We start from the raw sequence: 85,688 nt of genomic DNA, 5'->3' as shown, positions 1-85,688 counted from the left end.
CACCTGATCCCATCCCGAACTCAGCAGTGAAACGATGCATCGCCGATGGTAGTGTGGGGCTTCCCCATGTGAGAGTAGGTCATCGTCAAGATTCAATTCCGAAGCCCCTGATCGCGATGCGGTCAGGGGCTTTGTCTTTTCAGGGTACCAAGGCACGTGATTGCTGTATGAGACAACCCAGCGCCTTGGACTGGGCTGTCTCGCAGGGAACAAAGTTGCAAGCATCAGCAGCGTGGGAGCGGGCTAGCCCCGCGATGCGGTGTATGGCACCGGCTTCGCCGGTGATCGCGGGGCTGATGCTTGAAAACCTGTACCCTGCGCGAAAGCGCAGCCCGAACAGTCATCCCCCGACCCCCGCCATCCAAGACAAAAAAAGGCCGCTCCCGGTTGGGAGCGGCCTTCTTGCTATCGGGGCATACGCCCCTGCCAGTGATATCAGCTCAGCAGGTTACGCACATTGCCCATCGCCTCATCGGCAAAGCCCTGCAGGAACGCCTGGAAGCCCGGCAGGGCCTCTGGACCACCCTCCCAGGGCTCGGCCTGGATGGTCCAGGTCGCACGGCTGCGGTTGGCATCGATCGCCTGCACTTGCATGGCAGCCCACAGGTTGCCGATATTCAGGCTGGTGTAGATCAGGCTCCAGGTCATGTGCATGGCCTGCTCGTCACGGCTGTTCAACTGCTCGATCACCACGTTGCCATCCTTGAACAGCTTCTTGCGCACCGAGCGCACGCCACTGCCGGTCATCTCGATGTGCGCCAGCGCAGGGATGAACACCGGGAAGCCGGCGAAGTTGCCGACGATGTTCCACACGCTGGCGGCTGGGGCGGCGATCTCGACGCTGGAAACCACCAGGCAGCCTTGCGGGTTACGGATCAGCGTGTCGGGTTTGAGTGTTTGCATGGGATGTTGCTCCTGTTGCGGATTGAAGGGATCAGATAAAACCGATGTCGGCCAGGTAGCGGCAGCCGCGGCTGAGCAGCGTCGGGTCCTTGCTCGGGTAACGGGCGCCCATGCGCTGAACGCCGGCACGGGCGTTGTCGTGGGCGATGCCGGAGATGTCGCCGATGTCTTCCTCGAAACCGTCCAGATAGAAACCCAGGACGTCGTACAGCGCGTTGTCGCGGTCGACCCGGGCCAACTGGTGCTGCCATTGCTCGACGCTCACCAGCTCGAAGGCGTGGCCCTGCGCTTGGAACGACGCCAGGTAGTCACGCCAGCGCAGCGGTTCAGGGTTGTGCAGGTTGAACACGCATTGGCCTGCCTGGTGGCGGCTACTGTGGAAGGCGATGAAACGGGACAGGAAGTCCACTGGCATGAGGTCGAAGTCGATCTCCAGCCCCGGCACCTGGCCCAGTTGCAGCGAACCCTTGAGCATCAGCATCAGTCGATTGCGCTGGGGCTGGCAGGCGCCCGTGCGGCTGTCGAAGGTGATGTTGCCGGGGCGGAACAGGTTGACCCACACGCCCTGCTCGCGGGCGCGGCTGAGGATGCGCTCGCCGACCCACTTGCTCAGGTTGTAGCCATTGCGGATATAGATCGGCGGGGTACTGGCCGGATCGCTCTCCAGCACGCGACCATCGTTGTCCACGGCGCTGCACGCGGACAGGGTCGAGACGAAGTTGAAGATCTTCTTGCGTCGGCCTTCGCACAGCCGCAGGCACTCGAACAACGGCTCGATGTTGTCGGCGGCCAGCACCTCGTAGTCGAGCACATGGTTGACCTGCGCGGCGTTGTGCAGCAGGGCGCCATAGTGGTTGTCCAGGTCGTCGTAATCGGCCTGGGACAAGCCCAGCAGCGGCTTGCGCAGGTCTGCCTCGAGTACCCGCACGCGGCTCAGGTCCAGGTTGATGTGGTTTTCCTGCAGGGCCTGGGTGAAGCGCTCCTCGGCGGACCGCCCACCGGCTCGGCGTACCAGACAGGCGACTTCGGTGGCGCCCCATTCCAGCAAGGCTTCGACCAGGTGCACGCCAAGGAAGCTGTTTGCCCCCGTGACGATGACCTTGTGCACATCGCCCAGACGTTCCATCGGCAGTACCTGCAAGCCGAGATCGCGGTTGGCGTCCTGCTCCAGGCGCGCCAGGGAGGTCTGCAGCGCATCATCATTGCCGTCGAGCAGCGCACCCAGGCGCTGCAGGGTCGGCTGCTCGATGAAACGGTTGATTGCCACACCTTGGCCGAAGTGTTCCCGGATCTCCAGCAACAGGCGTGACAGCAGGATCGAGTGCCCGCCCAGATTGAAGAAGCTGTCGTCCATGGAGATGTCGGCTGGTGGCAGTTCCAGCAACCCGCTCCACAGCTGCAGCAGGCGCTTCTCGGTCTCGGTCGTCGGTGCGATGCGCGCGTTCGTCGGTAGGGTCAGTGGTCGTGCCGACAGTGCCCGGCGGTCCACCTTGCCGTTGGCCGTATAGGGCATGTGCTCCAGCACCTGGTAGAACATCGGGCGCATGTAGTCGGGTAGGTGCCGCTCGGCATGCTCACGCAACACGGCTTGCGCATCGGCCCGCTGCGGATGGGCGAGGAAGGCCAGGATCCGGCGCTGCGCGTCGATCACCACCGCTACCTGGGCGAACAGGTGACTGTCGCGCAGGCAGTGTTCGATCTCCTCGGGCTCGACCCGGAAGCCTCGGATCTTCACCTGGTTGTCCCGCCGTCCGCACAGCTCGATGCCCTGGGCGGTCCACTTGCCAATGTCTCCGGTGCGATAGGCTCGCAGCGTGCGGCCTGCGGGCAGGCTCAGCTCGACGAAGCGTTCGGCGGTCAGTGCAGGCTTGTTCAGATAGCCCAGGCCGACACCGGGCCCGGCGATGTACAGCTCGCCAGGGGTCTGCTCCGCGACCGGTCGCAGATCCTGGTCAAGTATCAGCACCTGGGTGTTGGCGATGGGCAGGCCCAGGTTGCGGTTGCTGTCGCCGTTGGCGAACACCCGGGTGGTCGCCAGCACGGTGGTTTCCGTCGGCCCGTAGATGTTGTGCATCCGGCACTGGCCGGCCAGGCGGGTGATGACCTGCGGCTCACAGACGTCGCCGCCAGTGATCAGATGACGCAGGCCGAGGTGGAGGTCGCGGGGCAGGATGCTCAGCAGGGCCGGTGGCAGGAACGCATGGCTGACCTCCTGGCTGTGGATAAGTTGTACCAGTTGCCGCGGATCACGGCGTTGGTCCTCGCTGGGCACTACCAGCTCGGCACCGCAGAGGAAGGTCGGCAGGATGTCCAGCAGCGAGGCATCGAAGCCGATGGTGGAGAACTGCAGCACCCGGCTGTGCCCGTCCAGGGCCACATGCTCGCGATACCAGGCCATGAAGTGCGCCAGGTTGCGCTGGCTGAGCAGCACGCCCTTGGGCTGGCCGGTGGTGCCGGAGGTGTAGATCGCCACGCAAGCCTGCCCTGCGCCGGCCTGGCGCAGCGCCAGGCCAGGCAACGGCATGCCCGGTGTCGTTGCGAGGCTGCGAACATCCACATGGGGGATATCCACAGGCACATGCCCGTCATGCAGCACGACGCAGGCACCGGCATCCTCGAGGATCGACTGGCGTCGTTCGGCCGGTGTGGCCGGGTCCAGCGGCAGGTAGATGGCCGCACAGCCCAGCGCCGCCAGCAGGCTGGCATAAAGGTCAGGCGACTTGTCCATGCACACGGCGACCACCGGTGGCTGTTCACCGGGTTCAGGCAGCAACGGTACCAGGGCCTGCTGGATGGCGACGGTGCGGGCATGCAACTGGCGATAGCTTGAGCGCTGGCCGGCGTGGTTCAGCGCGGGGCATTCGGCATGCAGGCGCAGGCTGTGCTCCAGTGTCTCGACCAGGCTCGTTTCGGCCTGCTCCAGCAGCTCGGCGCGCAGTGTGCGGTTGAATGGATGGCGGTAGGCCAGTACCTCCAGCCAGTCCAAGCCGTGCTCGCGCTCCTGGTCACCGGGGCTGACTGCGGGCGCTTCCTGCAGGTACGTCGGATTGCGGGCAAATCGGGTGACCTGCAGGGCCAGTTGATCACACAGGGCCCGCAGGGCGTCTTCACGCAACTGCTGGCCGTTGCCGGAGCCCGGCGCGGGGATCGCCGCTCGCTGGATCAGCCGCTGGGCGCTGGCACTGCCGCACCAGCACAGGGCTTCCAGTTGCGGCAGGGGCTCGGCGAAGCTGGCGCCCAGGCGCAGCCTGAGCAGTGGCGTGTTACCCAGGGCATGCCAGTCGCAGCTGCCCAGGGCCAGGCTGCCATCTTCCACCACCAGGTCCGGCCGGGCCGACAGCTGCTGGCGCAAGGCTTGCGCGCTGTCGACGGTGGCCGGGCCATGGCCGTGCTCGTCAAGGAGGCGGGCGAATGCCTTCAGGGTGGGACTGTTGCCCACCAGGAGTATGTCGAGGCGTCTCATATCCAGGTCCTCAGGGCAGGTAGTCGCGCAGTGCGTCTTGCACACAGGGCGACTCGAGCATCGAGCTGCTGCGGAAGAAACGCAGGATGTTGCCCAGCAGCGGATGTTGGTGATTGATCGGGTAGGCCAGGCCTTGCGCTTCCTCACGCAAGGCCTGGCGCACCGTTTCATTCACCGGCAAGGCGGCGATCAGGGCGCAGTCGAAAGCCTGCTGGATGTCGCTGGTCAGGTACTGGCGCAGGAACAGCGGCAGCACCCTGGCGATCGCCTGGCGATCCGTTTCTGGCGCGCTGTGCCAGTAGATGCGCGTAAGCCGCGCCCAGAAGCTGGAATGACGGCCTTCGTCCAGCAGGTGATCGGCCATCAGTCCCTTCACCGAGGGTTTGACCGAGTCGTCCTTGGCAAAGGCCGCGACATCGTCGGTCAGGGTGTTCTCGGCGATGCCCACGCAGATCAGCTCCAGCGCATCGCGCAGGCCCTCGGGCACCCGGTCCAGCACGGCCGGAATGGCGCGGCTGAGTTCGATCTCCTGGGGCAGGGCGATCGGCTCGATGCCGGTCAGGGCGATGGTCTGCTGCAGGAAGTCCATCGCCACCAGGGCGTGATAGTCCTCGTCCACCACCACGGTCATCGCGTCGTAGCGGCAGGCGAACGGGAACCGCACGGCAAAGCGATCCTTGGCGATGCGCCGGGCTGTACGGTCGACGATTTCGGTCTCGAAGATCACCACATCGTTGATGAACTTGTAGAGGCTTTGCACCAGCACGAAATCACGCAACTGAGGACATTCGCGCTGGAACGTCGCGCCGAGCACCAGGGGTTGGCGGCTCAGGGGGTAGATCAGTCGCTGGTCATCCTCCACCAGGCGCCGGGGCCGGGTGCGTATGGTCGCCCGAGCCTCCCAGGCCTCGGCAAAGGAGCGGTACTCAAGGGCGTTCATGGGGTGACCTCGGCGACAGGCGTCTGCAGCGAGGCCCGCAGGCGGTCCCACAGCGCCATGCGGCTGTCCACTGCGGCGATGGCGGCCACGTAGACGTCTTCCTGGCGCAGCGGGTCGTGGTCGACCAGGCGAGCGAGCAACTGCTCGGCGGCAGGCCCATGGTCTTCGGAGTCCACCTCGATGTGGCGCTGCAGGTAGTAACGGAAGGTCGGCGCCTGCTCGGTGCCGATGCCCCACTCGTCGAGGATCTGCTGGAACATCGCCGGGATCACGCTTTCCCGGCCGTGCAGGAAGGCGGCCGCGACCCGGTGGGCCGGTGCGTCGAGGGCCACCTCGAGGGTGTCGCGGACGAATCGCTGGGCGGCCTCACTGGCACCGCAGCGCTGCAGGGCATCGATGGCCGTGATGCCCTGCTGCTGCAGGGTGATGAAGCGATCGATGGCCTGGGTGCTGGCGCCGACTTCGCGCATGGCATCCAGGTACAGCTCGAAGTGGCTGTAGTGGCCGTGGTCGAGGCGGTCGTCCGACTCTTCGCCCAGCACGATCTCGTTGATCAGACGCGCAGCGGCCGGGTCCGCCGGCGGTAGCCAGGGCAGGCTGACGCAGGTCAGCTCCTGCTGCAGGCGCTTGGTCAGTGACATGAAGTCCCAGACTGCAAAAACATGGGTTTCCATGAACCGGCGCAGTGTCTGCAGCGAGTCGATTTCGGAAAAGAGTGGGTGCAGGGAAAGTTCATGTTTCTTGTCGGAAAGTGTGCGCTTCAATGTGCTCATGATGAGGTCCGTTAAGGATGGCATTCAGGGGTTAAGTTGCTCTGCATATTGTTCTTTATATAAATTCCAGGCGAAGTGATGCCTCGAACGAAATGTCGACATCGAACAACGAGCAGAGGCCGGCAGGGCTTGTCTGGCAAGGCGTCCACGGTGATGCCTGGCCGCCCTTGGCTGGCGCTATAAAAGTTAGAACAACTTCAAAGTTTGTAGCAATTGTTTTTTTGATTATTTTATGCTCGGACTTTTCTTGAAATATAAGTGTCCGAATAAAACTTTGAGTAAGTTTTATTTTGGCAATATGTGCTCCTTCCGATAAATAACGATCAGAAAAATAGACACAGAGTGAATGCCTCACTCGGAGCACTGATGAACGGAGATGGGAGAATGACTATTGGAGGGCGGCTGATCGCGTGCGGTCCTTGCCCTGGTGCCAGATTCCTTCTGCAGGTGAATGAGGAGGCAGGCGGCCAGGTCCACGTCTGATGATCAGCGGCCGCTGCGGGGAGTAGAGTGTGCCCAAAATGCTGGCACTGCCATGGCCTGCGACGGACCGGGCAGTGGAAATACCCTGATCAGCGTGTGGATGGCAGGAGGGGAGGGTTAGTAGCTGAGCAGCCCGAGGTGGCTGTTGAAGATGCGCACCAGACGCTGGTTGAGCAGCGAGGCATCGACCGATTGCCCCGGCAATTCAATCAGCTCCAGCTCCCGCCTTACCAGTCTGTGCCAGCCGAGCATCGCCGCCAGGGAGCCAGGCGGGTAGAGCACGGTCATCGGCACATGCAATGGAAGGTTGCTGGTACTGAACTGCGGGCTGTCACAGCTTGAAACAAACAAGTGACGGGTTAGCCCCGGACTCGCCTCCTGCACCTGTTGGATCAGGGCTAGGGCGATGTGCGCGCCCAACCCTTGGGCGAACATGGCGTGGGGTTGTGCAAGGTAGGGCTGAAGCTGCTCGCGCAGGGCCAGGGTCAGGCGCCCGGCCACGGGCAGTGCGGCGGACTGTTCCAGGTCGGCAATGCTCGGGACATCGACCGCGACCAGTTCGATGGGGTCGCTGAGGGTTCTTGCCCAGGTACGATACTGGGCAAGTTGTTGCCGGGTGCTGGCCAGGCAGATCAGGCGGATCCTGGACGGCTGGTCGGGCGTGGTTTCCTGTCGCGTCTGCACGTGCACTGCCGTTCCTTGTGGCGGATCGTGTCTGCGCAGCGACGCGGTCGCTGAAGTCGGCTGCGCGGTTGAGCAGGATCAGTTGGCCGATTGCCTGTCGAGGTAGCTCCTGATGGTGCGCGCGGCGTGGTTCAGGTGCTCTTCCAGGAGCTCGATGGCTTCGTCCACCAGTTTGTCGCTGGCGGCGTCGACCAGGGCGATGTGATCGTCCTGGGTGAGCTTGCCCAGCCCCATCGAAGACAGGTGGAAGCGAAGGAAGCGTTCCTCTTCGTTGAGCTCGATCTCGATCATGCGCAGCAGTTTCTGGTTCTGCGCCTTGCTGTAGAGGGCCATGTGGAACAAACGGTTGAGCCGGCCGATCTCGGCGTGGCGGGTCTCGTTCTCCAGTTGGCGGATATACGCCCTGGCCTGGGCGATGTCGTCGGCATCGAGCAAGGGGATCGACTGGCGCAGCGCCTCGGTCTCGAGCAGCACGCGCAAGGCGTAGGTGTCGACGGCATCCTCGCCGATCAGTGGCGCCACCACGGCCCCTTTGTGCATCACCACCTGCAGCAGGGACTGGGCCTCGAGCTGGCGCAGGGCCTCGCGCACAGGCATGCGGCTGACGCCGAACAGGGTCGCCAGCTCTTGCTGGCGCACGGCGGTGCCCGGTGGCAGGCGGCCGTCGAGGATGGCACTGCGCAGGCGCTCTTCGATGACACCGCGGGCCAGGTGCGGCGGTACCTGCTCGCTGCCCAGCACGGTGCTCAGGAGTTTGGGTTTCTCAGCCACGCGGGGTTCGCCTCGGCAACATGAAAATTGGATCCAATAACCCTAGTGAGGGTAGGGGGCGCTTGTCAAACGGATTGATCAAGCCGGTGCGCCATGGCGCACTGACGAAACGCGGCTATCGTGAAGCAAGTTGCCGGCATTGGGAAGATGGCCAAGGTCGCCAGCCCTTGTACGAAGCGGGTTTGCCGACAGTTGGCAGCACGGGCACCCGGTGCCATTGTCTTTTGCCGCGCCAGCCCGCACCATCGCTGCTTTCGACTGATCTGAACAGGTGTCCGCAGTGGCGATACCTTGGCCCCTCAATGCGACCGTACGCCGGCTCGGCCTTGCCGTGCTGCTCGGCTGCCTGTGGCTGGGCGCTACCCAGGCGGATTGGGACTTCTCGCAGATCAGCCGCCGTGCGCAGGCCCTGTACGGCCCGTTGGGCCCGGGCCAGGGACGCATCGATGCCTGGCAGAACCTGTTGACGGCACAGAAGCAGGGTAGCGAGCTGGAGCAGTTGCAGGTGGTCAACCTGTTCTTCAACAAGCAGTTGCGCTACGTCGAGGACATCGACCTGTGGCACGAGGTGGACTACTGGGCCACGCCGGTGCAGTCGCTGATCAAGGGCGCGGGTGATTGCGAGGACTATGCCATCGCCAAGTATTTCAGCCTGCGGCGCATGGGCGTTCCGGCGGAGAAGCTGCGCATCACCTACGTCAAGGCCCTGCGCCAGAACCGTGCGCACATGGTCCTGACCTATTATTCAAGCCCACAGGCCCAGCCTCTGGTGCTCGACAGCCTGATGGACGCGATCAAGCCGGCCAGCCAGCGTACCGACCTGCTGCCGGTGTATGCCTTCAATGGTGAAGGCCTGTGGCTGACCGGAGCTGGCGGCAACAAGAAGGTCGGCGACACCAAGCGCCTGTCACGGTGGCAGGACTTGCTGAAGAAAATGCAGGCCGAAGGGTTCCCGGCCGAACCGGTTTACTGAAGGAGCACAGATGTCACTGTTCAAACAATTGCTGCTAGCCATTTGCCTGTTCCTGGTGGTCGCCTTCAGTGGCAGCTTCATGGTCAGCCTGGAGAGCTCGCGCAGCCAGTACGTCAACCAGCTGCGTTCCCATGCCCAGGATGCGGCGACCGCGCTGGCGCTGTCGCTGACGCCGAACATCGACGATCCGGCGATGGTCGAGCTGATGGTCAGCTCGATCTTCGACAGTGGCTACTATTCGAGTATCAAGGTCATCGACCTGGACTCCAGTGCCGTGCTGGTCGAGCGCCATGCCGAGCCCGACGCGGGGAGCGTGCCGGGTTGGTTCATCCAGCTGATCGGCCTGGACCCGGCCGGCGGTGACGCCATTGTCAGCCGTGGCTGGCAGCAGGCGGCGCGGGTCGAGGTGATCAGCCATCCGATGTTTGCCCTGGCCAAGCTCTGGCAGAGCGCCCTTGGCAGCCTGGGTTGGTTGCTGCTGTGCGGCGCGGCGAGCGCGGTGCTCGGGGCCCTGCTGCTGCGTCGCCAGTTGCGGCCGCTCGACTACATGGTGGCGCAGTCCCACGCCATTGCCCGCCGTGAGTTCCTCAGCCTGCCGGAGTTGCCGCGTACGCCCGAGCTGCGCCGGGTGGTGCAGGCGATGAACCAGATGGTCGAGAAGCTCAAGGCGCTGTTCACCGAGCAGGCCGAGCGCAGCGAGAAACTGCGTGCCGAGTCGTACCAGGACAGCCTCACCGGGCTGGCCAACCGCCGTTACTTCGAAATGCAGCTCAATGCCCGGGTCAGCAACCTGGAGGAGGCCCGGGCCGGCTACCTGCTGTTGCTGAGGGTCCAGGACCTGGCGGGCCTGAATGCGCGCCTGGGTGGCCAGCGCACCGACCAGTTGCTGCAGGCGGTGGGCGAGCAGTTGCGCCGCACCTGTGCGAACTTCCCCGAGACCAATGACCTGATCACCCGTAGCCGTGGCGGCGAGTTCGCGGTGTTGGCGCCGGGCATGGTGCATGACGAGGCGATCCAGTTGGCCCAGGCCCTGGAAACCACCTTGCAGAGCTTGCACGAGACCGGCGCCAGCGATGTCGACCCGGTGGCCTGCATCGGCCTGGCGCCCTACAGTCCTGGGGATGCCCCGCCAGCGTTGCTCAAGCTCGCCGACGAAGCCCTGGCCCGCGCCGAGAGCCAGCCCGCGCCGGGGTGGGTATGCTTGGAGCAGGGCGCCGCAGGCCAGGCCGCCGACAGCCACCACGCCTGGCACACGCGCCTGGACCAGGCGTTGGGCAAGGGGCAGTTCGAGCTGTTCTTCCAGCCGGTCGTGGATGCCAGGGCGCCGGAGCGGGTGCTGCACTACAAGGTCATCTCGCGCCTGCACGATGAGCAGGGCGAAGCCCTGGCGGCCGGCCGTTTCCTGCCGTGGCTGGAGCGCTTCGGCTGGATGGCGCGGCTGGACCTGCTGGTGCTGGAAAAAGTGCTCAAGCACTTGCAGGGGCATGGCGAGGCGCTGGCGCTGAACCTGTCGGCCGCGACCCTGGCCGATCCCAAGGCGCTGCAGCGGGTTTACGAGCTGCTGGGCCAGCATGGTGCACTGGGGCGGCGGCTGACATTCGAGATTGGCGAGGAGCAATTGCCCGAGCAGTCGGCGCTGGAACAACTGACCCGACGCCTGCGCGCACTGGGCTTCAGCCTGGCGCTGCAGCGCTTCGGCGGGCGCTTCAGCATGATCGGCAACCTCGCCCACCTGGGGCTGGCCTACCTGAAGATCGACGGTGGCTACATCCGCAACATCGACCAGGAGCGGCACAAGCGCCTGTTCATTGAGGCCATCCAGCGCGCGGCGCACAGCATCGACCTGCCGTTGATCGCCGAGCGGGTCGAGACCGAAGGGGAGTTGAAGGTATTGCGGGAGATGGGCGTGCAGGGGATCCAGGGGCAACTGGTGGGTGGGCCGGCGCCCTGGCGTTGAGCGGTACCCTGCGGGGGCATACAAGGGGCGCGTGATCAGATCAACCCGCCGTCCTCGTCTTCCTCGATCAGGTTGTTCAGGCCGCCCAGCGCCTTGCGTGCGGTGGAGCGGTTGAGCAGCTTGGCCTGGGCGCCCGGTGGCAGGTCGGTGATGCTGAATACGCCCTTGGCGGTCAACACTTCGATCAGGTCCTCCAGTACCCGGATCATGTCCAGGTCGCTCTGCTTGAGCTGCTTGAGGCTGTTCTCGACAACGTCGTCGGCGAACCATTCCTGGATCTCGGCATTGTCTGCCGGGACCATGTCGGTAAAACCGTCAAACGCGGCGGCTTCCACCCGCAGCAACTGGCCTTCGGCGTCGCGTTGCACGTAGAACATGGCGGCGTCCCTCGTCACGATGAATCCTTTTTGGTAGTCAGCAGCATAGGCAAAGTTCACCGGGCATGTAAGCCCGGTGCACGAGTATGCGCGTGAAGGGATGGCTGGAAAAGCCCGCGCCCCGACGCCGGCCCTTGCGGGCCGTGGGCGGGGAGGGGGATCAGCTGTTGGAGTTGTCGATCTTGATGGTCGGGTCGGCGCCGCTGATCAACGAGTTGATCGTGGTGTTGGACCAGTTCACGCCCTCGAGCTTGATGGTCACGTCGGCGTTGGCCAGGCCGCCGGCGGCGTTGAGCTTGCCTTCGGTGCTGACCTGCAGGGTCGACTCGCCATTGACCGTGGTGATCTTCAGGAAGTTGTCGATGGTGCTGGCCTTCTCGCCCTGGAGCAGGTCGCTCAGGTCGAGGCGGTCGCCCTCGCTGGCCTTGAAGTCCTTGATCACGTCCTTGCCCAGGTCGCCGGCCTTCCACACGAAGATGTCGGCACCGCTGCCGCCGGTCATGATGTCGTCGCCCTTGCCGCCGATGAGGATGTCATTGCCGGCACCGCCGAACAGGATGTCGTTGCCTTCGCCGCCGAGCAGGGTGTCGTTGCCGGTGCCACCGAGCAGAATGTCGTTGCCCTTGCCGCCGTCGATGTAGTCGTTGCCACCCTGGCCGAAGATGATGTCGTTGCCGTTGCCGCCCAGCAGGGTATCGGCGCCGTCGTTGCTACGCGAGACATCGAACTCGGCGTAGTTCTCGGTGATGTACTTGTGCATCGCCCGCGCGTCCACGCTGCCCGAGTCGACGCCCAGCTTGTCGGCGACATAGCCGCGGATCGCCTCGACACCGGTGCCGGCAACACCGTCGAAGACCATCAGGTCGCCAAAGATGATGTCATTGCCGTCGCCGCCATTGACCGTGTCGTTGCCCGGCTGGGTGACTTCGGTATGGCCGAGGATCGCCTCGGCCAGCTTGCTCGGGTCGATGTTGGTCTGCGGCTTGCCGTCGGTGTCGTACGGTTTCAGGTCGTTGGTGTTGACGCCGTTGTTGAGGCCGATGGCCTCGACCTCGGACAGGCCCGAGAGCAGCTTGAAGCTGTCCTGCGAGTTGTTCGTGGTGGTGGTGCTTGTGCTGGATCCACTTCCTCCGCGTGTCGACAGTTCATAGCCACCAATACCGTCGGCGCGAATGTCACCCGATAGCGTTGTACTCCAACCTCCCCGGCCATAGGTCTGTACGGTCAGCGCTCCGTCGCTCCCGATGGTGATGTAGTTCGTGTTGTCCAGGTACTTGCTGACCGTCATGCCAGCCTTGTAATTGATGGAGGCCAGGTAGCTGTCGAAGCTGTTACCGCTAGTGCCCAGGTTTGGGTTGCCTTGCTCGTTGGCCTGGTAGTAGGTCGGCTGGCCATCGGTAATGAAGAAGGTCTGGTTGCTGCCGGTATTCCCTGCGGCCTTGAGAGACTGGAACCAGTTGGCGGTGGTCTTGAAGGCATCCTCGTAGTTGGTGCCGCCGTTGGCATTGAGCGTGTTCAGGGCATTGAGCAAGGTTTGCAGGCCTGCATCGTTCAGGGTCACCGCAACGTTGCTCTTGACCTGGGTGGCGAAGTCCACCAGGAGGATGTTCACGGTACCCGACTGGTCGCCCTTGACGCTGGCGGCCAGGGTCTTGAACACCGATTCCAGGGACTTCTTCGCCGCATCCACGCCGGACGAGCCCATGCTGCCCGAGGTGTCGACGATGAAGGCGAGGTTGTAGTCCTGGCCTGGCACCACGTGCAGGCCGGTGACGTCGGCCACCACCACATCGTTGCCGTCGGTACCGGTGATGTTGTCGCTGTCCGAAGACAGGTTGCTGGTGGTGTAGGACTGCGGGTAGACCGTGACCTTGATGGTGCCTTCGCTGGTCGCGGTGCTGCCGCCGACGCTCTCGGTGGAGGTCGAGCTGACCTTCACGTCGAACTGGCCGGCGTAGTAGGCCGGTGGCTTGATGGTCAGGCCACCCAGGTTCCAGCCGGTGACGTCCACCGCGTCCTTGCCGACGGTGATGGTGTGGCCGGCGTTGTCGGCCAGCACAGAGCCTGCCGGGATGCCGCTGAGCTTGACGCTCAGGGATTCGGAGCCGTCGGTGTCGGTCAGGTTGGTGCTGATGCCCACCAGCTTGACCGGGGCGCCGTTCTCACTGCCTTCGTTGAGCTTGTAGCCGTCGTAGTAGCCCTGGTTGTTGCTACCGTGCAGGTCGCCGACGGTCACGCCGGCGTTGGTCAGGTCCTTGACGCTCGGGTACATCGGGATGTTCGAGCTGTTGAGGTCGGTGACCGCGCCGTTGCCCACCTTGATGTTGACGTCCAGGCTGCCGGGGCCGGCCTGGTTGGCGTTGTAGATCTCCAGGGTGTAGTAGCCGCTGGTGGTCGGGGTGAAGCTGCCGGAGATGGCGCCGCTGCCCGAGCCCCAGGTGCCGCTGGCGACGTTCTTGCCACCCACGACGATCTGCAGGCTGTCGTCGGCGGTGCCGCTGAACGCATAGGTCTTGCCGGCTTCCAGGTAGATCAGGCCGGAGGTCTTCGAGCCCGTGCCAGGCGTCACGGTGGCGACCGTGTCGACGCCGGTGACGGTCTCGCTCTTGCTGGCATTGCCGGAGTTGGCGAAGACGTTCTTCAGCGCATCGCCGGTGATGCCGTTGCCGTTGTTACCCAGGCCGGTGAGGCTGTTCCAGGTTTCCTTGAGCAGGCCGATGGAGTTGACGTTGTTGTTGCCGATGTTCAGGTCAGGCTTGTCGGCCACTGGCGCGATATCGACCTTCATGGTCACTTCGCCGCCGGCGTTGGTGCCGTCGTTGGGCTTGTACTTGATCTGCGCGTAGTCGGCCTGCTTGTTGCCCACGCCGCTGCCACCATAGCCGTCGACGCCCGACTGGTTGGCCAGTGGCACGAACTTGAGCTTGCCGGCGGCGATGTCGGCCTGGCTGATGTTCTGGTTCAGCGACACATCGACCCACGAGGTGCCGTTGAAGAACTTCAGGCTGCCCAGGTCCGGCAGCTTGCTGATGGTCACCGACAGGCCGGTGTTGCCATCGGCGTCACTGACGTTGAAGTCGCCCCACTTGAACACGTAGTCGGTGTCTTCGCTGCCGGTCACGGCGCCACCGGTCGACACCGGCGCGTGGTCGTTGTCGATGATGGTGGTGGTGACGCTGGACTTGCCGGCGTCGACCTGCAGGTTCTCGAAGCCGCCGCCCGTGGCGCCGCTGATCTTGACCGTAAAGTTCTCCGAGCCCTCGACCAGCTTGTCGTCGATGGTCTTGATGTCGAAGGCGGTGCCGCTGCTGCCCGCCGGGATCTTCACGGTGACCACGCCGGTGAAGTCCTGGCCGTCGGTGGCGGTGCCGCTGTAGGTCAGGGTGATGGTCACCTCGGACTTCGACGGGTTGCTCAGGGTCAGGTTGTAGTGGGCGGTGTCACCTTCGGTCACCGAGGTGTCGCCGCTGATGCCGACGGTGGTCAGGTCGCCCTGGCCGCTCGGCTCGTCGGTGACGCTGGTGGTGACGGTGTTGCTGCCCAGGGTCAGCTTCTCGAAGTTGTCGCCGCCGGCGACCGATTCGATCTTGTTGACGATGTTCGGCTGGCCACCGACGTACGGGTCGTCCTTGGCGGTGATGGTGAAGGTGCCGCTGGCGCTGCCGGCCGGGATGGTGACCTTGGTGCCATCGGTCAGGGTGAAGGTCAGGCCATTGTGGCCGGTGACCGACAGGCCCTGGGCGTTGGTCAGGGTCACGGTGTAGGTGACCTGGCCGCCTTCGCTGACGGTAGTCTTGTCGGCGGACAGGGTGGCGACCACTTCACTGATGGTGTCGCTGATCTGCACGGTGGCGTTGCCGCCCAGTTCCAGATTTTCGAAGGTCTTGCCGGTGACGGTGGCATCGGTGATGCCTACGGTCAGCGAGCTGCCATCCTTGAACACGTCGTCGCCCTGGGCGGCGGCCTTGTACTCGACCTGGGTCTGGCCGGCCGGGATGATCACCTTGGCACCGTTGCTCAGGGTCACGGTCAGGTCCTGTGCCAGCTTCTGGCTGACCTTGACGGTGAACGACGGCTGCTGGTCTTCGGTGACGTTGCCGTTGCCGACGATGGTGACCGAAACCTTGTCGCCCTGGTTGCCGGTGCCCGGGGTGCCCGAACCTGGCTCGTCGGTGACGGTAGTCTTCACTTCGTTCTGACCCAGGGTCAGCTTCTCGAAGTTGTCCGCGCCGGTGACGCCGGTGATCTTGTTGCTGATGGTCGGCTGACCGCCGACGAATACATCGTCTGCGGCGGTGATGGTGAAGGTGCCGCTGGCGCTGCCGGCCGGGATGGTGACCTTGGTGCCGTCGGTCAGGGTGAAGGTCAGGCCATTGTGGCCGGTGACCGACAGGCCCTGGGCGTTGGTCAGGGTCACGGTGTAGGTGATCTGGCCGCCTTCGGAAACGGTGGTCTTGTCGGCGGACAAGGTGGCCACGACTTCACTGATGGTGTCGGTGATCTGCACGGTGGCATTGCCACCCAGCTCGAGGTTCTCGAAGGTCTTGCCGGTGACTGTGGCATCGGTGATGCCGACGGTCAGCGAGCTGCCGTCCTTGAACACGTCGTCGCCTTGGGCGGCGGCCTTGTACTCGACCTGGGTCTGGCCGGCCGGAATGACTACCTTGGCGCCATTGCTCAGGGTGACGGTCAGGTCCTGGTCGAGCTTCTGGCTGACCTTGACGGTGAACGACGGCTGCTGGTCTTCGGTGACGTTGCCGTTGCCGACGATGGTAACGGAGACCTTGTCGCCCTGGTTGCCGGTGCCTGGAGTGCCCGAGCCCGGTTCGTCGGTCACCGTGGTGGTCAGGGTATTGCTGCCGAGGGTCAGCTTCTCGAAGTTGCCGCCACCGGTGACGGACTCGATCTTGTTGACGATGCTCGGCTGGCCGCCGACGAACACGTCGTCCTTGGCGGTGATGGTGACCGTACCAGTGGCGCTGCCGGCCGGGATGGTGACCTTGGTGCCGTCGGACAGGGTGAAGGTCAGGCCGTTGTGGCCGGTGACCGAGAGGCCCTGGGCGTTGGTCAGGGTCACGGTGTAGGTGAACTGGCCACCCTCGGCAACCGTGGTCTTGTCGGCGGACAGGGTCGCGACCACTTCGCTGATGGTGTCGCTGATCTGCACGGTGGCCGAACCGCCGAGCTCGAGGTTCTCGAAGGCCTTGCCGACCACGCTGGCATCGGTGATGCCGACGGTGAGCGGGCCGCCGTCCTTGAATACGTCGTCGCCCTGGACCGGCGCCTTGTACTCGACCTGGGTCTGGCCGGCAGGGATAACTACCTTGGCGCCATTGCTCAGGGTCACGGTGAGGTCCTGGTCGAGCTTCTGGCTGACCTTGACGGTGAACGACGGCTGCTGGGCTTCGTTGACATCGCCGTTGCCGACGATGGTGACCGAGACCTTGTCGCCCTGGTTGTCGGTGCCTGGAGTGCCCGAGCCCGGTTCGTCGGTGACCGAGGTCTTCACTTCGTTCTGACCCAGGGTCAGTTTCTCGAAGTTGTCGGCACCGGTGACGCCGGTGATCTTGTTGCTGATGGTGGCCTGGCCGCCGACGAACACGTCGTCCGGTGCGGTGATGGTGGCAGTGCCAGTGGCGCTGCCGGCTGGGATGGTGACCTTGGTGCCGTCGGACAGGGTGAAGGTCAGGCCGTTATGACCGGTGACCGACAGGCCCTGGGCGTTGGTCAGGGTCACGGTGTAGGTGATCTGGCCACCCTCAGTGACAGTGGTCTTGTCGGCGGACAAGGTGGCCACGACTTCACTGATGGTGTCGGTGATCTGCACGGTGGCGTTGCCGCCCAGTTCCAGATTCTCGAAGGTCTTGCCGGTGACCGTGGCATCGGTGATGCCGACGGTCAGCGAGCTGCCGTCCTTGAACACATCATCACCTTGGGCGTTGGCCTTGTACTCGACCTGGGTCTGGCCGGCCGGGATGATCACCTTGGCGCCATTGCTCAGGGTGACGGTCAGGTCCTGGTCGAGCTTCTGGCTGACCTTGACGGTGAACGACGGCTGCTGGGCTTCGTTGACGTTGCCGTTGCCGACGATGGTGACGGAGACCTTGTCGCCCTGGTTGTCGGTGCCTGGGGTGCCCGAACCTGGTTCGTCGGTGACGGTAGTCTTCACTTCGTTCTGACCCAGGGTCAGTTTCTCGAAGTTGTCGGCACCGGTGACACCAGTGATCTTGTTGCTGATGGTCGGCTGACCGCCGACGAATACATCGTCCGCGGCGGTGATGGTGAAGGTGCCGCTGGCGCTGCCGGCCGGGATGGTGACCTTGGTGCCGTCGGTCAGGGTGAAGGTCAGGCCATTGTGGCCGGTGACCGACAGGCCCTGGGCGTTGGTCAGGGTCACGGTGTAGGTGATCTGGCCGCCTTCGGCAACGGTGGTCTTGTCGGCGGACAAGGTGGCCACGACTTCACTGATGGTGTCGGTGATTTGCACGGTGGCGTTGCCACCCAGCTCGAGGTTCTCGAAGGTATGGCCCGGAACCGTGGCATCGGTGATACCGACGGTCAGCGAGCTGCCGTCCTTGAACACGTCGTCGCCCTGTGCGGCGGCCTTGTACTCGGTCTGGGTCTGACCTGCCGGGATCACCACCTTGTCGCCGTTGGACAGGGTGACGGTCAGGTCGTAGCCAAGCTTCTGGCTGACCTTGACGGTGAACGACGGCTGCTGGTCTTCGGTGACGTTGCCGTTGCCGACGATGGTGACGGATACCTTGTCGCCCTGGTTGTCGGTGCCTGGAGTTCCGGTGCCCGGCTCGTCGGTCACGGAGGTCTGCACTTCGTTCTGACCCAGGGTCAGTTTCTCGAAGTTGTCGGCACCGGTGACGCCGGTGATCTTGTTGCTGATGGTGGCCTGGCCGCCAACGAAGACGTCGTCAGGCGCCGTGATGATGGCGGTACCGCTGGCGCTGCCGGCCGGGATGGTGACCTTGGTGCCGTCGCTGAGGGTAAAGGTCAGGCCGTTGTGGCCGGTGACCGACAGGCCCTGGGCGTTGGTCAGGGTCACGGTGTAGGTGATCTGGCCGCCTTCGGACACGGTGGTCTTGTCGGCGGACAGGGTGGCGACCACTTCACTGATGGTGTCGGTGATCTGCACGGTGGCGTTGCCACCCAGCTCGAGGTTCTCGAAGGTCTTGCCGGTGACTGCGGCATCGGTGATGCCGACGGTCAGCGAGCTGCCATCCTTGAACACGTCGTCGCCCTGGGCTGCGGCTTTGTACTCGACCTGGGTCTGACCGGCTGGAATGACGACTTTGTCGCCATTGCTCAGGGTGACGGTCAGGTCCTGGCCAAGTTTCTGGCTGACCTTGACGGTGAACGATGGCTGCTGGTCTTCGGTGACGTTGCCGTTGCCGACGATGGTAACGGAGACCTTGTCGCCCTGGTTGTCAGTGCCTGGGGTGCCGGTACCCGGCTCATCGGTCACGCTCGTGGTGACGGTGTTGTCACCGAGGGTCAGCTTCTCGAAGTTGTCGCCACCGGCAACCGATTCGATCTTGTTGACGATGCTCGGCTGGCCACCGACGAACACGTCGTCCGGTGCAGTGATGGTGAAGGTACCGCTGGCGCTGCCGGCTGGAATGGCGACTTTGGTGCCATCGGTCAGGGTGAAGGTCAGGCCGTTGTGGCCATTGACCGGCAGACCCTGGGCATTGGTCAGGGTCACGGTGTAGGTGACCTGGCCGCCTTCGGTGACGGTGGTCTTGTCGGCGGTGAGGGTCGCAACCACTTCACTGATGGTGTCGGTGATCTGCACCGAGGCGTTGCCGCCCAGCTCCAGGTTCTCGAAGGCTTTGCCATCGACGGCAGCATCGGTGATGCCGACGGTCAGGGTGTCGCCGTCCTTGAAGACGTCATCACCTTGGGCTTTCGCCTTGTACTCGGCCTCGGTCTGACCGGCAGGGATCACGACCTTGTCGCCGTTCGACAGGGTCACGGTCAGGTCATGGTCGAGCTTCTGGCTGACCTTGACGGTGAAGGCCGGCTGCTGGTCTTCGGTGACGTCGCCTTTGCCGACGATGGTGACGGTGACCTTGTCGCCCTGGTTGTCGGTGCCTGGAGTGCCAGTGCCTGGCTCATCGGTCACGGTCGTGGTGATCGTGTTGTCGCCGAGGGTCAGCTTCTCGAAGTTGTCGCCACCGGCAACCGACTCGATCTTGTTGACGATCGAAGGCTGGCCGCCGACGAACACGTCGTCCGGTGCAGTGATGGTGAAGGTACCGCTGGCGCTGCCGGCTGGAATGGTGACCTTGGTGCCGTCGGTCAAGGTGAAGGTCAGGCCATTGTGGCCAGTGACCGACAGGCCTTGGGCGTTGGTCAGGGTCACGGTGTAGGTGATCTGGCCGCCTTCGGTGACGGTGGTCTTGTCGGCGGTGAGGGTCGCCACCACCTCGCTGACGGTGTCGGTGATCTGGACGGAGGCATTGCCACCCAGTTCCAGATTTTCGAAGGCCTTACCGTCAACGGCGGCATCGGTGATGCCGACGGTCAGGGTATCGCCATCCTTGAAAACGTCTTCGCCCTGGGCCTTGGCTTTGTACTCGGCTTCGGTCTGGCCGGCTGGAATGACGACTTTGTCGCCGTTCGACAGGGTCACGGTCAGGTCATGGTCCAGCTTCTGGCTGACCTTGACGGTGAAGGCCGGCTGCTGGTCTTCGGTGACATCGCCTTTGCCGACGATGGTGACGGTGACCTTGTCGCCCTGGTTGTCGGTGCCTGGAGTGCCAGTGCCCGGCTCGTCAGTGACGGAGGTCTTCACTTCGTCCTGACTCAGGGTCAGTTTTTCGAAGTTGTCGGCACCGGTCACGCTTTCCAGTTTGTTGGTAATGGTCGGTTGACCACCAACGAACACGTCGTCCGGTGCAGTGATGGTGAAGGTACCGCTGGCGCTACCGGCCGGAATGGTGACCTTGGTGCCATCAGACAGGGTGAAGGTCAGGCCATTGTGGCCGTTGACCGGCAGACCTTGGGCATTGGTCAGGGTCACGGTGTAGGTGATCTGGCCGCCTTCAGTGACCGTGGTCTTATCCGCGGTCAGGGTCGCAACGACCTCGCTGACGGTGTCGGTGATCTGAACCGAGGCGTTGCCGCCCAGCTCCAGATTCTCGAAGGCCTTACCATCGACGGCAGCGTCGGTGATGCCAACTGTCAGGGTGTCACCGTCCTTGAAGACGTCATCACCTTGGGCTTTCGCCTTGTACTCGGCCTCGGTCTGACCGGCAGGGATCACGACCTTGTCGCCGTTCGACAGAGTCACGGTCAGGTCGTGGTCCAGTTTCTGGCTGACCTTGACGGTGAAGGCTGGCTGCTGGTCTTCAGTGACATCGCCTTTGCCAACGATGGTGACGGTGACCTTGTCGCCCTGGTTGTCGGTGCCTGGAGTGCCAGTGCCTGGCTCGTCAGTCACACTTGTGGTGACGGTGTTGTCGCCGAGGGTCAGCTTCTCGAAATTATCGCCACCGGCAACCGATTCGATCTTGTTGACGATGCTCGGCTGGCCACCGACGAATACATCGTCCGGTGCAGTGATGGTGAAGGTACCGCTGGCACTGCCAGCCGGAATGGTCACCTTGGTGCCATCGGTCAGGGTGAAGGTCAGGCCGTTATGGCCATTGACCGGCAGACCCTGGGCATTGGTCAGCGTCACGGTGTAGGTGATCTGGCCACCTTCGCTGACGGTGGTCTTGTCGGCAGTGAGGGTCGCGACGACCTCACTGACGGTGTCGGTGATCTGCACGGTGGCGTTGCCGCCCAATTCCAGATTCTCGAAGGTCTTGCCATCAACGACTGCATCAGTGATGCCGACGGTCAGCGAGCTGCCATCCTTGAAGACGTCATCGCCCTGGGCATCCGCCTTGTACTCGATCTGGGTCTGGCCAGCTGGAATCACCACCTTGGCGCCGTTGCTCAAGGTGACGGTCAGGTCCTGGTCCAGTTTCTGGTTTACCTTGACGGTAAAGGACGGTTGCAGGTCTTCGGTGACATCGCCGTTGCTGACAATGGTGACGGACACCTTGTTGCCGGTATCCGGATCATCAGTGACGGTGGTGGTGAGTGTTTCCTTGCCGAGGGTCAGCTTCTCGAAGTTGTCCGCGCCGCTGACACCTTCAAGCTTGTTCACGATCGAGGGCTGGCCGCCGACGAATACGTCGCTCGGGGCGGTGATGGTGAAGGTACCGCTGGCGCTGCCAGCCGGAATGGTCACCTTGGTGCCATCAGTCAGGGTGAAGGTCAGGCCATTGTGGCCGTTGACCGGCAGACCTTGGACGTTGGTCAGGGTCACGGTGTAGGTGACCTGGCCGCCTTCGGTGACGGTGGTTTTGTCGGCGGTGAGGGTCGCAACCACTTCACTGATAGTGTCGGTGATCTGCACCGAGGCGTTGCCGCCCAGTTCTAGATTCTCGAAGGTCTTGCCGGTGACCGTGGCATCGGTGATGCCGACGGTCAGGGTGTCGCCGTCTTTGAAGACGTCATCACCTTGGGCTTTCGCCTTGTACTCGGCCTCGGTCTGACCGGCAGGGATCACGACCTTGTCGCCGTTCGACAGGGTCACGGTGAGGTCATGGTCGAGCTTCTGGCTGACCTTGACGGTGAAGGCGGGCTGCTGGTCTTCGGTGACGTCGCCTTTGCCGACGATGGTGACGGTGACCTTGTCGCCCTGGTTGTCGGTGCCTGGAGTGCCAGTGCCCGGCTCGTCAGTGACGGAGGTCTTCACTTCGTCCTGACCCAGGGTCAGTTTTTCGAAGTTGTCGGCACCGGTCACGCTTTCCAGCTTGTTGGTGATGGTTGGTTGACCACCAACGAACACGTCGTCCGGAGCGGTGATGGTGAAGGTACCGCTGGCGCTACCGGCCGGAATGGTGACCTTGGTGCCATCAGTCAGGGTGAAGGTCAGGCCATTGTGGCCGTTGACCGGCAGACCCTGGGCATTGGTCAGGGTCACGGTGTAGGTGATCTGGCCGCCTTCAGTGACCGTGGTCTTATCCGCAGTCAGGGTCGCAACGACCTCGCTGACGGTGTCGGTGATCTGGACGGAGGCATTGCCGCCCAGCTCCAGGTTCTCGAAGGCCTTACCGTCAACGGCGGCATCGGTGATGCCGACGGTCAGGGTATCGCCATCCTTGAAGACGTCGTCGCCCTGGGCCTTGGCTTTGTACTCGGCTTCGGTCTGACCGGCCGGAATGACGACTTTGTCGCCGTTCGACAGGGTCACGGTCAGGTCGTGGTCCAGTTTCTGGCTGACCTTGACGGTGAAGGCCGGCTGCTGGTCTTCGGTGACATCGCCTTTGCCGACGATGGTGACGGTGACCTTGTCGCCCTGGTTGTCGGTGCCTGGAATGCCGGTACCAGGCTCATCAGTCACGCTCGTGGTGACGGTGTTGTCACCCAGCGTGAGCTTCTCGAAGTTGTCCGTTCCGCTGACGCCTTCGATCTTGTTGACGATCGAAGGCTGGCCGCCGACGAACACGTCGTCCGGTGCAGTGATGGTGAAGGTGCCGCTGGCGCTGCCGGCTGGAATGGTGACCTTGGTGCCATCGGTCAGAGTGAAGGTCAGGCCGTTGTGGCCGGTGACCGACAGGCCTTGGGCGTTGGTGAGCGTCACGGTGTAAGTGATCTGGCCACCTTCGGACACAGTGGTCTTGTCGGCGGTGAGGGTCGCGACGACTTCGCTGACGGTGTCGGTGATTTGCACCGAAGCGTTGCCGCCCAGCTCCAGATTCTCGAAGGCTTTGCCATCGACGGCAGCATCGGTGATGCCGACGGTCAGGGTGTCGCCGTCCTTGAAGACGTCATCACCTTGGGCTTTCGCCTTGTACTCGGCCTCGGTCTGACCGGCAGGGATCACGACCTTGTCGCCGTTCGACAGGGTCACGGTCAGGTCATGGTCGAGCTTCTGGCTGACCTTGACGGTGAAGGCCGGCTGCTGGTCTTCGGTGACATCGCCTTTGCCGACGATGGTGACGGTGACCTTGTCGCCCTGGTTGTCGGTGCCTGGAGTGCCGGTACCAGGCTCATCAGTCACGCTCGTGGTGACGGTGTTGTCACTCAGCGTGAGCTTCTCGAAGTTGTCCGCGCCACTGACGCCTTCGATCTTGTTGACGATCGAAGGCTGGCCGCCGACGAATACATCGTCAGGGGCGGTGATGGTGAAGGTGCCGCTGGTGCTGCCGGCTGGAATGGTGACCTTGGTGCCGTCGGTCAAGGTGAAGGTCAGGCCATTGTGGCCAGTGACCGACAGGCCTTGGGCGTTGGTCAGGGTCACGGTGTAGGTGATCTGGCCGCCTTCGGTGACGGTGGTCTTGTCGGCGGTGAGGGTCGCAACCACCTCGCTGATGGTGTCGGTGATCTGCACCGAGGCGTTGCCGCCCAGCTCCAGGTTTTCGAAGGACTTGCCGTCAACGGCAGCATCGGTGATGCCGACGGTCAGGGTGTCGCCGTCTTTGAAGACGTCATCACCTTGGGCTTTCGCCTTGTACTCGGCTTCGGTCTGGCCGGCTGGGATGACCACCTTGTCACCGTTGGACAAGGTGACGGTCAGGTCGTGGTCGAGCTTCTGGCTGACCTTGATGGTGAATGATGGCTGCTGGTCTTCGGTGACGTTGCCGTTGCCGACGATGGTAACGGAGACCTTGTCGCCCTGGTTGTCAGTGCCTGGGGTGCCGGTACCCGGCTCATCGGTCACGCTCGTGGTGACGGTGTTGTCACCGAGGGTCAGCTTCTCGAAGTTGTCGCCACCGGCAACCGATTCGATCTTGTTGACGATGCTCGGCTGGCCACCGACGAACACGTCGTCCGGTGCAGTGATGGTGAAGGTACCGCTGGCGCTGCCGGCTGGAATGGTGACCTTGGTGCCGTCGGTCAAGGTGAAGGTCAGGCCATTGTGGCCAGTGACCGACAGGCCTTGGGCGTTGGTCAGGGTCACGGTGTAGGTGATCTGGCCGCCTTCGGTGACGGTGGTCTTGTCGGCGGTGAGGGTCGCCACCACCTCGCTGACGGTGTCGGTGATCTGGACGGAGGCATTGCCACCCAGTTCCAGATTTTCGAAGGCCTTACCGTCAACGGCGGCATCGGTGATGCCGACGGTCAGGGTATCGCCATCCTTGAAGACGTCGTCGCCTTGGGCCTTGGCCTTGTACTCGGCTTCGGTCTGACCGGCCGGAATGACGACTTTGTCGCCGTTCGACAGGGTCACGGTCAGGTCGTGGTCGAGCTTCTGGCTGACCTTGACGGTGAAGGCCGGCTGCTGGTCTTCGGTGACATCGCCTTTGCCGACGATGGTAACGGTGACCTTGTCGCCTTGGTTGTCGGTGCCTGGCGTGCCAGTACCTGGTTCGTCGGTCACGGTCGTGGTAACCGAGTTGTCGCCGAGGGTCAGCTTCTCGAAGTTGTCGCCACCGGCAACCGATTCAATCTTGTTGACGATCGAAGGTTGGCCACCGACGAACACATCGTCCGGTGCGGTAATGGTGAAGGTGCCACTGGCACTGCCAGCCGGGATGGTGACCTTGGTGCCGTCGGTCAGGGTGAAGGTCAGGCCATTGTGGCCGTTGACCGGCAGACCCTGGGCATTGGTCAGCGTCACGGTGTAGGTGATCTGGCCACCTTCAGACACGGTAGTCTTGTCGGCAGTGAGGGTCGCGACGACCTCACTGACGGTGTCGGTGATCTGCACGGTGGCATCGCCACCCAGTTCCAGGTTCTCGAAGGTCTTGCCCGCCACGCTGGCATCGGTCACGCCAAGGGTCACCGAGCTGGCGTCCTTGAACACGTCGTCGCCCTGGGCCGGCAGGCTGTAGGTGGCCTGGGTCTGACCGGCGCTGATGACCACGGTGGCACCATTGGACAGGGTCACGGTCAGGTCATGGTCGAGCTTCTGGCTGACCGACACGGTGAAGGTCGGCTGCTCGGCCTCGGTCACGTTGCCATTGCTGGCGATGCTGACGGTCACCGTGTCGATGCTGTCGCTGATCACGGTCTGGGTCGGCGTGGTGTCGGGTTCCAGCTTCTCGAAGTTGCCGCCGGTGGCACTGGTGATGCTGGTGCTGACCGTGCTGCCATTGACGAACACATCGTTGGCCGGGGTCTGGAAGTCGACGCTGCCGGTGCTTTCGCCGGCCTTGACGGTGATGGTCTGGCCGTTGGACAGGGTGACGGTGACCGGAGTCTGGGCCGGGTTGGTCAGGGTCACGGTATAGGTGATCACGCCGCCTTCGGTGACGCTCGGGGTGGCGGTCAGGGTGGCGGTGGTGGTGTCGATCGAGTCGTTGATCTTCGTTTCAGCTGGCGTCGGGTTCGGCTCCAGTTTCTCGAAGTTGCCACCCGTTGCCCCCGTGATCGTGGTGCTGACGGTGCTGCCATTGTTGTAGACGTCGTTCGCCGGAGTCTGGAAGTCGACGCTACCGGACGACTTGCCGGCCTCGATGGTGACGGTCTGGCCATTGGACAGAGTGACGGTGACCGGGGTCTGGGCCGGGTTGTTCAAGGTCACGGTGTAGGTGATCACGCCACCTTCGGTCACGCTCGGGGTTGCGGTGAGCGTGGCGGTGGTGGTGTCGATGGTGTCGGTTACCTGGGTCACCGCCGGGGTGGTGCTTGGCGTGACAATCAGGCCGTTACCGCCAGTCGTGCCGGTAATGGTCGCGGAGATCTGGCCGCCATCGATGTAGGGTGTGTCGTTGGCGGGGATGTTGACGTTGACGGTGCCGGTGGTCTGGCCGGCCGGGATCACGATGACGGCGCCGTTGGACAGGGTCACGGTCAGGTTGGTCAGCGGTGGCTGGCCGACGGTGGCGGTATAGACGATGACGCCACCCGCCTCGGTGATCGTGGGGGTGGCGCTCAGGGTCAGCCCTGTGGTGAGCGGGACGTTGGTCGTGTTGATGCCGGCAGCGTTGCCGTCCAGTCCGCCCAGTTCCTCGTTCGCCAGGCCGTTGGCGAAGCCGATAGGGCCGGTGGGGAAGCCAATGGTCGGGTCGACCACCCCGGCGGTCTCCTCGAGCAGGACGAAGCTGTGTCCGCCGCCGACCGAACCGCCGCCTGCCGCGGCCGGACCGGCTGCGGTGGCTTCCAGCTCGGTGGTCGGGTCGGCACCGGCGGCGATGGCCTGTTGCAGCTCTTCGACCGAGGGCGCTGCCTGGGCGGTGGCCTGGCTCAGGTCGATGCTGCTGTCGGGCGCATCGGCGCTCCACTGGGTGTCGCGGCCCAGGTCGAGCACACGGCCGTCGGCCAGTTCCAGGGTGACCGCGCCGCCCGCGCCGGTGTCTACCTGTTCGCCCGCCAGCAGGCGATCGCCTTCGATCAGTACGCGCCGGATGCCTTCTGGGGAAACTGCGATGACTTGGCCAACAATGCTTTTGACGATGGCGACAACAGTGCTCATTGGACTCTCCGGGCTACCTGTTCAGTTGGCTTCCATGCCTGGCCGGCGTTCGAGGCGGCGACTGATGGAATGTTTCAAATATGTTTTTGACGCTGATTTGCGTCAATTTTACGTCTATAATTTCTGGCTATTAAGTTTATGCCAAACTATTGACCTTCTGGCTGCCATCCTAAACAATCGCCAAGGTAATGTCACATTGATATTTGGCCAGCAAAGCCCTTTCTTTCGTATTAATCGCACTGCCTATTCGGAAGCTTCCTACATACAGGATCAGGGTTTGCCATTTTCCAGGGCAGGCACGGCTTCGGCTGTGATTTGGGACAACAGCTCTCTCGGGAACCAGTAAAAATGCGTGCGTCACTGTTCACCGCTCTTCCTTTCGCTTTCGCCGCCTCTTTCGTTCAAGCACAAACCTTGCCCGAAGCCATGCAGAAGGCCCTCGAGGTCCATCCGGAAATCCAGGCCGGCGTGAACGCCCGCACGGCTGCGGACTATCAGCTGCGCGCTGCCCAGGGCGGCTATTTGCCGCGGGTCGACGTGACCGCCGGCTACGGTCGCGAGGGCACCGACAGCCCAAGCACCCGCAACCGCTGGGAGACCCTGAACCGTGGCGAGTCGGCCATCCGCCTGCGGCAGATGGTCTTCGACGGCTTCGCCACCTCCAGCGAGGTCGGCCGTCAACAGGCCACCGTCAATGCTCGCGCCTACTCCTTGCTGGGGACCTCCGAGCGCACCGCGCTGACCGTCGCCCAGGTCTACCTGGACGTGCTGTCGCGCCGCGAGATGGTGCGCCTGGCCGAAGACAATTTGCGCAACCACGAGCGCATCCTCGACCAGATCAAGCTGCGCACCAGCCGCGGCGTAGGCCGCCTGGCCGACCTCGACCAGGCCGAGGCGCGCCTGGCCCAGGCCCGCAACAACCTGATCACCGAGCAGACCAACCTGGCCGATGCCAACACCAACTACCTGAGCGTCGTCGGACAAATGCCCGACGAGTTAAGCACGCCCGCGCCATTTGTCGACCTGCTGCCGGCCACCCTCGACGAGGCCCGCCACCAGTTGGTCGAGCAAAGTCCGATCCTGCGCTCGGCCGAGTCGGACATCGCCGCCGCCGAGAAGCAATACGAAGCGGCAAAGTCTACGTTCTATCCACGATTCGATGCCGAACTCGGACGAACGGCCGACAACAACCTAGACGGCGCCGTCGGCCACAACAACGAATGGCAGGCCATGCTGCGCATGAACTTCAATTTGTACGCCGGTGGCAGCAACAAGGCCGACCTGGAATCGAAGTCGTACCTGGCCAACCAGGCACTGGACATTCGCAACAACGCCTTGCGCCAGCTCAATGAGGAGTTAGGCTTGGCATGGAATGCTCTGGAGAACGCCAACGCCCAGGTGCCGATCGCCCAGCAGTACGTCGATCACAGCAACCGTGTGCGCAGCGCTTACCAGCAGCAGTTCGGCCTGGGCGAGCGAACCCTGCTCGACCTGCTCGACAGCGAGAATGAAACCTTCACCGCCCAGCGCCGTCTGGTAGAGGTGAAGAACACGCAAATGTTTACTCAGTATCGAATCAAGGCGACCATTGGTCAGCTGCTCAAGAGCCAGGGTGTCGTAGCACCGATGGCGTCCGTTGTGCAGAACGACCTGAAACCCAAGGTGAACCTGCCAGGCATGAACTGAAAGGCGCCTTGAACCTACCCCGCAAGGATGAAGAGAGCGCCGCGTGGAATCCGAAGTCAGTCGAGTCCAACTCAGCCACGATCCACGCAGTCAGCATGACGACCCGCTGCTGGACAGCCTGCTGACCCTGTGTGTCCTGCACCAGAAGCCCGCCAGCCGGGCCATGCTGACCACCGGGCTGCCCTTGCCCTCGCAGCGCCTGACCCCCGAGCTGTTGCCCCGTGCAGCCGCCCGTGCCGGGCTGCAGGGGCGCCTGCTGCAGCGCAAGCTCGAGCAGATCCCCAGCATCGCCATGCCGGCGATGCTGCTGCTCAAGGAAGGCCGTTGCGCCGTCCTGCTCGGCTGGGAGAACGAAGACACCGCGCGCCTGCTGCTCAGCGAGAGCGACGGTGGCGAGGTGCATGTCACCCGTGAGGCGCTGCAGGGCGACTACAGCGGCAAGGTGTTCTTCGCCCAGCCGCAGCACAAGTTCGACGTCAACCACGGCAACCTGATCCCGCGCGCGCGCTCGTGGTTCCGCGACACCCTGCTGCGTAGCAAGTGGCTGTACATCGATGCCATCGCCGCCAGTCTGGTGATCAACCTGATTGCCCTGGCCGCGCCGTTGTTCGTGATGAACGTGTACGACCGCGTGGTGCCCAACCAGGCCACCTCGACCTTGTGGGTGCTGGCCATCGGCATTGCCGGTGCCTATGTCTTCGACCTGATTCTCAAGGGCTTGCGCAGCCTGTGCCTGGACCTGGCCGGCAAGAAGACCGACCTGATCATCTCGGCGACGCTGTTCGAGCGCATCGTCGGGATGTCGATGAAGTACCGCCCGGCACGGGTCGGCAGCTTCGCCCAGAACATCCACGAGTTCCAGGGCCTGCGCGACTTCCTCGCCTCGCTGACCCTGACCAGTCTGATCGACCTGCCGTTCACCTTCCTGATCCTCATGGTCATCGCCATCATTGGTGGGCACTTGGTGTGGATTCCGATCCTGGCCTTCCCGTTGGCGCTGGGCATCGGCTATGCCCTGCAGAAGCCGTTGATGGCAACCATGGAGCGCACCATGGCCCTGGCCTCCGAGCGCCAGTCGAGCCTGATCGAGACCCTCGCCGGGCTGGATGCGGTCAAGGTCAACAACGCCGAGAGCGAGCGCCAGTACATGTGGGAGCAGACCCTCGGCACCCTGAGCCGCCTGGAGCTGCGGGTGAAGGTACTGTCGGGCCTGGCCATGAACATCACCGCGCTGATCCAGCAACTGGCCGGCGTGGCGATGATCTGCGTGGGCGTGTACCTGATCATCGACGGCAACCTCAGCATGGGCGGCCTGGTGGCCTGCTACATGCTCAGCGGTCGCGCCCTTGGCCCGCTGGGCTCGCTGAACGGCCTGCTGGCCCGCTACCAGCAGGCCAAGGTGACCATGGTCGCCACCGACCAGATGATGGAACTGCCCCAGGAGCGCAACTTCGAAGAGCGCCCACTGAGCCGCCAGGTGCTGCAGGGCGCCATCGAGTTCCGTGGGGTCGAGTTCACCTACCCGAACCAGCAGAACCAGGCGCTCAAGGGCATCAACCTGAACATCCGCCCGGGCGAGAAGATCGGCATCATCGGCCGCAGCGGGTCGGGCAAGAGTTCCCTGGCCAAGCTGATCGTGGGCCTGTACGAACCGGACAACGGCTCGCTGCTGGTCGATGGTGTGGACATCCGCCAGATCGACGTCAGCGAACTGCGCCACAACATCGGCTACGTGCCCCAGGACATCCAGCTGCTGGCCGGCACCCTGCGCGACAACCTGGTCAGCGGTGCCCGCTACATCGAGGACGAACTGATTCTCCAGGCTGCGGAACTGGCCGGCGTGCATGAGTTTGCCCGGCTGCACCCCGACGGCTACGAGCTGCAGGTCGGAGAGCGTGGCCAGAACCTCTCCGGCGGTCAGCGGCAGAATGTCGCCCTGGGCCGCGCGCTGCTACTCAACCCGCAGATCCTGCTGCTCGACGAGCCCACCAGCGCCATGGACAACACCGGCGAGGAGCGTCTCAAGCAGCGCCTGGCCGCGGTGATCGAGAACAAGACCGTGCTGCTGGTCACCCACCGGGCGTCGTTGCTGTCGCTGGTGGACCGGTTGATCGTCATCGATCGTGGACAGATTGTCGCGGATGGCCCGAAAGCCGCCGTCATGGATGCGCTGAAGAAGGGGCAGATCAGTGTTGCATAAGCTGGATATCGGGCGTTTCAAGGACAACCTGCGCCGCTACTTCAAAGGCTCCGAGTCGCTGGCCGGCCAGCCGCTGCCCGAGGTCAACAAGGCGTTGATCGAGGACGCGCCACGGGTGGTGCGCCTGACCATCTGGGGCGTAATCGCGTTCTTCCTGTTCCTGATCATCTGGGCCAGTGTCGCGCCCATCGACGAGGTGACGCGCGGGGAGGGCAAGGCCATCCCGTCGTCCAAGGTGCAGAAAATCCAGAACCTAGAGGGCGGCATCGTCGCCGAAATCTTCGCCAAGGAAGGGGAGATCGTCGAGGTCGGCCAGCCGCTGCTGCGCCTGGACGAAACCCGCTTCGCCTCCAACGTCGACGAGACCGAGGCTTCTCGCCTGGCCATGGCCTTGCGCGTGCAGCGCCTTACGGCCGAGGTCGAGGACAAGCCGCTGCAGATCGACGAAGAGCTGCGCAAGGCCGCGCCGAGCCAGGCCGCCAACGAACAGTCGCTGTACCAGAGCCGTCGCCAGCAGCTGCAGGACGAGCTTGGCGGCCTGCAGCAGCAGTTGGTGCAGAAGCAGCAGGAGCTGCGCGAGTTCAACTCCAAGCGCGCCCAGTACGCCAACAGCCTGCAGTTGCTGCGCCAGGAAATCGCGATGTCCGAGCCGCTGGTGGCCCAGGGCGCGATCTCCCAGGTCGAGGTGCTGCGCCTGCGTCGCGCCGAGGTCGAGAACCGTGGCCAGATGGACTCCACCGCCCTGGCCATCCCCCGTGCCGAAGCGGCGATCAAGGAAGTCGAGAGCAAGATCGAGGAGACCCGCGGCAAGTTCCGCAGCGAGGCGCTGACCCAGCTCAACGAGGCCCGCACCGAGTTGAACAAGGCCACCGCCACCAGCAAGGCGCTGGACGACCGCGTGCACCGCACCATGGTCACCTCGCCGGTGCGCGGCATCGTCAAGCAACTGCTGGTCAACACCATCGGCGGGGTGATCCAGCCGGGCAGCGACATCATCGAGATCGTGCCGCTGGACGACACCCTGGTGGTCGAGGCGAAGATCCTGCCCAAGGACATCGCCTTCCTGCACCCGGGCCAGGAAGCCACGGTCAAGTTCACCGCCTACGACTACACCATCTACGGCGGCATGAAAGCCAAGCTCGAGCAGATCGGTGCCGACACCATCACCGACGAAGACAAGAAGACCACCTACTACCTGATCAAGCTGCGTACCGACAAGAGCCACCTGGGCACGGACGAGAAGCCGCTGCTGATCATCCCGGGGATGGTGGCGACAGTGGATATCATGACCGGCAAGAAGACCATCATGAGCTATCTGCTCAAGCCGATCATCAAGGCCCGTTCGGAAGCCTTGCGCGAGCGCTGATTGCTCGACGGGGCGGAAATCCTGTGGGAGCGGGCTTGCCCCGCGATGGCGTTTGCCCAGGCAACGAGGTTGTTGCTACCGACGTCATCGCGGGACAAGCCCGCTCCCACGCCCTCGCTTCGTAGGCTGGTGCAGGGCGGAGCATATTCATATGAATATGCAATAATGGTATTTAAATTACTGTTCTTATGACTTTATAGTCACTCCACTGCGTACCCGCCGACCAATCGGCGCGCCGCACGACTCGAACCCACACGGGCAATCCCCGTGCGTTTCCGATCGTTGCGCGCCCTGAAGTCGCGCACTGCGTGGGAGTGAACAATGCCAGCCGCCTCGAACGCCTTGTCGACCATCGACAGCGCCCTGCCGCAAACCTTCGACATCCGTCCGTTCCCCGGCGCCGTTGGTGCAGAGATCATCGGCCTCGACCTGGCCCGTGCGGTCAATGCCGAGGATTTCACCCGTATTCACCGCGCCCACCTGGACCATCACATCCTGGTGTTTCGCGACCAGCGCATCACCCCCGAACAGCAGATCGCCTTCAGCCGCCGTTTCGGCGAGCTGCAGATCCATGTGCTCAAGCAGTTCCTGCTCGCCGGCCATCCCGAGATCCTGATCGTTTCCAATATCGTCGAGGACGGCCGCAACGTCGGCCTGGGCGATGCCGGCAAGTTCTGGCATTCGGACCTGTCGTACAAGGAGCTGCCGAGCCTGGGCTCGATGCTGCACGCCCAGGAGCTGCCCAGCGAAGGCGGTGACACCTTGTTCGCCGACATGCACAAGGCCTGGGACGCGCTGCCCGAGGCCCTGCGTCGGGTCGTCGAGGGCCGCAGCGCGGCCCACTCCTACACCGCCCGTTACGCCGAGACCAAGTTTGAAGGCAACTGGCGCCCGACGCTGACCGCCGAGCAACTGGCCCAGGTCCAAGAGGTTATCCATCCGGTGGTACGTACCCACCCGGAAAACGGCCGCAAGGCGCTGTTCGTCAGCGAAGGCTTCACCACCCGCATCGTCGGCCTGCCGGATGACGAAAGCCGCGACGTGCTGCAGCAGCTGTACGCCCTGAGCGTGCTGGAGCAGAACATCTATCGCCACCAATGGCAGCCCCACGACCTGGTGTTCTGGGACAACCGCTCGTTGATCCACCTGGCCACCGGATGCCCCGGGCACCTGCGCCGCAAGCTGTACCGCACCACCATCCAGGGCGATGCCCCGTTCTGACGACTGAGGAAACACACCATGCGCAAATCCATCAGCCGCCTGGCGGCAAGTATCGGCCTGGGCGTCAGCTTGGGTCTAGGCAGCCTGGCGATGCCGACCGTGGCCCACGCCGAAGGGCAGATTCGCATCGCCGAGCAGTTCGGCATCGTCTATCTGCTGCTCAATGTGGTACGTGACCAGCAACTGATCGAGAAGCACGGCAAGGAGCAGGGCCTCGACATCAAGGTCGACTGGGCCCAGCTGTCCGGTGGTGCGGCGATCAACGACGCCTTGCTGTCCGGCTCGGTGGACATCGCCGGCGCCGGTGTCGGGCCGCTGCTCACCGTGTGGGATAGAACCCGCGGCCGGCAGAACGTCAAGGCCGTGGCCTCGCTGGGCAACTTCCCGTACTACCTGGTCAGCAGCAACCCCAATGTGAAGACCATCGCCGATATCTCCGACAAGGACCGTATCGCCGTTCCGGCGGTGGGGGTTTCGGTGCAGTCGCGATTCCTGCAGTACGCCGCCGCCCGGCAGTGGGGCGACAAGGAGTACAACCGCCTCGACAAGTACACCCTGGCCGTGCCGCACCCGGACGCCACCGCGGCCTTGCTCGCCGGCGGCACCGAGCTCAACGGGCACTTCTCCAACCCGCCGTTCCAGGACCAGGTGCTGGCCAACAAGAACGTGCACGTGGTGCTCGACAGCTACGACCTGCTCGGCCCCAACTCACCGACCCTGCTGTTCGCCACCGAGAAATTCCGCAAGGACAACCCCAAGACCTACAAGGCCTTCGTCGACGCCCTGGCCGAGGCCGCCGACTATGCCCAGAAGGACAAGGCTGGCGCCGCCGACACCTACATCCGCGTGACCAAGGCCAAGATCGACCGCGAGGCGCTGATCAAGCTGATCGACAACCCGCAGTACGAATTCACTGTCACGCCGAAGAACACCTACAAGTTGGCCGAGTTCCTCTACCGGGTCGGCGCGATCAAGAACAAGCCTGAATCGTGGAAGGACTACTTCTTCCAGGATGAACGCCCGTTGCAGGGGAGCTGAGCGCCGATGACCGCCCCATTGCCAGGCCACACGGCCAGCAACCTGAGCCGTGTCGCCACCCCACCGCTGCTGGCGGTGGACAACCTGAGCCTTGAATACCGCACCGCCCAGCGCGTGGTGCGGGCCACCCACCAGGTCAGTTTCGAGGTCGACCGCGCCGACCGTTTCGTCTTGCTTGGCCCGTCCGGCTGCGGCAAGTCCACCTTGCTCAAGGCCGTGGCCGGCTTCATCGAGCCCCAGGAAGGGCAGATCCTGCTCCAGGGCCAGCCGGTGCGCGGCCCGGGGCCGGACCGCATCGTGGTGTTCCAGGAGTTCGACCAGTTGCCGCCGTGGAAGACGGTGAAGCAGAACGTGATGTTCTCGCTGCTGGTGTCCGGCCAGCTCAAGCGCGCCGAGGCCGAGGAGCGGGCGCTGCATTACCTGGAGAAAGTCGGCCTGGCCGCCTTCGCCGATGCCTACCCGCACACCCTGTCCGGTGGCATGAAGGCCCGCGTGGCCATCGCCCGGGCTCTGGCCACACAGCCCAAGATCCTGCTGATGGACGAGCCGTTCGCCGCCCTCGACGCCCTGACCCGGCGCAAGATGCAGGAAGAGCTGCTGCTGCTGTGGGAGGAGGTGCGCTTCACCCTGCTGTTCGTCACCCACTCCATCGAAGAGGCGCTGGTGGTGGGCAATCGCATCCTGCTGCTGTCGCCGCATCCCGGGCGGGTGCGGGCCGAGGTGCACAGCCACCAGTATGACCTCGGTAGCCTCGGCGGCAGCGATTTCCAGGCCAGTGCCCGACGTATCCACCGGCTGTTGTTCGACGAGGCCGATGCCTCGACGTCAGCGGACGATCTGGGCTTCAACGATATCCGTATCGCCTACTGACAGGAGCCAGGGCATGACAACGACACCTGTACGCCAGGAATACGAAGTGCAGCTGCAACCCCTGCCGGGTGTGCCGCTGGAGCGCAAGCTGCCGCTGGTGCAACGCTTGTGGCAACAGGGCTGGCTGCGCAAGGCCGTGATCCTGGTACTGCTTGCGGTGGTCTGGGAGGCCGTTGCCCGCTATACCGGCAACGACCTGCTGCTGCCGAGCTTCCTGCAGACCGCCAGCGCATTGTGGGACGGGCTGCTCAGCGGCGAGCTGCCGGCCAAGGTCGGCGTATCGCTGGTGGTGCTGCTCAAAGGCTATGTGCTGGGCATCGTCCTGGCCTTCGGCCTGACCAGCCTCGCCGTCTCGACGCAAGTGGGGCGCGACCTGCTGGGCACGCTGACCTCGATGTTCAACCCGCTGCCGGCCATCGCCCTGCTGCCGCTGGCCTTGCTCTGGTTCGGCCTGGGCGACAACAGCCTGATCTTCGTGCTGGTGCACTCGGTGCTGTGGGCGCTGGCGCTGAACACCTACGCGGGCTTCCTGGGCGTGTCCGAGACCCTGCGCATGGCCGGGCGCAACTACGGGCTACGCGGCCTGCGCCTGGTGCTGCATATCCTGGTGCCGGCGGCGCTGCCGTCGATCCTGTCGGGGCTGAAGATCGGCTGGGCCTTCGCCTGGCGCACGCTGATCGCCGCCGAACTGGTGTTCGGCGCCAGCAGCGGCAAGGGTGGGCTGGGTTGGTACATCTTCCAGAACCGCAACGAGCTTTATACCGACAAGGTGTTCGCCGGATTGGCGGTGGTGATTCTTATCGGCCTGCTGGTGGAGGGGCTGGTGTTCAACACCCTGGAGCGGCTGACCGTGCGGCGGTGGGGGATGCAGCGCTAGATCTCGCGGAACTCAATTCCGATACCGCGCCGCAGCGCTGTCCAGCGTCCGCGCAATCTCCTCGCGCAGCGCCTGCGGCGCTTCCACCACCAGCCCATCCCCCTGGCTCAGCAACCACCAGCGCAGGGGCCAGCCGTCCGCCACCGTCGCCCGCAGCCGGTGCCCCTGTTCCAGGGCAGTCAGTTGCATGTCGGCGGTCAACGGCGCTTCGCGCAGTCGGCGGGCCAGCAGGTCGCTGATCCATGCCTGCAACTCGACCCCTTCCCCTTGCCCTGGCTGCAGCGTATCGCCGCGCAGGTACCCCTGCAGGTCGAAATTCCCACGCAGCTCGCCACCGGCATTGGCCGACCAGTGCCAGCCGAACGGGATGCTCTTGTCGTTGCGCTCCAGCGGGAAGATCAGCGACAGCTCGTTGAGGTCGCGCTCGACCGTGCGCTTGCTGACGGTGAAGCCCACGTCACGCAGGCGCCACACCAGTTCGGCACTGGTGATCCCGGGGGAGCGGCTGGGCAATTGACGGAGCAAGGCCCATTGGCGGCTGAGGGTGGCGCGGGTGGTGGCGAACGGCAAAAGGAAACGTCCTTGTCTAGGCTTGCCGGCATAGGATGGCGGCACGGGTAGGGCATGGCAATTGGCCACAGCGTGCTCAGATCAAGGAAGATGCAATTGGTTGCCTGGGATCAATTCGTTCGCGACAGGTTTTGTCGTGGCATCGCGCAGAATCACGCCTCACCACAGTGGAGGTTGGAGCTGTGGGTCGTTCAATGAGGATGAACATGTCTGCCGCCAGCAATATCCATTCGCTGCTCGCCCGGCTTCTCCCCGAGCGGATCGTCCCGGCCCCGGCACGCCCCGGACAGCGCCACAGGCTGTTCGCCGGGGTCGGCATGCCCAGCCAGCAGGCCTTGAGCGGCGAGCGCTTCGGCCTGGCCGATCGGCTGGACGAGGCGGTCGACCTGCAGGCGGTCTACCACGACCTGTGCCGCCAGGCTTTGCTGGGCAATGTCGCGGCGCTCAATGACCTGGGCTGGATCTGGCTCAACGGCAAGTACTGGCGCGGCGACACCGTGCTGGCCGGCCACCTGCTGCGCATGGCCGCGCTGCAGGGCAATGCCGCGGCGTGGTTCAACCTTGGCCAGCAGCATTACTTCGGCAAGGGTGTCGATGTCTCCTACGCCAACGCGGCCGAATACTACCGGCATGCCTTCGAGCGGGGCATGGTGCATGCCGCTGCGGCGCTGGGAGATTTGTACGAAGAAGAGGTGTGCGACGGCGACCAGGTGTGGCAGGTCGACCCGCTCGAGGCGTACCAGTGGTTCCTGCGCGGCGCCCAGCGCGGCGAGACGCGCTGCCGCTTCGAGGTGGGCTACCGCTTGTTGCATGGGGTGTATGTCGAGGCGGACACCAAGGCCGGGCTGTATTGGCTGGAGCTGGCGGCGTCGACTGGCGTGATGCAGGCGGCCGAGGAGTTGGCGGTGCATTTCAGCAGCCGCGATGCGGCGCGCTACCTCGGCTGGCGCGACCAGGCCATCCAGATGGGCAGCACCCTGGCGCTGACCATGAAGCTGGAAGACCAGATCCAGCCGTGAGGCAATGTTCAGCGCGATCCCTGTAGGAGATTGCCCAGCCCTTTCGCGACACAAGGCCGCTCCAGGGATCGTGTTATCCGGCCAGATCGCGGGTAGATGAACAACCTTTCATCGTTTCCCTCCGTCACCCCCGGTTGACGACAGGGGTAGGGCAGGGCGTATATTGATAGTTAGCAAACTATGAATATCCTCGGTTCCCATATGTCCCTCGACGCACTGCACCTGAAAATCAGCAGCGGCATGGTCGTCGCTGCCCGTCATTGGCGGCGCCTTTGCCAGGGCGCCCTGACCGGCTACGGCATTTCCGAAGCCTGCGCCGTGCCGCTGCTGATGATCGTGCGCCTGGGCGACGGTGTGCACCAGGTGGCGGTGGCGCAGGCCGCCGGGCTGGAAAGCCCGTCGCTGGTGCGCCTGCTCGACCAGTTGTGCAAGGCCGGGCTGGTTTGCCGCAGCGAGGACCCGCTGGACCGCCGCGCCAAGGCCCTGAGCCTGACCGTCGAGGGGCGCGCCCTGGCGGAGTCCATCGAAGGTGAACTGGTGCGCCTGCGCCGTGAGGTGCTCGGCGGTATCGACCAGGCCGACCTGGACGCCACCTTGCGGGTGATCCAGGCGTTCGAAGCCGCGGGCGTGATGCCATGAGCGGCTTCTTCAGCTCGGTGCCCCCGGCCCGCGACTGGTTCTACGGCGTGCGCACCTTCGCCGCGTCGATGATCGCCCTGTACATCGCCTTGCTCATGCAGTTGCCGCGTCCCTACTGGGCCATGGCCACGGTGTACATCGTCTCCAGCCCGTTCCTCGGCCCGACCACCTCCAAGGCGCTTTACCGGGCCCTGGGTACGTTGCTGGGCGCAGGCGGCGCGATCCTCCTGGTGCCGCCGCTGGTGCAGTCGCCGCTGCTGCTGAGCATTGCCATCGCCCTGTGGACCGGCACCTTGCTGTTCCTTTCGTTGAACCTGCGCACGGCCAACAACTACGTGCTGATGCTGGCCGGCTATACCCTGCCGATGATCGCCCTGGCGGTGGTCGACAACCCGCTGGCAGTGTTCGACGTTGCCTCGTCGCGCGCCCAGGAGATCTGCCTGGGCATCGTCTGCGCGGCGGTGGTCGGCGCGATTTTCTGGCCGCGCCGGCTGGCGCCGGTGGTGGTGGGCGCGACCGGCAACTGGTTCGCCGAGGCGATCCGCTACAGCGATACCTACCTGGCCCGCGAGGCCAGCGCCGACAAGGTCGGCGGCATGCGTGGCGCGATGGTTGCCACCTTCAACTCGCTGGAATTGATGATCGGCCAGCTCGGCCACGAAGGCGCCGGCCCGCATACCCTGAAAAATGCCCGTGAGCTGCGTGGCCGGATGATCCACCTGTTGCCGGTGATCGATGCCCTGGACGACGCCCTGATCGCCCTCGAGGGCCGCGCCCCGGCCCAGTTCGCCCAGTTGAAACCGGTACTCGATGCTGCTCGTGAATGGCTCAAGGGCACTGCCGACAGCGCCTCGGTGGCGCGCTGGACCGCCCTTCACGAGCGGATCGACCGCCTGCAGCCCGGCGCCGCCGCCATCGACCAGCGCGCCGAACTGCTGTTGTCCAACGCGCTCTACCGGCTGACCGAATGGGCCGATCTCTGGCAGGACTGCTGCAGCTTGCAGCACGCCCTGCGCAAGGACGACGCCACGCCCTGGCGCGCGGTCTACCGTCACTGGCGCCTGGGCCGTCTGACGCCGTTCTTCGACCGTGGCCTGATGCTCTATTCGGTGTTCTCCACCGTCACCGCCATCATCGTCGCCTGCGGCCTGTGGATCGGTCTGGGCTGGAACGACGGCGCCAGCGCGGTGATCCTCGCCGCCGTGTCGTGCAGTTTCTTTGCCGCCATGGACGACCCGGCGCCGCAGATCTACCGGTTCTTCTTCTGGACCTTGATGTCGGTGATCTTCTCCAGCCTGTACCTGTTCCTGGTACTGCCCAACCTGCATGACTTTCCGATGCTGGTGCTGGCCTTCGCGGTGCCGTTCATCTGCGTCGGCACCCTGACCGTGCAGCCGCGTTTCTACCTCGGTACCCTGCTGACCATCGTCAACACCTCGACCTTCATCAGTATCCAGGGCGCCTACGACGCCGACTTCTTCACCTTCATCAACGCCAACCTGGCCGGTCCCGTGGGCCTGCTGTTCGCCTTCATCTGGACCCTGGTGGTGCGCCCGTTCGGCGTGGAGCTGGCGGCCAAGCGCATGACCCGCTTCACCTGGCGCGACATCGTCGAGATGACCGCGCCGGCCACCCTGGCCGAGCACCGCCAGGTCGGCGTGCAGATGCTCGACCGCCTGATGCAGCACCTGCCGCGCCTGTCGCAGACCGGCCAGGACAGCGGCGTGGCCCTGCGCGACCTGCGCGTGGGCCTGAACCTGCTCGACCTGCTGGCCTACCTGCCGCGTGCCGGCGCCGAGGCCCGCGAGCGCCTGCGCACGGTGATCGAGGAGGTCGGCAGTCACTACGCCGCCTGCCTGCGTGCCGGCGAGCGCCTGCATGCCCCGGCGGCGCTGCTGCGCAACATGGAGCGTGCGCGCCTGGCGCTGAACCTGGACGAATTGTACGAACGCGGCGACGCCCGCACCCACCTGCTGCACGCCTTGAGCGGCCTGCGCCTGGCGCTGCTGCCGGGCGTGGAAGTGATGCTCGAGCCTGCCGAGCAAACGCAACTGCCCCCCGGACTCGACGGAGCGCCCCTGTGATCGGTGAACTGGATATCAGCGGGGTGTTCCTGCCCACGCTGCTGGTGATGATGTTTGGCACCTACGTGCTGTTCCTCGGGGTGCACGCGGTGCTGGTGCGCCTGCATTTCTACCGCCTGGTCTGGCACCGGGCGCTGTTCAACGTTGCCCTCTATGCCGTGCTGCTTGGCGCGGTGGACCACTTTTGCCGAAGCCTGATGCTGCCATGAAAAAACCTTTGCTGACCCTGGGCCGCGTGGTCCTGACCTTGCTGGTAGTGACCTTCGCCGCCGTGCTCGTGTGGCAGATGGTGGTGTACTACATGTTCGCCCCCTGGACCCGAGACGGGCATATCCGTGCCGACGTGATCCAGATCGCCCCGGATGTGTCCGGGCTGATCCAGAAGGTCGAGGTGCGTGACAACCAGACCATCAAGCGCGGTGACGTGCTGTTCACCATCGACCAGGACCGTTTCACCCTGGCCCTGCGCCAGGCCAAGGCGACCCTGGCCGAGCGCCAGGAGACCCTGGCCCAGGCCTCCCGCGAGGCGCAGCGCAACCGCAAGCTGGGCAACCTGGTGGCGGCCGAGCAGCTTGAAGAGAGCCAGTCCCGCGAAGCCCGCGCCCGCTCGGCGGTGAACGAGGCCCAGGTGCAGGTGGATGTGGCCCAGCTCAACCTCGACCGCTCGGTGGTGCGCAGCCCGGTGGACGGTTACCTCAACGACCGCGCCCCGCGCGCCCACGAGTTCGTCAGCGCCGGGCGTCCGGTGCTGTCGGTGGTCGACAGCACCTCGTACCACGTCGATGGTTACTTCGAAGAGACCAAGCTGGGCGGTATCCATATCGGCGACGCCGTGGAGATCCGCGTGATGGGCGACAACACCCGCCTGCGTGGCCGGGTGCAGAGCCTGGCCGCCGGCATCGAAGACCGCGACCGCAGCAGCGGTGCCAACCTGCTGCCCAACGTCAACCCGGCGTTCAGCTGGGTGCGCCTGGCCCAGCGGATTCCGGTGCGCATCGCCTTCGATGAAGTGCCGGAAGACTTTCGCATGATCGCCGGACGCACCGCCACGGTGTCGATCATCGAGGGCCAGCATCCATGAAACAGCTGATCCTGGCCGGGCTTTGCCTGTCCCTGGGGGCCTGCATGATGGTCGGGCCTGACTACGAGCTGCCCAAGGACGCCGCCGTGCAGCGCGACGACCTCAATGGCCCGCTGCGCCAGGACGCCGACAGCGTGGTCTCGGCGCCGGTGCCCGAGGACTGGTGGCAGCTGTACCAGGATCAACGGCTCAACGAGCTGGTGCGCCAAGCCCTGAGCGCCAACACCGAACTGCGCGTGGCCGCCGCCAACATCGCCAAGGCCCGCGCCCAGGTGGAGGTGGCCGAGTCCCAGGGGGGCTTCAACGGTGGAGTCAAGCTGGGCGCCCAGCGCCTGCAGGAGTCCGGCGAAGCGTTCCTGCTGCCGGAGAAAGTGCCGGTGGCCAATATCGGCGAAGCGATCATCAGCGCCAGCTACCAGTTCGACCTGTGGGGTACCTTCAAGCGCGGCACCGAGGCCGCCAAGGCCAACGCCGACGCGGTGCAGGCTGCCGCCGACACCGCGCGCATCACCCTGGTGGCCGATGTGGTCAAGGCCTATACCCAGGTGTGCTCGGCCAACGAGGAATACCACATCGCCCGCGAGTCGCTGGACCTGCAGCAGCAGAGCGTGCAACTGACCCAGCGCCTGCGCGACGCCGGGCGTGGCGACGAGACCCAGGTCACCCGTTCGCAGACTCAGTTCAAGTCCCTGCGCGCCGAATTGCCGCGCTTCAAGGCCGAGCGTGAGGCGGGCCTCTACACCCTTGCTGCGTTACTGGCCAAGCCGGTCGAGCAGTTGCCCGCCGGCACCGCCGATTGCGCCGAACTGCCCCACCTGTCGCAGCTGGTGCCGGTCGGTGACGGCGCGGCCCTGCTCAAGCGCCGCCCGGACGTGCGTCAGGCCGAGCGCCAGCTGGCGGCGGCCACCGCCAGCATCGGCGTGGCCACCGGCGCGCTGTACCCGGACATCAGCATCGGCGCCCAGGTGGGCACCATCGGCATCCTCGAGAACCTCGGCGAGCCGGCCACCAACCGTTGGGGCTTCGGTCCGCAGATCAGCTGGAACATCCCCACCAACGGCACCCGCGCGCGCATCCGCATGGCCGAAGCCTCGACCCAGGCGGCGCTGGCGCATTTCGACGGGGTGGTGCTGAATGCCATTCGCGAAACCCAGACGCGGCTGGCGCAGTACAGCGCGCTGCTGGATCGGCGCGACGCACTGGCCGAGGCGGAGCGCTCAGCCAAGGAGTCGGCGGACCAGACGCATCTGCGTTACCAGGTAGGGCGCGAGTCGTTCCTGGCGGACCTGCAGGCGACGCGGACCTACACCGATGTGCGGGCGCAACTGGCGGCGGCCAACAGTCAGGTGGCGATGGGGCAGATCGGCGTGTTCCTGGCCTTGGGTGGCGGGTGGAAAGAGAACGGTAGACCTTGATGGTGCACGAGTTAGCTCGTCTCGCGTCTAGCGGGCGCTGAGCGAGCAGCGGGGTTCGATACACGATCATCTATCAACTCTGTCAGTAGACCGGCCTGGCATCTACTTGCAAGCTGCAGCCATCATTCTTGTCAGGTGGCAGTCATGAGCGACCAACGCAGCAAGACCCGGCTCTTGGTCATTGATAGATCGGGCTCCATATCGTGTGTAGCGCCGGTCAATCAGGACCATACCTTTACCTATCTTCCGTATGGGTTTCGCCAAATCAGGGGAAGCCAGCCTGTCGTACTCGGTTTCAATGGCCAGTGCCAAGAGCCTGCTTTCGGTCATTATCTGCTCGGTAACGGCTATCGGGCATACAACTCGGTATTGATGCGCTTCAACAGTCCCGACAGTTGGAGCCCGTTCGGACAAGGCGGATTGAACGGCTATCTCTATGGCCACGCAGACCCTGTCAACCGTATTGACCCAAGCGGGCATACTCCGCTTGGGGTGGGTTGGTTGTTTACTTCGGTAGGTGGCACTGGCCGAAGAAAATCGACGATCAACGGGACGAGTCTTCCGGAGATAGTAGTGGATCCGGCTGAGTCCAAAATCGCATTCCCAGTTGGCTCACCGCTCGGCTCACCAGACTTTATTGGGCGTCACGGCTCAACTGACGCGAACGGTAAAAGCCTAAAGAATGGATTGGCGGCCAAGTATCAGGACTCCGCCAGTGGCCTCAGTTCTGGAAAAGGCTTCTACGTTGCTCCCACCAAAGGTACGGCTGTGGACTGTGCCGAAGCTGCGACAAGCTATGCATTAGATGATGATCCATCTAGCGGCGTAAAACCGGAGGTCTTCTCTGTCTTTGTCTACAACTTTGATGCAAAGGTGCCAGGTAAAGACTATCGATTTGGCACGATGGGGGAGGGTGGTTTGGTACCGAGGCAGCTCAATGAAATGGAGTTGCTGCTACGGGAAAGAATGTACGGCTCCGTGCGGATACGGCGTGGAGAACCAACCAAACGGCAAACGCTGCCCAGAGCGACGGAAGCGCCGTTCTGATTGAATAACGCCCGAAGGCTATGCTTCGGGCGCATTCATGCTTCAGTTGAGGATTCGTGCCGGCTCATCCGGCGGCAGGTTTTCCTGCTCACGCGGCTGCTTCGGTTGCCCGGGCACCGAACCGCCCAACTGCTCGGCCAACTGCTGCGCCACATCCTCGCCCAGCGCCTTCGACACATCCCGCACCACACGCGGACGGTTCAGCGTCACGCGGCGGTCCTGGCCCTTCACCAGCTTGGTGTCCTGCCCCTCACCCATGGCGGTGAACGCCGAGGTGATCTCGTAGGTGCGGGTGTTGATCAGGCTGAAGTCGGCGACCACCGTCAGGCCCAGTACCGCCGAATAGCTGTCGGTGTGGTCCAGCGAGTTGATGTCCTGCTGGAAGTCGATGTCCGACAGGGTACCGAACAGCACGTAGTCGGCGCCCTTGAACGCGCCGTTCTTGATGCGGCGGATCACGTCGTACACGTCTTCCTTCGAGTCGGCGGTGTAGGGGCGGCCCTGGACCAGCTGGAACATGCCGGTCTTGAGGATCTCACCTTTGATGTCGCCACCGAACTTGCGCAGCTCGGTCTGCTCGATGTAGCTGTTGAGGCTCTCGTACTCGCTGTAGCTCGACTGGCCGCTGGCGTGGTACATGCCGGCCTGGCCGCTGCTCTGGGCGTTGATGGTGTGGATGTATTCCTCCACCTGCGCCTGGTAGGCCAGGTCGGTCACCGCCACCTTGGGGGCCGCCTGCGCGCCGAAGGCGCAGGCCAGGCCAATGATTGCCATCCATGCACGCATCGATCAGCGCTCCGTGGTCTTGCGGATTTCTTTTTCGTCCATCCACTCGGCCAGGCCGCTTTCCACGTCGATCAGCTGCAGGCTGAACTTGTAGAACACGTCCTTGTAGTCGCTGCTGCGCTTGACGATCGAGCTGATCGAACCTTCCAGGCGGTACTTGGCGGCGATCATGTTGCCGGTCTTGGCCACGGTCTTCTTCTTGTACAGACCGCTCTGGTTCTGCAGCTTGAGCTGGTCGACCTGGCTCTGCATGTCGGTGTTGTCGCTGGCGAAGCGGGCGGCGCCGGACTTCATCAGCTGGGTCTTGATCGAGGTGGTGATCTCGCGGGTATCGATATACTCGCTGGTCTTGTTCTTGACGTCGTACACCTGCACCACCGGGCGGCCGTGCAGCACGCCGGACTGGGCCAGGGAGCGGGTCATGCTCTCGGCGATCATCTGCAGGTCGGTGGAGCCGAACTCGTTGGTCACCAGCTCGACGGCCTTGCTGTCGCCGTAGCTGATGTTCTTGCCGCCGAGTACCGGCGACGGGGTGCTGCAACCGCTGACCAGGGCGATGGCGATGGCGGCGAGGGAAAGGCGTGCAAACATGGAACGTGCTCCTGAAAGGGATTACCGGGTGTGGACTTCGAGGCGGAAGTCGCGGGCAGCGGGGGTCGGGGCGATGGCGGGGAGGAACTTGGCCTGCTTGCCGTACAGCGGCAGGGCTTTCCAGCTCTCGTCGTCGGCCACCGGGAAACCGTCGCTGCCCAGCCAGGCGAAGCGGTAGAAGAGCGTCTGGTTGCTGCGGCTGGTGTTGGTCAGCGCCACGTTGACGGTGAGGTAGCCGTTCTCGCGGGCGACGCGCATCTGGCCGACTTCGATGTCATCCAGCTGGCCCATGGTCACCACCTTGCTGGCGGCGCTGCCAGGGGCAGGGGGCGGGGTGGCGCAGCCGGCCAGGAGGGCGACGGCGGCCAGGGCGATGCATGTTCTGCGCATGTTCGATCCTTGGGTTACTTGAGGCTGGCGACAGCGGTGGCTGCGGCCTGCGGGGCGACGACGACGGCCGGGCCGCCAGCGAATACGCGGTTGCCGACCACGCGCAGGGTGACCACCTGGTAGGGGCGGTCGACCTTCACGGTGACCTGGGTGCCGCCGAGGCTCGACGGCAGGCTCAGGTGGTGTTCACCCTGCTTGAGGCGTACGCGGGCCACCTGGGTTTCGTCGGGCAGGGTGCGCCAGGTGCGGGTATCGGCGCCTTCCAGCACGGTGGAGGCGATGCCCACCACCAGCCCGGCCATCGGGTTGGTCTGGTTCAGGTTCTTCTGCGCCACGCCGCGGCTGATGGCGCGCACGCTGGTGCGCAGGATGATGCCCGGCATGTCGTCGCGCAGGGCGCGGCGCGACATGGCCGTGGTGCTGTTGAGCGCGGTCAGGGCCAGGGTCTTGTGGTTGAGCTGGATCTCGCCCAGGTGCGCGGTCGAGGTGTCTTCCTTGATGATCGGGAACGACAGCGGAGTGATCACCAAGTTGTCCTGGATCGGCAGCGGCAGGGGGATGCGGATCGAATCGCGGGCCGGGGCCAGGCCGGTCTGCACCACGATCAGCACGTCGCTCTCACCAGCCTTGGCGCTGTTCTTGTCCAGTTCGAGCAGCGCCTGGTCGAGCAGCGGCGTGTTCGGGCGCAGCTCGGCGGCCTTGCGGTAGCCCGGCGCGGCCAGGCCTTTCTCGCCGAGAGCCTCGTAGACATAGCCGGACAGGTAGTGGCTGAAGGCGCTCTGGTAGCTGTTCTTCAGGCCGACCACCTCTGGGGCGTCGAGGCTGGCGACCGGGTAACCCTGCAGGTCCTTGTACTCGGTCTTGATGCCTTCCTTCTCGGCCTCTTCCTCGCGCTTGAGGTATTCCTTGTCGCGCAGCTCGGCGATGATCGCCTCACGCTCGTGGGTCTTCTTGATCTCGGTGCGGGCACCGTCGAAATCATTCTGTGCCAGCAGGTTCAGGGCCATCTGCGTGGTCAGCATGACTTTTTCGTAGTCATAGCCTTCGTAGCGGCGGACCTTGTCGTTGACCAGGTAGCTGCCGAACTGGCTCAGGTACTTGTCGGTGTCGAGCTTGACCGACTCTTCCCACTGGAACACCACGCTGTCGGCCGAGCGCCAGGCGTCCTGGCTGCCCTTGAGGTCACCCTTGGAGCGCAGCAGCTCGCCTTTTTCGAAGTAGTAGAGCAGGTCTTTCTGCTCGCCCTTGTTGTTGCTCTCGAGCAGGGCGAGGGCGGCGTCGACGTTGCCGGCGGCCAACTGCTTGTTGGTCTCCTGCAGTTCGCTGTCGTAGCTGCGGAACACCGAGCAGCCGGTGAGCTGCACGGCGGCGACCAGGGTCGCCAGGGTGAGGGCGCGGGATACCATCGGACTTCTTCTTTCCCTGAAACGGTTGGCCGCGTGGGCGGGGGCGGCAGATCCCTCTGTTTATCGCCAGAACCTCTCGATGGAGGCGCCTTGATTGCTAATGGCTATTACGGCGGCGCGGGATTATACCCAAAGTAGTAGTACGGTGATGGCGAATTGCTTCGCATTTTTGGCGCCGATGCCATCAGTTGGAAAACTGCATTCCCGGTCGGTGCATTCCGTCAATTTGTCTCAAGATTTTTCATGAAATCTGCCCATGAGCCTTGAGCAGGGGAGAGTGGAAGTGAACAATGTTCTCTTTCGTATTTCCGTCGAGATTGGCCATGACTTCCCGTTCCCGTCTGCTTGCCTGGCTGCCTGCCCTGTTGTTTGGCCCGGTGCTGGCGCTGTGCAGCAACCCGACGCTGGCCGAAGCACCCGCCGAGGCGACCAAGGCGCTGCACCTGCTGGACTACATCGGTGCCGACTACCCGCCGACCGTGCGTGATGGCAAGGTGGTGGACGACGGGGAATACCGCGAGCAGCAGGAGTTCAGCGGCGTGCTGGCCGAGCTGGTCAAGGGCCTGCCCGCGCATGCCGAGCGCGGCGCGCTCGAGCAGGGTGTGCAGGGCCTGCGCCAGGCCATCGACCAGCGTCAGGACGGCGCCGCTGTTGCCCGCCAGGCCCGCCAATTGGGTGCGCGTCTGGCAGTGGCCTACGAGGTCAGCCAGGCCCCGGTGATCACCCCGGACCCAGCCCGCGGCGCGGCGCTGTATGCGCAGAACTGCGCGATCTGCCACGGTGACACCGGCTTGGGCGACGGCCCGGCCGGCATCGGCCTGGAGCCTGCGCCGGCCAACCTGCGCGATACCAGGCGCCTCGACCAGTTGAGCCTGTTCGACCTGTACAACACACTCGGGCTGGGCATCGAAGGCACCGAGATGCCGTCGTTCGCCGAACAACTCGACGAGCGCCAGCGCTGGGACGTGGCGGCCTACATCGCCAGCTTCACCGCCGACCCGCAGGCGGCCAAGGGCGACAAGACCTGGAACATCGCCGACCTCGCCCGGCAGACTCCGGCCGAAGTCGCCGCCAGCGAAGGCGCGGATGCCGTGGCCGCGTTCCGCGCCCAGCGCGCGCAGCCGCCGCAGGTCAAGCGTGGCCCGGCGCAGTTGCTCGAATACACCTCCAGTACCCTGGACAAGAGCCTGGCGGCCTACCGCGCCGGCGACCACGATCAAGCCTACGATTTGTCGGTGGCCGCCTACCTGGAAGGCTTCGAGCTGGTGGAAAGCTCGCTCGACAACATCGACGCCCAGGCCCGCAAGGACACGGAAAAGTCACTGATGGCCTACCGTCAGTCGTTGCAGGACGGCCTGCCGGTGGCCCAGGCCGAACAGCGCCTGGCCGAGGCCAAGGCCAGGCTGGAGCAGGCCTCCAAGCTGCTGGGCAGCGATGGCCTGAGCTGGTCGCTGAGCTACGTCTCCGGCCTGCTGATCCTGCTGCGCGAGGGCCTGGAGGCGATCCTGGTGCTGGCGGCGATCCTGGCCTTCCTGCGCAACACCGGTCAGCAGTCGGCGGTGCGCAGCGTCAATATCGGCTGGGGCCTGGCGCTGGTCGCCGGCTTCGCCACCTGGGCCCTGGCGGCCTATGTGATCGATGTCGGCGGGGCGCAGCGGGAACTGCTCGAAGGCTGTACGGCACTGTTCGCCGCGGTGATGGTGCTGTGGCTCGGCGTGTGGATGCACGATCGACGTCATGCCGCGGCCTGGCAGGACTACATCAAGCGCAGCCTGGTCAGTGGCGGCGGGCGCTTCGGCTTTGCCTTGCTGGCGTTCTTCTCGGTGTACCGCGAGCTGTTCGAGGTGATCCTGTTCTACGAGACCCTGTGGCTGCAGGCCGGCCCGGCTGGCCATCAGGCGGTGCTGGCCGGTGGCGCCACGGCGCTGGTGCTGCTGGTGGGCCTGGCCTGGGTGATCCTGCGCGGCTCGGCCAAGCTGCCGCTGTCGTTGTTCTTCAGCATCAACGCGGCGCTGTTGTGCGCGCTGTCGGTGGTGTTCGCCGGGCATGGCGTCAAGGCCCTGCAGGAAGCCGGGGTGTTGGGAACGCGGCCGGTGGCGTTCTTCGAGTTCGACTGGCTGGGGATTCATGCCGATGCCTATTCGCTGGGCGCGCAGGTCGTGGCGTTGCTGGCAATCGTGCTCCTCTACGGGCGCAGCCGGCTGGCCGAGAAGCGCCGGGCAGCGGCCAGCTGAGATACTTCAGGGCCGTCATGCGGCCCATCGCGACGTAAGGCCACTCCACAGGCATACTGGCAGCTCTGTGGGAGCGGCCTTGTGTCGCGAAAGGAGGGCGCGGCCCTCCCAGCTATGCGAGGAAACGAAAGCAATGCGTGTATGGATCGATGCCGACGCCTGCCCCAAGGCGGCCAAGGAGCTGATCGTCAAGTTCGCCCTCAAGCGCAAGCTCGAAGTGGTGATGGTGGCCGGCCAGCCGCAGATCAAGCCGGCCTTCGCCTGCGTGCGGCTGATCGTGGTGCCCAGCGGCATGGACGCGGCAGACGACTACCTGGTGGAGAACGCCGAGCCCGGCGAGCTGGTGATCTGCAGCGATGTGCCGCTGGCCGATCGCCTGATCAAGAAGGGCGTGGCGGCGCTGGATCCGCGCGGTCGCGAGTTCGACGAGCGCAACATGGGCGAGCGCCTGGCGGTACGCAACCTGTTCACCGAGCTGCGCGAGCAAGGTCAGGTTGGCGGTGGCCAGGCGCCCTATGGCGAGCGCGAGAAGCAGGCGTTCGCCAATGCGCTGGACCGCATTCTCACTCGACTGTCCAAAGCCTGACGTTATCCCGGAAGCATTCGCCAAGCCTGTAGGAGCGGCTATGGGCTTGTGCTTTACCTGTAGCCGACGATGAGGCCGGTACGGGTAGCTCAAGACAGTTGCCCCTACACCAGCGTCTGTCAGTCGTTCTCGTGGGTCAGCTCCAGCACCCGATCCACCAGCTTGTAGATGCCACCCGCCGCCTCGCTGATCGACTTGGCCAGCATGTACGCCGGTGTGGTCACCAGCTTGCGCTGGGTATCCTCGACGATGTCGTGCACATCGCACTCCTCATGGGTGCCGCCCATCTTCACCACCGCCGCGCTGGTGCCGGCGTCGTTGCCGATGGTGCAGACCACGCCCGGCCCGTAGATCTTCGCCGCCAGGGCCGGTGAGATGCAGATCAGGCCAACGGGCTTGCCCGCCTCGGCGAAGGCCTCGGCCAGGGCCAGCACATCTGGCTGCACGCTGCACTTGTCGCCTTCGACGGCAAAGTTGGAGAGATTCTTGGCCGCGCCGAAGCCGCCTGGAACGATCAGGGCGTCGAAGTCTTCGGCCTTGGCTTCGCGAATGTCCTTCACCTCGCCACGGGCAATGCGCGCCGACTCCACCAGCACATTGCGCGATTCCGGCATCTCTTCCCCGGTCAGGTGGTCGATCACATGCATCTGCGCGATGTTCGGCGCGAAGCACTGCACCTGGGCGCCACGCTGGTCCAGGCGCAGCAGGGTGATCACGCTTTCGTGGATCTCGGCGCCGTCGTACACGCCGCAACCGGACAGAATCACCGCAACTTTTTTTGTCATGCTCAATACTCCAGTGTCGAGGCGCTAAATGTCCTCTAGTTTGGCAGATGTAGCCATGGGATTTGCCCTTCGGCGGGCCTAATCTTCGTGAACAACCTTGGAGGTGGCCGTTCATGGACCTGATTCTGCTGGCCGTGCCGTTCTTCTTCGTGCTGATCGCGGTGGAGCTGATCGCTGACCGCGTGCGCGGCCGGCGCAACTACCAGCTCGCCGACTCGATCAACAGCCTGAGCACCGGCGCGCTGTCCACCAGCACCGGGTTGCTCACCAAAGGGGTGGGGCTGGTCACCTATGCCCTGGCCTGGGAACACCTGGCTTGGCTGCGGCTGCCGGCCGATGCCTGGTGGGTGTGGGTGGTCGCCTTCGTGCTCTACGACCTCTGCTACTACTGGCTGCACCGCCTGGGCCATGAGCGCAACGTCTTGTGGGCCGCGCACTCGGTGCATCACCAGAGCGAGGAGTACAACCTGACCACCGCCCTGCGCCAGACCAGCAGCGGCTTCCTGTTCTCCTGGATCTTCTACCTGCCGCTGGCGCTGCTGGGCGTGCCGCCCCTGGTGTTCATCACCGTGGCGTCGCTGAACCTGCTGTACCAGTTCTGGGTGCACACCCGCCATGTGCCCAAGCTGGGCTGGCTGGAGTGGATCTTCATCACGCCGTCCAACCATCGCGTCCACCATGCGCAGAATCCTTTGTACTTGGATCGCAACTACGGCGGCGTGTTCATAATCTGGGACCGGTTGTTCGGCACCTTCCAGGAGGAGGACGAACGCGAGCCTGTGATCTTCGGAGTAACCACGCCGCTGGCCAGCTGGAACCCACTGTGGGCCAACGTGCAGTTCTACGCCCAGCTCTGGCACGACGCTCGTCGCGCCGGCAGTTGGTGGGACAAGCTGCGCATCTGGTTCATGCCCACTGGCTGGCGCCCGGCGGATGTGGCCGCCGCTGATCCACAGCCCAAGCAGGACCTGGCGGCGTTTCGCAAGTTCGCGATCCCCCTGGGCGGCGCGCAGCAGCTTTACGTCACCGTGCAGTTCGCGGTCTACGTGGCGCTGGGCAGCTATCTGATGGAGGTGGCGGAGCAGGTGGCGCCCGCGGCCCTGGTGCTGGGCTGGACGGTGATGGCGTTCGGGCTGTTCGTGCTGGGCGTGGCGCTGGAGGACCGGCCGTGGGCGGGGCGCCTGGAGATCGTGCGGCTGCTGTCGAATGCGCCGGCGCTGTATCTGGCCGGCGCGCTTGGCTTAGTGCTGGTCACGCCCGTGTTCTGGTTGCTGCTCCTGGGTTACAGCCTGCTCAGCCTCGGCGGCCTGGCCCTCTGCCGCCGCGCGGCGCTCGGCGCGGATGTTGCGAAAACGCCGGCGCAGCCAGAGCAGCAGGCCCAGCACCAGCAGGCCGCCGAGCACCCATAGCTCGTATTTCTTGATGCTGCCTAGCATGCCTTCGAGAATGGCGCCGAAGTGGTAGGCGGCCAGGCCCAGGGCCAGGGCCCACACCGCGGCGCCGATGCCGTTGAGCAGCAGGTAGCGGCGCGGCGGGTAGCCGGACAGGCCGATGGCCACCGGCATTACCGTGCGCAGGCCGTAGACGAAACGGAAACTCAGTACCCAGATATCCGGATGGCGGCGGATGTGCTCCAGCGCTCGGTCACCCATGGCCTGCCAGCGCGGCTTGCGAGCGAGGATCTTGCGCCCGTGGCGGCGGCCCATGAAGTACCACAGCTGGTCACCGGCGTAGCTGCCGCAGAAGGCCACCAGGACCACCAGCTTGATGTCCATGTATTCGCGGAACGCAAGAAAGCCCGCGAGCACCAGGATGGTCTCGCCCTCGAAGAACGTGCCGAGAAAAAGGGCAAAGTAGCCGAAATCGTTCAGGAATTGTTGAAGCATTTTCTGGCGTGCTGGCGAAATGAACGCGCAGCCTACCCCTTCGGGCGCGTTGGGGAAAGTGTCCAAATGTGTCTCGACGTGAAGATTCCCTGCAAGGACAATGGCTGCGGCCACAAGTCGCAGGGTTGCCCAAGGATGTAACACAGGCGTCATAATGGCCGCTTATAACTGTCGCGCTGCCCGCCCGCGCGGGCTCAGGAGTCTGCCGTGAGCTTTACCCCCGCCAATCGTCTGTTTCCTGCCACCCGCCTGCGTCGCAACCGCCGGGACGCGTTCTCCCGTCGCCTGGTTCGCGAAAACACCCTGACCGTCGATGACCTGATTCTTCCGGTATTCGTGCTGGACGGCGAGGGCCGTCGCGAAGAAGTACCGTCCATGCCGGGCGTCGAGCGGCTGTCGATCGACCTGCTGCTGGAAGCCGCACAGGGCTGGGTGGAGCTGGGTATTCCGGCGCTGGCGCTGTTCCCGGTGACCCCGACCGAGAAAAAATCCCTCGACGGCGCCGAAGCCTGGAACCCGGACGGCATCGCCCAGCGCGCCACCCGCGCCCTGCGTGCCCGCTTCCCGGAGCTGGGGGTGATCACCGACGTGGCCCTGGACCCGTTCACCACCCACGGTCAGGACGGCATCCTCGATGAAGAGGGCTACGTGCAGAACGACATCACCGTCGAGGCCTTGGTCCGCCAGGCGCTGTCTCACGCCGAGGCCGGCGCCCAGGTGGTGGCCCCGTCGGACATGATGGACGGTCGTCTCGGCGCGATCCGCCAGGCCCTGGAAGAGGCCGGTTACGTCAACGTGCGCATCATGGCCTACTCGGCCAAGTACGCCAGCGCCTACTACGGCCCGTTCCGTGACGCGGTCGGCTCGGCGCTGAACCTGGGCAAGGCCAACAAGGCTTCCTACCAGATGGACCCGGCCAACAGCGACGAAGCCCTGCACGAAGTGGCTACCGACCTCGCCGAAGGCGCCGACATGGTCATGGTCAAGCCGGGCATGCCGTACCTGGACATCGTCCACCGGGTGAAGACCGAGTTCAAGGTGCCGACCTTTGTCTACCAGGTCAGCGGCGAGTACGCCATGCACATGGCCGCCATCCAGAACGGCTGGCTCAGCGAAGCCGTGATCCTCGAATCCCTCACCGCTTTCAAACGGGCAGGCGCTGATGGCATCCTGACCTATTTCGCCGTGCGTGCCGCTCAATTGATGAGAGGGCAGTAACGCCCTCCAGGAACGTCAGATGAATAACGAAGTGCTAACCCCTGTCGAGATCAAGGATGCCCAGGCCGTGCCCGAAGAGATGGTGCAGACCCCGCCCGATTTGCCAGCGGTAGCGGAGCCGGAAGCGGTCGTCGAAGCCGCCCCGGCACCCGCGCCTGCGCCGGCCCCGGCGATCGCCGTGCCGAGCCTGGACGACAGCAGCCTGTACATTCATCGCGAGCTCTCGCAACTGCAGTTCAACATCCGCGTGCTGGAGCAGGCGCTGGACGAATCGTACCCGCTGCTCGAGCGCCTGAAGTTCCTGCTGATCTTCTCCAGCAACCTCGACGAGTTCTTCGAGATCCGCGTGGCGGGCCTGAAGAAGCAGATCAACTTCGCCCGCGAACAGGCCGGCGCCGACGGCCTGCAGCCGCACCAGGCGCTGGCGCGCATCAGCGAGCTGGTGCACCTGGAGGTGGATCGCCAGTACGCGATCCTCAACGACGTGCTGCTGCCGGAGCTGGAGAAGCACGCCATCCGCTTCATCCGTCGTCGCTACTGGACACCCAAGCTCAAGACCTGGGTCCGCCGTTACTTCCGCGACGAGATCGCGCCGATCATCACCCCGATCGGCCTCGACCCGACCCACCCGTTCCCGCTGCTGGTGAACAAGAGCCTGAACTTCATCGTCGAGCTCGAGGGGGTCGATGCCTTCGGCCGCGACTCGGGCCTGGCGATCATCCCGGCGCCGCGCCTGCTGCCGCGGGTCATCCGTGTGCCGGAAGAGGTCGGTGGCCCGGGCGACAACTATGTGTTCCTGTCGTCGATGATCCACGCCCACGCCGATGACCTGTTCCAGGGCATGAAGGTCAAGGGCTGCTACCAGTTCCGCCTGACCCGTAACGCCGACCTGGCGCTGGATTCGGAAGAGGTCGACGACCTGGCCCGCGCCCTGCGCGGCGAACTGTTCTCGCGCCGCTACGGCGATGCCGTGCGCCTCGAGGTGGCCGACACCTGCCCGAAACACCTTTCCGACTACCTGCTCAAGCAGTTCAGCCTGAGCGAGAGCGAGCTGTATCAGGTCAACGGTCCGGTCAACCTGACCCGCCTGTTCAGCATCACTGGCCTCGACAGCCACCCGGAGCTGCAGTACACGCCGTTCACCCCGGCGATCCCCAAGCTGCTGCAGAACGCCGACAATATCTTCAGCGTGATCGGCAAGCAGGACGTGCTGCTGATGCACCCGTTCGAGTCGTTTACCCCGGTGATCGACCTGCTGCGCCAGGCCGCCAAGGACCCGCACGTACTCGCCGTGCGCCAGACCCTGTACCGCTCGGGCGCCAACTCGGAAATCGTCGACGCCTTGGTGGACGCGGCGCGTAACGGCAAGGAGGTCACTGCGGTGATCGAACTGCGCGCGCGCTTCGACGAAGAGTCCAACCTGCAGATGGCCAGCCGCCTGCAGGCCGCCGGCGCGGTGGTGATCTACGGCGTGGTCGGCTTCAAGACCCACGCCAAGATGATGCTGATCCTGCGCCGCGAGCAAGGCGAGATCGTTCGTTACGCGCACCTGGGCACCGGCAACTACCACGCCGGCAACGCCCGCCTGTACACCGACTATAGCCTGCTGACCTCTGACGACGCCCTCACCGAGGACGTCGGCAAGCTGTTCAGCCAGCTGATCGGCATGGGCAAGACCCTGCGCATGAAGAAGCTGTTGCACGCGCCCTTCACCCTGAAGAAGGGCATGCTCGACATGATCGCCCGGGAGACCCAGTTCGCCCTGGAAGGCAAGCCGGCGCACATCATCGCCAAGTTCAACTCGTTGACCGACGCGAAGATCATCAAGGCGCTGTACAAGGCCAGCCAGTCGGGCGTGCGCATCGACCTGGTGGTGCGCGGCATGTGCTGCTTGCGTCCGGGCATCCCGGGGGTATCGCACAACATCCATGTGCGCTCGATCATTGGCCGCTTCCTCGAGCACACCCGGGTGTTCTACTTCCTCAATGGCGGCGAGGAGCAGATCTACCTGTCCAGTGCCGACTGGATGGAGCGCAACCTCGACAAGCGCGTCGAGACCTGCTTCCCGGTGGAGGGCAAGAAGCTGCTGCTGCGGGTGAAGAAGGAGCTGGAGGGGTACCTGACCGACAACACCCAGGCCTGGACCCTGCAGCCGGACGGGCGCTACGTGCGCAGCACGCCGACCGGCAACCAGAACCCGCGCAGTGCCCAGTCGACGCTGCTGGAGCGGCTGAGCAATCCGGTGCTCAACGTACGCTAGTTGGATTGCTGGGGCCGCTTTGCGGCCCCATGGACTTTCAGCGCACGCTAAGCACGAAATTGACCCGCGCCAGCCACTCCGCCTCGTTGGCGAAGTCGGCCTGGGTCAGCTGGTTCTGCTCCAGCCAGCCGCCCGGGAAGACCACCTCCAGGCTGTTGTCGCCGGCTTGCAGCTCCACTTTGGGCATCGCCTGGGTGCCGCGGATATGGTGGAACAGAATGGCGAAGCGCAGCAGCACGCACAGGCGGATCAGCTTGACGCCTTCGTCGCCGAACTCGGCAAACTTGTCCTTGGGAATGTTGCGACGGTGGCCACGCACCAGCAGGGCCATCATCTGCTGGTCTTCGCGAGAAAAGCCCGACAGGTCGGAGTGCTCGATCAGGTAGGCACCGTGCTTGTGGTAGTGGTAGTGTGCAATATCCAGCCCGATTTCATGGATCTTCGCCGCCCATCCCAGCAGATCGCGCCAGTTGCCGTCCTCCAGATCCCACGCTGCGGCCACTTGGTCGAAGGCGTGCAGCGCCTTGCGCTCCACGCGCGCGGCCTGGCCCTGGTCGACGTGGTAGCGCTCCATCAGCGAATTCAGGGTGCGTTCACGCACGTCCTCGTGGTGATGGCGGCCCAGCAGGTCGAACAGCACGCCTTCGCGCAAGGCGCCGTCGCAGTGGTCCATGCGCTGCAGCTCGAGGGCGTCGAAGATCGCCTCGAGGATGGCCAGGCCCGCCGGGAAGATGGTCCGCCGATCGGGCTTGACCCCTTCGAAGTCGATCTTGTCGGTCTCGCCGAGCTTGAACAACTTGCGCTTGACTGCCGCCAGCCCCTCGGCGTTGACCTCGCCGCTGCCCTGCCCGATGGCCTTGATAGCCGCGGCGATGGCGCGGATGGTCCCGGACGAGCCGATGGCCTCGTCCCAAGTCAGGCGGTGCAGGGCGTTCTCGATGCTCATCAGCTCCAGGCGCGCGGCGGTGTAGGCCTGGGCGTAGCGCGCCGGAGTGATCTTGCCGTCGCGGAAGTAGCGCTGGGTGAAGCTCACGCAGCCCATCTGCAGGCTTTCGCGTAGCAGCGGCTCGAAACGCTGGCCGATGATGAACTCGGTGCTGCCGCCGCCGATGTCGGCGACCAGGCGCTTGCCGGGGGTATCGGCCAGGGTGTGGGACACGCCCAGGTAGATCAGGCGCGCCTCTTCGCGGCCGGAGATGACCTCGACCGGGTGGCCGAGGATGGCTTCGGCACGCAGGATGAATTCGTTGCGGTTGCGCGCTTCGCGCAGGGCGTTGGTGCCGACGATGCGCACCGAGCCCTGGGGCATGCCGTTGATCAGCTGGGCGAAGCGCTTGAGGCATTCCAGGCCGCGTTGCATGGCTTCTTCACTGAGCTTGCGCTCATCGTCGATGCCCGCGGCGAGCTGAACCTTTTCTCCAAGCCTTTCGAGGATGCGGATTTCCGTGTGATGGGCCTTGGCCACGACCATGTGGAAGCTGTTGGAGCCCAGGTCGATGGCGGCAATCAGAGACAGGTTCTTCGCGGAGGTTTGCGGCATGGTCTGGAGGTTCTCGGTCGTTAACCCGGCAATCGTGCCACGATCGCGAGTATACGCCAACGAGCGGCACGGCAAGGCTTGATGCATGGCAATGTCATAGTATTGTTATGACCGTGACATGACAGTTTCGATTCGTGGCGTCTTGCACAACTATAGTTAGACTCAATCGTCCGTGGCTTCCTGTCGCGCCTGGGTGCGGCTATGATGGGCAACGTTTTTTTGTGCTTACGACCTGGAGATATCCATGAGCAGCGATCTTATCAAACATGTCACCGACGCCAGCTTCGAAGCCGACGTACTCAAGGCTGAAGGCGCGGTGCTGGTCGACTACTGGGCTGAATGGTGCGGCCCATGCAAGATGATCGCTCCGGTACTGGACGACATCGCCGCTGAATACCAGGGCAAGGTGACCATCGCCAAGCTGAACATCGACGAAAACGCCGAGACCCCGGCCAAGCACGGCGTGCGTGGCATCCCGACGCTGATGCTGTTCAAGAACGGCAACGTCGAGGCGACCAAGGTCGGCGCGCTGTCCAAATCGCAGCTCAAGGCGTTCCTCGACGCCAGCCTGTGATGCGATGAAGCCCCGCAAATGCGGGGCTTTTCTTTATCTGCTGTAGGCATTTTCCGTGAGGGCCGGCGAGCCCCGCTATCGTGCCCATCCAGGCGGATAGCCCCGGAAATCGGTGGCCAAAACCACTAGACGTCGAAAAAAGCAAGTGTTACATTCGGCCTCGCACTGCTTCTCCAGTGCCCTCTGCACGCCGTCGCCGAAGCATCCCTAATTCGAATCAGTACGCGATCCTGTCGCCATCTAGCGGCGCGGCCTCATTAAGCCAACGCTTAATTTCTCCCTTCCTTACATGATTACGTCACTCCCCTTATGAACCTGACAGAACTCAAGCAAAAGCCGATTACCGATCTTTTGGAAATGGCCGAACAGATGGGCATCGAAAACATGGCCCGTTCGCGCAAACAGGACGTGATTTTCGCCCTGCTGAAAAAGCATGCGAAAAGCGGCGAAGAGATCTCGGGTGACGGCGTGCTGGAGATTCTCCAGGATGGTTTCGGTTTCCTGCGTTCGGCGGATGCCTCTTACCTGGCCGGCCCTGACGACATCTACGTTTCGCCCAGCCAGATCCGTCGCTTCAACCTGCGCACCGGCGACACCATCGTCGGCAAGATCCGTCCACCGAAGGAAGGCGAGCGTTACTTCGCGCTGCTGAAGGTCGATACCATCAACTTCGACCGTCCGGAGAACGCGAAGAACAAGATTCTCTTCGAAAACCTGACGCCGCTGTTCCCCAACAAGCGCCTGAAGATGGAAGCCGGCAACGGTTCCACCGAAGACCTCACCGGTCGCGTCATCGACCTGTGCGCCCCGATCGGCAAAGGCCAGCGCGGCCTGATCGTCGCCCCGCCGAAAGCGGGCAAGACCATCATGCTGCAGAACATCGCGGCCAACATCACCCGTAACAACCCCGAGTGCCACCTGATCGTCCTGCTGATCGACGAGCGCCCGGAAGAAGTGACCGAGATGCAGCGTACCGTGCGCGGCGAAGTGGTCGCCTCGACCTTCGACGAGCCGCCGACCCGCCACGTGCAGGTCGCCGAAATGGTCATCGAGAAGGCCAAGCGCCTGGTCGAGCACAAGAAGGACGTGGTCATCCTGCTCGATTCGATCACCCGTCTGGCCCGTGCCTACAACACCGTGATCCCGAGCTCCGGCAAGGTGCTGACCGGTGGTGTCGACGCCCACGCCCTGGAGAAGCCGAAGCGTTTCTTCGGTGCCGCGCGTAACATCGAGGAAGGTGGTTCGCTGACCATCATCGCCACCGCGCTGGTCGAGACCGGCTCGAAGATGGACGAAGTGATCTACGAAGAGTTCAAGGGTACCGGCAACATGGAGCTGCCCCTGGACCGTCGTATCGCCGAGAAGCGTGTGTTCCCGGCCATCAACATCAACAAGTCCGGTACCCGCCGCGAAGAGCTGCTGACCGCCGACGACGAACTGCAGCGCATGTGGATCCTGCGCAAGCTGCTGCACCCGATGGACGAGATCGCCGCCATCGAGTTCCTGGTCGACAAGCTCAAGCAGACCAAGACCAACGATGAGTTCTTCCTGTCGATGAAGCGCAAGTAAGCGTTTCAGGCTGGAACTGATTGGGGCTGCTCCGCAGCCCATCGCGACACAAGGCCGCTCCTACAGGATTACTCATTCGCCTGTAGGAGCGGCCTTGTGTCGCGATGGGGCGCGAAGCGGCCCCAGTTCATTTTTGCCCCCAAACAAGGCGTGAACGGCGCTACACTCTGCACCCCGACCGATACGCCCAACACGAGGCCCTTGCATGCAGTACCGCGATCTGCGCGACTTCATCCGTGGCCTGGAACAGCGCGGTGAACTCAAGCGCATCCAGGTTCCCATCTCCCCTGTACTGGAAATGACCGAAGTCTGCGACCGCACCCTGCGCGCCAAGGGCCCGGCGTTGCTGTTCGAAAAGCCCACCGGCTTCGACATCCCGGTGCTGGGCAACCTGTTCGGCACCCCCGAGCGGGTGGCCATGGGCATGGGCGCCGAATCGACCGAGGAACTGCGCGAGATCGGCAAGCTGCTGGCGTTCCTCAAGGAACCCGAGCCGCCGAAGGGCCTGAAGGACGCCTGGTCGAAACTGCCGATCTTCAAGAAGGTCGTGTCCATGGCGCCGAAGGTGGTCAAGGACGCGGTATGCCAGGAAATCGTGGTCGAAGGCGACGACGTCGACCTGGGCCAGTTGCCGATCCAGCACTGCTGGCCGGGCGACGTGGCGCCGCTGATCACCTGGGGCCTGACCGTCACCCGCGGGCCGAACAAGGACCGCCAGAACCTCGGGATCTACCGCCAGCAGGTGATCGGCCGCAACAAGGTGATCATGCGCTGGCTGAGCCACCGCGGCGGCGCGCTGGACTACCGCGAATGGTGCCAGAAGCATCCCGGCCAGCCATTCCCGGTGGCCGTGGCCCTGGGCGCGGACCCGGCGACCATCCTCGGCGCCGTGACGCCGGTTCCGGACACCCTTTCCGAATACGCCTTCGCCGGCCTGTTACGCGGCAACCGTACCGAGCTGGTCAAGTGCCGTGGCAACGACCTGCAGGTGCCGGCCACCGCCGAGATCATCCTCGAAGGGGTGATCCACCCCGGCGAGATGGCCCCGGAAGGCCCGTACGGCGACCACACCGGCTACTACAACGAAGTGGACAGCTTCCCGGTGTTCACCGTCGAGCGCATCACCCACCGGCAGAAACCGATCTACCACAGCACCTACACAGGCCGGCCGCCGGATGAGCCGGCGATTCTCGGCGTGGCGCTGAACGAAGTGTTCGTGCCGATCCTGCAGAAGCAGTTCCCCGAGATCACCGACTTCTACCTGCCGCCGGAAGGCTGCTCGTACCGCATGGCGGTGGTGACCATGAAGAAGCAGTATCCAGGCCACGCCAAGCGCGTCATGCTGGGTGTGTGGTCGTTCCTGCGACAGTTCATGTACACCAAGTTCGTTATCGTCACCGACGACGATATCAACGCCCGCGACTGGAACGATGTGATCTGGGCCATCACCACGCGCATGGACCCCAAGCGTGATACGGTGATGATCGACAACACCCCGATCGACTACCTCGACTTCGCGTCGCCGGTGTCGGGCCTGGGGTCGAAGATGGGCCTGGACGCCACGCACAAATGGCCGGGCGAGACTACACGCGAATGGGGCCGGGTCATCGTCAAGGACGAGGCCGTCACCCGCCGTATCGATGAGCTGTGGGACCAGTTGGGAATAGATTGATGCAGGTAACCTTGCAGCCTTCCGGGGCGGTGCTGGCGGTCGAACCGGGGGAAAGGATTCTGGATGCCGCGCGGCGCCTGGGCTACGACTGCCCAAGCAGCTGCCGCAACGGCAATTGCCATGTGTGTGCCGCGCTGCTGGTGGAAGGCCGTGTTCGCCAGGAAGGCCAAGTCCGCGATCACGGTGAACTGTTCACCTGCATCGCCGAGCCGCTGGAGGACTGCGTGTTGCTGTGGGATGGTGTGCTGGCCCTGGGCGAGCTGCCAGTGCGCAAGCTGGCCTGTACCGTGAGCGAATGCGTCGAGGTCGGTGGCGACGTCTGGCGCGTGCGCCTGCGCGCGCCTGCCGGCAAGCCGCCGCGCTATCACGCGGGGCAGTACCTGATGATCGAGCGCGAGGGCATGGACAAGGCGGCATTCTCCCTCGCCTCGGCGCCCCACGGTGGCCGAGACCTGGAGCTGCACGTGCTGGCCCGGGAAAGCAGTGCCGTGCAGTTGATCGAGCAGTTGCAGCGCACTGGTCTGGCGCGGATCGAGCTGCCGTTCGGCGACGCCCACCTGGCGGAGCTGCCCGATGGTCCGCTGGTGCTGATCGCCGCCGGTACCGGCATGGGCCAGATGCACAGCCTGGTCGAGCATTGCCGCGCCCAGGGCTTCAAGCATCCGGTGCACCTGTACTGGGGCGTGCGTCGGCCTGAAGACTTCTACAAGATCGAGCACTGGGACGAGTGGCAGCGCCTGCCCAACCTGTTCCTGCACAAGGTAGTCAGCGACCTGTGCGGCTGGGAAGGGCGCTGTGGCCTGCTGCACGAGGCGGTGTGCGAGGACATCGGCGACCTGAACCAGGTGCATGTCTATGCCAGCGGCTCGCCAAACATGGTCTATGCCACCCTCGATGCGTTGGTCGAGGCCGGCATGGATGCCCACCGCATGCGCGCCGACGTGTTCGCCTACGCGCCGCGTGGGTGAAACTAAACGGCACGCTGCAAGGGCGTGCCGGATTTAATAACCAAGTGTTTTCCATTTGATTATATGGCGGGGATTGTTACCGGCGCGGGTAATAAGTTTCGCTATACTCGGACTATTAGTTTCCGTTCAGCGGATGGTTAAATGAAATCCTGTTTTCGGGGTTGAGTGCAAAGTGCAATTTGCCTTACGTTAGGCGCATGGAAAATTGCAGGGCAAGCCCGCTCCCACGCTATCTTGGGGACTTGTAGCCCGCGATAGCATTCCTCAGGTACCGCGGCACCCGCACTTTGGTGGTTCACCGGAATTAATGGCGGCAGCTCATGTCGACACTTGAAAGTTCATCCTGGCAAGTAGCTTATCCGCCGTCGCTCGACTTCGGACAACAGTTAACCCGCGAACAACTGCAACGCTCGATGCAGGAAACCATGTCTCAGCACGACGGCGGCCCGGTCTGGCTGTTCGCCTATGGTTCGCTGATCTGGCGCCCCGAATGCAATTCGGTCGAGCGCCAGCGGGCGCGGGTACATGGCTACCATCGTGGCTTGTACCTGTGGTCCCACGAGCACCGAGGCACCCCGGAGTGCCCGGGCCTGGTATTCGGTCTGGACCGTGGCGGTTCCTGCAGCGGTTTCGCCTACCGCCTGGATGAAAGCAACCTCGATGATTCGCTGATGGCCCTGTGGCAACGGGAAATGCCGTTCCCGGCCTATCGCCCGCACTGGCTCAGCTGCCGCCTGGGCGATGGCAGCAAGGTCCAGGCCCTGGGCTTCGTGCTGGAACGACACCTGCCGTGCTACGCGGGCAACCTGCCGGACACCCTGCTCAGCCAGATACTTGCCAGCGCCAAGGGACGTTACGGCACGACGCGCGATTACGTGGAGCAGACCCTCAACGCCCTGCGCAGCCACCAGATGCCCGATCGCAACCTGGAAGCCCGCTTCAGGCGTTGCCACAACCTGCGCGAGGTGTGAGCCCCGCGCATCGGGCTCATTCCTGGCCGGCGGCGGTGCCGAGGAACTTGCGCAGGAACTGGCGGGTGCGCTCTTCCTTGGGATTGGCGAACAGTGCCTTGGCCTCGCCCTGCTCGACGATCACGCCCTTGTCGAAGAAGATCACCCGGTTGGCGACATCGCGGGCAAAGCTCATTTCGTGGGTGACGATGATCATGGTGCGCTTTTCCTCGGCCAGGCCGCGGATGGTCTCCAGCACCTCGCCCACCAGCTCCGGGTCGAGTGCCGAGGTGGGCTCGTCGAACAGGATCACTTCGGGCTCCATGGCCAGGGCGCGGGCGATGGCAACCCGCTGTTGCTGGCCGCCGGAAAGGCGGCGCGGGTAGGCGTCTTCCTTGCCCGCCAGGCCAACCTTGGCCAGCAGGCGCCTGGCCAGCTCGATGGCCTTGTCGCGGGGCGTCTTCTTGACGATCACCGGCCCTTCGATGACGTTCTCCAGGGCGGTGCGGTGGGGAAACAGGTTGAAGTTCTGGAACACGAATCCGGCCTGCTGGCGCAGGCGGCGGATCGCACCCTGCTGGCCGCCCAGCGGGCGATTGGCGTCGATGCTGATGTCGCCGATCTGGATACGCCCGGCATCGGGGGTTTCCAGCAGGTTCAGGCAACGCAGGAAAGTGGTCTTGCCCGAGCCGCTGGGGCCGATAATGGCGACCACCTCGCCGGGTTGCACGGTCAGGTCGATGCCGTTGAGCACGGTCTGGCCCTTGAACTGCTTGCTCAGGCCTTCTACTACGATCATCTCAGTGCTCCTGGTCGTGCTGGTTGACCCGCGCTTCCATGCGGTTCTGGAAGTGCGCCAGGATGCTGCAGAGGATCCAGTAGACCACCGCGACAGCCAGGTACATGGTGAAGACCTCGAAGGTCCGGGCGGTGATCAGCTGCGCCTGGCGGAACAGCTCGGGCACCTGGATGGTCGCCGCCAGGGCAGTGTCCTTGACCAGCGAGATGAAGCTGTTGCCCAGCGGCGGCAGGGCGGTGCGCAGGGCTTGCGGCAGGATTGCCCGGCGCATGGCCTGGGTGCGGGTCATGCCGATGCTGGCCGCCGCTTCCCACTGGCCACGGTCGATCGAAGAGATCGCCGCCCGGAGGATTTCGCAGATGTACGCCGCCATGTTCAGCGACAGGCCGATCAGCGACGCCGGGATCGGGTCGAGCTCGATGCCGATCTGCGGCAGGCCGAAGTAGATCACGAACAGCTGCACCAGCAGCGGCGTGCCGCGGAAGAAGGACACGTAGATACGGGCGAGCCAGTCCAGCGGCAGGATCTTCGACAGGCGCATCAGTGCCAGGGCGAAGCCCAGCACCAGGCCGAAGAACATGCCGCCGACACTGAGCAGCACGGTATAGCCCGCGCCCTTGAGCAGGAAGGGCGCGGAATCGACAACGAGTTGCAGGCTTTCAGCGATCATTTGGTGACATCGGCACCGAAGTATTTCTCGGACAGCTTGGCCAGCGTGCCGTCGGCCTTGAGCTTGTCGATGGCCTTGTTCAGCGCATCGAGCAGTTCAGTCTCGCCCTTGCGCAGGGCCACGCCCGATTCCAGCTTGGAGAATTTCTCGCCAGCCAGTGCGGTGGGTTTCTTGTCCTTGGCGGTTTTCTGCACGTACTCCAGCGCGGCCAGGCGGTCGATCAGGATAGCGTCGATGCGGCCATTGCGCAGGTCGGCGAACTTGGTCGGGTCGTCTTCATAGGTACGGACATCGGCTGTCGGCACGTCCTGTTTCACCCACTGCTCGTAGTTGGTGCCCAGGCCGACACCGACCTTCTTGCCAGCGAGGTCGGCGGCGGTCTTGATGTTCTTCTCGTTATCGCTGCCCTTGAGCACCAGGGCCTGGATGCCGGAAACGGTGTAGGGCTCGGAGAAGTCGTACTTCTTCTTGCGCTCTTCGGAGATGGTCACCTGGTTGATCACCACGTCCAGGCGCTTGGACTCCAGGGCGGCGAGGATGCCGTCCCACTTGGTCGGCTGGACCTTGGCCTTGACCCCCAGTTCCTTGGCCAGCAGCTCGGACAGTTCGACCTCGAAGCCGGTCAGCTTGCCGTTCTCGTCCTGGAAGCTGAACGGTGGGTAGGTGCCTTCCAGGCCGACGTTGATCACGCCCTTCTCCTGGATGGTCTTCAACTGCTCACCGGCAAAGGCCTGGCCGAGCAGGCCGGCGCCCAGCAGGAGCGCCAGGCTGGCGTTGAGAAGGGGTTTGGCGAATTTGGTCATGGCAGGCCCCGCGCTTGTTGTGGAAGTAGTGAGGTGGCGACTATAGAGGTGGGCTTCATAGGTCGGGAAATAATAAAAAATCAGGTTGTTATTCCCGTTTCTGCATTTTGCAGTCGCTTATGCCCGACTTAGCTCAGGATGGAATAAAGCGTTGTTTTTTCCAAGAGGCAGATTTGACGTATCGTGGCTTACACCCTCCCTGTAGGAGCGGCCTTGTGCCGCGAAAGGGCCGCTCCTACAGGGAGCGTAGGTATATCGAGAAAGCCGCCTGGCAGGAGAAACACCGTGAGCGAACAACCATCAACCGGGCACTGGCAACTGCAGGGCATCGTCAGTGGCCTGCGCAGCGCCCGTGAACAGTGGCGCAGCAGCAATGGCCGCAGCAGCGGCGAGCAGGGCGGGCGCGAGCTGCCGTCGCGCGAGGCGCTGCGCCAGATTCTCGAGCAACTGTGCGGCGCGCTGTTCCCCATGCGCCTGGGCCCGGTGGACCTGCGTGAAGAGAGCGAAGACTTCTACGTCGGCCACACCCTCGACGCCGCGCTCACTGCGTTGCTGACCCAGGCCCGCCTTGAGCTGCGCTACGCGGCGCGCCACGGCAAGACCGATGTGGTCGATGTCGATGGCCACGCCCTGCGCCTGATCCAGGACTTCGCCGCGGCCCTGCCGGCCCTGCGCGTGCTGCTGGACACCGACGTGCTCGCCGCCTACCACGGCGATCCGGCGGCGCGCAGCGTCGACGAGGTGCTGCTGTGCTACCCGGGCATCCTGGCGATCATCCACCACCGCCTGGCCCACCACCTGTACCGGGCCGGCCTGCCGCTGCTGGCGCGGATCAGCTCGGAGCTGGCGCACTCGGCCACGGGTATCGACATCCACCCCGGCGCGCAGATCGGCCCGAGCTTCTTCATCGACCACGGCACCGGCGTGGTGATCGGCGAGACCGCGATCATCGGCGAGCGGGTGCGTATCTACCAGGCCGTGACCCTGGGCGCCAAGCGTTTCCCCAGCGACGAGTCGGGCACCCTGCACAAGGGCCTGGCCCGCCACCCGATCGTCGAGGACGACGTGGTGATCTACGCGGGAGCGACCATTCTCGGAAGGATCACCATCGGCAAGGGCTCGACCATCGGCGGCAACGTGTGGCTGACCCGCAGCGTGCCGGCTGACAGCAACATTACCCAGGCTAACCTGCAGCTGGATTGCGAGGGCAAGAAAGCCCTCTAACTCAGGGGTTATGTCGCGTGGGAGCGGGCAAGCCCGTTCCCTAGTCGACCTATTCTGGAGCGGCATCGGGTCGCATTGAAATCCGATCCATGTTTAACTTGAACGCTTGTTCAACGAAAAACGCTGGTCCATTGCCGGTGTTCAAAAGGAGGAATCGCCTTTGCTGAACCCGTTCAATCCGAACCTCACGTCCTTCGACGAGGTGCCCGTTCAATGAGTGCACCGACCCCCGACCTTGCCCACGGCAAGATCCGCATGAACCCCCCCGTGTTCTACTTCGCGGCAAGCTTCATCCTCCTCTTCGGCCTGGTCGTCATCGCCCAGCCCCAGGCCGCCGGCGACTGGCTGCTGGCGGCGCAGAACTGGGCGGCCAACACCGTCGGCTGGTACTACATGCTGGCCATGACCCTGTACCTGGTCTTCGTGGTGGTCACCGCCTTGTCCGGCTACGGCAAGATCAAGCTTGGTGCTGACCACGACGAGCCCGAGTTCAGCTACCTGTCCTGGGCCGGCATGCTGTTCGCCGCCGGTATCAGCATCACCCTGTTCTTCTTCTGCGTTTCCGAGCCGCTGACCCACATGCTCCAGCCGCCGCAGGGCGAGGCCGGCACGGCCGAGGCCGGGCGTCAGGCGATGCAGATCCTGTTCCTGCACTGGGGCCTGCACGGCTGGGGCGTGTTCGCTTTCGTCGGCATGGCGCTGGCCTACTTCGCCTACCGGCACAACCTGCCGCTGGCCCTGCGTTCGGCGCTGTACCCGCTGATCGGCAAGCGCATCAACGGTCCGATCGGCTATGCGGTGGACGGCTTCGGCATCATCGCCACGGTGTTCGGCCTGGGCGCCGACATGGGCTTCGGCGTGTTGCACCTGAACGCCGGCCTCGACTACCTGTTCGGCATCAGCCACAGCCAGTGGGTGCAGGTGATCCTCATCACCTTGATGATGGGCGCGGCGGTGGCCGTGGCGGTCGCCGGGGTGGAGAAGGGCGTGCGGGTGATGAGCGACATCAACCTGTTCCTGGCCTGCGCACTGCTGCTGTTCGTGCTGTTCGCCGGGCCCACCCAGCACCTGTTCAACACCTTGATCCAGAACCTCGGTGACTACCTGGGCGCGTTGCCGCGCAAGAGCTTCGATGTGTACGCCTACGGCGAGCAGCGCGACTGGCTGGGCGGCTGGACGGTGTTCTACTGGGCCTGGTGGATTGCCTGGGCGCCGTTCGTGGGCCTGTTCATCGCCCGCATCTCCCGGGGCCGAACCATCCGCGAGTTCGTCTTCGGCGTGTTGCTGATCCCGCTGGGCTTCACCCTGGCGTGGATGTCGATCTTCGGCAACAGCGCCCTGGACCAGGTGATCAACCACGGCATGACCGCGCTGGGGCAGTCGGCCATCGACAACCCGTCGATGAGCCTGTACCTGTTGCTGGAAACCTACCCGTGGAGCAAGACGGTGATCGCCGTGACGGTGTTCATCAGCTTCGTGTTCTTCGTCACCTCGGCCGACTCCGGCACGGTGGTGCTGTCGACGCTGTCGGCCAAGGGCGGCGGCGCCGACGAGGACGGCCCGAACTGGCTGCGCATCTTCTGGGGCGCGATGACCGCGCTGATCACCAGCGGGCTGCTGTTCGCCGGCAGCATCGATTCGCTGAAGTCGGCGGTGGTGCTGACCTCGCTGCCGTTCTCGCTGATCCTGCTGTGCATGATGTGGGGGCTGCACAAGGCCTTCTACCTGGAAAGCCAGCGGCAGATCGCGCAGATGCACTCGTTGGCGCCCTTCGCCCAGTCCCGGCGCGGGCGTGGCGGCTGGCGCCAGCGTCTTAGCCAGGCTGTGCACTTCCCGTCGCGGGACGAGGTGTATCGCTTCATGGACGACGTGGTGCGTCCGGCGATCGCCGAGGTGCGCGAGGTGTTCGAGCAGAAGGGACTGGTGCTGATCACCCAGGATGACCCGAGCCACGACAACGTCAGCCTGAAGATCGGTCATGGCGAGGAGCAGCCGTTCATCTACCAGGTGCAAATGCGCGGGTACTTCACGCCGTCGTTCGCGTTGGGTGGGCTGGGGACGCAGGAGTTGAAGAATCGCCGCTACTACAGGGCCGAGGTGCACTTGAGCGAAGGCAGCCAGAACTACGACCTGGTGGGCTACAGCAAGGAGCAGATCATCAACGACATCCTCGACCAGTACGAGCGGCATATGCAGTACCTGCATCTGGTCAGGTAGATCGCTCGGGCCGCGTTGCGGCCCTTTCGCTGGCTCCCACAGGGTTGTTGCAAAACCTGTGGGCGCTGGCTTGCCAGCGAAAGGAGGCCAAAGGCCTCCCCGGATCTTTCAGAAAGGCGCATCCCCCAGGATGGTCGCCCGATGCATCACCCGCCGGCTGGGGCGGTAGTCATCCACCGCAAAGTGCTGCGTGACGCGGTTGTCCCAGAACGCCACGTCGTTTTCCTGCCAACGCCAGCGAATGCTGAACTCCGGCCGCGTCGCATGGGCGAACAGCAGCTTGAGCAGCGCCTCGCTCTCCTGCTCGTTCAGCTCGTTGATCCGCGTGGTGAAGCCTTCGTTGACGAACAGCGCCTTGCGGCCGCTGACCGGATGGGTGCGCACCACCGGGTGCGACAGCGGCGGGTTGTTACGCCGGGTCGCCTCCCAGCGTGCCAGGTCCTCGGGCGTGGTGCCGAAGCGCTCCAGCGGGAACGACTTGGTGAAATCGTGGGTGGCGGTCAGGCCGTCGAGCATCGTGCGCAGCGGCGCCGACAGCGCCTCGAAAGCGGCGATGCCGCTGGCCCACAGGGTGTCGCCGCCAAAGGCCGGCAGTTGCTTGGCGCTGAGCACCGCGCCCAGTGCGGGGGTCGGCAGGAAGGTTACGTCGGTGTGCCACACGGCGTTGTCGCGCACATCGGTGACTGCGGTGTCGAGAATCAGTACCTGCGGCGTCTGCGGCACATTGGGGTAGATCGGGTGGATGTGCAGGTCGCCGAAGCGGGCGGCGAAGCGGGCCTGCTGTTCGGGGGTGATCGGCTGGTCGCGGAAGAACAGCACCTGGTGTTCGAGCAGCGCCTGCTCGATGGCGTCACGCTGTTCGGGGGTGATATCGCGGCTGATGTCCACGCCGCTGATCTGCGCGCCAAGGGCTGGGCTCAAGGGGGTAACGGTCAGGCTCATGTCTTTTCTCGTTCCAGGTGCCGGGTTGCCGGCGTGGTCATTTGGTCAATGGCTCTGGCCATGCCAGGGCACCAGCTTGCGCTGCAGGGCGCGCAGGCCCATCTCCAGGGCGAAGGCGATCAGGGCGATCAGCAGGATCCCCAGCACCACCACGTCGGTGACCAGGAACTGCGCCGCCGACTGCACCATGAAGCCCAGGCCGCTGGTGGCGGCGATCAGCTCGGCGGCGACCAGGGTCGACCAGCCCACGCCGAGGCCGATGCGGATGCCGGTGAGGATGTCGGGCAGGGCGCTGGGCAGGATCACATGGCGGATCAGTTGCGCCCGGGTGGCCCCCAGCGACTGCGCGGCGCGCAGCTTGGCCGGGTCGACGGTGCGCACGCCGGTGGCGGTGGCGATGGCGATCGGGGCGAAGATCGCCAGGTAGATCAGCAGCACCTTCGACAGCTCGCCAATGCCGCACCAGATGACGATCAGCGGCAGGTAGGCCAGCGGCGGGATCGGCCGGTAGAATTCGATCAGTGGGTCGAGGATGCCGCGGGCCACGCGGTTGTAGCCGATGGCCAGGCCGACAGGGATGGCGGTCAGGGTCGCCGCCACCAGCGCCAGGCCGATACGGCCCAGGCTTGCGCCCAGGTGCTGCCACAGGCTGGCGTCCATGTAGCCCTGGGTGAGCAGCGTCCAGCCCTTGGCCAGGATGTCGGCGGGCGAGGGCAGGAACAGCGGTTCGATCCAGCCGGCCGCGGTCACCAGCCACCACCCCAGCAACAGGGTGGCCAGGGTGAGGGTGCTGATCCAGCGGGTCGACAAGGGCTTGCGGGGCTTCACCACAGGAGGTGTGCGTTGTGCCTGCTTGGTGGTGGCCGGCAATTCGATGCTGCTCATGCGGACTCCTGACGTTGCGAGAATACCCGCGCCAGCACGTGCTCGCGGGTTTCGATGAAACGGGGATCGGACTTGATCGCCCTGGCCGACTCGCCAGCGGCGTAGCGCTGGCCGAAGTCCAGTTGCAGACGTTCGACGACGCGCCCCGGATTGGGCGCCAGCAGCACCAGTTCGGTGGCGAGGAACACCGCCTCTTCGATGTCGTGGGTGATCAGGAACACCGGCTTGGCGGTGCGCTGCCAGACTTGCAGCAGCAGCTCCTGCATCTGTTCGCGGGTAAAGGCATCGAGGGCACCGAACGGCTCGTCCATCAACAGCACCCGTGGGTCGGCGGCCAGCGCCCGGGCCAGGCCTACGCGCTGCTTCTGCCCGCCGGACAATTGCCAGATACGCCGCTCTCCGAAGCCGGCCAGGTCGACCAGCGCCAGCATCTCGCGGGCCTTGGCTTCACGCTGGGCACGGGGCACGCCGGCCAGCTCGAGGCCGAAGGCGACGTTGCCGAGCACGTCCTGCCAGGGCAGCAGGGCATCGTCCTGGAACACCACGCCACGTTCGGCGCCCGGACCTTGCACCGGCGCGCCGTCGAGGCTGATGCGCCCGCCGCTGGGGGCGACGAAGCCGGCGATCAGGTTGAGCAACGAGGTCTTGCCGCTGCCGGACGGCCCGAGGGCCACCAGCAGCTGGCGGGGGCCCAGGCTCAGGTTGATGTCGGCCAGCACCGGGGTAGCGGCGCCGGGGTACTGTGCGCTGATGCGCTCCAGTTCGAGCAAGGCCATGACGGGCTCCGGGTCAGTTGGGCAGGTATTGGGCGCTGACGTAAGGCGAGTAGTCGGGCAGCACGGCGTCGACCTTGCCTTGTTGCTTGAGGAAGGTGGCGGTGTCGGTCAGCGCCTGGGTGGTCGGCGCGCCCAGTGCGCTGGCCTGGTCGGCGGCCAGCGGGTAGACGTTGCCCTGCAGCAGCACCGGGATATCGGCGGGCTTGGCGCCGGACAGCTTGACCAGCTTGGCGACGTTGTCCTTGTCGGCCAGCCAGGCTTTGGGGTCCATGCGGTAGTCGGCGTAGGCGTCGAGGGTGACCTTGGCGAACGACTTGACGATCTCCGGGTGCTTGGCGGCGAAGTCCTTGCGCACGATCCAGGCATCGAAGGTCGGCGCGCCTTTCTCGGCCAGCTCGCCCGAGGTGATCAGCACCTTGCCGTTCTCCTTGGCTACGCCCAGGGCCGGGTCCCAGACGTAGGTGGCGTCGATGTCGCCGCGCTTCCAGGCGGCGATGATCGCCGGCGGGGCGAGGTTGAGGATCTGCACTTTCGACGGGTCGATGTTCCAGCTCTTGAGCGCGGCCAGCAGGCTGTAGTGGCCGGTGGAAACGAACGGCACGGCGACTTTCTTGCCCACCAGGTCCTGCGGAGTCTTGATGCTGTCGCGGGCGACCAGGGCCTCGCCGGCACCGATCTGGGTGGCGATCAGGAAGGTCTCGACCGGCAGCTTGCGGGTGGCGGCGGCGGCCAGCGGGCTGGAGCCGAGGTAGCCGATCTGCACGTCGCCCGAGGCGACGGCGGTGATCACGTCGGCGCCATTGTCGAACTTGCGCCAGTCGATGCTGGCCTTGCTGTCCTTTTCATAGGTGCCATCGACCTGGGCCACCTTGGCCGGGTCGACGGTGGTCTGGTAGGCGACGGTCAGGTCGGCGGCCTGGGCCAGCCAGGTGGCGCTGGCGAGGGTCAGGGCGGCGAACAGGCGCAGCGGAGCGTGCGGGATCATGATTGAACCTCTCGTCAGGCATTCTGGGATGGATGGCGAGAAGACTAAATGATCTAAGAAATAGTAAATAAATAACTTTTTAGAATTAGCTTAAAAGCCAAACGCTCTGAACCTGCACGGGATGCAGGCTCGTCGTGATCCCTGGCTCGGTTCGTTTCGACAGGACGGTGCGAAGCTGGCGCAATCGCTGAAGACAGCTAGTCTTGATCGATTCCTGAGGGGGGACTGCTGGTCGAAAGCTCGGCAAACGTTTGCACATAACCTAAAGGTATGATTGACGGCGTCGATACAACGTTTCGTAGGAATGGTTCCGATGTTATTCCGTAAAAATCTTACAGATTCATAAAACGGTCATTTTGGATTTATAGGATTGTCATTATCCTGTAGCGCAGGTCAGCGGGTTAGACCAAAGTCGCAGATCGACCGTTAGCGATTGACTTGGCGGTCACGCATTGGTGCTAAATCGCCAATCCGGGCGAGTGGGGCAGCAGATCCCGCCGCTTGAGACGCACAAAAATTAGAACGTAGAGGAGCAAAACATGTACAAGTCCAGCCTGGCCCTGGCCGTGGCACTGGGGGTTCTCGCCCAACAAGCAGGCGCTGCCGGTTTCATCGAGGACAGCAAGCTGTCCCTGAGCTCGCGCACCATGTACTTCAACGACGACAACCGTGAAGTCAATCTGCGTCCGGATCAACGCGGCCGTGGTGGCGACAACCGCGAAGTCGGCCAAGGCTTCAAACTGGACTACCTGTCCGGCTTTACCGAAGGCACCGTAGGCTTCGGCGTCGATGTTCAGGCCTTGTGGGGTATTCATCTCGACGGCGGTCGTGGTCGTCACCCGGATAGCAGCACCTTCCTACCGAGCGACACCAACGGTTCCTCGGTGAGCCAATGGGCGCGTATCGGCGGTAATGCCAAGGCACGTTTCTCCAAGACTGAGGCGCACTTCGGTAGCGCATTGGCGCCAAACCTGCCGATTCTGGTCGCCAACGACGGCCGCCTGCTGCCACAGACCTTCGAAGGTGGCACCATCACTTCGAAGGAAATTGACAACCTGACCATCAATGCCGGTCAGTTGACCCATGCCATGGGGCGTGCTTCCAGCAACCGTACCGGCCTGTCGGTAAACGGTGCTTCGGCTGACAGCAACAAGTTCCGTTACGGTGGTCTGGACTACAAGGTCACTCCTGACCTGACACTTCAGTACTACTACTCGAACCTGGAAGACTTCTACAAGCAGCACTTCCTGGGTGCTACACACGTCTTCAAGATCGCTGACGACCAGTCGTTCAAGACCGACCTGCGCTACTTCGACAGCAGCAGCGATGGGAAGAATGGCCATGGTGGCGGCTACAACTTCAATAACAACGGTGGCTATGCCAAGCACAGCGGCGAAGTTGACAACAAAACCTGGTCGGCGATGTTCACCTACACCCTAGGCGGGCACGCTCTGATGCTTGGCCACCAGCAGGTCAGCGATGATGGTGGTTTCGTCTGGTTGAACCAAGGTGGTGTGGTAGATGGCAACGGTCGTCCTGAAGGTGCTGGTGGTGCCAGCTTCTATCTGTTCACCGATAGCATGATCAACCAGTTCGCACGTGCTGGTACCAACACCACCTTCGGTCAGTACAGCTACGACTTTGCGCGCGTTGGCGTGCCGGGCCTGAAGGCGTCCATCGCCTACCTGCGCGGCGATGACATCCGTAACGTTTCGGGCAATGGCACCTACCACGAGTGGGAGCGTGACGCCCGGGTCGACTACGTCATTCAGGAAGGTACGCTCAAGGGGCTGGGCGCCAGCCTGCGTCATGGTATCTACCGCGGCGAGGGTGAAGCTCCGGTCGACAAGGATCAGACCCGTCTGATCTTCAACTACACTTACAGCTTCATGTAAGCCGTAGCTGCAAAGAAGAAGCCTCGCTTGGTGCGAGGCTTTTTTGTGTCTGCGAATCCGTATGCTTAATAGTTATAAATAAATCAATATTTATTCTTTTTGTTTTTATTCGGAAGCAGGCACATTGAACCCACAAGGCCAGACACAGCACAGGAGCCGCTTCCATGAGCCTCAAACTCGGCGATATCGCCCCCGATTTCGAACAGGATTCCAGCGCCGGCAAGATCCGCTTCCACGAATGGCTGGGCGACAGCTGGGGCGTGCTGTTCTCCCACCCTGCCGACTTCACCCCGGTGTGCACCACCGAGCTGGGCCTGACTGCCAAGCTCAAGGAGGACTTCGCCAAGCGTGGCGTGAAAGCCATTGCCCTGTCGGTGGATCCGGTCGACTCGCACCACAAGTGGATCGATGACATCAACGAGACCCAGAGCACCGTGGTCAACTTCCCGATCATCGCCGACGCCGACCGCAAGGTCTCCGACCTGTACGACCTGATCCACCCCAACGCCAGCGACACCCTGACGGTGCGCTCGCTGTTCGTCATCGATCCGAACAAGAAGGTGCGCCTGACCATCACCTATCCGGCCAGTACCGGGCGCAACTTCAACGAGATCCTGCGGGTGATCGACTCGTTGCAACTGACCGACAACTACAAGGTCGCCACCCCAGGCAACTGGCAGGACGGCGACGAGGTAGTGATCGTGCCTTCGCTCAAGGACGAGGACGAAATCAAACGCCGCTTCCCGAAAGGGTACCGGGCGGTGAAACCCTATCTGCGACTGACCCCGCAACCGAATCGATGAGGTATTGCTCGTTGCATTGCTCTTAGCCAAGCAGGGATCTTCGGGCCGTTTCGACGGCCCTTTTTTATGTCTGGCAGAAAGGCAGGTATTGCCAACTTGAGCCTTGCGCGCTCCCACAGGGGGATAGTTGCCTGCGCGACAGCGTAGCCCGAAGGGCTGGGTGATCTCTTACAGAGATAAGAATTAATATCTATTTATGGAATAAACAAATGCAAAAATATGATTTATAGATATATGTGACGAACTGTTAATGTCACTTCCATCCAGCGGGGATAACCCCTCGCGGCCCTGCAATCGAATCGAAGGAAGCGCTTTCAATGCTGGTTGTTTCTGTCGGTGGTAGCCCCAGTCTTCGTTCACGCTCCGGCGTGCTGCTAGAACGCTCGCGCGACTGGCTGCAGGAGCGCGGCGTCGAGGTGGTGACCTTCCAGGTGCGGGAATTCCCCGCCGAGGACCTGCTCCACGCGCGCTTCGACAGCCCGCAGGTGCGTCACTTCAACGAACTGGTGGCCCAGGCCGATGGCCTGGTGGTCGCCACGCCGGTGTACAAGGCATCGTTCGCCGGTGCCCTGAAGACCTTGCTCGACCTGCTGCCTGAGCGTGCCCTGGAACACAAGGTGGTCCTGCCGATCGCCACCGGCGGCAGCATCGCCCACATGCTGGCCGTGGACTACGCCCTCAAGCCGGTGCTGTCGGCGCTCAAGGCGCAGGAGACCCTGCAGGGGATCTTCGCCGACGACAGCCAGGTCGCCTACGGCGAAGGCACCCGGCCCGCGCAACTGGCCGCTGCCCTGGAACAGCGCCTGCAGGATTCGCTGGAAACGTTCCACAGCGCCCTGGCGCGCCGGCCTCGGCCGGTGGTGCCGGGCGAGCTCAACGAACGCCTGATCAGTGCCCGTTGGAGCATCTGATTCCTCGCTATACCGCTTGACCGTTGTTCCCACCTTACTCGCCCGTCAACGAGGCAAGCAGGTGCTACCCGAACCCACTCGCACAGGAGAGCGCCATGCGCACAATCTTCTTGCGTCGCGGTCTGGTCGCCCTGTTTGCGGCGGCTGTGTCCTTCGGCGCCATCACTCAAGCCCAGGCCGAGAGCCTGCGCATCGGTTACCAGAAGTACGGCACCCTGGTGCTGCTCAAGGCCAAGGGCTCGCTGGAAAAGCGCCTGAAGGAACAGGGCATCGACGTGCAATGGACCGAGTTCCCCGGCGGCCCGCAACTGCTCGAAGGCCTCAACGTCGGTTCCATCGACTTCGGCGTGACCGGCGAAACACCGCCAGTGTTCGCCCAGGCCGCGGGTGCCGACCTGCTGTACGTCGCCTATGAGCCGCCAGCCCCGCACAGCGAGGCGATCCTGGTGCCGAAGGGATCGACGATCCAGTCGGTGAAGGAACTCAAGGGCAAGAAAGTCGCCCTCAACAAGGGCTCCAACGTGCACTACCTGCTGGTGCGCGCCCTGGAAGACGCCGGCCTCAAGTACACCGATATCCAGCCCGTCTACCTGCCACCGGCCGATGCCCGCGCCGCCTTCGAGCGCGGCAGCGTCGACGCCTGGGTGATCTGGGACCCGTACCAGGCCGCCGCCGAGCAGCAGCTGCAGGCACGCACGCTGCGTGACGGCAAGGACCTGGTCGACAACCACCAGTTCTACCTGGCCACCCGCAGCTATGCCACCCAGCATCCGGCGGTGATCAACACTCTGGTCGAGGAAGTACGCGCCGTGGGCGAATGGTCCCAGGCCAACCCGCAGCAGGTCACCGACCAGGTCGCGCCGCTGCTCGGCCTGCCCGCCGACATCACCCTGACCTCGGTGAAACGCCAGGGCTACGGCGCCGCGCCGCTGACCCCGGAAGTGATCGCCGCGCAGCAGAAGATCGCCGACACCTTCCAGGCCCTGAAGCTGATTCCCAAACCCTTGAGCATCAAGGACGTGATCTGGACACCCCCGGCCAAGGTCGCCAGCGCGCCTTGAACGATTCGCCTGCGCCGGGGCGTCGCCCCGGCATGAGCCACCCTTGAGGAGACAACTCCAATGAGCCTTAACATCTTCTGGTTCCTCCCTACCCACGGTGACGGCAAGTACCTGGGCACCAGCGAGGGCGCCCGCGCCGTCGACCACGGCTACCTGAGCCAGATCGCCCAGGCCGCCGACCGCCTGGGCTTCGGCGGCGTGCTGATCCCCACCGGACGTTCCTGCGAGGACTCCTGGCTGGTGGCGGCCTCGCTGATTCCGCTGACCGAGCGCCTGAAGTTCCTGGTGGCCCTGCGCCCGGGGATCATTTCGCCTACCGTGGCCGCGCGCCAGGCCGCCACCCTGGATCGCCTGTCCAACGGCCGTGCGCTGTTCAACCTGGTGACCGGCGGTGATCCGGACGAACTGGCCGGCGACGGCCTGCACCTGAACCACCAGGAGCGCTACGAGGCGTCGGTGGAATTCACCCGCATCTGGCGCAAGGTGCTTGAGGGCGAAACGGTCGACTACGACGGCAAGCATATCCAGGTGAAGGGCGCCAAGCTGCTCTACCCGCCGATCCAGCAACCGCGTCCGCCGCTGTACTTCGGTGGTTCCTCCGAGGCCGCCCAGGACCTGGCCGCCGAGCAGGTCGAGCTGTACCTGACCTGGGGCGAGCCGCCGGCGGCCGTTGCCGAGAAGATCGCCCAGGTGCGTGAGAAGGCTGCGGCCCAAGGCCGTGAAGTGCGCTTTGGCATCCGCCTGCACGTGATCGTGCGGGAAACCAATGAAGAGGCCTGGGCCGCCGCCGACAAGCTGATCTCGCACCTGGACGACGACACCATCGCTCGCGCCCAGGCATCGCTTGCGCGCTTCGACTCGGTCGGCCAGCAGCGCATGGCCGCGTTGCACGGCGGCAAGCGCGACAAGCTGGAAGTGGCGCCGAACCTGTGGGCCGGTGTCGGCCTGGTGCGTGGCGGTGCCGGCACCGCGCTGGTGGGCGATGGCCCGACCGTCGCCGCGCGGGTCAAGGAATACGCCGATCTTGGCATCGACACCTTCATCTTCTCCGGTTATCCACACCTTGAGGAGTCGTACCGGGTCGCCGAGCTGCTGTTCCCGTACCTGGACGTGCAGCGCCCGGAGCAGCCGAAGACAGGTGGCTACGTGAGCCCGTTCGGTGAAATGGTCGCCAACGACATCCTGCCCAAGTCCGTGTCGCAGAGCTGAGGACCGGGGTCATGAGTCGTGCATCCACCACCACCTGGTCCAAACGCCTGGCGCCCTGGGCCCTGCCGATCCTGCTGCTGGCGGTATGGCAGCTGGCGGTCAGCGCGGGCTGGCTGTCGACCCGCATCCTGCCGGCGCCGAGCGCGGTGGTCAGTGCCGGTGTCGAGCTGGTGCGTAGCGGCCAGATCTGGACCCACCTGGCCATCAGCGGCTGGCGTGCCGGCCTGGGCTTCTTGATCGGCGGCAGCCTCGGCCTGTTGCTGGGCTTCATCACCGGCTTGTCGAACTGGGGCGAGCGCCTGCTCGACAGCTCGGTGCAGATGATCCGCAACGTGCCGCACCTGGCGCTGATCCCGCTGGTGATCCTGTGGTTCGGCATCGACGAGTCGGCAAAGATCTTCCTGGTGGCGCTGGGGACGTTGTTCCCCATCTACCTGAACACCTACCACGGGATCCGCAATGTCGATCCGGCACTGGTGGAGATGGCGCGCAGCTACGGGCTGTCGGGCTTCGCGCTGTTCCGCCAGGTGATCCTCCCGGGGGCGCTGCCCTCGATCCTGGTCGGCGTGCGCTTCGCCCTGGGCTTCATGTGGCTGACGCTGATCGTCGCCGAGACCATCTCGGCCAACGCCGGCATCGGCTACCTGGCGATGAACGCCCGCGAGTTCCTGCAGACCGATGTGGTGGTGCTGGCCATCGTCCTGTACGCGGTGCTCGGCAAGCTGGCCGACCTGGCTGCCCGGGGCCTGGAGCGGGTGTGGCTGCGCTGGCACCCGGCGTACCAGCTGGCGAAGAAGGAGGGCGCATGATGACCGTGCTCAAGGAACAGCCGCCACGCCTGCTGCGTGGCATCCCCCTGGCGGCCCGCGATCTGCGTCGCACCTTTGGCCAGCGTGAAGTGCTGCGCGGCATCGACCTGCACATTCCGGCCGGCCAGTTCGTCGCCATCGTCGGTCGCAGTGGCTGCGGCAAGAGCACCATGCTGCGCCTGCTGGCCGGGCTCGACCAACCCAGCGCCGGCCAGCTGCTGGCGGGGGCCGCGCCGCTGGCCGAGGCCCGCGAGGATACCCGCCTGATGTTCCAGGACGCGCGCCTGCTGCCCTGGAAGAAGGTGATCGACAACGTGGGCCTGGGCTTGTCCGGCAACTGGCGGCCCCGTGCCCTGGAGGCATTGGAGGCGGTCGGCCTGGTCGACCGCGCCAACGACTGGCCGGCGGCGTTGTCCGGCGGCCAGAAACAGCGGGTGGCCCTGGCCCGGGTGCTCATTCACCAGCCGCGCCTGCTGCTGCTGGACGAGCCATTGGGCGCGCTGGATGCCCTGACCCGCATCGAAATGCAGCAATTGATCGAGCGCCTGTGGCGCCAGCACGGTTTCACCGTGCTGCTGGTCACCCACGACGTCAGCGAAGCCGTCGCCGTGGCCGACCGGGTGATCCTGATCGAAGACGGCGCCGTCGGCCTGGACCTGGTCGTCGACCTGCCCCGGCCACGGGTGCGGGGTTCGCACCGCCTGGCGGCGCTGGAAAGCGAAGTGCTCAACCGTGTTCTGTCCGCCCCGGGCACCCCGCCCGATCCGGAACCTGTAGCCCCCTTGCCCACACAGTTGCGTTGGGCCCACTGAATCCTCGAAGCCGCAAAAGGAATGACGCCATGACCATCAAAGCCATCAACGTTCGCAACCAATTCAAAGGCACCGTGAAGGAAATCCTCGAAGGCCCGGTACTGTCGGAAATCGACGTGCAGACCGCCTCCGGTATCGTCACTTCGGTGATCACCACCCGCTCCGTGAAGGAGCTGGAGCTGCAGGTGGGCAGTGAAGTGATCGCCTTCGTAAAATCGACCGAGGTGTCCATCGCCAAGCTCTGAAGTCTTGCATGGTCCGTGTAGGAGCGGCGTCGCGAAAGGGGCGCGGAGCGGCCCCAGGTTTTGAGCCACCATCAAAATTGCCGGGGCTGCTGCGCAGCCCTTTCGCGACGCAAGGCCGCTCCTACAGGATTCTTGCAGGGCTCAGGATCAGCGCTTGGCCAGAAAGGGCGGCAGATACAGCCCCAGATACGCCTCGAACACCCGCATCCCCTCTTCCGCCATGCGCGGCGTGATCGCTTCATGCAACTGCATCGAGCGGGCATACACCCGGTCGCTCAGCTCCATCGCCAACGCGAACACATCCACATCCCGAGGCATCGCCGGCAGCTGGAAATGCCGGTCGAACAGCCTGTGCATCAGCTCGCCCAGCTCCAGGTCGTGCTGACGGTCGGCCTGCACCACTTCGCTCAGCCCATGCTGGGCAAGGATCAGCTGCCGCGCCGCGGCATCGTCTTTGTAGATGTCGAGCATGCGCTGCTCGATCAGCCGCGACAGTTGCGGCCAGGTACTGAACGCTGCGCTGTCGATGGGCGCGCTCAGGGCCTCGCGAAAAGCCCGGTGCACGTCGGCAGTCAGCGCCTCCAGCAAGGCCGGCACACTGGCGAAGAAGTGATACACCGACGACGGCGGAATCTGCGCCCGTTCGGCCACGCTGTAGATCGACAGCGCCGCCACCCCTTGCCCGGCCAGCAGCTCGCGGGCCGCGGCCAGGATCGCTTCGATCCTGGCCTGGCTGCTGGCGCGGGGCTTGCGCGGGGCGGCGGGGCGGGTCATCAGTTGCTGATCGCCAGGATACTGGCCTGGTAGGCGCCGACGAACAGGTCGAAGTCACCCACCTCCTGCTGCTCCAGGCGCGACTGCTCGGTCAGGGACTCACGGGCGAGGGTTTCGAAGGCCTGCTGGCGCTCGGCGGGCAGCGGCTGCTCGCGGAAGCTCTCGGCGTGCAGCCGGCTCTGGCGCAGGGAGAACTGGACGAAGCTCTCGTCGTGCTCGGTCATGCGCGCCAACACCTGGGCCGATGGCGTCAGCTCGGGGTCGTCGACCTTGGCCTGCTGCGCTTCCAGGGCCTTGGCGTGTGCGTTGCCACCCTGGGCGCGGTCGAGCAGCCCGGCCAGCTGGCCGATGCGTTCGATCAGTTCGCTTGCCCATGCCTTCAGCGTGACCGGCTGGCCGTCACGGCGCAGCTCCAGGCCAGGGCGCCGGCCCTCCTTGACCACGGTGAGGAAGTTGCTGGTGCACTGGCCGCACTCGCCGTTGTCCAGCTGAGGGCTTTCTTCCAGGGCGCAGAACAGCAGGAAGGCGTCGAGGAAGCGTGCTTCGGTCAGGTCGATACCCACCGGCAGGAACGGGTTGATGTCCAGGCAGCGCACTTCCACATACTGCACGCCGCGGGAGGTCAGGGCCTGGATCGGCCGCTCGCCGGTGTAGGTGACGCGCTTGGGACGGATGTTCGAGTAGTACTCGTTCTCGATCTGCAGGATGTTGGTGTTCAGCTGTACCCACTCGCCATCCTTGTGGGTGCCAACCTCGACGTAGGGCGGGTAGGGCGTGCCGACGGCCTTGCGCAGGCTGTCGGTGTAGCTGGCCAGGTTGTTGTAGCAGGGCGTCAGGCCCGCCTGGGCGTTGCTCTGGTAGCCCAGGTCGCTCATGCGCAGGCTGGTGGCGTAGGGCAGGTAGAGGGTCTCGGCATCCAGCTCTTCGAGTTGGTGCGGGCGGCCACGCAGGAAGCCTTTGTCCAGGGCAGGGGAGGCGCCGAACAGGTACATCAGCAGCCAGCTGTAGCGGCGGAAGTTGCGGATCAGCGCGATATAGGCCGAGGACTGGTAGTCGCGGTCGTCCTGCTCGCCGCCTTCGGCATCGCGCAGCAACGGCCACAGCGCCTCGGGCAGGGAGAAGTTGTAGTGGATGCCGGCGATGCACTGCATGGTGCGGCCGTAACGCAGGGCCAGGCCCTTGCGATAGACGTGCTTGAGCTTGCCGATGTTCGAGCTGCCGTATTCGGCGATCGGGATGTCTTCCTCGGCCGGCAACGCGCAGGGCATCGACGGGCTCCACAGGTATTCGTCGCCCAGCTTGGTGTAGACGAAGCGGTGGATCTGGTCGAGGCTCTCGAGCACCTTGGCAGGGTCCGCCAGGGCCGGGGTGATGAATTCCAGCAGCGACTCGGAATAGTCGGTGGTGATCTGCTCGTTGGTCAGCGCCGAACCCAGTGCCTCGGGGTGCGGGGTCTGGGCCAGGCGACCGTCGTTGGTCACGCGCAGGCATTCGCGCTCAATGCCGTGCAGGCACTGCTTGAGCAGGTCGATATTGTCGCCGAGCAGGCTCAGGCGGCGGTTGAGGAGGTCGCTCAAGATGGATTCCTTCACGCGTCAGTCGCCCCAATATGGGGGTAGGGATGACGGTCTACAAGGGTAGTTGGGAAAGGAACTGGCGTTGTCGCCTGGTTTACGCGGTTCCGGCGCTGGCCTGTATGCGCCTGATCGCGGGCTTGCCCTGCGATCAGGTGTACAGCATTACGCCGAAAATACCGCAGATGGGGGCCTGTCAGCTAGAGAACCGCGAAGGTTCCCTGGGCCTTGGCCACCAGCTTGTCGTCCTGAAGCACGTCGGCGTCGACCACCAGCGTGCGCCGACCGGCGTGCAGCACCCGGGCGGTGCACAGCACCTCGCCTTCGCTGACGGCGCGCATGTAGTTGATCTTGCACTCGATGGTCACGCTCTGCTGGTCGAAGCCATGGCTGGCCGAGCAGGCCAGGCCCATGGCGATGTCCACCAGGCTGAAGATCGCCCCGCCGTGCAGCTTCTGGCCGCGGTTGCGCAGGTGCGGCTCGAGCGCCAGGGCCACTTCGGCAACACCCGTGTCCAGATGTTGCAGGCGGCAGCCCAGGAGCTGGCTGAAGGCGCTCTCGACGTACTCCTTCGGTACATCCATCACTTCTTCTTCAACTGCTTGGCGTTGGCGAACAGCGACGCCATGGCGTTGTTGGCCGGCGCGACGGCGGTGGTCTCGCGCTGGCGCGGCGCCTGCTGCTGGCGGTTGCCGCCATTGCCACGGTTGCCACCGCGGTTGCCCTCGACCTTCTCGCCCGGGGTGTCGCTCATGCGCATGGACAGGCCGACGCGCTTGCGCGGGATGTCCACTTCCATGACCTTGACCTTGACCACGTCGCCGGCCTTGACTGCTTCACGCGGGTCCTTGACGAACTTCTCCGACAGCGCCGAGATGTGGACCAGGCCGTCCTGGTGCACGCCGATATCGACGAAGGCACCAAAGTTGGTGACGTTGGTCACCACGCCTTCGAGGATCATGCCCGGCTCCAGGTCCTTGAGGTCCTCGACGCCGTCCTGGAAGGTGGCGGTCTTGAACTCAGGACGCGGGTCGCGGCCAGGCTTGTCGAGTTCCTGGAGGATGTCGGTGACGGTCGGCAGGCCGAAGGTCTCGTCGGTGAACTTCCTCGGATCCAGGCGTTTGAGGAAACCGCTGTCGCCGATCAGCGAGCGAATGTCGCGGTCGGTGTCGGCGGCGATGCGCTGCACCAGCGGGTAGGCTTCCGGGTGCACCGCCGAGGCGTCCAGCGGGTTGTCGCCGTTCATTACGCGCAGGAAGCCGGCGGCCTGTTCGAAAGTCTTCTCGCCCAGGCGGCTGACCTTCTTCAGCGCGGCGCGGGTGGCGAACGGGCCGTTGGCGTCGCGGTGGGCGACGATGTTCTGCGCGAGGGTCGCGTTGAGGCCGGAGATGCGCGTCAGCAGCGCCACGGAAGCGGTGTTGACGTCCACACCCACGGCGTTCACGCAGTCCTCGACCACGGCGTCCAGGCCGCGGGCCAGCTTCACCTGCGACACGTCGTGCTGGTACTGGCCGACACCAATCGATTTCGGGTCGATCTTGACCAGCTCGGCCAGTGGATCCTGCAGGCGGCGGGCGATGGACACCGCGCCACGGATCGACACGTCCAGGTCCGGGAACTCGCGAGCGGCCAGTTCGGAAGCCGAGTACACCGAGGCACCGGCCTCGGAGACCATGATCTTGGTGATCTTCAACGCTGGGTATTTCTTGACCAGCTCGGCCACCAGCTTGTCGCTCTCGCGGCTGGCGGTGCCGTTGCCGATGGCGATCAGCTCGACCGAGTGCTTGGCGCACAGCGCGGCCATGATGGAAATGGTGCGGTCCCAGTCGTTCTTCGGCGCGTGCGGGTAGACCGTGGTGTGGTCCAGCAGCTTGCCGGTGGCATCGACCACGGCGATCTTGCAGCCGGTGCGCAGGCCCGGGTCGAAGCCCAGCGTTGCGCGCGGACCGGCCGGGGCGGCCAGCAGCAGGTCGTGCAGGTTGTGGGCGAAGACGTTGATCGCCTCGCCTTCGGCGTTGTCGCGCAGTTCGCCGAACAGGTCGGTTTCCAGGTGGGTGTACAGCTTCACCTTCCAGGTCCAGCGCACCACCTCACCCAGCCATTTGTCGGCCGGGCGGTTGCGGTTTTCGATGCCGACATGGTTGCCGATCATCAGCTCGCACGGGTGCAGGGTGCCCGGCAGCTCTTCGCCGACTTTCAGCGAGACGCTAAGCACGCCTTCGTTGCGGCCGCGGAAGATCGCCAGGGCGCGGTGCGACGGCGCGCTGCGCAGCAGTTCGTCGTGGGCGAAGTAGTCGCGGAACTTGGCGCCTTCCTCTTCCTTGCCGGCGACCACACGGGCGGTCAGCACCGCTTCCTGCTTGAGGAAACCGCGCAGTTTGTCGAGCAGGGCGGCATCTTCGGCAAAGCGCTCCATGAGGATGTACTTGGCGCCTTCCAGGGCGGCCTTGACGTCGGCCACGCCTTTTTCGGCGTCGACGAAACGTGCCGCTTCGCTTTCCGGGTTCAGCTGCGGGTCGTTGAACAGGCCGTCGGCCAGCTCGCCCAGGCCCGCTTCCAGGGCGATCTGGCCCTTGGTGCGGCGCTTCTGCTTGTACGGCAGGTACAGGTCTTCGAGGCGGGTCTTGGTGTCGGCCAGCTTGATCTCGCGGGCCAGCTCCGGGGTCAGCTTGCCCTGCTCCTCGATGCTGGCCAGGATGCTGGCGCGGCGCTCGTCGAGCTCGCGCAGGTAGCGCAGGCGCTCTTCCAGGTGGCGCAGTTGGGTGTCATCCAGGCTGCCGGTCACTTCCTTGCGGTAACGGGCGATGAAGGGCACGGTCGATCCTTCGTCCAACAGGCCCACGGCCGCTTCGACCTGCTGTGGGCGCACGCCCAGTTCCTCGGCGATACGGCTGTTGATGCTGTCCATGAAAACCACCTGACAAATAGTGAATGCAAGGCCGCGGGTGGGCGATCTGGCCCGGCGGCGCTGGGTGAAAGCCGCGCATTATACCCATCGCGCCGGGCTTGCGG

At 64.3% G+C, this 85,688-nt stretch carries 62 protein-coding genes, 1 rRNA gene and 1 pseudogene; 37 read left to right on the top strand and 27 right to left on the bottom strand.

Features of this window, described 5'->3' with window-relative positions; translation table 11 throughout:
- A 5S ribosomal RNA gene (rrf, locus tag ACVWZ5_RS14865) occupies positions 1-91 on the top strand; the annotation flags it as partial.
- Positions 92-435: 344 nt separating this feature from the next.
- Here rrf and ACVWZ5_RS14860 read toward each other — a convergent pair.
- From ACVWZ5_RS14860 to ACVWZ5_RS14835, 6 genes are all read right to left on the bottom strand, one after another.
- The gene (locus tag ACVWZ5_RS14860; protein WP_062575583.1) at positions 436-903 is read right to left on the bottom strand and encodes an SRPBCC family protein; all 468 of its coding nucleotides are present in this window, start codon (positions 901-903) and stop codon (positions 436-438) included.
- A gap of 31 nt (positions 904-934) precedes the next feature.
- Complete coding sequence (locus tag ACVWZ5_RS14855; protein ID WP_457340705.1) at positions 935-4,366, bottom strand: amino acid adenylation domain-containing protein; 3,432 nt, start codon at positions 4,364-4,366, stop codon at positions 935-937.
- A 10-nt stretch (positions 4,367-4,376) separates the two neighbouring features.
- Positions 4,377-5,306 (bottom strand): diiron oxygenase, encoded by a 930-nt coding sequence (locus ACVWZ5_RS14850; protein WP_084943660.1) that lies wholly within the window; start codon positions 5,304-5,306, stop codon positions 4,377-4,379.
- Positions 5,303-6,079, bottom strand: coding sequence for a DUF3050 domain-containing protein (locus ACVWZ5_RS14845; protein ID WP_062575580.1), 777 nt, complete (start codon positions 6,077-6,079; stop codon positions 5,303-5,305). Before ACVWZ5_RS14845 ends, ACVWZ5_RS14850 begins: the two co-directional genes overlap by 4 nt.
- Positions 6,080-6,679: 600 nt before the next feature.
- Positions 6,680-7,246 (bottom strand): hypothetical protein, encoded by a 567-nt coding sequence (locus tag ACVWZ5_RS14840; protein WP_157763515.1) that lies wholly within the window; start codon positions 7,244-7,246, stop codon positions 6,680-6,682.
- A 78-nt stretch (positions 7,247-7,324) separates the two neighbouring features.
- Positions 7,325-8,017, bottom strand: coding sequence for a GntR family transcriptional regulator (locus ACVWZ5_RS14835; RefSeq protein ID WP_062575578.1), 693 nt, complete (start codon positions 8,015-8,017; stop codon positions 7,325-7,327).
- Positions 8,018-8,288: 271 nt separating this feature from the next.
- Here ACVWZ5_RS14835 and lapG point away from each other — a divergent pair, with 271 nt between their 5' ends.
- Positions 8,289-8,990 (top strand): cysteine protease LapG, encoded by a 702-nt coding sequence (gene lapG, locus ACVWZ5_RS14830; protein ID WP_232532218.1) that lies wholly within the window; start codon positions 8,289-8,291, stop codon positions 8,988-8,990.
- Between the two features lie 10 nt (positions 8,991-9,000).
- Positions 9,001-10,947 carry a cyclic di-GMP receptor LapD gene (gene lapD / locus ACVWZ5_RS14825; RefSeq protein WP_457340704.1) on the top strand — a complete coding sequence of 649 codons (1,947 nt, stop codon included), beginning with the start codon at positions 9,001-9,003 and terminating at the stop codon, positions 10,945-10,947.
- Between the two features lie 35 nt (positions 10,948-10,982).
- On the opposite strand, the gene ACVWZ5_RS14820 is transcribed toward lapD, so the two are convergent.
- Both ACVWZ5_RS14820 and ACVWZ5_RS14815 read right to left on the bottom strand, forming a co-directional pair.
- Positions 10,983-11,324 carry a hypothetical protein gene (locus tag ACVWZ5_RS14820; protein ID WP_028693096.1) on the bottom strand — a complete coding sequence of 114 codons (342 nt, stop codon included), beginning with the start codon at positions 11,322-11,324 and terminating at the stop codon, positions 10,983-10,985.
- Positions 11,325-11,484: 160 nt separating this feature from the next.
- A complete protein-coding gene (locus tag ACVWZ5_RS14815) occupies positions 11,485-26,754 on the bottom strand; it encodes a retention module-containing protein (protein ID WP_457340703.1) in 15,270 nt (5,089 codons plus the stop codon).
- A 348-nt stretch (positions 26,755-27,102) separates the two neighbouring features.
- Between ACVWZ5_RS14815 and ACVWZ5_RS14810 the strand changes: the two genes are divergently transcribed.
- From ACVWZ5_RS14810 to ACVWZ5_RS14780, 7 genes are all read left to right on the top strand, one after another.
- Positions 27,103-28,440, top strand: coding sequence for a TolC family outer membrane protein (locus ACVWZ5_RS14810; protein ID WP_062575574.1), 1,338 nt, complete (start codon positions 27,103-27,105; stop codon positions 28,438-28,440).
- Positions 28,441-28,483: 43 nt separating this feature from the next.
- A complete protein-coding gene (locus ACVWZ5_RS14805) occupies positions 28,484-30,640 on the top strand; it encodes a type I secretion system permease/ATPase (RefSeq protein ID WP_028689256.1) in 2,157 nt (718 codons plus the stop codon).
- Positions 30,630-32,006: an HlyD family type I secretion periplasmic adaptor subunit gene (locus ACVWZ5_RS14800; RefSeq protein ID WP_028689255.1), complete on the top strand. Its 1,377-nt coding sequence runs from the start codon at positions 30,630-30,632 to the stop codon at positions 32,004-32,006. Before ACVWZ5_RS14805 ends, ACVWZ5_RS14800 begins: the two co-directional genes overlap by 11 nt.
- A gap of 321 nt (positions 32,007-32,327) precedes the next feature.
- On the top strand, positions 32,328-33,227 hold the full coding sequence (locus ACVWZ5_RS14795; protein ID WP_062575573.1) for a TauD/TfdA dioxygenase family protein: 900 nt from the start codon (positions 32,328-32,330) through the stop codon (positions 33,225-33,227).
- An 18-nt stretch (positions 33,228-33,245) separates the two neighbouring features.
- Positions 33,246-34,265, top strand: a complete 1,020-nt coding sequence (locus ACVWZ5_RS14790; RefSeq protein ID WP_062575572.1) for an ABC transporter substrate-binding protein — start codon at positions 33,246-33,248, stop codon at positions 34,263-34,265.
- A gap of 6 nt (positions 34,266-34,271) precedes the next feature.
- Positions 34,272-35,135 (top strand): ABC transporter ATP-binding protein, encoded by an 864-nt coding sequence (locus ACVWZ5_RS14785; RefSeq protein WP_301143288.1) that lies wholly within the window; start codon positions 34,272-34,274, stop codon positions 35,133-35,135.
- Between the two features lie 13 nt (positions 35,136-35,148).
- Entirely contained in the window at positions 35,149-36,012 is an 864-nt protein-coding gene (locus ACVWZ5_RS14780; protein WP_260270621.1) for an ABC transporter permease, read from the top strand.
- A 12-nt stretch (positions 36,013-36,024) separates the two neighbouring features.
- On the opposite strand, the gene ACVWZ5_RS14775 is transcribed toward ACVWZ5_RS14780, so the two are convergent.
- A complete protein-coding gene (locus ACVWZ5_RS14775) occupies positions 36,025-36,582 on the bottom strand; it encodes a WYL domain-containing protein (protein WP_028689250.1) in 558 nt (185 codons plus the stop codon).
- A 206-nt stretch (positions 36,583-36,788) separates the two neighbouring features.
- On the opposite strand from ACVWZ5_RS14775, the gene ACVWZ5_RS14770 reads away from it, so the two are divergent.
- The 7 genes from ACVWZ5_RS14770 (at position 36,789) to ACVWZ5_RS14740 (ending at position 43,867) form a co-directional block, all read left to right on the top strand.
- Positions 36,789-37,601 (top strand): tetratricopeptide repeat protein, encoded by an 813-nt coding sequence (locus ACVWZ5_RS14770; RefSeq protein ID WP_062575568.1) that lies wholly within the window; start codon positions 36,789-36,791, stop codon positions 37,599-37,601.
- 201 nt (positions 37,602-37,802) lie between these two features.
- The gene (locus tag ACVWZ5_RS14765; protein ID WP_028689248.1) at positions 37,803-38,240 is read left to right on the top strand and encodes a MarR family winged helix-turn-helix transcriptional regulator; all 438 of its coding nucleotides are present in this window, start codon (positions 37,803-37,805) and stop codon (positions 38,238-38,240) included.
- Positions 38,237-40,324, top strand: coding sequence for an FUSC family protein (locus ACVWZ5_RS14760; protein WP_062362655.1), 2,088 nt, complete (start codon positions 38,237-38,239; stop codon positions 40,322-40,324). The genes ACVWZ5_RS14765 and ACVWZ5_RS14760 overlap by 4 nt, the downstream gene beginning before the upstream one ends.
- A complete protein-coding gene (locus ACVWZ5_RS14755; RefSeq protein WP_062575567.1) occupies positions 40,321-40,533 on the top strand; it encodes a DUF1656 domain-containing protein in 213 nt (70 codons plus the stop codon). The genes ACVWZ5_RS14760 and ACVWZ5_RS14755 overlap by 4 nt, the downstream gene beginning before the upstream one ends.
- Positions 40,530-41,405: an efflux RND transporter periplasmic adaptor subunit gene (locus ACVWZ5_RS14750; protein WP_062575566.1), complete on the top strand. Its 876-nt coding sequence runs from the start codon at positions 40,530-40,532 to the stop codon at positions 41,403-41,405. Before ACVWZ5_RS14755 ends, ACVWZ5_RS14750 begins: the two co-directional genes overlap by 4 nt.
- The gene (locus ACVWZ5_RS14745) at positions 41,402-42,820 is read left to right on the top strand and encodes an efflux transporter outer membrane subunit (RefSeq protein ID WP_062575565.1); all 1,419 of its coding nucleotides are present in this window, start codon (positions 41,402-41,404) and stop codon (positions 42,818-42,820) included. The genes ACVWZ5_RS14750 and ACVWZ5_RS14745 overlap by 4 nt, the downstream gene beginning before the upstream one ends.
- A 144-nt stretch (positions 42,821-42,964) precedes the next feature.
- Positions 42,965-43,867 carry an RHS repeat-associated core domain-containing protein gene (locus tag ACVWZ5_RS14740; protein WP_084942108.1) on the top strand — a complete coding sequence of 301 codons (903 nt, stop codon included), beginning with the start codon at positions 42,965-42,967 and terminating at the stop codon, positions 43,865-43,867.
- 42 nt (positions 43,868-43,909) lie between these two features.
- Here ACVWZ5_RS14740 and ACVWZ5_RS14735 read toward each other — a convergent pair whose 3' ends face one another.
- From ACVWZ5_RS14735 to ACVWZ5_RS14720, 4 genes are read right to left on the bottom strand one after another with little or no spacing between them, the layout of a single operon-like run.
- Entirely contained in the window at positions 43,910-44,653 is a 744-nt protein-coding gene (locus ACVWZ5_RS14735) for a hypothetical protein (protein ID WP_062575564.1), read from the bottom strand.
- Positions 44,654-44,656: 3 nt separating this feature from the next.
- A complete protein-coding gene (gene lpoB, locus ACVWZ5_RS14730; RefSeq protein ID WP_028689243.1) occupies positions 44,657-45,244 on the bottom strand; it encodes a penicillin-binding protein activator LpoB in 588 nt (195 codons plus the stop codon).
- A gap of 21 nt (positions 45,245-45,265) precedes the next feature.
- The gene (locus ACVWZ5_RS14725) at positions 45,266-45,634 is read right to left on the bottom strand and encodes a YcfL family protein (protein WP_084942107.1); all 369 of its coding nucleotides are present in this window, start codon (positions 45,632-45,634) and stop codon (positions 45,266-45,268) included.
- A gap of 14 nt (positions 45,635-45,648) precedes the next feature.
- On the bottom strand, positions 45,649-47,040 hold the full coding sequence (locus tag ACVWZ5_RS14720; RefSeq protein WP_457340702.1) for a COG3014 family protein: 1,392 nt from the start codon (positions 47,038-47,040) through the stop codon (positions 45,649-45,651).
- A gap of 290 nt (positions 47,041-47,330) precedes the next feature.
- On the opposite strand from ACVWZ5_RS14720, the gene ACVWZ5_RS14715 reads away from it, so the two are divergent.
- Positions 47,331-49,274, top strand: a complete 1,944-nt coding sequence (locus tag ACVWZ5_RS14715) for an FTR1 family protein (protein WP_435767919.1) — start codon at positions 47,331-47,333, stop codon at positions 49,272-49,274.
- A 133-nt stretch (positions 49,275-49,407) separates the two neighbouring features.
- Complete coding sequence (locus ACVWZ5_RS14710) at positions 49,408-49,860, top strand: YaiI/YqxD family protein (protein WP_084942104.1); 453 nt, start codon at positions 49,408-49,410, stop codon at positions 49,858-49,860.
- A gap of 119 nt (positions 49,861-49,979) precedes the next feature.
- On the opposite strand, the gene elbB is transcribed toward ACVWZ5_RS14710, so the two are convergent.
- Positions 49,980-50,645 (bottom strand): isoprenoid biosynthesis glyoxalase ElbB, encoded by a 666-nt coding sequence (gene elbB, locus ACVWZ5_RS14705; protein ID WP_062362666.1) that lies wholly within the window; start codon positions 50,643-50,645, stop codon positions 49,980-49,982.
- Between the two features lie 113 nt (positions 50,646-50,758).
- Here elbB and ACVWZ5_RS14700 point away from each other — a divergent pair.
- Positions 50,759-51,385 (top strand): annotated as a pseudogene (locus tag ACVWZ5_RS14700) (sterol desaturase family protein); the annotation flags it as partial.
- Between the two features lie 501 nt (positions 51,386-51,886).
- Here the strand turns inward: ACVWZ5_RS14700 and ACVWZ5_RS14695 are convergent.
- The gene (locus tag ACVWZ5_RS14695; protein ID WP_172402405.1) at positions 51,887-52,531 is read right to left on the bottom strand and encodes a DedA family protein; all 645 of its coding nucleotides are present in this window, start codon (positions 52,529-52,531) and stop codon (positions 51,887-51,889) included.
- A gap of 207 nt (positions 52,532-52,738) precedes the next feature.
- Between ACVWZ5_RS14695 and hemB the strand changes: the two genes are divergently transcribed.
- Both hemB and ppk1 read left to right on the top strand, forming a co-directional pair.
- A complete protein-coding gene (gene hemB, locus ACVWZ5_RS14690) occupies positions 52,739-53,749 on the top strand; it encodes a porphobilinogen synthase (RefSeq protein WP_062575559.1) in 1,011 nt (336 codons plus the stop codon).
- A gap of 19 nt (positions 53,750-53,768) precedes the next feature.
- On the top strand, positions 53,769-56,009 hold the full coding sequence (gene ppk1, locus ACVWZ5_RS14685) for a polyphosphate kinase 1 (protein WP_028689235.1): 2,241 nt from the start codon (positions 53,769-53,771) through the stop codon (positions 56,007-56,009).
- 37 nt (positions 56,010-56,046) lie between these two features.
- Here the strand turns inward: ppk1 and ppx are convergent, their stop codons facing one another.
- Positions 56,047-57,549 (bottom strand): exopolyphosphatase, encoded by a 1,503-nt coding sequence (gene ppx / locus ACVWZ5_RS14680; RefSeq protein WP_084942102.1) that lies wholly within the window; start codon positions 57,547-57,549, stop codon positions 56,047-56,049.
- 244 nt (positions 57,550-57,793) lie between these two features.
- Between ppx and trxA the strand changes: the two genes are divergently transcribed.
- The 5 genes from trxA (at position 57,794) to ACVWZ5_RS14655 (ending at position 63,303) form a co-directional block, all read left to right on the top strand.
- Complete coding sequence (gene trxA / locus ACVWZ5_RS14675) at positions 57,794-58,123, top strand: thioredoxin TrxA (RefSeq protein ID WP_062575557.1); 330 nt, start codon at positions 57,794-57,796, stop codon at positions 58,121-58,123.
- A 309-nt stretch (positions 58,124-58,432) separates the two neighbouring features.
- On the top strand, positions 58,433-59,692 hold the full coding sequence (rho, locus tag ACVWZ5_RS14670; protein WP_011536308.1) for a transcription termination factor Rho: 1,260 nt from the start codon (positions 58,433-58,435) through the stop codon (positions 59,690-59,692).
- A 205-nt stretch (positions 59,693-59,897) separates the two neighbouring features.
- Positions 59,898-61,364, top strand: a complete 1,467-nt coding sequence (gene ubiD, locus ACVWZ5_RS14665) for a 4-hydroxy-3-polyprenylbenzoate decarboxylase (RefSeq protein ID WP_062575556.1) — start codon at positions 59,898-59,900, stop codon at positions 61,362-61,364.
- Positions 61,364-62,332, top strand: coding sequence for a CDP-6-deoxy-delta-3,4-glucoseen reductase (locus ACVWZ5_RS14660; RefSeq protein ID WP_457340701.1), 969 nt, complete (start codon positions 61,364-61,366; stop codon positions 62,330-62,332). The genes ubiD and ACVWZ5_RS14660 overlap by 1 nt, the downstream gene beginning before the upstream one ends.
- Before the next feature lie 320 nt (positions 62,333-62,652).
- Positions 62,653-63,303: a gamma-glutamylcyclotransferase gene (locus tag ACVWZ5_RS14655; protein ID WP_028689230.1), complete on the top strand. Its 651-nt coding sequence runs from the start codon at positions 62,653-62,655 to the stop codon at positions 63,301-63,303.
- A gap of 16 nt (positions 63,304-63,319) precedes the next feature.
- Here ACVWZ5_RS14655 and tcyN read toward each other — a convergent pair whose 3' ends face one another.
- The 3 genes from tcyN to tcyJ are packed head-to-tail and all read right to left on the bottom strand — an operon-like array spanning position 63,320 to position 65,554.
- On the bottom strand, positions 63,320-64,081 hold the full coding sequence (tcyN, locus tag ACVWZ5_RS14650) for an L-cystine ABC transporter ATP-binding protein TcyN (protein WP_028689229.1): 762 nt from the start codon (positions 64,079-64,081) through the stop codon (positions 63,320-63,322).
- A gap of 1 nt (position 64,082) precedes the next feature.
- The gene (gene tcyL, locus ACVWZ5_RS14645; protein WP_046857530.1) at positions 64,083-64,751 is read right to left on the bottom strand and encodes a cystine ABC transporter permease; all 669 of its coding nucleotides are present in this window, start codon (positions 64,749-64,751) and stop codon (positions 64,083-64,085) included.
- On the bottom strand, positions 64,748-65,554 hold the full coding sequence (tcyJ, locus tag ACVWZ5_RS14640; RefSeq protein WP_186599611.1) for a cystine ABC transporter substrate-binding protein: 807 nt from the start codon (positions 65,552-65,554) through the stop codon (positions 64,748-64,750). Before tcyJ ends, tcyL begins: the two co-directional genes overlap by 4 nt.
- 285 nt (positions 65,555-65,839) lie before the next feature.
- Between tcyJ and epsC the strand changes: the two genes are divergently transcribed.
- Positions 65,840-66,778, top strand: coding sequence for a serine O-acetyltransferase EpsC (gene epsC, locus ACVWZ5_RS14635; protein WP_062575553.1), 939 nt, complete (start codon positions 65,840-65,842; stop codon positions 66,776-66,778).
- A 255-nt stretch (positions 66,779-67,033) separates the two neighbouring features.
- Complete coding sequence (betT, locus tag ACVWZ5_RS14630; protein WP_186599618.1) at positions 67,034-68,995, top strand: choline transporter BetT; 1,962 nt, start codon at positions 67,034-67,036, stop codon at positions 68,993-68,995.
- 108 nt (positions 68,996-69,103) lie between these two features.
- Here betT and tauD read toward each other — a convergent pair whose 3' ends face one another.
- From tauD to tauA, 4 genes are read right to left on the bottom strand one after another with little or no spacing between them, the layout of a single operon-like run.
- Positions 69,104-69,937 carry a taurine dioxygenase gene (gene tauD / locus ACVWZ5_RS14625; protein ID WP_062575551.1) on the bottom strand — a complete coding sequence of 278 codons (834 nt, stop codon included), beginning with the start codon at positions 69,935-69,937 and terminating at the stop codon, positions 69,104-69,106.
- 45 nt (positions 69,938-69,982) lie between these two features.
- Positions 69,983-70,822 (bottom strand): taurine ABC transporter permease TauC, encoded by an 840-nt coding sequence (gene tauC / locus ACVWZ5_RS14620; protein ID WP_062575550.1) that lies wholly within the window; start codon positions 70,820-70,822, stop codon positions 69,983-69,985.
- Entirely contained in the window at positions 70,819-71,598 is a 780-nt protein-coding gene (gene tauB, locus ACVWZ5_RS14615) for a taurine ABC transporter ATP-binding subunit (RefSeq protein WP_062575549.1), read from the bottom strand. The genes tauC and tauB overlap by 4 nt, the downstream gene beginning before the upstream one ends.
- Positions 71,599-71,611: 13 nt before the next feature.
- Complete coding sequence (gene tauA / locus ACVWZ5_RS14610; RefSeq protein WP_343580482.1) at positions 71,612-72,583, bottom strand: taurine ABC transporter substrate-binding protein; 972 nt, start codon at positions 72,581-72,583, stop codon at positions 71,612-71,614.
- A 539-nt stretch (positions 72,584-73,122) separates the two neighbouring features.
- Here tauA and ACVWZ5_RS14605 point away from each other — a divergent pair.
- The 8 genes from ACVWZ5_RS14605 to ACVWZ5_RS14570 all read left to right on the top strand — a co-directional run bounded on the left by ACVWZ5_RS14605 (position 73,123) and on the right by ACVWZ5_RS14570 (position 80,328).
- Positions 73,123-74,478: an OprD family outer membrane porin gene (locus ACVWZ5_RS14605; protein WP_343580484.1), complete on the top strand. Its 1,356-nt coding sequence runs from the start codon at positions 73,123-73,125 to the stop codon at positions 74,476-74,478.
- Between the two features lie 164 nt (positions 74,479-74,642).
- Positions 74,643-75,281: a peroxiredoxin gene (locus ACVWZ5_RS14600; RefSeq protein ID WP_186599609.1), complete on the top strand. Its 639-nt coding sequence runs from the start codon at positions 74,643-74,645 to the stop codon at positions 75,279-75,281.
- 317 nt (positions 75,282-75,598) lie between these two features.
- Positions 75,599-76,192, top strand: coding sequence for an NADPH-dependent FMN reductase (gene ssuE / locus ACVWZ5_RS14595; protein ID WP_028689218.1), 594 nt, complete (start codon positions 75,599-75,601; stop codon positions 76,190-76,192).
- Between the two features lie 95 nt (positions 76,193-76,287).
- Entirely contained in the window at positions 76,288-77,253 is a 966-nt protein-coding gene (locus ACVWZ5_RS14590) for a sulfonate ABC transporter substrate-binding protein (RefSeq protein WP_028689217.1), read from the top strand.
- 60 nt (positions 77,254-77,313) lie between these two features.
- A complete protein-coding gene (gene ssuD, locus ACVWZ5_RS14585) occupies positions 77,314-78,462 on the top strand; it encodes an FMNH2-dependent alkanesulfonate monooxygenase (protein WP_084942097.1) in 1,149 nt (382 codons plus the stop codon).
- An 11-nt stretch (positions 78,463-78,473) separates the two neighbouring features.
- The gene (gene ssuC, locus ACVWZ5_RS14580) at positions 78,474-79,271 is read left to right on the top strand and encodes an aliphatic sulfonate ABC transporter permease SsuC (RefSeq protein ID WP_096049123.1); all 798 of its coding nucleotides are present in this window, start codon (positions 78,474-78,476) and stop codon (positions 79,269-79,271) included.
- Positions 79,271-80,083: an aliphatic sulfonates ABC transporter ATP-binding protein gene (gene ssuB / locus ACVWZ5_RS14575; RefSeq protein WP_343580637.1), complete on the top strand. Its 813-nt coding sequence runs from the start codon at positions 79,271-79,273 to the stop codon at positions 80,081-80,083. Before ssuC ends, ssuB begins: the two co-directional genes overlap by 1 nt.
- A gap of 29 nt (positions 80,084-80,112) precedes the next feature.
- Complete coding sequence (locus ACVWZ5_RS14570; RefSeq protein ID WP_008095172.1) at positions 80,113-80,328, top strand: TOBE domain-containing protein; 216 nt, start codon at positions 80,113-80,115, stop codon at positions 80,326-80,328.
- Positions 80,329-80,475: 147 nt separating this feature from the next.
- On the opposite strand, the gene ACVWZ5_RS14565 is transcribed toward ACVWZ5_RS14570, so the two are convergent.
- The 4 genes from ACVWZ5_RS14565 to ACVWZ5_RS14550 form a co-directional block, all read right to left on the bottom strand.
- Positions 80,476-81,102, bottom strand: coding sequence for a TetR/AcrR family transcriptional regulator (locus tag ACVWZ5_RS14565; protein WP_062575542.1), 627 nt, complete (start codon positions 81,100-81,102; stop codon positions 80,476-80,478).
- Positions 81,102-82,679, bottom strand: a complete 1,578-nt coding sequence (gshA, locus tag ACVWZ5_RS14560) for a glutamate--cysteine ligase (protein ID WP_167388402.1) — start codon at positions 82,677-82,679, stop codon at positions 81,102-81,104. The genes ACVWZ5_RS14565 and gshA overlap by 1 nt, the downstream gene beginning before the upstream one ends.
- Positions 82,680-82,876: 197 nt before the next feature.
- Positions 82,877-83,260 carry a PaaI family thioesterase gene (locus ACVWZ5_RS14555; RefSeq protein WP_343580492.1) on the bottom strand — a complete coding sequence of 128 codons (384 nt, stop codon included), beginning with the start codon at positions 83,258-83,260 and terminating at the stop codon, positions 82,877-82,879.
- Positions 83,260-85,584, bottom strand: a complete 2,325-nt coding sequence (locus ACVWZ5_RS14550; protein ID WP_062575539.1) for a Tex family protein — start codon at positions 85,582-85,584, stop codon at positions 83,260-83,262. The genes ACVWZ5_RS14555 and ACVWZ5_RS14550 overlap by 1 nt, the downstream gene beginning before the upstream one ends.
- Between the last annotated feature and the right edge of the window lie 104 nt (positions 85,585-85,688).

It is taken from the genome of Pseudomonas sp. TE6283 (genome assembly GCF_054060555.1).
This window is presented reverse-complemented; position numbering and strand designations above follow the sequence as displayed.

Excerpts from the sequence above, each read along its gene's own strand:
- ACVWZ5_RS14660 (WP_457340701.1), top strand. The coding sequence starts at position 61,364 with ATGCAGGTAACCTTGCAGCCTTCCGGGGCGGTGCTGGCGGTCGAACCG.
- tauC (WP_062575550.1), bottom strand. The coding sequence starts at position 70,822 with ATGAGCAGCATCGAATTGCCGGCCACCACCAAGCAGGCACAACGCACA.
- rho (WP_011536308.1), top strand. The coding sequence starts at position 58,433 with ATGAACCTGACAGAACTCAAGCAAAAGCCGATTACCGATCTTTTGGAA.
- ACVWZ5_RS14745 (WP_062575565.1), top strand. The coding sequence starts at position 41,402 with ATGAAACAGCTGATCCTGGCCGGGCTTTGCCTGTCCCTGGGGGCCTGC.
- ACVWZ5_RS14715 (WP_435767919.1), top strand. The coding sequence starts at position 47,331 with ATGTTCTCTTTCGTATTTCCGTCGAGATTGGCCATGACTTCCCGTTCC.
- tauA (WP_343580482.1), bottom strand. The coding sequence starts at position 72,583 with ATGATCCCGCACGCTCCGCTGCGCCTGTTCGCCGCCCTGACCCTCGCC.
- ACVWZ5_RS14740 (WP_084942108.1), top strand. The coding sequence starts at position 42,965 with ATGAGCGACCAACGCAGCAAGACCCGGCTCTTGGTCATTGATAGATCG.
- ACVWZ5_RS14845 (WP_062575580.1), bottom strand. The coding sequence starts at position 6,079 with ATGAGCACATTGAAGCGCACACTTTCCGACAAGAAACATGAACTTTCC.
- ACVWZ5_RS14695 (WP_172402405.1), bottom strand. The coding sequence starts at position 52,531 with ATGCTTCAACAATTCCTGAACGATTTCGGCTACTTTGCCCTTTTTCTC.
- ppx (WP_084942102.1), bottom strand. The coding sequence starts at position 57,549 with ATGCCGCAAACCTCCGCGAAGAACCTGTCTCTGATTGCCGCCATCGAC.
- ACVWZ5_RS14570 (WP_008095172.1), top strand. The coding sequence starts at position 80,113 with ATGACCATCAAAGCCATCAACGTTCGCAACCAATTCAAAGGCACCGTG.
- ACVWZ5_RS14780 (WP_260270621.1), top strand. The coding sequence starts at position 35,149 with ATGACAACGACACCTGTACGCCAGGAATACGAAGTGCAGCTGCAACCC.
- ACVWZ5_RS14790 (WP_062575572.1), top strand. The coding sequence starts at position 33,246 with ATGCGCAAATCCATCAGCCGCCTGGCGGCAAGTATCGGCCTGGGCGTC.
- ssuB (WP_343580637.1), top strand. The coding sequence starts at position 79,271 with ATGACCGTGCTCAAGGAACAGCCGCCACGCCTGCTGCGTGGCATCCCC.
- ssuD (WP_084942097.1), top strand. The coding sequence starts at position 77,314 with ATGAGCCTTAACATCTTCTGGTTCCTCCCTACCCACGGTGACGGCAAG.
- betT (WP_186599618.1), top strand. The coding sequence starts at position 67,034 with ATGAACCCCCCCGTGTTCTACTTCGCGGCAAGCTTCATCCTCCTCTTC.
- ACVWZ5_RS14855 (WP_457340705.1), bottom strand. The coding sequence starts at position 4,366 with ATGAGACGCCTCGACATACTCCTGGTGGGCAACAGTCCCACCCTGAAG.
- tcyN (WP_028689229.1), bottom strand. The coding sequence starts at position 64,081 with ATGATCGTAGTAGAAGGCCTGAGCAAGCAGTTCAAGGGCCAGACCGTG.
- ACVWZ5_RS14600 (WP_186599609.1), top strand. The coding sequence starts at position 74,643 with ATGAGCCTCAAACTCGGCGATATCGCCCCCGATTTCGAACAGGATTCC.
- ACVWZ5_RS14765 (WP_028689248.1), top strand. The coding sequence starts at position 37,803 with ATGTCCCTCGACGCACTGCACCTGAAAATCAGCAGCGGCATGGTCGTC.
- ACVWZ5_RS14750 (WP_062575566.1), top strand. The coding sequence starts at position 40,530 with ATGAAAAAACCTTTGCTGACCCTGGGCCGCGTGGTCCTGACCTTGCTG.
- lapD (WP_457340704.1), top strand. The coding sequence starts at position 9,001 with ATGTCACTGTTCAAACAATTGCTGCTAGCCATTTGCCTGTTCCTGGTG.
- ACVWZ5_RS14810 (WP_062575574.1), top strand. The coding sequence starts at position 27,103 with ATGCGTGCGTCACTGTTCACCGCTCTTCCTTTCGCTTTCGCCGCCTCT.
- ACVWZ5_RS14860 (WP_062575583.1), bottom strand. The coding sequence starts at position 903 with ATGCAAACACTCAAACCCGACACGCTGATCCGTAACCCGCAAGGCTGC.
- ACVWZ5_RS14565 (WP_062575542.1), bottom strand. The coding sequence starts at position 81,102 with ATGACCCGCCCCGCCGCCCCGCGCAAGCCCCGCGCCAGCAGCCAGGCC.
- ACVWZ5_RS14555 (WP_343580492.1), bottom strand. The coding sequence starts at position 83,260 with ATGGATGTACCGAAGGAGTACGTCGAGAGCGCCTTCAGCCAGCTCCTG.
- tcyJ (WP_186599611.1), bottom strand. The coding sequence starts at position 65,554 with ATGACCAAATTCGCCAAACCCCTTCTCAACGCCAGCCTGGCGCTCCTG.
- trxA (WP_062575557.1), top strand. The coding sequence starts at position 57,794 with ATGAGCAGCGATCTTATCAAACATGTCACCGACGCCAGCTTCGAAGCC.
- ACVWZ5_RS14850 (WP_084943660.1), bottom strand. The coding sequence starts at position 5,306 with ATGAACGCCCTTGAGTACCGCTCCTTTGCCGAGGCCTGGGAGGCTCGG.
- tauD (WP_062575551.1), bottom strand. The coding sequence starts at position 69,937 with ATGAGCCTGACCGTTACCCCCTTGAGCCCAGCCCTTGGCGCGCAGATC.
- ssuC (WP_096049123.1), top strand. The coding sequence starts at position 78,474 with ATGAGTCGTGCATCCACCACCACCTGGTCCAAACGCCTGGCGCCCTGG.
- ACVWZ5_RS14550 (WP_062575539.1), bottom strand. The coding sequence starts at position 85,584 with ATGGACAGCATCAACAGCCGTATCGCCGAGGAACTGGGCGTGCGCCCA.
- ACVWZ5_RS14605 (WP_343580484.1), top strand. The coding sequence starts at position 73,123 with ATGTACAAGTCCAGCCTGGCCCTGGCCGTGGCACTGGGGGTTCTCGCC.
- ACVWZ5_RS14725 (WP_084942107.1), bottom strand. The coding sequence starts at position 45,634 with ATGCGCAGAACATGCATCGCCCTGGCCGCCGTCGCCCTCCTGGCCGGC.
- lpoB (WP_028689243.1), bottom strand. The coding sequence starts at position 45,244 with ATGTTTGCACGCCTTTCCCTCGCCGCCATCGCCATCGCCCTGGTCAGC.
- tauB (WP_062575549.1), bottom strand. The coding sequence starts at position 71,598 with ATGGCCTTGCTCGAACTGGAGCGCATCAGCGCACAGTACCCCGGCGCC.
- ACVWZ5_RS14770 (WP_062575568.1), top strand. The coding sequence starts at position 36,789 with ATGTCTGCCGCCAGCAATATCCATTCGCTGCTCGCCCGGCTTCTCCCC.
- ACVWZ5_RS14590 (WP_028689217.1), top strand. The coding sequence starts at position 76,288 with ATGCGCACAATCTTCTTGCGTCGCGGTCTGGTCGCCCTGTTTGCGGCG.
- ubiD (WP_062575556.1), top strand. The coding sequence starts at position 59,898 with ATGCAGTACCGCGATCTGCGCGACTTCATCCGTGGCCTGGAACAGCGC.
- ACVWZ5_RS14815 (WP_457340703.1), bottom strand. The coding sequence starts at position 26,754 with ATGAGCACTGTTGTCGCCATCGTCAAAAGCATTGTTGGCCAAGTCATC.
- ACVWZ5_RS14655 (WP_028689230.1), top strand. The coding sequence starts at position 62,653 with ATGTCGACACTTGAAAGTTCATCCTGGCAAGTAGCTTATCCGCCGTCG.
- tcyL (WP_046857530.1), bottom strand. The coding sequence starts at position 64,751 with ATGATCGCTGAAAGCCTGCAACTCGTTGTCGATTCCGCGCCCTTCCTG.
- ACVWZ5_RS14785 (WP_301143288.1), top strand. The coding sequence starts at position 34,272 with ATGACCGCCCCATTGCCAGGCCACACGGCCAGCAACCTGAGCCGTGTC.
- ACVWZ5_RS14710 (WP_084942104.1), top strand. The coding sequence starts at position 49,408 with ATGCGTGTATGGATCGATGCCGACGCCTGCCCCAAGGCGGCCAAGGAG.
- ACVWZ5_RS14795 (WP_062575573.1), top strand. The coding sequence starts at position 32,328 with ATGCCAGCCGCCTCGAACGCCTTGTCGACCATCGACAGCGCCCTGCCG.
- ACVWZ5_RS14760 (WP_062362655.1), top strand. The coding sequence starts at position 38,237 with ATGAGCGGCTTCTTCAGCTCGGTGCCCCCGGCCCGCGACTGGTTCTAC.
- ACVWZ5_RS14735 (WP_062575564.1), bottom strand. The coding sequence starts at position 44,653 with ATGCGTGCATGGATGGCAATCATTGGCCTGGCCTGCGCCTTCGGCGCG.
- ppk1 (WP_028689235.1), top strand. The coding sequence starts at position 53,769 with ATGAATAACGAAGTGCTAACCCCTGTCGAGATCAAGGATGCCCAGGCC.
- ACVWZ5_RS14820 (WP_028693096.1), bottom strand. The coding sequence starts at position 11,324 with ATGTTCTACGTGCAACGCGACGCCGAAGGCCAGTTGCTGCGGGTGGAA.
- ssuE (WP_028689218.1), top strand. The coding sequence starts at position 75,599 with ATGCTGGTTGTTTCTGTCGGTGGTAGCCCCAGTCTTCGTTCACGCTCC.
- ACVWZ5_RS14720 (WP_457340702.1), bottom strand. The coding sequence starts at position 47,040 with ATGGTATCCCGCGCCCTCACCCTGGCGACCCTGGTCGCCGCCGTGCAG.
- elbB (WP_062362666.1), bottom strand. The coding sequence starts at position 50,645 with ATGACAAAAAAAGTTGCGGTGATTCTGTCCGGTTGCGGCGTGTACGAC.